A 113335-nucleotide genomic window follows, 5' to 3' on the forward strand; every position below is an offset into this window, starting at 1 on the left:
AGCTTCAACAGCTTCAACAGCTTCAACAGCTTCAACAGCTTCAACAGCTTCAACCTCAGCCGTTGTTACGGTAGTTTCTTCTTGAGCCACTTCGTTTGCTGGAGCAGCGGTGGCTGTTTCAACGGTTTCTTCTACAGCTACTGGCGTCTCTACAACAGCGACTGCTGCTTCGATCACTGTAGGTTCAACAGCCTCAACTGTAACGCTAGCAGTAACTTCTGGCTGTTCTTGCAAATGCTGAACTTTTGCCAGTTCTGCGGCTTGTTTTGCCAAACGGCGACGCTCACGTGGATCATTGGCAACACGAACTTGTGGTGCTTTTGGTGGAATCAGCGGCAGAACGTCTACAGGCTCAGCTTCAGAAGTCACCTTACTTGGTAATTCAACATCACGAGTAACAGGTTTTTTCTCAGCTTCTGCTTGGGTAGGTTGTTGCTCAGCTAAACTACTGACATATTGTTCAGTAAATTTGAGCAACGCACGGTTGAAAGTTGGTACAAGACCAAACTGTTCAATCAGCACCGTACAATCTTCACCGTACACCTGACGAATCAAGCTGCCTACGTTGTACTGAGCCAATGTCGGAACTTGGCTTGGGTTGAGCTTGATTGTAGGCGCAACGTTGGCTTTTGCTTCACGTTGTTGGCGACGGCGCATACGCGGGTCATTGCTGGCACGTTTTACTTCTGCTGGAGCAGTCGGCTTGCTTTCAAGCACTTTTTCTTCAGAAGTAACAACATTGGCTACAGCAGCTACAGGTTGCTCTACTTGAGCCTCTTGAACAGGTGCAGGTTGTTCAGATACAGCAACAACTGCTGCCTTTTGGGCAGGTGCTGGTCGTGCTTGTTGGGCATGCAGTGCCACAATTTCACGTGTTTCCTGTTCAACATTAACCAGTAAAGCAGTTGCTGTTTCTTGTGTGCGAGGCACATCAACAAGATTGACTTTAACTTCAGTTGGCGTCGTAGTGGCTACAGCAGGGGTGCTATTTACGGTTGCTGGTTCAACGTTCAAAACGCTTGTATCGCGGTGGCGATTTGGACGTTGTGGGCGTGGTTGGTTACGGTCACGACGCGGAACAGGAGCAGCTTCACTGGTATTTTGTTCAGTAAAATTCTGCTCTTGTTGCTGACGTTTTTGTTGACGTTTTAGGTCGCGCATTTCCTGACGTGACAACTGTACAACTTCTTCATGAACCTGATTTTGATTCAGGTTCTGATCAGCAACTTGCTGTTCACGAGGTTCTTTATGCTTGTTACGTTGCTTTTTATTATTGTTATTACTGCGAGGTGCTTTCTCTTCTTTCTCGATGAATTCACGTTTTTCTGGTTTATTTGTTGAAACCACAGAAGATGATGAAAGATAAGCATTGTTGTTGGTCGGTGTAACGACTGCAGTTGCTGGCTCTGTGATTGTGGTTACAGGAGTAGCCTGTATTTGACCAAATTGACCACGGCTAACGGCGCCATTATTGACCATCTGTTCAATTGCTGCTGCGGCATTATTTGCAGAGCGTGATTGATCAGTCGTGTGAGCCTGTTTTTGAACAAACAGGTTTTCTAGCCATGCACATGGGCTATTGACTTGTTGGTTTTTCTGTACAACGGGTGCAGGTTGTTGCACAACTTCGGCAATATTCTGAACAGCTGCTGTGTGCTTTTTGCTTTCAATTGCTTGAGCTGGCGCAGTATGTTCATCTTCCAAATGCCAGTCAGAAGATTCATAACCCAGTTCTTTTTCACTTGAGCGGGTCGCTTCAGTACGCTCGTAGCTAGTCGGTGCAAAGCCTTCTGGATTGTACTGAATTTCATAATGTGGTGTTTCTAAATGCGGATGAGGCAATACGGTAACGCGCACATTTGAAGTCTGTTCAAGATAAACAAGACTATGGCGTTTTTCATTGAGCAAGAATGCTGCAATTTCGACAGGCACTTCAACCTGAACTTCACCATGGCGCTCACGTAATGCAATCTCTTCAATTTTACGCATGATAGAGAGTGAAAGAGAGCGTAAGTCACGTACCATACCTGTACCGTGACAGCGTGGACAAACGTAACCAGTCGCTTCTTCTAAAGATGGGCGTAAACGCTGGCGGCTCATTTCCATTAAGCCAAAACGTGACAACTGACCAAACTGGATACGCGCGCGATCGCTTTGAGTCGCTTCACGGAGTTTTGCTTCAACCACACGCTGGTTGCGATCTTTGGTCATATCGATGAAGTCAATGACCACTAGGCCGCCAATATCACGCAGGCGTAACTGACGTGCAATTTCTTCAGCCGCTTCAACGTTGGTATTTAATGCGGTTTCTTCAACATCGTGACCGCGAGTTGATTTGGCTGAGTTAATGTCGATAGACACCAAAGCTTCAGTTTGGTCAATCACAATCGAACCACCAGACGGTAACTTCACTTCACGTTCGTAAGCGGTTTGAATTTGGCTTTCGATACCGAAGTGTGCGAATAATGGTTCATTTAAGGTATAAGTTTTTAACTTATCGAGTTGACGTGGCATAACTGCTTTAACAAAGTTATATGCTTCGTTAAATGCTTGTTCACTATCAATTAAAATTTCTGCAACATCATCGCGTAAGTAATCACGAATCGCACGGGTCACAACACCCGCTTCTTGATGGACTAACATTGGTGATGGGCCAGAGTTGGCAGTGTTTTGAATTTGCGCCCAAAGATCCAACAAGTGTTGTAAGTCCAGTTGCAATTCTTCTTGGCTACGGCCAATACCAGCAGTACGCACAATTACACTCATGCCACGCGGTACATTGAGTGAAGCTAGTCTTTCTTTAAGCTCTTCACGCACAGAACCTGAAATTTGACGGCTAATGCCACCACCTTTTGGGTTGTTTGGCATAAGAACCAAATAACGACCTGCCAGTGAAATATAGGTGGAAAGAGCAGCACCTTTGTTGCCACGTTCTTCTTTTTCTACTTGGACTAAAAGTTCAGTCCCTTCGCTGATCAGTTCTCGGATGTTGTTGTTTTCGCGCGGGTCACTATTGAGGTAACTGCGTGCGATTTCGCGCATAGACAGGAAACCTTGACGGCCTGCACCGTATTCAACAAATACAGCTTCGAGCGATGGTTCTACGCGGGTGACATGACCTTTATAGATATTTGATTTTTTTTGTTCACGGGTGCGGTTTTCGAGGTCAAAATCGTACAAACGATGACCAGTGATGAGTGCAACACGAACTTCTTCGGCATGTGTCGCATTGATCAACATACGTTTCATGGGTGTAATACCTAATCGTTGAAGCACAACGACAAGTCTGTTGCGGTGGCATATTTATAATGAAGAATCTTAAGAGTTGCGTAGAGTTCATACGCACTCGCTTATGCCAACTTAAGGGTTGGTGTCTGATTCATTCATATAAATATGCAAAACCGCATTAATCCTTAATCGACTAAAATCACCTGAAGATTCACGGGTTCTCAGACGGTGTATTGGATGTAAAACTTTATCTGTATGCAGCAGGTGGTGTTTTGGAACACTTGGTATACGGAATGTTCATCGTATCCGTGCCATGCCATACAGATCCAATACATCGAACGTTGAGACCTGAGTTTGACATCAGGAGACTTGTCTGATGTGTTTCAGTTTACGTTTAATAACTAGCCTAGACTAGCGACATATTTTTTGGGGTAGGCTGTTTTGCGTGCATAAAGTACAAATTAACGCAACAGCCTACAATTTTGCCGATATAATAAGCCTTCGGCGCGGCATATTCTTTTGGGACCTTTCCGAGTTTCAGCTGAGATCTACCTTTCATTATTTTGAAATGGTAGACAATTTTACTCACTTACGGCGGTATCCGTGCGCTGACTATATCAAACCTTGTGGCATCTGCCTATGGGCTAAGCTTAAGTTTATTGTGAAAAGAATAGTTTATTCGATCATTTTTCAATCATATTCTAGTATTTTAAGGTTCAACGAGTTGTATGAATACCAACCAAGAATGGCAAAGTGTGACCTGGTTTGAGGTAACTGAGCATCAAGCAGGGCAACGTGTTGACAATTTTTTATTTACACGACTCAAAGGTGTGCCGAAAAGCCGTATTTACCGTTTAATCCGTGAAGGTCAGGTTCGGGTCAATAAAAAACGTATTAAAGCTGAAACCCGCCTGGAAATTGGTGATCAAGTTCGAGTTGCACCGATTCGCTATGAACAAAAACAAGAAAGTGATGTTCCTGTCAGTGATAGTGTTGCACAAAGTCTGCTTAGCCGTGTGGTCTATGAAGATGAAGGTTTATTGGTCGTGAACAAACCTTCAGGGATTGCGGTGCACGGTGGTAGTGGCGTGGCGTATGGACTGATTGAGGCTTTACGCGCGGCAACAGGTAAAAAATATCTGGAGTTGATTCATCGTATTGACCGTGATACTTCAGGTTTGGTGATGATTAGTAAAAAACGTAGCACGTTGAAGCATTTACAGGATTTATTACGTGAGCATAAAATTCAAAAAACTTATGCTGCGATTGTCAAAGGACAAGTCAGTCTCGATCAGCAACTGATTGATGCGCCGTTGCTACGTTATGAACTTGCCAATGGCGAGCGCCGTGTGAGAGTTTCAAAAGAAGGCAAACCAAGCAAAACCATATGGAAAGTGGCACAGCGTTTTAAACAGGCGACTCTGGTACATGCATCGCCATTATCCGGACGTACTCACCAGATTCGTGTTCATGGTCAGAGCATTGGGCACCCGTTGGTTGGAGACGATAAATACGGGCATACCACGCCTTATAATGGCCCTGAAGCACGCCGTTTGTGTCTACATGCCATGCGATTAGAAATTCCAAATTACCCTGTGATCGAAGCTGAATTGCCTGAAGATATGCAGCAATTGCTTAAAGAACTGGCGAAAGGAGCTTAATGTGCAAAAACAATTGGTAATTTTTGATTGGGACGGCACATTATTTAATTCGGTTGGGCAAATTGTGGCAAGTTTGCAGTTTGCGGCTCAGCAGCACCAGCAACCTTTAAGTGATGATGCTGCAAAAAGCATTATTGGCTTGGGATTACCTGAGGTCATGCAAACCCTGTTTCCTGATGTACCCGAATTGCATTCTGCGATTCTGGACAGTTATGCAGAACACTATGTGGCACATTCGCAAGATGATCAGTGGTTTGATGGGGTCGGTGACATGCTGCATGATTTGAAACAGCGTGGCTTTAAACTGGCAGTCGCAACAGGGAAAAGTCGTCGTGGTTTAGATCGGGTTTTGGCAAAAACCCAGAGTCAGGACTTGTTCGATATTACCCGTGCTGCCAGTGAGACGCAGTCTAAGCCACATCCTCAAATGCTACAGGAAATTTTATCCTATACAGGCGTTGCTCCTGAACAAGCGATTATGGTTGGAGATTCAAGCTATGATTTGCAGATGGCGCAAAATATCGAAATGCCACGTGTCGGTGTCAGTTATGGGGTGCATTCGGTAGATGTATTACAACAATATAAACCGTTAATGATTGCCGATGATGTCACGGCTTTGCATCATTATTTGGTGGATTTCGCCTAGCAAAGTATTGTTTTGCAATGTTTAAAAAATTGAAGTGATTTCATAGATAATGAGGAACGGTGATTCCTCATTATTCATAATAACAATAGGAAAATTATGAGTCGTTCCATTCGTTTGCTGAACCTTTTACAGCGCTTAAGAGAATATCGTCACCCTGTCACTGCGCAAACTCTTGCGGAACACTTACAGATTAGCGTGCGTAGTGTGTATCGTGATATTGAAACTTTAAGAGCGCAAGGTGTACGCATTGAAGCTGCCGCAGGGCTGGGCTTTCAATTAAAAGAAGATTTTTTATTACCGCCCATGACGTTGGATGAGACAGAAATTGAAGCTATTTTTCTTGCGTTGTATTGGTTGAAGAGCGTACCCGATCAATCATTACAATTGGCTTCAAATGCGGTTTTAGCGAAATTAGATGCGGTATTGCCCAAACATCGACAGCATTTTATGGAGCAAACAACATTAAGGGCCTTTAATGTGTGGTTACCTGTCGATATGCAAATATTAGAACAAATTCGGATGGCAATTCGGCAGCAAGTCAAGATTTCGGTAAAGTATATCGACGAGCAAAAAAACGAAAGTATCAGAACTTTATGGCCATTTGCGATGGGGTATTTTAACGACAAAATTGTGATTGCTGCTTGGTGTGAACTGCGACAAGCGTTTCGTAATTTTAGGGTTGATCGTGTGCGGCAGTTAGTTTTGAGTCAGGATGTCTATCCACAGTTTAAACAGCAGCTATTCCGTCAATGGTGGGAACAGGAAAAACGTGATTCGACTACTGACAGAAACTGACAATCTCGTACTCTATATTTAAATAAGACCAATAAACAAGGAAAAATAGAAATGGCACTTAAACTGTATACCAATCAGCAATCACGTGGTGTCGTGGTTGAGTGGTTATTCTTGGAACTGGGTGTTGAATATGAGCGTATAGAGCTTGCCTATAACACCACCATGAAAGCGCCTGAGTATTTAAAAATCAATCCATTTGGTAAAGTCCCGACACTGGTGGATGATACTGTCGTGATCTATGAGCTTGGTGCTATCTGTGCCTATTTGACTGATAAATTTGCAGAAAAACAATTGGCTCCTACGTTAAATGATTCAAAACGAGGCGTGTATTACCGCTGGTTGTTTTTTATATCTGGCCCGTGGGAATCTTTAACTGTCGATCAAATGCGAGGTGTACACATCCAGCCAGAACAGAAAATGTTTGTGGGTTATGGTGATGATCAAGATGCTTATCATGCACTGATTCAGGGTTTGGATGAAGCAGCGCCATTTTTATGTGGTTCACAGTTTACTACAGCGGATATTCTGGTTGCTGCATCGCTATTTTGGCAATTAAAAATCGGGACGTTGCAATCTCATCCATCAATCACGCGTTATTTAGACAGCGTAAAACAAAGGTCAAGTTATCAAAATTTTTTGGCACTTATGGGTGAAGCATCAGCAGATTCAGCCACAAACTAAAGGCACGAGTTTAAAGAAAAGGGAAAAATGGGCTAAATTTGACTTTAGCCCATTTTTTTAATTCATTGGCAAGTCAAATTGCTGGGCAAGAACCGAGAGGAACTTCTCAACAGCCGCATTGTTATTATGTTTGCGGTGACTGACATACAGGTCAAGTGTTGGTAAATCACATTCGAGTTGACGGACTGCAATGTGATCGAGCTTGATAAATGGGTCAAGATATTGTGGCAAGATTGAGCAACTCATTCCCTGTTCAATCTCGGCAATATTTTCCACCATATTTTCAGTTTTTTCTTCAATATGCGGTTGAATATTGTGCTGTTTGAAAAATGCTAAAATGGCCTGATTCATGATGCCGTAGGCACTGGCTTTGGACATAATCAAGTTCACATCATTGAGCGCCTGTAATGGAATGGTTTCCAGTGCTGCCAGTGGATGTTGCTTTGCTAAAAATAGTGCCAGTGTATCTTGTAAAACGACAAAGTTTGCAATCTCGGGATCATCAAAAGACTGACGAGAGAACACGATATCCAGATCGCCTTTTTTTAAAGCCCGATACTGGTCATTCCCATTGAGAATCTGTAAATCGACTTTAATATTTGGGTAGAGCATACGCAAATTGGGCAAGATTTTAGGAAAAACCCGAACTTCAGCCGTGGTAATGAAACCAATTTTTAAAATCTGCTGTTTGGACAAATGCGCTTCACGTGCCAGTCGAACGGCTTTTTCTGCCTGAGCAATGGTTAAACGCGCCTGTTCCAGAAAGATTGCACCTTCTTCGGTGAGTTCGACTTTACGTTTGGTACGATTGAGAAGTTTGACACCAATTTCATCTTCTAAGTCTTTGATTTGCTGGCTTAATGAGGGCTGGGCTGTGTACAGTTTCAATGCCGCTTTACTAAAATTAAGTTCTTCTGCAACGGTAATAAAATATCGAAGATGGCGTAGTTCCATTAACCAATCCAATTCTCAAGCACTTTTGTCTATGGCCTAGCAGTATAATCGAAAGCGCTGCGTTTGAAATGTAGAAAACAATACAAAAATAAAAAGAAAAATTGATTTAAACCCTGTATATGATCTAGGGCAGAATAAATTTTCAACAATTCTCTCAAACCTGTTTCCTCTGTATCGGGGAGAGGATATATTGACAATGTGGCACAGCAAACAGATTCATTTTTTATATTGTAAGCCTTATGGATAGAACAACAGCATTGCACTATGAATTGCCAACTCAAAATTGTTGGCCGCATACTTTCTTGCAGCCGAAGCTGGATTTTGAGTCACCGCAGTTTCATGCAGGACAATTTCATAATCAAACACCACAGCCACAAGGAATAAAGTTTAGTCTATTCAAATGGCTAGCGACGCGCCGTGCATCGACTTGGAATGTTGACCGTGATCATGAATTTCAACAATTCAGCTCGGCTACGCGTGAGTTGCCACATGACCAACCCAATGCAGATATGAACCAGTGGAAAGTCTGGTTTGTTGGGCATGCGACGGTGCTGATTCAAATAGGCCCGTATAATTTCCTGACAGATCCCGTTTGGGCTGAGTTTGCTAGCCCCAAACAAGGTTCTGGGCCACGTCGGGTTTGCCCTGCTGGAATTGCTTTGGAGCAATTACCGCATATTCACGCGGTATTGTTGAGTCATAATCATTATGACCATATGGATTTAGCCACGCTAAATTGGCTGCATAAACGTTTTAATATGCCGATTTACACTGGACTGGGCAATGCTTGGTATTTGCCAAAATCTTTTCATGTGATTGAACTTGACTGGTGGCAGTCGGTGCAACTGGATGATTTTGAGATTGTTTACACGCCTGCCCAGCATGGCTCGGGGCGTGGTTTGCGTGATCAGAATCGTGCTTTGTGGGGAGGATTTTGTTTAAAGTTGCGTAAGCAGTATTGTTTTTTTGCAGGAGATACAGGCTATGCAGGACATTTTAAACAGATCTATGCTCGTTATGGCGCGCCGCGTATCGCTTTATTGCCAATAGGGGCGTATGAACCTCGCCATGTTTTGCATTATATGCATATGAACCCACAAGATGCGTTAAAGGCGCATGGTGATTTGCATGCGCAGCGTTCTTTGGCGATTCACTACCGCACTTTTCAGCTCACCGATGAACAGCGCGATGAGCCTGAAGCTCATTTGGAATATACGATTAAACATTCTTCCAAACTCATGAATCCTTTTTATTGTATTCAGGAAGGGCGCCGCATGCTGGTTTAGTGCTTTGGGCTAGTGTTCGGTTTAAATCTAAAAGTTGCAGAGCAACAATGGACAAAATGATCATGGCACTATTCATGATTACGGGGTTAAATGCACTGCTGAGTTGTGAAGGGTCTGTCATGGTAATCAGTAGCAATAATCCAGCAAGTCCAGCAATATTGAGCTGATGCACAATCCGGCTTTTATGCCACACCATAAATGTACCACCAAACAAAATTTCGAGCAGACCTGAGAGTGCTACACAGATTTTCGCGAGTGTTGGCTCAAAGCCAATAGACTGCCAGATCTGAATTTCGCCAGCAGATTGAAATAAGATTTTGGGAATCAAACCTTGATAGATCCAAAGCGCAGCAAGACTATACTGGATGAGCCGCTGTGTGGTTTGGAGTTGTGCTTTAGGGCTCATAAATTTAATGTTCCAAAAATATAACAATCGCTTTTCTCAAATGTAAATACGACCTAGCCATCGCCATTACAGATGATGCCAATCGTATCAAATAAGAGGGTGTCATGTTGCAGAAGGATGTTTTTCATCTCATTTTTGCCTGAGTATTTATTCTGTTTTTTTGATTTTCGCACAGTGTTTCGCATGATTTTACGGTTGGTATGAGTAGTGTATACAAACTATATCAACGAAAAAAATTAGCTTGATCGTAGTGGCGCCGTAAGACGACCTCTCAATAAGAAAAATCATTTTTTGTATACGAAGCAATGGGTTCAGTTTCCCGCAAAAGTGCGCTTTGTTCATCCTTTGACTTGTTTGGCCTAAATAGAAGATTTCGATTGTTTTGATTAGTTAAATCAGCTTTAGCTGGAATAAAAAAACCGCTATCTTGATAAACGTAGAATAGCTAAAAACATTGGAACAATAATCAAACTAGGTTATTGAATCTGGAGATTAGAAATGGATAAGAAATCACAAGCTTCAGCAGGGAAGTGCCCATTTGCACATGGTGCAAATACATCATTAGCCAGCTCAAATACAGATTGGTGGCCAAATTCGCTCAATTTAGACATTCTTTCTCAGCACGATAAAAAAACCAATCCGATGGATCCTGATTTTGATTATGCCGCAGCTTTTGCACAGCTTGATCTTGAAGCAGTCAAGCAGGATTTGCGAGATTTAATCAATAGCAGTCAGGATTGGTGGCCTTCAGATTATGGTAGTTATATCGGCATGATGGTCCGTACCGCATGGCATTTGGCGGGAACTTATCGCAAGCAGGATGGGCGTGGTGGTGCCAACACAGGCAACCAGCGCTTTGCTCCATTGAATAGTTGGCCTGATAACGTCAATACCGATAAAGGTCGTCGGTTACTTTGGCCGATCAAGAAAAAATACGGCAATAAAATTTCCTGGGGTGATCTGATTGTTCTTGCAGGAACGGTTGCCTATGAAGTTGCGGGCCTAAAAACCTTTGGCTTTGGTGGGGGGCGTGTAGATATCTGGCATCCTGAAAAAGACATTTACTGGGGAGAAGAACGTAAATGGCTAGATGCAACCAAAAACCGTTATGGTGATGATCAAGACCGTACCACACTGGAAAATCCATTGGCTGCGGTACAGATGGGCTTGATTTATGTCAATCCAGAAGGGGTAGATGGCCATCCTGACCCATTAAAAACTGCACAGGACATGCGCACTACCTTTGACCGTATGGCAATGAATGATGAAGAAACTGTGGCTTTAACCGCAGGCGGGCATACGGTGGGTAAAGCCCATGGCAATGGTAAGGCTGAATTGTTAGGCGCCAATACTGAAGCTGCTGACGTGGAATTTCAGGGACTCGGTTGGCATAACCCTGAAGGCACAGGTAATGGCTGTAATACCATGGTCAGTGGGATAGAAGGTGCTTGGACAACCCATCCAACCAAATGGGACAATGAATATTTCTATTTGCTGTTTACCTATGATTGGGAACAGCGTAAAAGCCCAGCAGGTGCACACCAGTGGGAACCGATCAATATCAAAGAAGAAGATAAACCTGTAGATGCTCATAACCCGAATGTGCGCCGTAATCCGATTATGACCGATGCCGACATGGCACTGAAAATGGATCCTGAATACCGTAAAATCGCGGAACGCTTTTATCATGACCCTGCTTATTTTGCGGAAGTTTTTGCGCGGGCGTGGTTTAAATTGACCCATCGCGACATGGGGCCTAAATCCCGTTATTTGGGTGCAGATGTCCCTGCAGAAGATTTGATCTGGCAAGATCCTGTACCAAGCGTTGATTACACTTTAAGCGAAGCAGAAATTGATGAATTAAAAGCTAAATTACTCAATAGCGGTTTAACCTGCAGTGAACTGATTAATACCGCATGGGACAGCGCACGAACTTATCGCGGTTCTGATTTTCGTGGGGGTGCAAACGGGGCACGTATTCGTTTGTCACCACAAAAAGACTGGGTCGGCAATGAGCCTGAACGATTACACAAAGTCTTGGCAAAACTCGAAGAAATTCAGGCGAGCCTGAATAAAAAAGTCAGTATCGCCGATCTGATTGTTTTGGGTGGTACTGCGGCGGTCGAAAAAGCTGCACAGGAGGCGGGCTTTGCTGTCAAAGTGCCATTTACCCCAGGGCGTGGTGATGCCACTCAAGAACAGACCGATGAATATTCCTTTGCCGATTTGGAGCCGAAACACGATGGTTACCGTAACTGGTTGAAACAGGACTATGCAGTACAACCTGAGGAAATGTTGCTGGATCGTACTCAGCTGATGGGATTGACTGCACCTGAAATGACGGTGTTGATCGGTGGCATGCGCGTGCTTGGAACCAACTATGCAGGTGCGAAAGAAGGCGTATTTACTGATCGTGTCGGAGTCTTGAGCAATGACTTCTTTGTCAATCTGACCGACATGGAAAATACATGGGAACCTGTAGGCAAAAACCTGTACGAAATTCGCGATCGTAAAACAGGTGCAGTCAAATGGACAGCCACTCGCGTTGATTTGGTGTTTGGTTCAAATTCGATTTTGCGTTCTTATGCTGAAGTTTATGCACAGGACGATAATAAGGAAAAATTTGTGCATGACTTTATTGCAGCGTGGAATAAAGTCATGAATGCTGATCGTTTTGATGTGAAAAAATAAGCCTGAATTGTTTTTTGTAAAAAATGCCAGTGACCATAACTGGCATTTTTTATGGATCATCTGAAGTTTTTTCAGGCATATCGTAGAGATTTAATTATTTACAATACTCAGGGTGATTTGTGTTAAATTTAGACCGCAAAGCGCAAAAAAAAGTAGAGTCATAGAGGTAAATTAAATGGCAAAACGCAAGCAACAGCCAGAAGTAGTTATTCATAATCTGGTGGCAAAACATATGCATGAGTTCAATCAGAGTCAGGTGTTTGTCGATCGAAAGAAAAATGCGAAACGAGGCTATAGCAAACACAAACAAGGGCGATATTCTGAAGATTATCGCCCTTGTTCTTTTATGGAAAGTTACATGCAGTTTTGCTAAAAATTAGACACTGACCAGACGGTTGGTTTTAACCATATCTGCTAGACCATGATTTTTAAAATAATATTCGAGCCAGCTCTTGATCAGTAACGGATTATTCAGTTGCAAAACATGATCTAATAATTCCTGTGCATCACTCATCGGCACATGACAAATCGCTTTACGTACCCGCAAAATATTACTTGAGCTCATCGACAAGGTATTGAAACCCATCGCCATCAGCAGAATTGCCGATAACGGATCTCCCGCCATTTCCCCACAAATACTGATTGGTTTTTCATACTTGTGACACTCTTTCACCAAGCGGCATAGCGCGCGCAAAATTGCAGGGTGGAAATGTGAATATACACTTGAGACATGTGGGTTGTTGCGGTCAACAGCGAGTAGATACTGAATCAAATCATTTGAACCGACTGAGAAGAAATCAACCAGTGGCGCAAATTCATCAATTTGCAAGAGCACACTGGGTACTTCTACCATAATCCCAATTTTTGGCTTATTGATTTTAACCTGCTCTTCTTCCTGAACCGCGACCCAGTCGCGCTCAAGTAAGTACAACACTTCTTCAACTTCGCTGACACTGGTGACCATTGGTAGCAAAATATGCAGGTTATTTAAACCAATACTGGCTTTGAGCATGGCACGAATTTGCGCCGAGAAAATTTCAGGATGGTCAAGGGTAAAACGCAGCCCACGCCAGCCCAGTGCTGAGTTTTCTTCATCTATGCTGAAGTAAGGCAGGTCTTTATCTGCGCCAATGTCGAGGGTACGCATGGTGACAGGTTTGTTGGCAAAGTGGCTGAGCTGTTGCCGATAAATGGCCCGTTGTTCTTCTTCGCCAGGGAAGCGATCACGTAGCATAAATGGAATTTCAGAACGATATAGCCCGACACCTTTGGCACCACGCTGTACGCCACGAACTACGTCAATCATTAAGCCTGTATTGACAAATAAGCGTACAGGAACACCGTCAGGCGTAATGGTCTCTTTGGTTTCATATTGCTTGAGATCTTTGGCGATCTGCTCTTCTTCTTTTTGAATTTCTTTATAACGTTGGCGCAGGCGACGTGGCGGATTGACAAAAACACGTCCCTGATAAGCGTCAACAATCATCTCGACATCATCAATGGTGTTGATCGGTAATTCTGTGACACCGACAACAGTTGGAATACCTAAAGCACGCGCAACAATGACCATGTGTGAATTTGCAGCGCCTTCACTTGTTACAATTGCAGCGATTTTATCCATTGGTAGCTCAACCAGTGCCGCGGTACTGATTTCATCACCAATTAAAATACTATCTGAGCTGAGTTCACGATGACCAGCATCGGCTTCTTGCAATGAAGCTAAAATACGTCGTCCCAAGTCTTTAAGGTCGGACACACGTTCACGCAAATAGTCATCTTCCATTTGCGCAAACAAGGCAATATGTTTGTCGATGACTTTTTTGACAGCACCTTGTGCCCAGTTCCCATCGCGAATCAGTTCTTTAATTTCGGCAGGTAAGGCATTTTCATCCAACATGCGTAAGAACACACTAAACAGCGCACGTTCTTCCGACATGAGAGAGTCTTGCATTTTTTCATCGAGAGACTGAATTTCATTGCGAACATTGGCAACGGCATGATCAAGGAGCTTGAGTTCATCGGGAATGCTCTCAGCTTCACGCTCAGGTACAGAGGATAAATCTGCCGCAGGATACAAAATAATGGCACGACCTAAAGCCACACCGCCTGCACCTGAGACACCTTGGAAGGTTTTGTAATTGGAAATATTGCTAGGCTTACGAAAAACGTCAATATTACCGACAGCATGTGCATGGGCGATTACGCCTGAAAGCTGCGCGCATAGGGTGACCAAGAAAGACTCGGCAGCTTCACTAAAATCCTGTGATTCTACATTTTGTACCACCAGTACACCCATCACCTTGCGGCGATACATGACAGGAACACCTAAAAACGAATTATAAATTTCTTCGCCTGTTTCGGGGAAATACGCGTAACGCTCATGTTGGGCAGCATTGTCAAGGTTTACGATCTCTTCGCGTTGTCCAACCAGACCGACCAAACCTTCACCGACCTGTAATGATACGCTGCCAACAGACTCGGGATTTAAGCCTTTGGTTGCCATAAGGACATAGCGCTGATTACGTTCATCGAGTAAATAAATCGAACACACATCGACATCCATAGCCACAGAAATCTGATTGACCATAATGTCTAATGACTCATGCAAACTCACGGCTGCATTGACCTCTTGGACAATGCGTCGGAGCGTGTCTAATTGCATGTTCGACATAACTACATACTCCCAAAACAATTTATATAATAAGTAATTATTGCTTTATTTATAGCAGTCACCCATGAGAAAAGCATTCACTAAAAAATTCTTTTTTCAATTATTTTTTAGTGGGGTAACTGGCTACATAATTCAGTCATGGCTTTTCGGTAAACATCTCGTTTAAAGTTGATGACTTGTCCTAATGGATACCAATAACTGACCCATTGCCATTCATCAAACTCAGGTGGGTCAGCAAGATCCAACTGAATATTGTGGGCTGATGCAGTCAGCTTTAATAAAAACCATTTCTGTTTTTGACCGATACATACAGGGTCTGTGCCCGCGCGAATGTATCGATGTGGCAAACGGTAACGCAACCAGCCTTTGGTTTGCGCAATGATTTGGACGTGTTCTGGCAATAAGCCAACTTCTTCTCTTAGCTCACGGTATAACGCTTGTTCAGGAGATTCTCCAGTCTGGATACCACCTTGCGGAAACTGCCATGCATTGTGCCCAATGCGTTTTGCCCATAACACTTGTCCATATTCGTTTGCCAAAATGATCCCGACATTGGGTCGGAAACCTTCAGAGTCGATCATTTGGCTACCTAAATTTGTTAGATCTTATTGTCTTTATTTCGGGGATGGCAAAATTTGTGCATCCAACACAAAAAAAGACCTCAGAATATTGTTAAAAATTGCTATGATCTTAACGAATTTCTTTGCATTAGCGGCAACTGATTTACATTTTTTTGCTTTAATTTTCAGTTTTAACGAGAATTTCCATGAAATTGGCTTTATTTGATCTTGATCATACCCTGTTAAATACCGACTCAGACCATTCTTGGGGTGAGTTTTTAGTGAATGAAGGCTTGGTTGATCCCGTGCATCATCGCCAAATGAATGATAAGTTTTATGATGACTACAAAGCAGGGCAGCTTGACCCAATTGCATACAATGAATTTGTATTTCAGTTTTTGACCAAACATTCAAATCAGTATTTAACTGATTTGCATCAGCTGTTTATGCAAAAAGTCATTCGCCCACAAATGCGTCAAAAAGGCTTTGATGCGATTCAGAAGCATAAAGATTTAGGACATGCGATTGTCGGGATTACCGCGACCAGTGACTTTATTACGGCGCCGATTTTTCATGAGTTTGGGATTACTGAAATTATAGCCACCAATGCTGAAGTTAAAGACGGGCAGTACACAGGTAAAGTCGCAGGTACAGCATGTTATCAGCAAGGTAAATTGGTTCGTTTAGCGCAGTGGTTAGATGGTCGGGAAGTTACAGAATCCTGGGCATATTCAGACTCTATTAATGACCGTTTCTTGCTGGAATATGCCACCCATGCGATTGCAGTTAACCCAGATGATCGTCTGGAAAAACTTGCGAAAGAGCAGGCTTGGGAAATTCAGGACTGGTCAATCTAAATTAGAGAGTGTCTAGTCGAGTTGGAGCAGGTGAGAATGAGCTACGATCAGACTGATTAATTAAGTAATATTAGTCTGATTTAATGCGCTTACTGGCTTGCCATAAATCTTGATGGTGATATCGATACCAGCTTTTAAATTCAATACGCCATTGTTCAAAAGGCGGGGAAAGTTTCGGACGTGGATCGTTGCTTAACGTATAGGCCATGCCTTCGATTAACCATTTGGGCTTGGTCAGCATGGCAAGGTTACCCCATTCTTCGGCTTGTCTGTCGTGAATCAGTTCGTGGACAATATAAAATTCTTGCCAACCTCGTGGAGCAATGACGGTACCTAAGTTCCCGACAGCTTTGGCGGCAGCCTTTTCCATGCCAAAAGTTTCTGCACACTCTCCTATAGAACAAAACACCATGGTCGGGCGAGAATGAAAGTTACCCACCTGACGTTGTGTTTCTTGTATTGCCTGATTATATAGTTTTTGAGCTTTTTCCTGCTGCTGCGGGTCATCGACACAGACATTTCCCTGACAGGATAAAAATGGGAGCTGGTGAGCCAATGCTACCCGCATCGGTTTTATCAACATTAAAATAAGTAGAAAAATACACGCCACGCTGAAAAGGCATACTTTCATGATTTTTTGTGCTTTGAGTAAAAGATAGTTTTTCATAAATTTATGACTCAAATACGTGGAGGAATTTAAAAGAATTATGGTTTTTGCATCATTTCAATCAGTGCCTGCATGGCACGTGATTGCGTGCGTGCTGGATGCCAGACGAGACCCAACTGGCGCTGCATGTCAATCTCCAAAGAGAGTCGTTGCAAATCCTGATTGACCAAGGTGAGTGGCAATACTGACCAGCCAAGCCCAATCGAAACCAGCATGCGGATAGATTCTAACGGATTGTTACTCATGCTGACTTTAGGTTTAAGGCCTTGTTTCTCAAATGCAGCAAGGGTAATTTGACTGGTATAGGTTTTCGCTGCAGGCAGCAGGCTTGGATAGCTCATTAAATCTTCGAGTGTGAGCTGTGGCTTATGCGCTAAGGGATGAAAGGGCGCTGCTACAAATACCAAAGGGTCATTCCAGATCGGTTGGTAATGCAAGCGTTCATCCAGTTGTGGTGGCAAGGTTAAAAAAGCCAGTTCCAGATCGCCTGCGAGTACTTGCTCATGTGCCTGTTCCGAGTCGACAAAATGCACATCCAGAGTGACATCTGGGTATTGTTGCACATAGTGCTTTAAGTGATGGGGTAAGTGGTGTAGTCCAATATGATGGCTAGTACCTATTTTGAGCCGCCCCTGTACTTTGCTTTGCTGATGACTGAGGGTATGGTGCATTTCCCCAAGCTCATTCAGCCAGGTTTTGACTTTGGGCAAGAGTGCATACGCAGTGTGTGTGGGCTGAATACCACGACCTGCCGATTCAAATAGCGTCACGCCAAAATATTCTTCTAAACAGTGAATACGTTTGGTGACCGCAGGTTGGGTAATAAATAGCTGATCGGCTGCCAGGGAAATCGAGCCTGTTTCCATGACTTTAATAAAAGCTTCAAAAGCAGCGAGATTCATATACGATTTCCTAGCGAACACGGGGTTTTATATTTAAGAAAAATATAAAATATTTTTATTTCAGCATGATTTTAGAATTATAGAAGAAAGCCACGTATATATTTTTACTTATAGTATGCTAAAACAAGGCAAATAGGAAACTTGTTCGATTGTACATCTGACATATTCTGCCTTATTCGTGTTTGGTAGGGGGCATGCTGCTTGATCAGTTGTCTATGCTATGCAGGGCGGTTATAGCCTTACGATAAAGCATTCATGGATGTAGACCTTTCATCATGAAAAGAGAATAAGTGCAGATTTATTTACATTGTATTTGCAGTATGGACATGTTGATTGTTGATAATGTTCAGATTGCAGCTACTGTTATAACAGTAGAGATTAATTCATTCCTAAAAGTTTGTTGATCTATAAAAATGATAAATTAGATTTATGTAAAACAGTGCCTATAATGAAAATAGAAGATTTAATTACCCAGTCCAATGGAGCGCGTCGACATGGCAGGCAAGACATTATATGACAAGTTGTGGGATGATCATTTGGTGAAGCAACGCGATGATGGTTCGAGTTTAATTTACATCGACCGTCATCTCTTGCATGAAGTGACCTCACCACAAGCATTTGAAGGTTTACAACTTGCAGGTCGTCAGCCGTGGCGTTTAAGTGCCAATGTGGCAACGCCTGACCATAACGTACCAACCTCAAAAAAAGAACGTGAACGTGGTGTTGCAGGGATTGAAGACGATACTTCTCGTATTCAGGTACAAACCCTAGATGACAACTGTAAGACATTTAACATTGTCGAGTTTGACATTAATGACATCCGTCAGGGTATTGCGCATGTCGTTGGGCCAGAGCAAGGTTTGACTTTGCCAGGCATGACCGTCGTCTGCGGTGACTCACATACAGCAACTCATGGCGCATTTGGTTGTTTAGCACACGGGATTGGGACATCAGAAGTTGAACATGTATTGGCGACCCAATGCTTGGTTCAAAAGAAAATGAAAAACATGTTGGTGCGTGTCGATGGCCAGTTGGGCAAAGGCGTGACCTCAAAAGATGTCGTGTTAGCGATTATCGGAAAAATCGGCACAGCAGGCGGTACAGGCCATGCGATTGAGTTTGGTGGTCAGGTCTTCCGTGACATGTCGATTGAAGGTCGTATGACTGTATGTAACATGGCGATCGAGGCTGGTGCACGCGTAGGCATGGTCGCTGTTGATGACAAAACGATTGAATATGTGAAAGACCGCCCGTATGCACCTAAAGGTGAAGATTGGGATAAAGCGGTGGCTTACTGGAATACTTTACATTCCGATGATGATGCACAGTTTGATACCGTTATCGTGTTAAAAGGCGAAGAGATTGAGCCACAAGTCTCTTGGGGTACTTCTCCTGAAATGGTGGTTGCTGTATCGCAAGCAGTTCCAACATTAGAACAGGCGAAAGATGATGTACAGCGCAAAGACTGGACACGTGCATATCAATATATGGGTTTAACCGCAGGTCAGGCTTTGGCTGATATCCAGTTGGATCGCGTATTCATTGGTTCATGTACCAACTCACGTATTGAAGACATTCGTGCTGCGGCAGAAGTTATCAAAGGCCGTAAAGTTGCAGCAAGCATTAAGCAAGCCATGATCGTACCGGGTTCTGGTTTGGTGAAACAGCAAGCCGAAGCGGAAGGTTTGGACAAGATTTTTGTTGAAGCAGGCTTTGAATGGCGTGAACCAGGTTGCTCAATGTGTTTGGCAATGAATGCTGACAAATTGCAACCAGGCGAGCACTGTGCTTCGACTTCAAACCGTAACTTTGAAGGTCGTCAGGGCAATGGCGGGCGTACCCACTTGGTTAGCCCAGCGATGGCAGCAGCAGCAGCGATTGCTGGTCATTTCGTTGATGTTCGTACATTCTAAAGGAGTCGCATATGAAAGCGTATACAGTTGAACAAGGTATCGTTGCACCTTTAGACCGTGCCAATGTCGATACCGACTTGATCATTCCAAAACAGTTTTTGAAATCGATTAAACGTACAGGATTTGGTGACAACTTGTTCGATGAGCTTCGTTATTTAGATGAAGGTTATTTGGGACAAGACATCAGCAAACGCCCTAAAAACCCAGACTTTGTATTGAACCAGCCACGTTATCAAGGTGCGAGCATTTTAATTGCGCGTACTAACTTCGGTTGTGGTTCAAGTCGTGAACATGCACCTTGGGCATTGAGCGAATATGGTTTCCGTACCGTGATTGCACCAAGCTTTGCTGACATTTTTTTCAATAACTGCTTTAAAAATGGCATGTTACCCGTCATTTTGCCTGAAGAAACTGTTGATCAACTTTTCAAAGAATGTGCAGCAACAGAAGGTTATCAGTTGACTGTTGATTTGGCAGCACAAGAAGTGCGTACGCCGTCAGGTCAGGCATTTGCTTTTGAAATTGACCCATTCCGCAAGCACTGTTTGTTAAATGGTTTGGATGATATTGGTTTGACTTTACAAGATGCTGACTTGATCCGTGAATATGAAGCGAAAACCAAACAGGCTCGTCCTTGGGTTTTTCAAGATTTACACGGCTAAGTCGTGACATGAAGCATGGCGCGAAGGCTCAACTATTGCTAACATATCGAATTATTTTATGTAATTCAATCTGCTGATCGGCAAAAAGGTTGGGCCATTCAAATGCTAAAAAACATCGGTCGAAGTGCTTTTTGGGGGTTTTGTGCGGTGTTGCTGAGTGCATGTCAACATACGCATCGGGCGGTCGATACGATGGCAATCAAGTTTATTGCCCCTGAGCAACGACCTGCCAATGTCAAATTGTACTGTACAGGAACAGTCAATTGTGAATTTGAACGTTTTGATAGCATTCAAATTGTGGATGACACCACACATTTGGTGAATTACGAAGCCATTAAAAAAGGCTATGTACGTTTAAATACTAAAACGACAGGCTACAACAATGCCTTGTTTTTAACCGTACCTGATCGACAGCATGAAGTGGTCATTCGCTTTTATCCAATTTCAATGGATCGTGCAGAGCGAATCAGTGTAATTCATCATTTTAAACCAAACACAAGCTACACCTTCAAGATGTACCGAAACCGCACCAAACAAGCCGGGAGTTTGCTGAATGTGTCAGCACCCGATCCGTTATGTGTGGTGTTATTACAAGATCAACATCCAATTCGCCGTTTTTGTAAGCCCTACAATGTGCTGACAGGTTTAGGCGAATTTGTTGAACAAAAATTTTAACTGGGCTGTTTAAAAAACTACAGTCGTGGGAATAAATGGAATAGTGTATGTCTAAACATATTTTAATTTTAGCGGGCGATGGGATCGGACCTGAGATTGTCGCAGCAGCAGAAACTGTACTCAAAACAGTCAATACAAAATTCAATTTGGGTTTAACTTGGGAACATGGCTTGCTTGGTGGTGCCGCGATTGATGCACACGGTGAACCGTACCCAGCTGTAACCAGCGCTCAGGCACAAAAAGCCGATGCCATTTTACTTGGCGCAGTTGGCGGGCCAAAATGGGACAGCATTGAACGTTCAATTCGCCCAGAACGTGGCTTGCTGAAAATCCGTAGTGAACTGAACCTATTTGCAAACTTGCGTCCAGCAATTTTGTATCCACAATTGGCAGGTGCTTCAAGCTTGAAACCTGAAATCGTGGCAGGCTTAGATATTTTGATTGTTCGAGAATTGACAGGTGGGATCTATTTTGGTCAACCACGTGGGATTCGTGAACTGGAAAATGGTGAAAAACAAGGTTACAACACTGACGTTTATTCAGAATCTGAAATCAAACGTATCGCAAAAGTTGCTTTTGAATTAGCGAACTTGCGTGGTGGTAAAGTTTGTTCTGTTGATAAAGCCAATGTCCTTGAAGTAACTGAGCTTTGGAAGCAAACGGTGACAGCCCTTAAAGAAGCAGAATACCCAGAAATCCAGCTTTCACACATGTATGTTGATAATGCTGCGATGCAATTGGTACGTGCACCAAAACAGTTTGATGTGATTGTAACAGGCAACCTGTTTGGTGATATCTTGTCTGATGAAGCGGCAATGTTGACAGGTTCTATTGGCATGTTGCCATCTGCATCATTAGATGAAAATGGTAAAGGCATGTACGAACCATGTCATGGTTCAGCACCTGATATCGCAGGCAAAGATTTGGCTAACCCATTAGCAACCATTCTTTCAGTTGCGATGATGTTGCGTTATACCTTCCGTGAAGAAGCGGCAGCAAAAGCAATTGAAGATGCGGTGGGTCAAGTTCTGGATCAAGGCTTGCGTACAGCAGATATTATGTCCGAAGGTATGAATAAAGTCGGTACAAAAGCAATGGGTGAAGCAGTTGTTGCTGTTTTAGCTTAAGCTTATAAATTTAAAAATAAAAAGCGTGATCTTTCGGATTGCGCTTTTTTTGCGATTCAAAAGATAAAAAAATTAGAGTTTATATAACAAAGTGAAGGGAAAATCATGAAAACTAAACTGGCTTTAGGCGTTTTACTCACAGGCTTGTCATGGGCGGCACATGCCGACAATTGTGATCACGTGCGTAATAGTTATGATGCAGTGCATTGTAATAATAAAATGTATGTGAATGCAGATAATGAGTTAAACAAGAATTATCAGGAATTGCAGAGTAAACTCAGTACTCAGCAAAAAAGTATTTTAAAACATTCACAGCTGGTTTGGATCAAAAATCGTGATCAAAGCTGTTCGGGTGAGTCCAATGTCGGAACGGTGATTTATACCGTATGCCAGCTACATAAAACTCAGGAACGTAATTCATGGTTACGAGAGCGTCTACGCGAGTGCAAGACAATTGGCTGTAAAACCTCATCCTTAGACTAGAATCGTTGATTCATCGTCGTAGCTTGGCTTGCAATATAGCGGTGTTTAACAAGTTAAAGGTAGTTTATTCATCGAACTGCTTTCACAATCCAAAATATTGTCTTTAAAAATCCATATAAAAAAAGCCACATTGTTGTGGCTTTTTTGCTTCAGCTAATACTTAACGTGCACGGTAAGTGATGCGACCTTTGGTCAAATCATATGGAGTCATTTCAACTTTAACATGGTCACCCGTTAAAATACGGATGTAATGCTTACGCATTTTGCCTGAAATATGAGCAATCACTTCATGACCGTTCTCTAAACGCACACGGAACATGGTATTAGGAAGCGTTTCGGTGACAACGCCTTCGAACTCAATTAGTTCCTCTTTATTGGCCATAGCCTACCTAAAAGAATAAAATAACAAGGGGCAAATTATAGACAAATTTAAGTAATAAAACAATATAAAGGCAAATAAAGCGTAGCTAAAAGCAACAAAGTTAAAAGTAATAAAAGTGAATCATGCGTCTACACTTTTCCCCTGAAAAATAGGGCAGGCTTGTTGTCAGTTTGGTCAATCCTCAGTACCCTGAATCTGGCGATACAGGAATAAAAATAAGGTGAAAGTGTGGGTCAGCAAACGGATGCTTCAGTGGTATTGCGACTTGGTTATCAGGCATTAAGGCGGGCAGGATTGTCAACAGAGCAAATTCTGACACAGGCTGGTGTTGCCATGAGCCAGTTAGAAACCAATCAGCGTACGCCAGTCAGTGCACAAAATGCATTTTGGCTTGCTGCTGAACAAGTGAGCCAAGACCCTGATATCGGGTTGCATCTGGGTGAGCATTTACCACTCTACCGTGGGCAAGTGATTGAACATCTGTTTATGAGTAGCGAAAATTTTGGTGAAGGGTTACAACGCGCGCTGGCCTATCAACGTTTAATTAGTGATGCTTTTCAAGCACAATTGGTCTGTGAAAATGGACGTTGCTATTTAACCAATGGAACGCAAGCTCGCCCCAATCGGCTGCTGAATCGGCATTTTTCTGAGTGTGCTATGTCTGGGGTTTTACGCTTTTTCAAGTTCTTAACCGAAGGGCAGTTTCAACCGATTTTTATTGATTTTGATTTTCAGGAAGGGGCTGCGCCAGAAGAATATTTTCGGGTCTATGAATGTCCTGTCAGCCTTGGGCAAAAAGAAACCCGACTGTATTTTGATCCTGCGATTTTAAAACATCCGCTATGGCAAGCCGATCCTGATTTGTTACAACTGCATGAACAACTGGCAAATGAGAAATTACAGGAATTGGCGCGCTACGATCTGGTAGATGAAGTGCGCCGTGCCATTGGTGCAACTTTAGAGCAAGGGGAAACCACACTCGAAAGTGTGGCTGCACAGTTACAAATTACACCACGCCGTTTGCGAACCTTGCTGAATGATGCACAAACCAGTTTTCAGCAGATCTTATCAGCTTATCGCTGTCGGCTTGCGAAGAAACTATTGGCAAATACGCATGAAAGCATTGAGAAAATTGTATACCTGACAGGTTTTGCCGAGCCAAGTACATTTTATCGGGCATTTAAGCGCTGGACCAATGAAACCCCGATTGAATACCGCAAACGTAAACAGAGTGACTGAACGCGGTCACTCTGCCCAGTTGAGCCATTGAGGGCCTAACGCAACTTTGGGTAAATCAAATTGCTCTGGATAATACGCCTGAATAAAATACAAACCATCCGCAGGGGCGGTAATGCCCGCAGCTTTGCGGTCTTCTGCAGCGAACATCACATCGATGTGTTCCACAGGGTAGAGCTCTTGCCCAATTTCCAGTAAGCAACCCATAATGTTGCGTACCATATGATGCAAGAAACCATCTGCCTGAATATCCAGAATCAGAAAAGCACCATGCTGTGTCAGGCGACAATGTTTGACATGCCGCACAGGCTGATTGGATTGACAGGCCGCAGCGCGAAAAGTTTCAAAGTTATGTGTTCCTTCAAACTTTTGTGCTGCCTCGATCATTTTGGCAACATTCAGAGATTGGTGAATATGCGTTACTTGCTTGTGTAGTAATGCGGGACGACGAGGGGCGTTATACACCACATAGCGATAACGGCGGGCAATTGCCTTGAATCGTGCATGAAAGTCTGAATCCATGCGTTTAATCCACTGAATCGAGATGTCTTTGGGAAGCTGACTATTTGCCCCCATAATCCAACCACGATCAGCACGATCCGCAGTACTGTCAAAATGCGCCACCATATTGGTCGCATGTACACCTGCATCAGTACGTCCAGCACCGTGTACAATAACAGGGTGATTTGCGATTTTACTTAAGACACGCTCAAGGGTTTCTTGCACACTGGCAACGCCTGCTTGTTGTGTTTGCCAACCCCGATAAGCTGTGCCACAAAATTCAATACCAATCGCATAGCGTTGTGGAGTCATTTCTGTATTATTCATGCCAGTGCTTCAACCAGTCATTTGCCCGTTCATGCTGCAAATAAAGCGCTAGCAATTTGGCATAAAGATCAGCATGACCTAGACAATCAGACACTGCGATCTGCGCTTCTTTGACCCATGCACTGACGGCATAGCGCTGATCAATACCTCCTGCAGTGACTTGTGTAGTCAGTACAGGTAAACAGTTATTTTGTTTGAGTTGTTGAAAGAGTTCAATAATGGCGGAATTGGTTACCAAGTTCCCAGTTCCAAAGCCTTGTAAAATTAAAAAGTCAGGTGCATGTCTAAGGACATGCTGAAGATTATTTTCAAGCTGTTCCAATCCAATCGGCTGCATCATCCAGTTCAGAATATTGAGCTTTTGCGCACGTTGTAGCATCGCATCGGTAACGACTGTGACCTGCTGCTGTTGCATGATTGCTTGTGTTGATGGAATACCCTGGAAAGCATTGAGTTCAGTGGTATGAGCCTTGAGTGCTGTACGACCATGAAACAGTTGTTGATAGAATGCTAGATATACGCCTGTATCAACACTCAAAATATGATCGAGTGCAAACCACAGGTTGTCTCGGGCATCGGTCTGTTCACGAATCGTTGAGCCATCTACCGTGAGTAACGGAAATTGACTGCCTGTAATAATCACATGGCAAGATTTAGCCAGCATACGTGCCAACACTGCACTGGCATAACTTAAAGTATCTGTGCCGTGAATCACGACAAAATGCTGGAAGCCTTGTAGTTGTAATTGTTGAATAAACTGTACCAGTTTGAGCCAGTCTACTGCTGTATAGGCACTACTGTCCTTAATGACAGGAGCAGCAAAGCATTCAATTGCCAAATTTTCTGGCAAATAGCCATGCAGGCAAGGTAAAAAGTCATGTTCTGGCATTGGGCTTAAGGGTTCACCTACACAGCCGAATGTTCCACCCATATAAATTAAAGCAATTTTAGACATGATAAAAAAAGCAGCCGAATTCGACTGCTTATGGTAAAACGAACTGCTTTAAGATGCTATTTGATTTAATAAATATTTGGCGCGATCTAATTCATCAGCATGATATTGCACTTGTGAATCTTCTAATAAAGCCCGCGCCGAGCTAAATGCACCTAAACGAATATACTGTTCTGCAAGTGATAAGTTGAGCTTGGTATCACTGAGTGCAGCCAGCTCTGGGAATTGTTGAACCACATAATCAGCAGGAGCTTTTGTTTCTGGAACAGGTTCTTTTACAGGTGCAACAGTTGATTCTATAGCGTTTGGCAGGCTGTCAAAACTGGTGATAGACAGAGGTTCTGCTGCAACTTCAACTGTAGGAGCAGGCGCTATGACTGTTTCAGGTTCAATTTCTGGTTGAGCATTTGGCTTGTCAAAGCTAAACACCAGTTCCTGTGTTTCTACTACAGGCTGTGGTTCGGCTTGAGCTTCAGTACTGACTGTTTCAAAGTTAAATGCGATATCAGCCTGTTGAATTGGCTCAACTTCTGGCTCTGGCTGTTTTTCTTGGGGAATAGCAGGTTCAGTCAGATCAAATTTAAACTCGAGAGCAGGTGCTTCCTGTGCTTCTTCTTCTACATGTACAGGTTCAATTTGAGTTTTATGGGTTGTTTCATGGTGATGCTGGAAGACTGCATCATGATGTTCTGTTTTGGCAACGCCAGGAATGACATCCTCTTTTTTACCAAAATCAACTTTCTTGGCAAAATGTTCGGGGCCTTTGCTTTCTATTGCACGTGGTTCAACAGATAGGTGAACATGCTTGGCTTCTGCTGGTTCTGGTTCATCAATTTCGGTCTTGCTAAAGCCTTCAAGGTTAAATTCAAGAGGCTTGTGTTCTTCTACTTTTGAAGCGGGTGCTGTTTCCTGAGCAGATGTGGATACACTGTGTAATTCTTCTTCTAATTTCTCAAAAGACAAACCACTATGTGCCGGTTCAGGTTCGCTGTGTGCTTCATCGCTTAAATCATTTTTAAGTAAATCAAAATCAACCGCTTTGACTTGTGGAGCTGCTGGTTTTTCAGGTTCAACTACAGTCGTAACAGGCGCTTCATCTGGAAGCTGAATAGGTGTGTGCTGGATGGTATCGGGCTTTACGGGCTCTTTTTTTTCTGTCAGGCGATTTTCTGCCTCAGCAATAATGTCATATAAATTTAATGCACGAAGATGTGCCATTAATTGATTGATAGAGAACTGATCATTTTGCTCAATATGAATCTGCAACAATAATAAATATAAACTGTGTTGCTCATGGTCTGCATTTAGAGCCTGATTAATGATTGCTTCAGCCGTATTGAAATTTTTCTCACGGATCAGGTTTTCAATTTGACGACGTAAGTCAGGGTCGAGTTCTTTAGGCTTCGCTTCAGCAGAAATTGTGTTCTGAGTGTCAGTGACCTCAGGCGCTGCTGTGCCAGAACGTACTTTCTTTTTCGACTCAAATTTTCTTTTTGATCGACTAGAATCAGTGTCTTGTTGCCCCGAGCCTCGTTTTTTGAGCACAATGGCTACAACGAGTAATAGAACAAATGGAATGATGTATAGCAACATTTTTTTATCCTTGCATTCGCAACAATGTATTCAGGCTAAAACAGTTCTCATTAATGACTTGGCTTGTTGGCTTTTTGTTGCTGTTGCAACTGTTGCTGTAATTGCGCAAGTCGAGCATTTAATAATTGAATTTGATGGTCTTTTTGTTGCAGAGCCAAATCCAATTGAACTACATTTTTTTGTAATGTAACGGTTTTTTTACGAGTTGTCATAACTTTTAATGATAATTCAGGCGCAGTTTTCTGAGCATTGTGACTATTACCTCCCATTTTACTCGAAGATGTATCTGTATTTTCGGTCACGAGTCTCATTTCTGCTTGGTCTAGGCGATATTTCGTCGCATATTTCCCTGCTGAGGTTGGTTTTGTTGTTTTTGCTGTACGGGTAGCAGGGAGAGGAGCACTGCTTAGATTCAGGTTGGTTCCTGCTCTTAAGCGATTGATATTTCCACCAACAAAGGCATGTTCATTCAGCGCTTTAATATGTTTCATCACTTCGCCAATCGGCTGATGAGTTTGCTCGGAAATCCGTGCTGCAATACTCCATAAGGAATCCTGACGCTGTACCACATAGTGATTGTTTTTCGCTGTTTCTTTAGGTGTAGCAACAGGTGCAGGTTTTGCTGGAGCTCGGTGTGCAACAGGTATTGGTTTTTTGGTCTCTACCGATGTTTGAGCTGTTGCTGGTGTAGCTTGTGGCTGGCTGTGCTTTTGCAGTGGCTGAGGCATAGATCCAATTGCGGCAACTGTTGTTACAGGCTTGGCAGGTGCAGCAGGAGTTATTGCTGGTTTGACTGGAGTAGCGGTCGTTGTTGTCGGTTTTGTTGTTATGCTGGGTTGGTTGGTTGGTGTTGCCGTGGTTAGCTTTGGTGGCGCAGCAACACTGATGGCTAACAGATTACTAGGTGTTGGTGGATTGTTTGCTGGAGCAACTGTTGTTGTATAACGTCTGCTCTCAGGTAAGTTAAGTGCAATATCTTTTTCACTGACAATCTGTTTTGGAACTAGAACTTGCTCTTGAGTCGAAGCTTTGATCGGGTTTGCTTTGGCCATGAGTGCTTTAGGGGGATTATTGCCACCCAGATTTTTTTGAATTTGTTGTAAGTGTGCCCCATCGGCATCTTGGACTTTGACAATCAGGTTAATATTTTTATTGTTCATGGGCTGGGATGAAGTGATGACAATCACGCCACTACTTGCTCCCGTACGACGTACAAAGAAATTTAATCCGCTTACATCCTGTTGGCTAGCTCCCATACGGATCAGATCATCAGGGTCAGCTAAGCCTGCTTGAATTGCAGCATTATTGCTGGCATTTGTATAAGGAATTTCGACATATAACAATTGCCCTTGAGTTGATTCAATTTGGGCAGCGTTAAAAGTTAATGCATAGCTACTGTGTGCAGCAAAACATAAAATCAGTGCTGAAGCGAGTTTGTTATATGCAGTCATTTTCATCCACAAAATGGAACTGTTGATTGTTTTAACTATAATGTAGCTGTATGTAAATGAATTGTAAATTTTAAAGATGTTAAAAAGCCGATCTTTTCAGATCGGCTTTTCAATTTAAAATTCAAAATTATGCATTTTTATAGTCAATCAAGATGCGGAGCATGCGGCGTAGTGGTTCTGCAGCACCCCAAAGTAACTGATCGCCCACGGTGAACGCACCAAGATACTCTTTACCCATATTGAGTTTACGTAGACGACCAACAGGAACACTTAATGTGCCAGTAACAGCAACAGGTGTCAGGTCAGTCATAGATGCTTCGCGAGTATTTGGAATGACTTTTGCCCATTGGTTAGATTGGCGAATCATGTCCTCAATTTCATTTAGCGGTGCATCTTTTTTCAATTTTAAAGTCAATGCTTGAGAGTGGCAACGCATTGCACCGATACGCACACAGTGCCCATCGATTGGTACGATTTGCTGATTGCCTAGGATCTTGTTGGTTTCAACCTGACCTTTCCATTCTTCCTTAGACTGACCACTTTCCAGTTGCTTGTCGATGTAAGGAATTAATGAGCCTGCCAAAGGTACGCCAAAGTTTGCAGAAGGGAAGCCTTCGCCACGTTGCAATTCAGCAATTTTAGAGTCGATGTCTAAAATCGCAGATTTAGGATCATCCAACAAATCTTTGGTGTTGTTATACAAATAACCCATACCTGTAATCAGTTCACGCATGTTTTGCGCGCCAGCACCTGATGCTGCCTGATAAGTCATGGAAGTTGCCCATTCCACCAAATTATTTTGGAAGAGACCACCTAAGCCCATCAACATCAATGAAACGGTACAGTTACCGCCCACGAAAGTTTTAGTGCCTTTGACTAGACCTTCTTTAATGACATTCATATTCACTGGATCAAGCACGATGATTGCTTCATCGTCCATACGGAGTGTCGATGCGGCATCGATCCAGTAACCGTTCCAGCCTTCCGCTTTAATTTTCGGGAAAATCTCAGAAGTATAGTCACCACCTTGGCAGGTAATAATGACATCCATTTGCTTCAGACTCTTAATATCTGATGCATCCATAAGTGCTGGGGCAGTCTTACCACCAAAAGCAGGAGCTTCACCACCTGCATTACTGGTAGAAAAATAGAATGGCTCAAAATGTGCAAAGTCATTCTCTTCAACCATACGTTGCATAAGGACAGAACCAACCATCCCACGCCAACCGACCAGACCTACTTTCATGTCATTGTGCCTCGGTATTGTCATAAAAAATAAAAGGGTTTTGAGTGTATCAAAAGTCTCCCCAACTGCAAGCGCTACATAAGTCAAACAGGAAGATTTTTGAGTGAAATAACTTGTTTATGATACATACAAAACTAATAAAGACGGTTTTAGCTACTTATATTATAAAAATTAAAAACATAGCTTAAATTTAACGGGGGTTTTTCAAGGTGTTGTTTTTGCTCGGATGTTGAGTTTTTAAGCAGAAAAAATTGTTGAATAATTAAGCAAACTTCACCTCGATTCTGTGTGGAGTAAGCAATAAAAAAGCAGTCACAATTTTAGATCAAATAAATATCACCTTAATTTGAAAAAGTATAACACTTGCTTGGTTAATGTAAGCATATGCGTACATTCTGTACAGTAGATATCCGCTATGCAGCTTTAGGATTTCATTTTATTCTAGGTTCATCGGCACAAGGAAGAATGGGAATGGAGCATCCCGTATGGAAGACGTGCTGAGTGGATAACATCAATGGCATGATGGCAACATGGATAGACACAATAAAAACAATAATAAGATCTGAAAACACAACCTCAATTAACCCGAACTGGATGTTCTATCTAGTTCGGGTTTTGATTTATTTGCGTTGTAGCAATTGCTGATACAAGGCAAGCGTATTTTGACACATATCCTGCAAACTGAACTGCGTCACAGGGGCAACCGTCACGGGATGTTCAATATGTTGTTGAATGTTGCGCAGTAAACTTACCTGATCATCGACTTCGATCAGTCCTTGAGGATAGACCTGCGACAGAATTTCCGCGACACCACCACGCTTCCAGCCAATGACTGGTGTACCTACCGAAAGTGCCTCAAGTGCTGTGCGTCCAAAGGTTTCTGCCTGATTAGAAAGTGACAGCACCACATCACTGAGTGCCAGCCATTCACGAATATCAGAACGATGCCCCACAAAGGTGATATGTTCGGTTAAACCGTGTTGTTGCACGCTATTTTGCAATTCATCCAAATAGGCTTGCTTCTTGGCATCTGCTCCACCCACCACCAAGGCATGAACCTGTGGATATTGCTGCTTTAACTGGCTCATGAGCTGAATCAGAGTTTCATGTCCTTTCAAACGGGTAATCCGTCCAGGCAGACACAGCAGAAACTTGTTTTCGAGCTGAGGGTAGTCATTATAAACCTGATTCAGCCATTGCGCAGTGGGCTGATAGCCGTGAGGAAAAGCTTTGGGATCAATCCCACGATAAATCCGCACAATATCCTGTGGCGGGCATGTTGGATAATTTTGTCGAATGTACTCAACGACACTGTCCGATACCGCAATCACTTTTTCGGCATGCGTCATAATGGCACTGTAGCGGTTGACCGAATAAAAGCCATGCACCGTACTGACCAGATGCGGGCGGCGTGATGCGGGAATACCCTTCAGGGCAAAATGGGTCAGCCACGCAGGTACACGTGAGCGGACATGGACAATATCAGGCTGATGCTGCTCGATAATTTTTCTGAGTGGGCGAATTTGCCACAGACTCGACAAGGCTTTTTTATAAATCGGCAGTTGAATATGAGTTGAACCTTCAGCTTCAAGTTCAGGCACCAATCGCCCGCCATTGGACACCACCAAAGAAGTGTGTCCTTGCTGTACCAAAGCACGTGCAATTTCTAATGTCCCGCGTTCTACACCACCACTGTTTAATTCTGGAAGAAGCTGCATCACTTTCATGCTGAATTCCTGATTTTAATAAATTTTGTCGTAGCCTTCAGGGCGGGTTTTAAAACGGCGATGAAACCACATATATTGTGTTGGTGCGATACGGAGCTGATTTTCAATAATTTTATTGACACGGGTTGCATCATCGACTTCATCGTCAGAAGGTAGGTTGTCAACAGGTGGCTCAATCAAAATATGATAACGAGGATCGGTTTCATCACCATAACGATAAAAATACAGCGGAATTGCCGCAGCTTTGGAAATTTTTAACAAACGGCGGTGCGCTGTAACTGTTGCCGCAGGTGTACCAAAGAAAGGTGCCATGACGCCTTGTTTCAGACCAAAATCCTGATCGGGGCTATACCAGATGGCACGTCCATTTTTCAGATGACGAATCAGACCGCGCATGTCATCATGGTCAATTTGATTTTTATAAATCGTGGCGCGACAGCGGTAAATCAGCATGTCCAGTAGCGGGTTGTTTTGCGGACGATAGACCACATCCGGTTCAAAGTACTGCGCACAGATGTATCCGCCTGCATCGAGCAGGGTGCTATGAGTTCCGAGTAGCAGCACTCCCTGACCCTGTTGCTGGGCATGGGTAATATGTTCCAGACCTTCAATGGTCACGCGATCTTTAAACCACTGTGGCTTATACCACGCATTTAAGGTTTCAAACGTTCCAAGCATCATGTCCACAAAAACTTGTTTGGCATGTTGCTCAACTTCAGCCTGTGACCATTCAGGAAAACACACTTCCAGATTGCGAATGGTGGTTTTGCGGCGAGATTTGAGGTGTTTCCATGCCAGATTGGCAAGAGCATGTGCCAGACGACGCTGAACTGCCCACGGTAAAATCGCAAGAAGCATAAGAAATACAATAGCGATCCACACCCCCCAGTATTTGGGCAGTAGAAAAGACCATTGAAATTGACCAGGAATGTAATCTTGCTGTTTACTCATATGGCGATAAAAACTGAATAAAAAACTGGGTGCAGTGTAGCATGAACTGATTTTCGAAATTCAACAGTTATCGCAATGGATATAAATACATGCTGGCTGGTTAACGGCGTTGTTCCAATAAAATGCGTACGGCAAGTGCTGAAAGTACGGTGCCCATTAGCCATTTTTGTAACTGCGCCCAAGATGCGTACTGCTGTAAAAAACGGGCAATATGCGCTGCTGAAAGCACAATCAGGGCATTTACTGACAGGCTAATCACAATTTGAATCAAACCCAGCCCAACTGATTGTGTCAAAATATGCCCTTGCTCAGGATGTAAAAACTGAGGCAATAACGATAGATACACCATCGCAATTTTAGGATTCAGTAAATTAGTCAGAAAGCCCACCAGAAATAATTTGCTTGGTGAATCATCATTTAATGATTTGACTGCAAAAATGCTGGTTTTAGAGCGAAAGGCATGGTAAGCCAGATACAGCAGATAAGCTGCACCTGCAATCCGAATGGCATCGTAGGCATATGGGATGGCAACCACAAATGAGGTAATGCCAAACGATGCACAGAGCATATAAAACACGAAACCCAACGCCACACCTGTCAGTGAAATCAGTCCTGCCAGCCGACCTTGTGAAATGGAACGTGAAATCAGGTAAATCATGTTCGGGCCTGGAGTCAGTACCATCAGCAAGGACACCAGAGCAAAGGCAAAAAATTGGCTAAAACTGAGCATAGCGGGAATGATTCATCTATAGTGACTGCTGTCATTATAGCGAGTGCAGTGCAAGATTTGAGCTAAAATCGAATCAATGCGCATCAAGCGGAGGGCATAATGAAAACAATCCGAATTATACACGGTGATATTACCGAGCTGAAGGTCGATGCAATTGTGAATGCCGCCAATACTTCACTGCTGGGTGGTGGTGGAGTCGATGGTGCTATTCATCACAAAGGCGGCGCTGAAATTTTAAAGGAATGTCAGCAGATTCGTGCTCGGCAGGGTGGCTGTGCCGTTGGTGAAGCAGTGATTACCCATGCAGGATTGTTGCCTGCACAGTATGTGATTCATACAGTTGGGCCGATCTGGCGCAATGGCATGTATGATGAAGATCAGCTTCTTGCTAATGCCTATCGTCATAGTCTGGAGTTGGCCGAGTCCAAACAGCTACATAGTGTGGCTTTCCCCAATATTTCCACAGGTGTGTATGGCTTTCCCAAAGCGCGTGCGGTCAATATTGCCTTAGCCACGGTGATTGATTTTTTAAAAACGTCAACACAGGTCGAAGAAGTGATTTTTGTGTGTTTTGATCAGGAAAATTACCAGCTTTATCAGCAGGAAAGTTTAAATCATGCCAAGCAGCAGAGCGATTTACGCTTACTTTAAACTGAAGGAAAAATAATGATGTTGGAGCTGCGCCCGAACTGTGAATGTTGTAATGTCGATTTAGCCGTGAATTCTAAGGAAGTGTTGATTTGTTCTTTTGAATGTACTTTTTGTTTGCTATGTAGTGAACAGATTTTGAATTTTATCTGCCCAAACTGTGGCGGTGAACTGGTACGACGTCCGATTCGCCCAGAAAATAAACTGCAAAAATATCCTGCATCGACTCAGCGGGTTTTTAATCCGAATTTAAAAAACAGATAAGCTTATTCTGTAAAAATCAGCATAGCGACCGTAGCATCATGAGATCTGCGGATTGAAGACCTCAGTAACAAGTAAGGAGATATTGTGTGAAAAGAATAGGGCAGATGATCGGTGCTATCACCTTGAGCCTCGCGGTGCAGTCAGTTTTTGCTGCCGATTTGGGGCAGGATATGGAAACTTTGGAAAATAATTACGAGTTATTTCAAGAGACGCAAAATACCCAGCAAGCGCTGAGCGCATTAATCGCCATGCAGAAGGCGGTATTGGATGCCAAGCAGTCTATTCCGATGAAATTGATTGGTCAGCCTGATTCCAGCCCTGAGGTTCTAGGATATCGTAAAGCACTCGATAGTTTGAATACGGAACTCACGCAAACTTTGGCTTTGGTTAAAGCTGGAAATTTGCAACAGGCACATGAGCAGGCAATTCCTGCGATTGATAGTATGAGAAAAACCAATCATCAGAAATTTCGCTAGTTGTCCAGTTGCAAGCAATAGCTGAATTTGATCTTATTTCGAATTAAAAAATTAACCACGCCGTAGCGTGGTTAATTTTTATTCATAAGGCTTGAGGTGTTAATTTCCTTTCGCCATATTTTCCAGCTCATCCCAACGCTCTAATTTTTCCAGCAGAAGTTCATCAATTTCTGCGAGGCGTTGACTGGCTTGAGTTGCAGCATCAGCATCTTTTAAGAACCATGAGCCATCGGCAAGTTTCGCAGAGAGTTCAGATTGTTCTGTTTCCAGACTTTCAATCTCGGCAGGCAATTGCTCAAGTTCGCGCTGATCTTTGTAGCTGAGTTTGATTCTTTTAGGTGCAGCTTGGGCCGCCAGTTTCTCAGCTTCGGCCTTGGCTTGCGCTTTTTTCACATCGGCTTTCTGATCAACCACTTTCTCGTCAGGACGTTGTAACAGATAATCCTGATAGCCACCGATATATTCTGCAATACCGCCTTTACCATCAAAGACCCAAGTTGACGTTACCACGTTGTCCATAAAGGCACGGTCATGACTGATCAACAGCAATGTGCCTTTGTACTCCGCCAGCATATCTTCAAGCAGCTCTAGCGTCACCATATCGAGGTCATTGGTCGGTTCGTCCATGACAATCAGGTTGGATGGCTTGAGCAATAGTTTTGCTAGCAAGACGCGGTTACGTTCACCACCCGACAAGGCTTTAACAGGGGTGCGGGCACGCTCAGGCGAGAACAGGAAATCTTGCAAATAACTGTAGATATGACGGCGCTGACCATTTACATCGACAAAGTCAGAACCTTCAGAAACGTTGGCAGCCACGGATTTTTCAAGCTCAAGCTGATTTCGCAACTGGTCAAAGTACGCGACTTCAAGCTGTGTGCCTGTTTTTACCGTTCCTGTATGTTCAACATCACCCAAAATGGCTTTGATAAGCGTGGTTTTACCGACACCGTTATCACCAACAAGACCGATACGGTCACCACGCATCACCAGCGCAGAGAAGTCATTAATCAGTGGTTGATCACCATATTGCACACTTAAATGCTCAATATCAAAGACCAGTTTGCCTGAGCGCTGTGCTTCCTGAACGCCCATGTTAACTTTGCCTTGCTGGAAGCGACGTGCTTTGGATTCTTCACGTAAGGCTTTTAATGCGCGCACACGACCTTCATTACGGGTACGACGCGCTTTAATGCCTTGGCGAATCCACGCTTCTTCTTCAGCCAGTTTTTTGTCAAACAAAGCATTTTGCTTTTCTTCAGCTTCAAGCTGTTGGGCTTTCAGTTCCAGGTAACGCGAATAGTTGCCTTCAAAACTACGCAATGTGCCGCGATCAAGCTCGACAATTCGTGTGGCTAAGCTGTCTACAAATGCACGGTCATGCGAAATAAATAACAGCGTTAAGTTATTTTGATCGAGTAAGAATTTTTCTAACCATTCGATACTTTCAACATCCAAATGGTTGGTCGGTTCGTCGAGTAACAGCACATCAGGTTGAGTTAAAAGTGCGCGAGCCAATAGTACGCGACGTTTACGACCACCCGATAAATCCGCCAAGTCGGCATTCGGGTCTAAGCCCATTTTGCCCAAAATGGTATTGACCTTGTTTTCAAGTGACCAGCCATCAAGCTGATCAAGTTTGTGCTGTAAGTCGCCCATGCGTTCGCAGGCAGCCATATCGCCGAGCACGCAGGCATCGCTTGCGGCATGATATTGTTTTAAAACTTCAGCTGCTTCACCTGCGCCATCGGCGACGATGTCGGCAACTTTACCCGAATCCATTGGTACATCTTGGGCAAGCATGGAAATGGTTAAGCCATTTTGCACTAAAACTTCACCATGATCGGGCAATAAGCTTCCCTCAATCAGTTTAAGTAAAGTAGACTTACCCTCGCCGTTGCGCCCAATCAAACACACTCGTTCGCCACGTTCCAAATTAAAGTTCGCGCCGTCGAGAAGGGCAGGTCCACCAAATGCAAGTTGGACATCCCTTAAAGTAATATAGGCCATAGAGTTTCCTAAAATCTCAAATTGAGGAGTGTTAAATGACTAAACCACCATACGATGATCAAGCGTCATTTTCCGCACCCATTGAAGATTTGCAAGTCCGAATTGCATTTTTAGATGATTTAGTTGAACAATTGAATGAACAATTGGCTCGACAAAGCTTGGAAATTGCGGATTTGCAAAAACAAATGCAGTTTTTGTATCAGCGTGTCGAAGCCGCAGATTTATCGGAAGGGATTGCACCGTTTGACCCTTTAACCAATAAGCCGCCACATTACTAAAGCTGAGTGGTGTCATTGAAACAGCATGAACTGAAAGAAACGCATTTAATTTTGATGGGCAGAATGTTCATCAGATTGAAAATCTGAGCGCAAAAAAGCGATGAATGCGATTGAGAAGCGCATGAATTGTGCCTTGAAAGCCTGGTTTTATTGAATACACATACATCTCCACAGCAATAAAAATGCTGTAGCCTGATTAAAGATAACCTGGTTTTAATCCGTAAAAATTGCAAATATGGCTGCAAACATATGCAAGCTGACTCGCACTTGATCAGGAAAACTTGCCTTTTCTATTCAGCTTATGTAACTCTAATACAAGATGAATAAATGAAGAACGTCAGGTATGGGTCTTTGGATTACCATTATTATTGTGCTGTTTGTATTGGGTTCGGTCTTGGGGTTAAGAGTCAACCCACGTGAAAAAGCCCTTGGCATGATGCGCGATAAAGCGCGCAAGATGGGATTGCATCCACGCTTAATTGCAGCACCAGAATGGACAAAAATACCCAAAGCCACTGAAAACCGCGCCAGTATGGTGGCGTATTACAGTGTGCTGCTGCCTGAAGCAAAATTGCCCTTAATGCGTGCCCGAATTCAGGACGGCAAGTTTGAACTGGTCTATGGTGATAACAAATTTAAAGATTATCCCATTGCATTAAAGGGGATTTATGCTATTGATATGCAGGCGAACTGTATTGGTGCATATTGGGATGAACATGCAGACTTACATGCAACCCAACTGGAAGCAATGAAAGCCTACCTTACAGCTTTGGCTGAACTTTAAAATTTTAGAAATAGGAAACGAATACCATTATGGCGAATGCTCCTCGGTCTAGCGCTAAAACGACTACAGAACAATCCGCGAGTGCGACCAATAAGCGTGCACTGGTGATTGTGGAGTCGCCAGCCAAAGCGAAAACCATTAACAAGTATTTGGGGAATGAATATATCGTCAAGTCTTCGGTAGGGCATGTCCGTGACCTACCGACAGGCGGTTCAGCCAAAACAGGTGAGAAAAAAACCACAACCCGCACCAAGCTGACCGATGCAGAAAAACAGCAAAAAGCTCAGCAATCCCTGATTAACCGTATGGGTGTTGACCCTGAACACGGTTGGTCTGCGCATTATGAAGTCTTGCCAGGCAAAGAACATGTGGTTGCTGAACTGAAAAAACTGGCTTCACAAGTGGATGAAATCTATCTCGCAACGGACTTGGACCGTGAAGGGGAAGCGATTGCATGGCATTTGCGAGAAGTGATTGGTGGTGATGATTCGCGCTATCGCCGTGTGGTGTTTAACGAAATTACCAAAAATGCCATTCAAGAAGCGTTTAAGCACCCAACCCGCCTAGATATTGATCGCGTCAATGCACAGCAAGCCCGCCGTTTTCTTGATCGCGTAGTCGGCTTTATGATTTCACCACTGCTGTGGGAAAAAATTGCCCGAGGGTTATCGGCAGGACGCGTCCAGTCGGTGGCTGTGAAGCTTGTCGTAGAGCGTGAGCGGGAAATTCGGGCATTTATTCCTGAAGAATACTGGGAGGTCTTTGCAGATACCCAGTCGAAAAAAGATGATATTCGTTTAGAAGCAGTCAAACAGGCTGGAAAAACTCTCAAATTAAAAAATAAAGCCGATACTGATCAGCTACTTGCAACTTTGCAAGGCGCACAGTACCAAGTGGCACAACGCGAAGATAAACCGACCAAGGTCAATCCAAGTGCACCGTATATTACCTCGACCTTGCAACAGGCGGCCAGTACACGTTTAGGTTTTTCTGTAAAGAAAACCATGATGCTGGCGCAGCGTTTGTATGAGGCAGGTTTTATTACCTATATGCGTACTGACTCGACATTCTTGAGTAATGACGCGGTCAATATGGTACGTGAACATATTGCTAGTCAGTATGGCGCTAAATATTTGCCTGCACAGCCAAACCGTTATGGCAATAAAGCGGGTGCACAAGAAGCGCATGAAGCCATTCGACCATCCAATGTGGCTTTGGCAGGTGATCAACTGGTTGGTGTCGAACGTGATGCACAGCGTTTATATGACTTGATCTGGCGCCAGTTTGTCGCATGTCAGATGACGCCAGCCGAATATCTGTCTTCGACATTGCTGGTTCAGGCAGCCGATATTGAACTCAAAGCTAAAGGTCGAACTTTGGTATTTGATGGCTTTACCAAAGTTCGTGGTGCCAATAAATCTGATGATGACGTCTTGTTGCCTGCGGTTAAAGTGGGTGATGTACTACAATTGATCAAACTTGACCCGAGTCAGCATTTTACTAAACCACCTGCACGTTTTACCGAAGCTTCTTTGGTGAAAGAACTGGAAAAACGCGGTATTGGTCGACCTTCGACGTATGCTGCGATTATTTCCACCATTCAGGAACGTGGTTACGTCAAACTGGAAAATCGTCGTTTATTTGCGGAAAAAATGGGTGAAATTGTCACCGACCGTTTGGATGAAAGCTTTAATAATCTGATGAACTATGCCTTTACGGCAGATTTGGAAGGTCAGCTTGACAAAGTTGCCATTGGCGAACGTGGCTGGAAAGAGTTGCTCGATACATTCTATGGCGACTTTAAAAAACGTTTGAATGTGGCACAGGGCGAACAGGGCATGCGCCGTAATCAGCCTGTGGAAGTTGCAGATGTGCATTGTCCTGAATGCAGTCGCCCAATGCAGATTCGGACAGGAACAACTGGTGTGTTCTTGGGCTGCTCAGGCTATAACTTGCCACCGAAAGAGCGCTGTAAAGGCACACTGAATTTAACGCCTGTTGAATCTTTGGCGATCTTGTCTGATGATGATGGTGCAGAAACGGCTGACCTGATGTCAAAACGCCGTTGTCCAAAATGTGGCACAGCGATGGACAGCTATGTGATTGATGGTGGGCGCAAGTTGCATGTCTGTGGTAATAATCCAGACTGTGGTGGTTATGAACTCGAAGAAGGTGAGTTCAAAATCAAGGGCTATGATGGGCCGACCATTCCATGTGATAAATGTGATGGCGAAATGCAGTTAAAGACAGGACGTTTTGGCCCTTACTTTGCCTGCACCAGTTGTGACAATACTCGTAAGGTCTTGAAAAATGGTCAACCTGCGCCACCTCGTGTTGATCCGATCAAGATGGAACATTTACGTTCAGCCAAACATGATGACTTCTTTGTCTTGCGTGACGGCGCAGCAGGTCTTTTCCTCGCAGCCAGCAAGTTTCCAAAAGTCCGTGAAACCCGTGCGCCGAAAGTTGCCGAGTTGCGTACCGTTGCTGAACAGCTTGATCCAAAATATCAGTATTTGTTAAAAGCTCCAGATACAGACCCTGAAGGCAATACCACGATTGTGAAATTCAGCCGTAAAAATCAGGCGCAGTATATTGGTTCGGAAACGCCAGAAGGCAAGCCAACCAAATGGAGTCTTGTTTATCAGAACAGTCAGTGGGTTGAAGGCTAAGTTTCGATTTAATATTCTCTAAGAATTCAAAGAATGCTGGCAAATTTGCTGGCATTTTTTATAAAAAATAATAAATAGGTCATTTGAGATATGTGGAAAAAAATTCGTGTCACATTTTTATTGTTGGTTTTACTTGTTGTAGCAGTCAACGCTTGGCGTGATCAAAATCAAAACTGGGATCGTCCGATTGTGGTGTTGCTGCATCCTGTCAATGCTGATGGTCAAGCCACAACCGAGCAATATATTCAACATTTAACGACAGAGGCTTTTGCCAGCTCCCAGCAATTTCTGCAAGATTCCAGCACTTTATATCGCGGTAAAAAAGTCTATTTTATTTACCAGTTAGGGCATGAGTTAAAGCAGTTGCCGCCAAAAATTCCTGAAAATGCCGGTGTGCTACAAGTGATGCTGTGGAGCCTCAAATTTCGTTATTACGCATGGCAGCAGCATACATCGCAAGATGGTCGCCCGACAGTCACCTTGTATCTCAATTATTATGATCCAGAGCAAACCACGGCATTAAAACATTCGACTGCTCTGGAGAAAGGCAGAATCGCAATGGTGAATCTGTTTGCATCGGGGCAGCAGGCAGCGCAGAATAATATTGTATTGACCCATGAGCTGCTGCATGCGTTTGGTGCAACAGATAAATACGAGCTTGCTTCTGGACAGCCGATTTACCCTTCAGGTTATGCCAATCCAGAGCAGGAGCCACGCTATCCACAGCATCAGGCTGAAATTATGGGGGGATATATTGCACTTTCAGCAACCACCAGCAAAATGCCTGAAAGCCTAGCTCAAGTCACACTCAATAAACCCACTGCCATTGAAGTGGGGTGGACAAAATAAATAAGAGAATAAAACTATGCTTACAGTCGGAAATGATTTGATTCGTCATCAACTGCATCAGCAACGTAAATGGTATTTGTTATTTGGCTGGTTACTGGTGTTGTTTGCGGGCATTTTGCTGTTGAGCCTGCCTTTTGCCACTTTAACGGTGGTCGTATTGTTTGGTGGATTGATGATGCTGGCAGCGATGCTTCATGTATTGGCAGCATTCAAGTTTTTTGATGGTGGTGTGCGCTGGATGTGGTTGCTGTTTGCTGTGGTGTATTTTATCGCAGGCTTTTTGGCATTTCGTCATCCGTGGGGAACAGCCATTTTTTTAACACAGGTTGTTGGGGGTGTTTTGGTTGTGGCGGGGGTACTTCGTGTTTTTAAGGCACTGTTATTTCGCGCGTTTCAAGGCTGGGGCTGGATTTTATTTTCAGGGTGCCTCACTTTATTGACAGGTGTTTTGATTTTAATCAGTCCTAATGCTGCATTTTGGCTCTTGGGGCTATGCCTTGCTTTAGATTTATTGTTTCAGGGAATCAATTATTTAAGTTTGGCGGCAGTGATTCAGCGTATTCCTCCAAGTTCTGCCGACACCTAATTGTCGATTGATTATCTGAGATTAATTTAAAATAAAAAAACAGGCGATCTTGATCTCGCTTTTGGATGAAGCCCGTGAAACTGTGAGCGAGCTTCAGCTGCATTTTTACAAGCTATCAAGAGTATCCTGAAAATCTTTGTATTTGCTTTGAAATGAATGTCTAGCGATTCATTTCATCGGTATGCGGTGTATTTTTTTGCTTATTATATAGACAATATGCTGATTCACTTTTAGATTGATAATGATTTAAAAATTTTGATCGCAGATTCTAAATTCTGGTGTTGGTTAGGAGCATAGGTATGGTTGAAATCGAATTAAAGTTTCAAGTACCCATGATTCACCGTGTTGATGTTTCTCAGGTATTCCACAACAAAAATGCCCAGCCGATCCATGTAAAAACCCAATATTACGACACTGCTGAGTGCAAATTGTCTGCTGCCAAATTGCAGTTACAGTTGGTTTTACAAGCGAATCACTGGATACAGACTTTGATCTGTGAAGATGCCAAGCATCTCGGTTATCTAGAGCATCAAGTGAGTTTGGGGGAAACCGATGCTCCACATGTGGATGTTACATTGCATCAGGGGACGCCAGCAGGTGCGATTCTGTTTGAAGTTTTGGGTGATGAAACGCAGGCATTAACCCTACAATTTGAAACGGATATTGTTCGTACATTGCACAATATTGAGGATCAAGACAGTCAGATCGAAGTTGCGCTTGATGTAGGCGAAATCCGTACTGAAAAAGATCATCTTCCCATCTATGAACTTAAATTTGAACTCAAAACGGGTTCAGTCAATCGGCTATTTTCATTGGTGACTGATTGGGTACAGCGCTATGAATTATGGCTCGACATCCGCAGCAAGGCTGCACTCGGTGGTCAGTTACGACAAGGACTCAAAGCTTTGCCAGCTATACAGGCGTGTAATCCTGTACTTGTAAACAAATTACCCGTCGAAATTGCTTTACGTGAAATGATTGCAAGTTGTCTACAGCAGATTTTGCCAAATATTGCGGAAATGATGACTGAATCAAATGAAGCTGAACATGTGCATCAGGCACGTGTAGGGATTCGCCGTTTACGTAGTGCCTTACGTGTTTTTGGTCATTGGTCTAAACAGACTGATCAGACTTGGGAAGTGACTTTAAAAACGCTGTTTAATCAATTGGGTACTATTCGCGATCGTGATGCTTTGGAAGAAAAACTGCTGCCTAGGTTACGTGCAGCAGGTGCGCCTTATGTTAAGTTGCCGATTCAACCGCATCAGGAGGAAAAGCACACTTTCAAAGATCCTTCTTATACGACATTATGGCTGGCGATGATTCAATTTATTCAAGTCCCGTCAGATAGTCAGCATGAGCAGAACATTGACGATGACTTGACCGAACTGTCCAGTGCAGAGATTAAACACATGCATCGGCAGTTGTTAAAAGATGCTGAAAACTGTTTGAATTTAAACGATATGATGTGGCATCGTATGCGTAAGCGATTGAAACGTTTGCGTTATTGTGTTGAATTTATATCTTCTTTATATGATAAAAAACAGGTTCGACAATACCTGAATGCTCTAAGCCCTGTTCAGGATATTTTAGGGCAATACAATGATGTCCTGATTGCTGAAGCATTGTTTAAACAACAGGTAGAACAGCATCCACAAGCTTGGTTTGCTTTAGGCTGGTTGGCAGCCCATCGTGAACAGTTACGGCTAGAATCTGCTTCAGCTTTACAGCAGCTTCAATATGCCAAGGTCTTCTGGTAAGTACTTTAGCCACAAAAACCAGTAAGGTCGGTCGTTATTAACGACTTGTTTTTATATGAAAATACAACAAAGAAAGGCAAGGGATCAATTGGGCACAGCTGTGCTTGCATCCTAGATATAACAAATGTTGGCTATGGTCTTTGCTGTAGTGGCATAAGTTCCTCACAGCAATAGAGGCGAGTTTGTTAAACTATAGCAAATACCTGATTGAACCTATGATGTTTGCATGAGCCTTGATACCCTGATCGCAGAGTTAAATCCCCAACAAAAACAGGCTGCAACCACAACCGCAGCACACTGTCTGGTTTTGGCAGGGGCAGGCTGTGGCAAAACCAAAACCATTGTTGCGCGAGCGGCTTATCTGATTGCGCAGGGTACACCTGCCAACCAAATTCAGATTTTGACCTTTACTCGCCGCGCAGCCAGTGAAATTGTGACCCGAGTCGAGCAATATCTGGGTGCAGCCGCGCAAGGTTTACGTGCCTCAACTTTTCATACTTTCTGTATGTATCTGTTACGACGTAATCCGCAAGCGTTTGGATTGACCCAGTTTAGTATTATTGACCGAGATGATCAGTTGATGATGTTTCGGTTATTGCGTGGTAAAGGTCGCGATAATATTTTGCCCAAAGCAGCTCAATTATGTGACCTGTATTCATTTGCACGAAATACTCGAATCAAGCTTTCTGAGGCTTTAGTGCAACAATTGCCAGAAGCATTGCCGTATCAGGCGGAAATTGCAGAGGTAATGCGCCAGTACGAACAGCGCAAGCAGGAGCGTAATTACCTTGATTATGATGATATTTTAGCGATTGTGGCAGGGCATTTGCAGCAGTCACCTGCATTGGTGGATTGGGTCAGCCGACTGTGTTCGGTGATGCTGGTCGATGAAATGCAGGATACCAATCCATTGCAATGGTCATTGTTGGAACCTTTGATCGGGCGAGTGCAATTGTTCTGTGTTGGTGATGATGCCCAGTCGATTTATGGGTTTCGTGGGGCAGACTTTGAAAATATTCATCATTTCAAAACACGTGTTCCCGATGCTCAAGTGCTGACTTTAGAGCAGAATTACCGCTCTACACAGGAAATTCTGGATTTATCTAACTGGTTGTTAAAAAATAGCCCGATTGAATATAACAAGCAGTTGAGTGCACATCGGGGTGCAGGACAGAAACCACATTTACATGTTTTTCCGAATGAGTTTGAAGAAGCCAACTGGATTGCCCAAGATTTAAAACAGCGCTATCAGCAAGATACGGCATGGAATCAGCACATGGTTTTGGTGCGCTCCTCCTATGCTGCGCGGTATCTTGAAAGTGCATTTATTAAAATGGCGATTCCTTATCGTTTTATTGGCGGAACCAAGCTGCTGGAAGCTGCACATGTCAAAGACTTGCTGAGCTTGCTGCGAGTTGCTGCCAACCCGCAAGATGATATTGCATGGATGCGGTTTTTAACCTTATGGAATGGTGTCGGTGATGTCGGTGCCAGCCGACTGACCAGCGAGCTGATCGCTTTGGATAGTTTAGAGGCACGATGTGCACGCTTGGAACTACATGGCAAAGTGTCACCAGCCGCGATTTTAATTTTAAAACAGCTCTCGATATTACAGCATGAAGTACAACAGTGTATTGGCTTGGCAGTGGATGCCTTGACTGAACAGCTGGCACAGAATTATCAAAATCAGGACTGGGCGCGCCGTGTCAAAGATTTTGATTTGGTGAAGCAACTGGCACAAAAACATGGGGCTTTGGGCGAATTTCTTGAAGAATATGTCCTCGAACCGATTTCTGTCTCAGAAGTGGAGCGGGCAAGTGATCAGGATGTCGTGACCCTGATTACGGTGCATTCAGCAAAAGGCACCGAGCAACAGGTGTGTTATGTGCCACATTTAACGGTCAATCAGTATCCGCATGCACGCGCTCAGGGTGATTTTGATGCTGTTGAAGAAGAGCGACGTGTATTGTATGTCGCGTTAACACGTGCAAAAAATGAATTAATTTTAACCAAGCAGGATTTAAATCACTGGGCATACGATCAAACCGATGAGCTTGGGCGTAAAATTAGCAGTTATTTCTTGAATGATTTGCCCTTATCACTGGTGAATGTTGAAGCGCATAAGCGGATACCCGCAGCCCAGACGGGATTCTCCCAGAAAAAACCACCAACCCGTATTACATTTGGCCTGGATTTTGACTAAGCGTCAAAGACATTCAGGCAGTTATTTAATTCACCATCAAAAGGTTTATACATGAAAATTTTAGTTCGTAACTTGGAACGCTCGATTACTCAAGCTGAGCTGCTGGAATTATTTGAGCAATACGGTCAGGTCGATTCTTGCGTGATTGTCATGGATCAGGCTACAGGAAAATCCAAAGGTTTCGGCTTTGTGGAAATGCCACATGCCCGAGATGCCATCAAAGCCATTAAAGGTTTAAATACCTTGAAACTTAAAGGTGTTGGTATTCGTGTGAAAGCCGCAGAAGAATAAGCCAGTATTGAAAAAGGAAGGTATTTAAACCTTCTTTTTTTCTATAAAAACATGAAAAAACTATATTCAAAGCACAGTACTGGCGCTAATCTATGAACAGGTTATCTTAGATTATTGAAAGGGAATCATTATGTCACGTGTTGCTCGCTACCATGCCGATCGTACCAATCAAAAATTATATTTTGCGCGTTTAGCATGTTTGCAAGCAGAACAAACTGATCATGTTCAACAAGTTCAGGCATATCGTGAAGCTGCAGTGTTTCATTTACATGGTGCGATTCTGGCATTTTTACAGGAACTGGTTCGTTATTATCGTTTGAATGACATGCAGCCAACCTTAAAGTCGATTGAAGAGCATATGGCAGAAAAAGGGCAGGTATCACCTGAAGTGACTGTCATGCAACAATTAGCCCGAGATGGTTTTATTGCAGAGCTAAAACACGCTTACCGTATGTGTCAGTATGCGCCTGAACCGACTGCTCCAGCACCTGAGCAGGAAACATCATCCAATTTAATTATCAAAGTGACTCAAGGACCTCAGTCATGGTTGCCAGACATTGAAATTTTGCGTGAATGGCATCGGGAGTTAAGCCGCCTGATCGATGGTTTTCGTAATGAAATGGTCGAATTTTAACACCTTGAATTTTGCATTTTTGCACCGATATAAGTTAGTGTAAATCTTTGCATTTCTGGTGCGTATGGAGGTCGTATGTCTATACAGCAATTGAAAGAGTTATTTGGTAATCAGGACGCGGTTCTTGAGCTTGTACAGCTAGAAAATGGTGAGTTGGCACTACGTAATGCGGGCTCCGAAAATGCACCTCTAGTTACGATTCAGTTTAATGATGAAGTGCGTGCATTGCTTGGTGAGAACACGGCTATGGTTGCACAGCACATGATTCAGGCAGCACTTTTGGGGCTGATTGAAAAACAGGCGAACCAATGGCAGGCTGAAGTAATGGATGAACCCCCGAAAATCTTCAGTTAATTTCAAATCCATATAAAAAACGTACAGTCAACACTGTACGTTTTTTTATATCCATATCACAGTATAGAGTTTTAATATCTAATGCTGATGCGCCAGTTCAATCTGATGCAAAATATGCTTGCTCATATTGATGGCCATTTCTTCCTTGGCATAAAACACCTCGCCAATCGCATCCGCCCGAATCACTTCAGCTTCTTCTTTATTTTCAGCGCAAACCAAAACCTGAATTTGAGGGTTAAGCTGTTTGGCAATATCGACAATACGGTGAATGTCGAGAATATCCATCGGCGATATAATCAGCATACGGGCATGCATGATATGGGCTTGGATGAGAACGCTAGGCTCAGTCGCAGCACCACTGACTGCCGCAATCTCTTTTCCTCGCAGTTTTTCTACAATTTCACGATTTTCTTCGGCAATCACGACTTTAATATTTTGTTCCATTAATGTTTTGGTAACACGTCGCCCAACTTCGCCATAGCCCACAATTACGACTTGATCCCGCAAATAAGATTGATCCATTTCATCGGGCAACATTGCAAGAGGGTCGCTGCTACGTTCGAGTAACCGAGCCAGATGCGAACGTGCTCGAATCCAGCGTTGGGCTGGTTCAATTGCTGAAAATACAAATGAATTTAAGGTAATCGAGAACAAAGCACCTGCCAAAATCAGGTTTTGCGCTGAGGTGGTTAATAACCCTAAGGAAATACCGAGCGTTGCAAGAATAAATGAAAATTCGCCAATTTGTGCCAGACTTGCTCCAACAGTTAGTGCGGTATTGATCGGATAGCGGAAAAACAGCACAAGACCCATCGCTGCGAGGGTTTTTCCCAACATGATAATCGCAACAACAGCCAAAATATGTAAAGGCTGCTCGACGATAATATGCGGGTCAAACAGCATGCCAACAGACACGAAAAATAAAATAGAAAAAACTTCACGCAGGGGGAGAGTTTCTTCTTCGGCACGGTGACTAAAATCAGACTCCTTGACCACCATTCCTGCAAAGAATGCCCCTAAAGCCATGGATACCCCAAAAATGGCGTAAGAACCGTAGGCAATCGACACGGCACAGGCAACCACAGTCAGGGTAAATAACTCACGAGAGCCTAAGCGTACAACAAACTGCATGATCATCGGCACAAGGCGCTTACCAATAATCAGCATAAAGGCAATAAAGCCTGCAACTTTGAGTAATGTTAGCCCAAGTGTTAGCCAAATGCTGGTTGATGCTACATGACCATGATCTAACGCTTTACCTCCCAGCAAAACAGCAGTTGCGGGCAAAATCACCAGAACCAAGACCATGACCAAATCTTCGACCAAGAGCCAGCCTACAGCGATTTTACCATTCACAGATTCGAGTAATCCCTGATCGCTGAGTGCTTTAAGCAGGACAACAGTACTTGCGCATGACAGGCTCAGACCAAATACCAACGCTGAGCCAAAAGACCATCCCCAGAACATGGCAACAGCCAGTCCGAGCAACGTTGCAACAGCAATTTGCAAGATAGCACCAGGTAAAGCAATGCGTCTCACTTGGAGTAAATCCTTGAGCGAGAAATGCATACCCACGCCAAACATTAAAAACATGACGCCTAGTTCAGCCAGTTGGTTGGCAAGACCTAAATCAGCTTCAATACCTGGAGTATTGGGACTAATTAAAATCCCTGCGATTAAATAACCGATGAGTGGAGGGAGTCGTAGTCGTGCAGAGATATAGCCACACAATAACGCTAGACCAAAACCCACAGCGAGTAAAACAATCAGGTCAACATTATGCGGCACAACTGGCTCCTCAAAAGTGTGAGAAAAAGAAAAAAGATATAAATGAAAGATGAGGTTTGTTTCGCCAGCCTATCTGCTTGCCCCCGTACAGGATTGAAACAGATTTCAATTTTGTGCAGAGAGAAAAATAGAGAAGGTGTAAATTATTGTGAAAAAACCTATTTTATAGATATTAACCATAACCTTAAAAAAAAGGCAAAAAAAACGACTCCAATAGGAGTCGTTTTTTCGAAAACTAAAATTATTTGATTTTAGCTTCTTTGAAAATAACGTGTTGACGGATTTTTGGATCAAATTTTTTGATTTCCATTTTTTCCGGCATAGTACGTTTGTTCTTCGTAGTCGTATAGAAATAACCTGTACCTGCTGAAGAAACTAGGCGAATTTTGTCACGCATTACGATGACTCCTTAGATCTTTTGACCTTGAGCACGAAGATCAGCTACAACCTTTTCAATGCCCAATTTGTCGATGATACGCATACCCTTAGTAGACAAACGAATACGTACAAAACGTTTTTCGCTTTCTAACCAAAAACGGTGGTGGTGCAGGTTCGGCTCGAACCGGCGCTTGGTTTTGTTGTTTGCGTGTGAGACGTTGTTACCAACGACTGGACGCTTGCCGGTAACTTGGCAAACCTTAGACATGGTGGAACTCCATTGATGATTTAGCCAACAGCAAGCCTGTGGCCAGTCATAAAACAAACAGATTGAATTTATTCAAGGGGCGTTTTATACCAAAAATGCGATTAAAAGACAAGCAATTTTGTTTAAAACACCACATGACTTGAAACGATAGCTCATGCCTTGATCATTTAGCGCAGCAAAGCTTTGGAAATCAATTTGTAAATCGGTTTATTAAACGGCGGTAGTACAAATTTTAAACTATAGAGTTTAGGATTTGACATCATCGAGCGTTCATGTGACAAATTGAAAAAGCCTTCTGGTCCATGATATTTCCCCATACCTGATGCACCGATGCCGCCGAAAGGCAAATCATCTTGTGCAACATGGCTGAGAACCATGTTTTGACCAAAGTGTCCTGAGTGGGTTCGTTCAGCGACATAATCGGCACGAGCCTGATCAAAGTCGAAGTAGTATAACGCAAGTGGGCGCGGTCTGCGATTAATAAAGTCGATGACTTGCTCAATATCTTCATATTCCATAATTGGAAGAATCGGCCCAAAGATCTCATGCTGCATGAGCTGCATCTCAGTGGTAGCACCTGCAACCAAAGTGGGTGCAATTTTACGCTGGGTGCTGAGCAACTCATTTTTGGGATTAATTTCAATCACTTTTGCACCTGAAAGCTGAGCATCTTCCAAATAGCGATGCAAGCGTAAATATTGCTTGTCATTAATAATCGCAGTGTAATCCTGATTATTGGCAATATCAGGGTACATATGTTGTACCGCAATCTTGAAATGTTCTACAAATTCGGCAGTTTTACCTTTAGGCAGGAAAATATAATCAGGTGCAACGCAGGTTTGTCCTGCATTCCACAGTTTCCCTGCAGCTACCCGTAATGCTACATCTTTCATGTGCATGGAGTGATGCACTAAAACAGGTGACTTACCCCCCAATTCCAAAATTACAGGGACTAGGTTTTTTGCGGCTGCCTGCATGACAGTTTTGCCCACATTGGTTGAGCCAGTAAAAATTATTTTGTCAAAAGGCAAGTGGCTAAACGCATCGGAAATCGTACCGCCTCCATTCACAACAGCGACTAACTCACAAGGAAAAGCTTCTGATAAGGCCTTGTCGAGCATTTTGCCAAAATGTGCAGAGGCACTCGAAACTTTGATCATGGCATGATTGCCTGCAGCAAGCGCACAGATCAATGGACCAATCGACAATAGCAATGGGTAATTCCATGGTGCAATAATTCCGACAACCCCAAGTGGTTGATATTGCACCCAGCCTTTTGCAGGTTGGTGTAACCAGCTAATGTGGCGTTTTTCAGGTTTCATCCATGCAGTCAGATGTTTACGATAATAGCGAATCTGTTCAAGGCAGGTGAGAATTTCGCCGATACGGGTTTCGCCAAGTGCGCGATTGCCAAAATCCTGACTGATCGCCTCAGCAAATTGGTCTTGATATTTAACCAAAATTGCTTTGAGTCGGTTTAAACGTTCGATCCGATCTTTTGCCGATGGCATTGGATAAAGCTGATAGGCTTGTTTTTGCTGTTGTAGAATTTGAATCAGTTGTTGCTCAATAAGCTCAGGAGAGTTTGAGGTCATGGTTTGCATGTGAGATGCCTCCTTTGCATATTGTTGATGAAGAATATTTTTAGAGTAAAAACTCTAATCAGTCAAGCGTAGAATTGTGCTAGGCTGTAACGGTTTTTGGGTAAAATTTGGTTGTAGTGAATGTCGCAAACAAAAACAGTAAAAACGAAACAGCGTATCTTAAACTTGAGTCTGCAATTGTTTAATGAGCGTGGTGAGCGTGCCGTGACCACCAATCATATTGCTTCGGCTCTCGAGATGAGTCCTGGTAACTTGTATTATCATTTTCGTAATAAACAGGAAATTATAAAAGCACTGACGGATCAGTATCAGCGTGAAACCTTAGAAATGTTGGCACTTCCGCAAAACCGCCTGGTCAATGCAGATGACAAGATTCATTACTTTCAGGTACTGAGCGAGCAGCTCTGGCGTTATCGGTTTTTGCATCGGGATGTGTATCATCTAGCTGAAAATGATGAAAAGTTTAAGCAGCAATATACACAGTTTGCGCGGCAGGTGATGCATCAAGGACAGTGTATTTATCAGGCATTTGTTGATGCTGGACTCATGAAAATGACCACTGTAGAAATTGAGGCACTCATTGTTAACATCTGGATTGTATTGACCAACTGGACGAATTTCCTGTTTATGACAGGGCATCTGGATGACCAAAACCAGCTCGAAGACAAATGGATCTGGCAGGCATTACGCCAGATGTTATTTTTGGAAGGGCCTTATTTGCTGGGCGAAAGTCGAGCAACTTATGAGGCATTGCTGAACAGTATTGAGTCATCGGATTGGTTTACTCAACTCAAGCTCAAAGTATCGCAATAAAAAGCTATATGTGAATATTCAAAAAAAAGAGTATAATATTCGGCTATCTTTTTTGTATGAATAAGTGATATAGAGCAACATGAACATGACCACTGCCAATACTGCACGTTTGCTGATTACTTGCGAAGACAAGCCAGGAATCGTGCAAGCTGTATCGAGTTTTTTGTATCATCAAGGAGCGAACATTACCGCACTTGACCAGTATGCTACAGAAGCTCAGGGCGGGCGTTACTTCATGCGTGTTGAGTTTGAACTTGATCATTTACAGAGTCGTAAAGATACCTTATTACAAACCTTTGACACCAATGTCGCAGAGCGTTATGAAATGCAATGGCGTTTGGCCTTTGTTGGTGATGTGAAAAAAGTCGGTATTTTGGTTTCAAAAGTTGATCACGCCTTACTTGAGTTGTTGTGGCGTCATGCGCGTGGCTCACTACCGTGCGAAATTACTCAAGTCATTTCAAATCATGAAGATCTTCGTGAAGCAGTTGAGAACTTCGGTATTCCATTTACTGTAGTCAAAGTGACTAAAGACAATAAAGTCGAAGCATATGCGCAAATTGACGAATTGATGCAAGGAAATGACTTGCTGGTTCTTGCACGTTATATGCAGATCTTAAATGAAGATTTTGTCACAAAATGGCCGATGAAAATTATCAATATTCACCATTCATTCCTGCCTGCTTTTGTGGGAGCAAATCCTTACAAGCAAGCCTATGAAAAAGGCGTGAAACTGATTGGTGCAACAGCGCACTATGTGACGGCTGAACTGGATCAAGGGCCGATTATTGAGCAGGATGTTGAGCGTGTTGGTCACCAGTATAATGTTGAGCAACTACGTGAATTGGGCGAAGATGTTGAGCGTAATGTGCTTGCCCGTGCGGTGAAGTGGCATCTGGAAGATCGTATTATTGTGGATGGCAACAAAACAGTGGTATTCCAGTAAAACAGAATTTTGTTCAATAAAAAAGGCATGTCATGAACATGCCTTTTTTTATTTATGGTGTGTCTGATTCTACAATATCTTCGCTATCATCATCGGCATCATCTATATCTGCATCTGATGCTTCAGGAATACTATTAATATCAATAACCTGCTTATTGTCATCTAAAATATAGTGCAAGCGCCCCGCCATAACCGATGCCAGTTCTTCAAGACCTTGTTTGTTGAGAGAAGAAAACAGTTGGATGGAAAACTGTAGCTTCATTTTCTTGAGAGCTTGCTTGACTTCAATCAGTGCTTTACTGGCTGGGCCTCGGTTTAGCTTATCCGCTTTTGTCAATAAAATATGCACAAACAGTTTACGAGAATGTGCCCACTCCAGCATCATCAAGTCAAAATGTTGTAATGGATGGCGAATATCCATCAACAGAACCAAGCCTTGCAGGCTTTCGCGATGAATCAAATAATTTTCTAGCTCTTTTTGCCAAACGCGCTTCATTTCTTCAGGAACTGCCGCATAACCGTAACCTGGTAAGTCTACGAGGCGTTGATTGGGGTTGCCTAAGCTGAAAAAGTTGATCATTTGGGTGCGTCCTGGTTTTTTGGATGCACGTGCCAATTGCTTTTGATTGGTTAAGGCGTTAATTGCACTGGATTTACCAGCGTTAGACCGACCTGCAAATGCAATTTCATAACCTGTATCTTCGACACAAAGTGCGAGTTTAGGTGCACTCATTAAGAATTCGGCTTGGCGTAACCAGTTGAGAGACTGCACCGCATAACCTGTAATCGCAGGATCAGGCTGTTTTTCATAGCTAATCTTTTGTTTGGGTGCGAGTCTCGCTTTGGTGTCTTTAGATTTTGCATAACGATGCATAGATAGATTTCACGCGAGATAAAAAATGTCCTGCATAGTATAAAGCAAGCTGCACTGCGGTGCGAATTTTCAGTTTTTTTATAAGTTCAGCAGTGAAATAGGCGAGTGTTCTGCCACGCTATTGGGGGTTGATGTGTCGAGAACTTGCCCAAGCGTATAGGCGTTGAGGCTTAAATAAAATTGATCTACTGCCTGATCGAGAATGCTTTTCAGACCACATTTAGAGCGTAGTACACACGGTGGGTTGTTGCATTCCACAATGTTGACTTCACCTTGCAAAATCTTAACTAAATCGCCAAGGCGAATACTGAGAGCATCTGGATTTAGACGAATACCGCCACCTTTACCGCGAGTGGTGATGATCCAATGTTGTTTTGCCATAAAATGCACAATTTTGACCAGATGATTGGCTGGTACATACAGACAGTCTGCAAGCTCGGCAATGGTATAGGGAGCTTGTCGTGTTTGCGCAATCGTAATCAGAATGCGTAACGCATAATCGGTAAACTTATTTAATTGCATAGGTGGAAATTGGTAATATTTATGTGCAGATATTAATACTAAAGCAAGAAAAACGGAACTTTTGTTAATGACTGCACATAAATCACGACAGAATTAGTCAGCTAAAGGTGCAGATACCTGAACCTGATCGCCGATCTGATAGTTTGCCAATAAGATGTTAGCAACATCATATTCGCTATGATTTGCTTCAGGAAGCACTTCAATATGATATTCGGTATTGTCTTGTTGTGCTGAAAATTTGAATTGCTGAGGTTGTTCAATCCCCTGAGCAGGTACTTTGACTTTTACTGAAATATAAGCGCCTGCTTTACCTGTAGTAACAGCATTACCATCTGTTGGTTTAAGCGTGAAGCGTTTCCCAGATTCAAGTGCATCAATCTCGGTAATTTCAAAACTACGCCAGCCAGCCCAGCCACCTGTTTGTGTAGCCAGTTGCTCATATTTTTGTTTTTCAGCATTAATTAAAATATCTGCAAGTTGCAAATACGCCTGTTTCCATGCTTCGATCAACTCAGATTCAAACGGAACATTTAACACTTCACTAATAGAGTGCAGTAGATTTTCACCAACAATCGAGTATTGATCGGCTTGAATGTTGAGACTGACATGCTTGTTGGTAATATGGTCTACGGCTTTAGCCAGAACACTTGGGTTTTCAATATGCTCTGCATATGCCAAAACTGCTGCAGCAAGCGCACGAGGTTGACGACCAGTGCTTTGGTGATCAAGGTTAAACACATTTTTTAATTCAGGATGGTTGTCCAACATACGTTTATAAAAATATGAGGTCAGTGCAACCCCATTTTCACGAAGTACAGGAACAGTGGATTTTACAAGTTCGATATGCTCTGGAGTCATGTTGAGACCTTTATAATGGTTTTTTCTATTAAAGATACTTTTAAAATATATTTTTAAAAATTAAAAAACAATAGATATTGAAGAAAAATACAGAATTTATTTATGGATTTTTTTTAACCAGTTTATGGTTATTGTCATAAAATATTTATGGTTATGAAAAATAAATAAATTTTATAAATTTCTGCTTGGTTTTGTCTTGCTGACCAAGCAGAATACCCAATTTATAGCGCTTGCAAAGCCTGTTCAATATCTCTAATCAAGTCTTCGCTAGATTCTAGTCCGATACAAAAACGAACCAAGAAACCCTGTGCAAGATGTGCTGATTTTAAGCTGCGCATTTCGGTTAAGTCGTACAGCATCACGAGACTAACGGGGCCACCCCAACTAAATCCGAGCTTAAACAATTGTAGAGCATCACAGAAGCGTCGTATGGATTCAAGCGTGTAATTTTCTTGAAAGATTACACTGACTAAACCGGCACTTTGCTGACTCTGGCAAACTTGCTGCCAATATTGATGCCCAGGTGATAACGCATCACTGGGATGGAGGACTTGCTGAAACTGAGGTTGTTGCTTTAACCAGTGTAGAATTTCTTGAGCGCTATGTGATTGCTGCTGATAACGCAGTTGCATGTGTGCAAGGCTACGCTGAATTTGCGCGCAGTCATCACCAGAAACCGCAATTCCTTGAGTGGCATGCATATGTAATAATTTTAAGTGTAGCTTATGTTCTTGTGTCACTACGCTGCCCATTAAAATATCACCACCACCGCTTGGGTATTTGGTGAGAGCATGTACAGTGATATCGACAGCCAAATGCTCATCGGAAAAATCAAAAGCATTAAACGCCAGTCCTGCGCCCCAAGTATTATCAAGCACAGTCATGATTTGATGCTGTTTGGCTTTTTTAACGAGATTAATTAAGTCTGGAAACTCTAAAGTAACGGAACCTGCTGCTTCTAACCAGACTAATTTGGCTTTTGTTGAGGGTTGAAAACTGTGATGGTCAAGTGGGTCATATACTTGGACGATAACACCAAAACTTTGTTGTAAATAACGCAAATGCGCCATGCCTGGGCCATAAATATTATCAGGAACCCAAACCTCATCACCTGATTGCAATAATGCAGAATTCACCAAATTAATCGCAGATAAACCACTTGGTGCTAGCAAACAATAATTGCCATTTTCTAGTTGTGCGATTTTATCTGCAAGCGTGTAGGTGGTTGGGGTGCCATGCGTCCCATAACTATAATCGTAACGGTCACTCCAGTGTCGATCAAAGAGCTTGGAGGTGTTTTCAAAAATAATGGTTGATGCGCGATAAAGGGGAGGCTGAATGGTTTTAATATATTGTGGCGCTAATCTTGGTGCGTGAATTAGTTCGGTTTGTGAAGATTTTTTCAAAGTTCATACTCTGCAAAGCAAAAGGCTGATATTAATTTAAGCGATTCACGTATAAAAAATAATAGAAATAAAAAAAATTCAAAAAACCTGATTTTTTCTAAAAGTTGGCGTCATTTTTGCTAATTAAAGCTTAATCATTGCAATTATAGGATAATAATGCATGAAATCAGGTTTAAAAGTTCATTACTTTCAACATATTGCAGGAGAGGGGTTTGGAAGCTGCTATGATTTTTTAAAAGCTCATCAAGCTAAAATCACTGCGACCGAATTTTTTGCCTTACCTAGCGACACCTTGCTGGAAATTGAAGCGCTGCCTCAAATTGAAGATGTTGACTTATTGATCATTATGGGCGGTGAAATGAGTGTCAATGATGAGGTGAATTACCCGTGGCTAAAGCTAGAAAAGCGCTGGATCCGACGTTATTTGGCAACAGGCAAGCCCGCCATAGGTTTGTGTTTGGGAGGGCAACTGATTGCCAGTGCTTTGGGGGCGGCGGTGAATCGCCATGCGCACAAAGAATTGGGTTGGACAACCGTTTATCGTATTGATAATGTGCCCAAGCATTGTTTTGAATTACCTAGGGAATTTAATGTTTTACAGTGGCATAGTGAAACTTTTGACCTTCCAAAAGGTGCGATTCATTTAGCGGAAAATTCCACTTGCCGTAATCAGATGTATCAGATTGGCCATAATATTTTAGGATTTCAATTTCACCCTGAGATGACACCAGAAGTTTTACAAAAATTCTTAGATGATGATGACAAAATTGCCATCTTTGATGGTGAGCAAATTCAGCAAATTGACCATTTAAAAAAATCCCCATTGCACTATTTTCTACAGGGCAATGATCTACTCAATCGGGCCATTGAATTTGTATTAAAAACTGCTTAGTGCAACTCAGAATAATTAGCCTAAATATGAAAAAGTAAACCTACGTACATACATATAATTATTGACTGGATTGGTCGATACCGATTGTTATCATCAGGGATGGTGTAATCTGTAAATAAAATTCATAATTTTAAAAAATGAACCTGTGTTTTGATCCTTGTAATGGTTAAGAATAGGCTGATAGTGAGGCTGATAAATATTAGTGGAGGTTTGAATTTAATCCCTTATCAAACATTTTCATCATTGCGCTATTTTAGCTTACTCTACAACTGGTTTATGAAACGTCGTTAGACCTGAAAAATATATGTAAAAGACGTTTGCGTAATGATTGAACAGTGGTTATAATGAGCGACCTCTCAAAAAGAGAGTGTGGTTATTGAAAAATATAACCAAATCGTAACAGTCATGGCATCGATCATGACCTTAGTGATTTTCACTGCCCTTGACACTTGCCCCTATAGGTGAGATGCGTCATGGGTGATTCTTTATATATTTGGCTTGGAGTTAACTGGTATGTCTAACCAGAGAATTCGTATCCGTCTTAAGTCTTTTGATCACCGTTTAATTGATCAATCAGCTCAAGAAATCGTAGAAACTGCAAAACGTACTGGCGCACAAGTGTGTGGTCCAATCCCGATGCCAACTCGCATCGAACGTTTTAACGTTTTAACATCACCACACGTTAACAAAGATGCGCGTGACCAATACGAGATCCGTACTTATAAACGTTTGATCGATATCGTTCAACCTACAGATAAAACTGTTGATGCGTTGATGAAATTGGATCTTGCAGCTGGTGTTGATGTTCAGATCGCATTGGGTTAAGACTTTCGGTTAATTAACACTCTCAAGTTAATTAGGCCGCTTTTTTAGAGGTTTATGCACATGGCTATTGGTTTAGTCGGTCGCAAGTGCGGTATGACCCGTATCTTTACAGATGCTGGTGTTTCTGTGCCTGTAACAGTGATTGAGGTTGATCCAAACCGCATCACTCAAATCAAAACGCTTGAAACTGATGGTTATCAAGCGATTCAAATCACTACTGGTGAACGTCGCGAATCTCGCGTAACTAACGCTCAGAAAGGCCATTTTGCGAAAGCTGGTGTTGCTGCTGGTCGTTTGGTTAAAGAATTCCGCGTTGCAGAAGCTGAGCTTGAAGGTCGTGAAGTTGGTGGTACTATCGGCGTTGACTTGTTTACAGTTGGTCAAATTGTTGACGTAACTGGCCAGTCTAAAGGTAAGGGCTTCCAAGGTGGTGTTAAGCGTTGGAACTTCCGTACGCAAGACGCAACTCATGGTAACTCTGTATCTCACCGTGTTTTAGGTTCTACAGGTCAAAACCAGACTCCTGGTCGCGTGTTCAAAGGCAAAAAAATGGCTGGTCACTTAGGTGATGAACGCGTAACAGTACAAGGTCTTGAAGTTGTATCTATCGACACAGAACGTTCAGTTCTTGTTGTTAAAGGTGCGATTCCTGGTGCTACTGGCGGCGACGTTATCGTTCGTCCTACGATCAAGGCCTGAGGGGAAATAACGTGAATTTAAAAACTGTTTCCGGCTCTGCTGTTGAATTGTCTGAAGTTGCTTTCGGACGTGAATTTAACGAAGCTCTTGTACACCAAGTTGTAACTGCTTATTTGGCAGGTGGTCGTCAAGGTTCTCGTGCACAAAAATCACGTGCAGACGTTTCTGGTGGTGGTAAAAAACCATTCCGCCAAAAAGGTACTGGCCGTGCTCGTGCAGGTTCTATTCGTAGCCCAATCTGGGTTGGCGGTGGTAAAACATTTGCTGCTCGTCCACAAGACTGGTCTCAAAAAGTTAACCGTAAAATGTACCGCGGTGCAATGCAATGTATCTTAGCTGAACTTGTTCGCCAAGATCGTCTTGTATTAGTTGAAGAGATTGCAGTTGCAGCTCCAAAAACTAAAGAATTGCTTGCAAAGCTTAACGACTTGAACGCTCCTCGTGCATTGATCGTTACAGAAGCTGTAGAAGAGAATTTATATCTTGCAGCACGTAACCTTCCACACGTTGATGTGGTTGATGCAACTGCAATCGATCCAGTTAGCTTGATTGCGTTCGATAAAGTTGTTATGTCTGTGGCTGCTGCTAAGAAAATTGAGGTAGAACTCGGATGAACAACGAACGTATCTATCAAGTCCTAAAAGGACCAGTATTCTCAGAAAAAGCACAAGTTTTAGGTGAAACTGCTGGTGTTCAAGTATTTAAAGTTGCACTTGATGCAAACAAGCTTGAAATCAAAAAAGCAGTTGAACAACTATTTGGTGTTCAAGTTGTGAAAGTAAACACAACAATCACTAAAGGTAAGACTAAACGCTTTGGTAAAACATTAGGACGTCGTTCTGATGTTAAAAAAGCATACGTCACCCTGAAAGCTGGCCAAGATGTTGAAATGGCTGACTTGGGCGATACCGCTGAAAGCGCAGCGGAATAAGGACGAAAATTATGCCGATTCAAAAATGTAAGCCAACGTCTCCAGGGCGTCGCTTTGTTGAAAAAGTGGTTCATAACCATCTTCACAAAGGCGCACCTTATGCTCCGTTGGTTGAAGCTAAGAAACGCACTGGTGGCCGTAATAATAATGGTCACATTACGACTCGCCACGTAGGTGGTGGTCATAAACAGCATTATCGTCTTGTTGACTTTAAACGTAACAAAGATGGTATTCCTGCTACTGTAGAACGTATTGAATACGATCCTAACCGTACTGCACACATTGCATTAGTTTTGTATGCTGACGGTGAACGTCGTTATATCATTGCGCCTAAAGGCTTGCGTGCTGGTGATAAAGTTCAATCTGGTAACGATGCTCCAATTCGTCCAGGTAACTGCTTGCCACTTCGCAACATGCCAATCGGTTCTACACTACACAACGTTGAACTTAAAATCGGTAAAGGTGCTCAGTTAGCACGTTCTGCTGGTACTTCAGTTCAATTGTTAGGTCGTGATGGTTCTTACGCAATTGTTCGTCTACGTTCAGGCGAAATGCGTAAAATTCATGTTGAATGTCGCGCTGTAATTGGTGAAGTTTCTAACCAAGAAAACAACCTTCGCTCATTGGGTAAAGCTGGTGCTGCGCGCTGGCGCGGTGTTCGTCCTACCGTACGTGGTATGGCAATGAACCCAGTTGATCACCCACATGGTGGTGGTGAAGGGCGTAACAAAGGTATTCAACCTGTGAGCCCATGGGGTCAAAAAGCTAAAGGGTACAAGACACGTACCAATAAGCGTACGACTAAGATGATTATTCGCGACCGTCGCGTCAAGTAAAGGAATCTGACTAATGCCTCGTTCTCTGAAAAAAGGTCCATTCGTCGATGCGCACTTGTTCGCTAAGGTTGAAGCGGCTGTTGCGGCTAATAACCGTAAGCCGATCAAGACTTGGTCTCGTCGTTCGATGATCCTTCCAGATTTTGTTGGTCTAACAATTTCTGTTCACAATGGTCGTAACCATGTTCCAGTAATTATTTCTGAGCATATGGTTGGTCATAAACTCGGTGAATTCGCGCCAACTCGTACCTATCGTGGTCACGGCGTTGACAAGAAATCTAAACGTTAATAGGTGCTATGATGGAAGTAACTGCTAAATTACGCGGTGCCGCTATCTCGGCACAAAAAGCTCGTTTGGTTGCAGATCTAATTCGTGGCAAATCTGTTGCTCACGCTTTAAACATCTTAAACTTCAGCAATAAAAAAGCTGCAGTTTTGGTGAAAAAAGCGTTGGAATCTGCAATTGCAAACGCTGAACACAATAACAGTTTAGATGTTGACGATCTTAAAGTTTCTACGATCTACGTTGATGAAGGCATCAGCCTTAAACGTATTATGCCACGTGCTAAAGGCCGTGCAGATCGTATTACTAAGCGTACTTGTCACATCACCGTTAAGGTAGGGGTTTGATATGGGTCAGAAGGTTCATCCAATCGGTATCCGCCTAGGTGTTGTGAAACGTCATAACGCTAACTGGTATGCGAGTCCGAAACAATACGCTGAATACTTGCTTAAAGATTTGCAAGTTCGTGAGTTTTTAACTAAAAAACTTAAGAATGCAATGATCAGCAATATTCTTATCGAACGCCCTACAGGCGCAGCTAAAGTAACTATTAGCACTGCTCGTCCTGGTATCGTGATCGGTAAAAAAGGCGAAGACATTGAAAAATTACAGCGCGAACTTACCAATATTATGGGTGTTCCAGCGCAAGTAAGCATCAACGAAATTGATCGCCCTGACTTGGATGCTCGCCTAGTTGCTGAAGCTATCGCTTCTCAATTGGAAAAACGTGTAATGTTCCGTCGTGCTATGAAGCGTGCGGTTCAAAATACGATGCGTGCTGGTGCTAAAGGTATCAAAGTTGAAGTTTCTGGTCGTTTAGGTGGTGCGGAAATCGCACGTACTGAATGGTATCGTGAAGGTCGTGTACCTTTGCATACTCTTCGTGCTGACATCGACTACGCTACTATGCGTGCAGAAACTACTTACGGTACGATTGGTGTTAAAGTTTGGATTTTCCGTGGTGAAATCTTGGGTGGCATGAAACAAGTCATGAACCCAGCACCAGCTGAGGAACGTCCAGCTAAGCGCGGTCGTGGTCGTGGTGAAGGTCAAGAGCGTCGTGGTCGTCGTTCAGACCGTGCTGCAGACAAGGGAGAATAATCCATGTTGCAACCAAAACGTACCAAATTCCGTAAAGTGCAAAAAGGCCGTAACACTGGTCTAGCACATCGTGGTAGTACAGTATCATTTGGTTCGATTGCGATTAAAGCTACTGAACGTGGTCGTATGACTGCTCGTCAGATCGAAGCTGCGCGTCGTACCATTAGCCGTCGTATTAAACGTGGTGGTAAAATCTTCATCCGCGTATTTCCAGACAAACCAATTACCGAAAAACCATTAGAAGTACGTATGGGTAACGGTAAAGGTAACGTGGAATACTGGGTTTGCGAGATCAAGCCAGGTAAGATCCTGTACGAAATTGAAGGTGTGAACGAAGAATTAGCGCGTGAAGCATTTGCTTTGGCTGCTGCTAAACTTCCGTTTAAAACCACTATCGTGACTCGGACGGTAATGTAATGAAAACTAAAGATCTACGTGAAAAATCGGTAGAAGAGTTGAAAGCTTTGCTTGATGAGCAACAGCTTAACCAATTCCGTCTTCGTATGGCAAAGGCAACTGGTCAATTGGGTAAATCTCATGAAGTACAAGTTGCTCGCAAAGCGATTGCTCGTATTAAGACACTCCTTACCGAAAAACAGGGGAACGGACAATGAATGAAAAAACAGTCCGCACGTTAACCGGCAAAGTTGTAAGCGACAAAATGGACAAGTCTATTGTTGTTCTTATTGAACGCCGAGTTCAACACCCGTTGTATGGCAAATCAATCCGCCGTTCAACAAAATTACACGCTCATGATGAGAACAATACTGCTAAAACTGGCGATATCGTAACCATCAAAGAAAGCCGCCCAATTTCTAAAACTAAAGCTTGGACTTTAGTGGAAGTAGTTGAAGCAGCTGCTGAGTAATTAGACGTTCTTGTTGCATCATCGGTCAATTTCGAGTACCCTATGCGTCTTTCGAAATTGTGACCGGTGATGCTCGGTTTTGGAGTAGGGCAATGATTCAAACCGAAAGTATGCTCGACGTAGCAGACAACAGTGGTGCTCGCCGCGTACAATGTATTAAAGTACTTGGTGGTTCACATCGTCGTTATGCATCTGTTGGCGACATTATTAAAGTTACTGTAAAAGAAGCAATTCCACGTGGCCGTGTTAAAAAAGGTGACGTGATGAATGCTGTAGTTGTACGTACAAAATTCGGCATCCGTCGTCCAGATGGTTCTGTTATCCGTTTTGATGATAACGCGGCTGTTATTTTGAACAACAACAAAGCTCCGATTGCAACTCGTATCTTCGGACCAGTGACTCGTGAACTTCGTACTGAACAGTTCATGAAAATCATTTCATTGGCTCCTGAAGTTCTATAAGAGGCGATCATGGCTAAGATTAAAAAAGGCGATCAGGTTCTCGTGATCGCAGGTAAAGAAAAAGGCAAACAGGGTACTGTTCTGTCTGTTTCTGAAGACCGTGTTAAGGTTGAAGGCCTTAACTTAGTGAAGAAGCATCAAAAGCCAAACCGTGTAACTGGCGCTGAAGGCGGTATTGTTACTCAGGAAGCTTCGCTTCATATCTCAAACGTGGCAATTTTAAATGCTACAACCCAAAAGGCTGACCGTATTGGTTACCAAGTGATTGAAGGCGTGAAAACTCGCGTTTATAAATCAAATGGTGAACCAGTGGCGGTAGCGAAGTAATAGGTTGAAACGGCAATGGCCAGACTTAAAACACGTTACAATGAAGAACTTAAAGCTCAATTGCAAGAGCAATTGGGCGTTAAGAATGTGATGGAAATTCCTCGCATTACAAAAATCACTCTTAACATGGGTGTAGGTGCTGCATCAGCTGATAAAAAATTATTAGATGGCGCACTTTCTGACATGCAAGCAATTGCTGGTCAAAAACCAGTGCTTACACTTGCACGTAAATCTATCGCTGGTTTCAAAATCCGTGATGGTTGGCCAATCGGTTGTAAAGTAACTTTACGTGGCGAACGTATGTACGAATTCTTGGACCGTTTGATCGCAATCGCAATCCCTCGTATCCGTGACTTCCGTGGTTTCTCAGCGAAATCTTTCGACGGTCGTGGTAACTACTCGATGGGTTTGAAAGAGCAAATCGTTTTCCCTGAAATCGATTTTGACAAGATTGATCGTATTCGTGGTATGGATATTACTATCACTACTACTGCTCGCACCGATGACGAAGGCCGTGCGCTTATGCGTGCATTCGGCTTCCCGTTCAAATAAGAGGTCGATATGGCTAAGAAAGGTATGATTAATCGCGAATTAAAACGCGAAAAAACTGTTGCTAAATTTGCTGCCAAACGTGCTGAATTAAAAGCTACGATTGCAAATGTAAATGCAAGCGACGAAGAGCGTTTTGAAGCGATGATGAAGTTACAAGCATTGCCACGTAATGCATCTCCTGTACGTCTTCGCAACCGTTGTGGTTTAACTGGTCGTCCTCATGGTTATTTCCGTAAGTTCGGTCTAAGCCGTAACAAATTACGTGACACTGTGATGCAAGGTGATGTGCCAGGCGTTGTTAAGGCAAGCTGGTAAGGAGCGACTAAATGAGTATGCAAGATACCGTTGCCGACATGCTAACACGTGTTCGTAACGCACAAATGGCTAAGAAATCAACTGTTTCTATGCCAAGCTCTAAATTAAAAGTTGCTATTGCAAATGTATTAGAGCAAGAAGGTTATATTTCAAATGTAGACGTTGCTGACAACGAAGGCAAAGCTACTTTGACTATTACTTTAAAATATTTTGAAGGCAAGCCAGTTATTGAAACTGTGAAACGCGTAAGCCGTCCAGGTCTTCGCCAATATCGCGGTAAAGATAAACTTCCTAGCGTTAAGCAAGGTTTGGGTATTGCAATTGTTTCTACAAGCAAAGGCATCATGACTGATCGCGCTGCACGTGCTGCAGGTGTTGGTGGTGAAGTTATTGCTTTTGTTTCTTAATAGGTGATTCCTCATGTCTCGTGTGGCTAAAGCCCCAGTAACTGTACCTAACGGTGTAACAGTTACTCAGAACGGCCGGCAGGTCGAAGTGAAAGGCACTAAAGGTACATTGTCTTTCAACCTGCATGCGCTGGTCGAGCTAAAACAGGAAGAAGGTAAACTTCAAATTGCTCCAGTTAAAGAGTCAAAAGACGCTTGGATGCAAGCTGGTACTGCTCGCGCTGTATTGAACAACCTTGTTAAGGGTGTTAACGAAGGTTTTGAACGTAAGTTACAACTTATCGGTGTCGGTTACAAAGCTGCGATCAAAGGAAATGTGGTTAATTTAAACCTCGGTTTCTCGCATCCAATCGACTACGTATTGCCTGAAGGTGTAACTGCAGAAACTCCAACAGCAACTGAAATCGTTTTGAAATCAGCGAATAAGCAATTGTTGGGTCAAGTAGCTGCAAATATCCGTTCTTACCGTTCACCAGAGCCATATAAAGGTAAAGGTGTTCGTTACTCGGATGAAGTTGTTCTTCGTAAAGAAGCTAAGAAGAAATAAGGCGCGAGGTTCTTATGAACGAAAAGAAACAATCCCGTTTGCGTCGTGCGAAAAGCACACGCTTGCACATTCGTGCATTGGGTGCGACTCGTTTGTGTGTAAACCGCACTCCGCGTCACATCTATGCTCAAGTTATCTCAGCAGATGGTGGCAAAGTTTTAGCGCAAGCTTCTACTTTGGATGCATCTTTACGTGCTGGTGCAACTGGTAACATTGAAGCAGCGACTAAAGTTGGTGCATTAATCGCAGAACGTGCGAAAGCAGCAGGTGTAACTAAAGTTGCATTTGACCGTTCTGGTTTTAAATATCATGGTCGTATTAAAGCCTTGGCTGATGCTGCTCGTGAAGGCGGCTTGGAGTTCTAATCATGGCGAAAGTTGAACAAAACGAAGGTCTCGTTGAGAAGCTGGTTGCCGTTGATCGTGTAGCCAAGGTTGTTAAAGGTGGTCGTATCTTCTCTTTCACAGCATTGACTGTGGTTGGTGATGGTAATGGTCGTGTAGGTTTTGGTCGTGGTAAAGCACGTGAAGTTCCAGCTGCTATTTCTAAAGCACTTGAAGCTGCTCGTCGTAACATGATCACTGTAGACCTTGCTGGTACTACTTTACAACATCCTGTGAATGCTCGTCATGGTGCAAGTCGTGTATATATGCAACCTGCTTCAGAAGGTACTGGCGTAATTGCTGGTGGCGCTATGCGTGCTGTTCTTGAAGCTGCAGGTGTACATAACGTACTTGCTAAATGTTATGGTTCTACCAATGCTGCAAACGTAGTAAACGCAACTTTCAAAGGTTTGCGTGACATGACTTCTCCTGAGAAAGTCGCTGCGAAACGTGGTAAATCAGTAGAACAAATTCAAGGGTAATCGATCATGAAAACGATTAAAGTTACCCAGACTAAATCTAGCTCGCATCGTTTAAAAAATCATAAACTTTGCCTTCAAGGTCTAGGTCTGCGTCGCATCGGTCATACTGTAGAAGTGCAAGACACTCCTTCTAACCGTGGTATGATCAATAAAGTCTACTATATGGTTAGTGTAGAGGAATAAGCCATGACTCTGCGTTTAAACGAACTTGCGCCTGCAGAAGGTGCTAAACGCGAACATCGTCGTCTTGGCCGTGGTATCGGTTCAGGTGTTGGTAAGACTGGTGGTCGTGGTGTTAAAGGTCAGAAATCACGTAAGAGCGGTGGTGTACGTCCAGGTTTTGAAGGCGGTCAAACAGCGATTTATCGTCGTTTACCTAAATTTGGTTTCACTAGCCAAATCGCTTTAAAAACTGCTGAAGTACGTCTATCTGAACTTGCTAAAGTGGAAGGCGACATTGTTAGCCTTGAAACTTTAAAAGCTGCAAACGTGGTACGTCGCGATCAAATTCGCGCTCGCGTTGTACTTTCTGGTGAAGTAACTCGTGCATTTACTGTTAAAGGTGTTGCATTGACTAAAGGCGCACAGGCTGCAATTGAAGCTGCTGGCGGTAAAGTCGAGGAGTAATCACTAGTGTCTATGTCTCCTAGTTCCTCAGGTCATGTTAACATGATGAAAGGTCAACCATTTCACGTGAAATATCGTGAAATTATTCGGCGGATGGTTTTTCTTATCTGTGCCTTGTTGGTCTTTCGGCTAGGATCGCATATTCCAGTACCAGGCATTAATAATGCTGCACTTGAACGACTTTTTAATGCAAACCAAGGGACTATCCTTGGTTTGTTTAACATGTTTTCAGGTGGTGCATTACAACGAATGTCTATTCTTGCCCTAGGGATCATGCCATACATCTCTGCATCAATTATTGTGCAGTTAATGTCTACCGTGATTCCTTCGCTCGAAGCTTTGAAAAAAGAAGGTGAGCAAGGTAAGCGCAAAATTAACCAGTATACACGTCAAGGCACATTATTACTTGCAGTTGTACAAGCAACGGGAATGTGTGCTGGTCTGATTAGTCAAGGAATTACTTTGACGAATGGTCTGGCATTTTATGTACCTGCTGTGAGTTCGCTTGTTGCAGGCACAATGTTCTTGATGTGGCTTGGAGAGCAAATTACCGAGCGTGGAATTGGTAATGGTATCTCAATGATTATTTTTGCTGGGATTGTTGCAAATTTACCAAATATGGTTTTGCAATTCTTCTCAGCCGATAGTCAAACAAGCATGATTGGCGTGGTTGTTTTTGCTTTGATTGCGCTTGCTGTCTTGGCTGCAATCGTATTTATCGAAAAGGCACAACGTCGTATTTCGGTAAACTATGCACAAAAACAGCAAGGTCGTCGTATTTTTACGGCTCAGCAAACACATTTGCCATTAAAAATTAATATGGCAGGGGTGATTCCTGCAATTTTTGCAAGCTCATTGTTATTATTTCCAGCAAGTTTGGGACAATGGGTCGGAAGCGCTGATCCGAATGCTGGTGTAATAAAGCGTACACTGCAAGATTTGGCACTTGTTTTGTCGCCTGGACATACTTTGTATTTGGTGCTCTTTGGTGCGTTAATTATCTTTTTCTGTTATTTTTATACGGCGCTTGTATTTAGTCCAAAAGAAGTAGCGGAAAACTTAAAACGCAGCGGAGCTTATGTGCCTGGTATTCGCCCAGGTGAGCAAACTGCTCGTTATTTAGATTTTATTCTCAATCGTTTGACCTTTATTGGGGCAATATATATTACAGTGATCTGTTTGATGCCAATGATTTTACAAAGTGCTTTTGGCATGACCGTAAATATTGGTGGTACATCGCTGTTAATTGTTGTTGTTGTTGTGATGGATTTTATGGCGCAGTTACAAGCCCATTTGACTTCACACCAATATGATAATCAGACGCTCATGAGAAAAACGACTGCTCATCCGAAGGGATAAGCGCACTTAGAGGTTTCATCATGAAAGTACAGGCTTCTGTAAAGAAAATTTGTGGTAGCTGTAAAGTTATCCGTCGTAATGGGGTAGTTCGCGTAATTTGTAGCGCTGAACCCCGTCATAAGCAGCGTCAAGGTTAATTTGTAATTAAGACCTGTTGATTTCAGTAGGCGAATTGGGTTACTATCCGCCCCTCAAGAATTTGATGGGGCGGTTGATTATCTCGACCTGCCTTTTTGGAGAAAGTGAATGGCTCGTATTGCCGGTGTAAACATTCCGGATAACAAGCATGCTGTTATCTCCCTCACGTACATTTTTGGTGTTGGTCGCCACACTGCTAAGAATATCTTGGCTGCTGTTGGTATCGCTACAACAACTAAAGTGCGTGAATTGGATGATGCTCAGCTTGATGCGATTCGTGCAGAAGTTGCTAAGGTTCCTACCGAAGGTGACTTGCGTCGCGAAATTTCCATGAACATTAAACGTTTAATGGATTTAGGCTGCTACCGTGGTCTTCGTCATCGTCGTAGCTTGCCTGTCCGCGGTCAACGCACCAAAACTAACGCACGTACCCGTAAAGGTCCGCGCAAACCGATTAAAAAGTAAGATTTCTGGAAGCTAAAAGATGGCTAAAGATACTCGCACACGCAAGAAGGTCACTCGTACCGTCTCTGAAGGTGTTGCACACATTCACGCGTCTTTTAATAACACCATTGTAACGATTACCGATCGTCAAGGTAATGCATTGGCTTGGGCTACCTCTGGTGGACAAGGCTTCCGTGGTTCACGTAAATCAACTCCGTTTGCTGCTCAGGTAGCTGCTGAAGTTGCTGGTAAAGCAGCTTTGGATTACGGTTTGAAAAATCTGGACGTCCTTGTAAAAGGTCCTGGTCCTGGTCGTGAGTCTGCGGTTCGTGCATTAGGTGCAGTGGGTTATAAAATTAACAGCATTACCGATGTGACGCCAATTCCTCACAACGGTTGCCGTCCACCTAAAAAACGTCGCGTGTAAGGAGAAACATTCATGGCTCGTTATATTGGTCCAAAATGCAAACTCTCTCGCCGCGAAGGGACAGACCTGCAACTTAAATCTGGCGTTAAACCGTTTGACGTCAAAACTAAAAAGCATGCAAAAGCGCCTGGTCAACATGGCCAAGCTCGCGGAAAGCAATCTGAGTATTCACTACAATTACGTGAAAAACAAAAAGTCCGTCGTATGTACGGCGTGTTAGAGCGTCAATTTAGTAACTACTATAAAGAAGCAGCTCGTGTTAGAGGTGCAACAGGTGAAAACTTGTTGAAACTGCTTGAAAGCCGCCTTGATAACGTAGTTTATCGCATGGGTTTTGGTTCTACACGTGCAGAAGCTCGTCAGCTTGTAAGTCACCGTTCTATTACATTGAATGGTCGTCGCGTTAACATCGCGTCTATTCAAGTTAAAGCGGGTGATGTAATTGCTGTTCATGAAGGTGCTAAACAACAATTGCGTATTAAAAATGCAATTGAGTTAGCGACTCAACGTGGTATTCCTGCTTGGATGGAAGTTGATCATTCTAAGTTTGAAGGTACGTTCAAAGCTGCACCAGATCGTTCAGATCTACCTGCTGAAATCAATGAAAGCTTGATTGTAGAATTGTATTCTAAATAATCCTTGAGGTAGCAATAAATGACGCGTACTGCAAACGAGTTTCTAACTCCGCAAGCGATCAAGGTCGAAGCGGCAAGCGGGACCTCGGCAAAAGTGATTCTGGAACCTTTAGAGCGTGGCTTTGGTCATACTCTTGGTAATGCTTTACGTCGCATTCTATTGTCTTCTTTACCTGGCGCTGCTGTGGTTGAAGTAGAGATAGAAGGTGTCGAGCACGAGTACAGTACTTTAGAAGGCTTGCAGCAGGACATCGTCGAGCTCTTGCTGAACCTTAAAGGATTGTCTATTAAGCTGTTCGATCAAAACGAAGCTTACCTAACATTAGAAAAACAAGGTCCAGGAGATGTAACAGCTGCTGACCTTCGTTTACCTCATAATGTTGAATTGGTGAATCCTGAGCATTTGATCGGCACGTTAAGTGCTACAGGCGCATTAAAAATGCGTTTGAAAGTGTCTCAAGGTCGCGGTTATGAAACATCTGACTCACGTTTCCCTGAAGGTGAAACACGTCCGGTAGGTCGTTTGCAGTTAGATGCTTCTTATAGCCCAATCAAGCGTGTGTCTTATACCGTTGAAAATGCGCGTGTAGAACAACGTACAGACCTTGATAAGCTGGTCATTGATCTTGAAACCAACGGTACAGTTGATCCTGAAGAAGCTATCCGCAAAGCGGCAACAATCTTGCAACAACAAATTGCAATTTTTGTTGATCTTCAGAAAGATCAAGCTCCTGTTGCTCAAGAACCTCGCGAAGAAGTCGATCCAATTTTGCTTCGTCCAGTAGATGATCTCGAGCTTACTGTTCGTTCTGCTAACTGTTTGAAAGCAGAAAATATTTACTACATTGGTGATCTTGTACAACGCACCGAAGTTGAGTTGTTAAAAACTCCTAACTTAGGTAAAAAATCGTTGACTGAGATTAAAGATGTTTTAGCTTCGAAAGGCTTGCAGCTCGGCATGCGCTTAGAAAACTGGCCACCAGCTAGTTTGCGTATGGACGATCGTTTCGCCTATCGTAGCCGTTAATTAAGTAGGACTATCACCATGCGTCATCGTAATAGTGGTGTGAAATTAGGCCGTACAAGCAGCCATCGTAAGGCGTTGTTCCAAAATTTAACGAATGCTTTAGTTGAGCATGAGTTAATTAAAACAACTTTGCCTAAAGCGAAAGAACTTCGCCGCGTTGCTGAGCCTTTAATCACTTTAGCTAAAAACGATACAGTAGCAAACCGCCGTTTAGCGTTTGCTCGTACTCGTAATGCAGCAACTGTTGGTAAATTATTTACCGTTCTTGGCCCTCGTTACAAAGAACGTAACGGCGGTTATCTACGTGTTCTTAAAGCGGGCTTCCGTGCAGGTGATGCTGCACCGATGGCTTACGTTGAACTTGTAGATCGCGAAGTTAAATAATTTCGCAGCAAGAACGTAGTTGTTCAGAAAAAGGTCGGTTTTTACCGACCTTTTTTTATGCAAAATTGAGTCTATAATTAATTAAATCTCAAAAAACTGAAGCTTATGACTTATGAAGTTGATGTATTGATAATTGGAGCTGGAATTTCGGGTATAGGTGCGGCAGTACATTTGCAACAATATTGCCCACAACTGAGTTTTAAGATATTGGAACGCCGACAAAATATTGGGGGGACTTGGGATTTATTTCGATATCCTGGGATTCGTTCTGATTCTGATATGTCCACGTTGAGTTATCAGTTTTATCCCTGGCTTAAAGATCAGACGTTGGCAGACGGGCAATCTATTCAAAAATATTTATATGATGTCGTAGAGCATTATAAATTACTCGATAAAATTTCCTTTGGGCAGCAAGTAGTTGCAGCAAATTACAGCACACAACATAAATGCTGGCAGCTTAAAACTCAAAATTCGCAGCAGCAGGATGAAGTTTGGAAAGCTCGATTTATTATTAGTTGTACTGGTTATTATAATTATGACCAAGGTTATCTTCCAAAATTTCCTAAACAACAAGACTTTCAGGGGGCTATTGCCCATCCACAACAGTGGTCATCGGACATTGAATATCAAGGTAAAAATATTATTGTGATTGGTAGTGGAGCGACTGCCGTAACATTGGTTCCTGCTTTGGTCAAAGGTGGGGCAAAACAGGTGACGATGTTGCAACGCTCTCCTGGCTATGTGGTCAGTGTCTCTGCATACGACAAAACTTATCAGTATTTACGTCAGCATTTACCTGCGAAGTGGGCATACTGTTGGGTACGGGGACGTAATATTGTCTTGCAAAGAGCTGTCTATTCTTTGGCACGTAAAGCGCCACAGCTAACAAAAAGACTGTTATTGAAAGCAGTTGAGCAAGAGTTGCGGGGTAAAGTGGATATGCAACATTTTACTCCGCAGTATGCACCTTGGGATCAACGTTTGTGCGCTGTCCCTGATGGTGATCTGTTTCGAGTGTTACGAAATGGTCAGGCTCAAATTTGTACCGATCAGATTGATTATTTTACCGCCTCGGGAATTCGGTTAAAGTCAGGGCAGCATTTGGATGCCGATTTGATCGTTGCTGCAACAGGCTTACAAATACAGTTGCTTGGTGGTTTAAGGTTAACGGTTGATGATAAACCTGTCGATCTTGCTGAAAAAATGTTGTATCAGGGGACTTTGTTAAGTGATGTGCCTAATTTTGCCTTGATGATTGGCTATAGCAATGCATCGTGGACACTTAAAGTAGATATTGCTGCAGATTATATCTGTCGATTGCTCAACTATATGCAGAAGCATGGTTATCGAGAAGTGATGCCTATGACTGATGTCGCTCAGCGCTTGTCTGAAACGGTTATGGGAGCGCTTTCTGCGGGTTATTTGCAGCGTGCTGCTGAGCATATGCCAAAACAGGGACGACGGTTACCATGGAAAATATCGCATAATTATTTACTGGATAAATTTGTGCTGAAATATGCAGGTTTTCGCGATAAAAATTTAAAGTTTGGTCGTTAAATAAAATCATGATGCTGGCTATTTAGTTTTTTTAAATTCTTGTTACACTACTTGGCATAACAATGGGACTGGAAATAATTATGTCAGACGATATCAGTTTAGAAGAGCGTAAAGTGATCTACCGTGCACGTCGTGGATTGAAAGAAATTGATGTTTATTTTGACCCGTATGTTCGACAATATTATTTGCATGCGAGCCCTGAAGAAAAAGCTTTATTTGCAGAGTTAGTTGATCAGGAAGATCCAGATTTGCTGGACTGGTTTATGGATGTTGGTGAGCCACCACGTGCTGAATTAAAAGAATTAATTATTAAGCTCAAACATTATGTTCACCAGTAATTTAAGTTTTCAGTTAAAACCAAGCAAAGTTGCTTGGTTTTTTCAATTTGGGCTATATAGCTTGCTGATGTTGCTCTGTTATTTGACATTGGCTTGGTATGTTACTGGACTTGTTGGTTTGCTCGCATTACTGGCATGGTATGTCTTTATGAAACAACGACAGGTCGTTGCATTTGCACAATTAAAAGCAAATGAATGGACAGTGAAATATACAGATACATCTCAGATTCAGCATCTGAATTTAAAAAAATTACTGGATCATGAGATTTATATTGTGTTGTATTGGCAGGAACAGCCACAGCCTTGTATTGTCTGGAGGGATCAACTGACTTTACAGGAATGGAAGCAACTGAAAGTTTTAGCCAAACTGCATCGTACAAGTGTATCCATAATCACAGATTGAGCCTGAATATAGGTGAATCTTTATTTTGATGATTTTTGCTGTCCTGCAAGTTGCTGCTCAAGTAGTTTGATTTGCTGTTGTTTGAGTTCAATGATGCGATCAGCATCGGCATGTTGAGCTTTGAGCGTTGCTTCTTGTTCTTTTAACTGTTGTTGAATATCTTCCAGTTTGGAGACCTCTTCTTTAGCCAAAGCAGGGTTTTGCGGTATAGGCTGTTTAAGTGTCTCATCATTTACAAGTGATTTCGGTTGTTCAGTATGTGCTTGTTGTACTTCAGGTGTTGCTGCTGGTTCTGAAACAGGTCGAGCCATAGGGGGTACCTGAGTTTTGGAGTGTACGGCTGCGTGTTGAGTTGCCAGAGCGGGACGATTTACAAACCATGATTGCCAAACAAATACGCCCGCACAAATGGCAAAAAGGACGCCAATAAGAATCCAAAGTAATAAAGAATTTGATTTATTTTTTTTCATAATCGGGTCAATTAATGATTTGACGGGTTCGATTGGCGTGGGTGAAATTGAATTACGCCCACGTCATCAACGACAGCTGGAGTTTCTGGTTGATCGATATGGGTTGGTCGATTTTCACTGTAACCACATTCGATGCATTCAATCCATTCATGTTCATTTTCGGTTAGCATGATGATACGGTCTAACGCTTCACATTTCGGACATTTCGCGCCTGCAATGAATCGTTTTTTCATAGGATGCTACCTTAAACCATGAGTCATGAATTTTGAGTGCATAGTTTAAGCGTTTTTAGGCGCTTTCGTCCAACCCTGATGGCGTAATAACGCATCAATTTTAGGCTCACGACCACGAAAATGCACGAAGGCATCCAAAGCTGTATCTTGACCACCCACAGCTAAAATGGCCTTGCGGAACTCATGTCCTGTAGAGGTATTAAAAATACCTTCATTTTCAAAGCGGTCAAAAGCATCACTGGCTAAAACCTCTGCCCATTTATAAGAATAGTAGCCAGCAGCGTAACCCCCTGCAAAAATATGGCTAAAACTATGCTGGAAACGGTTATAAGGTGTGGTTGGTAAAACCGCAACACGTTGACGAATCTGGTTGAGTGTCTCTTGAATTTGCGGTGTGCTTAATGCAGGAGTATGTTGATGAATTTCTAAATCAAACAGGGCAAATTCAAGTTGACGCAAGGTCTGCATACCTGACTGGAAGAAACGCGCATCAAGTAATGCGTTTAATAAATCTTGTGGCAGAGTTTGTTTCGTTTCAACATGTTCACTGATCAGATCCAGACTGGCTTTGTCCCATGTCCAAAATTCCATAAACTGGCTTGGCAATTCTACAGCATCCCACGCTACGCCATGTGTTCCAGCAACAGAAATATTATCCACTTCGGTCAGCAGATGATGTAAACCATGCCCAAATTCATGGAATAGCGTAGTAACTTCATCGTGAGTGAGTAAAGCCGGTTGCTCGCCGACAGGAGGTGTAAAGTTGCAGACCATATAGCAAATCGGTTTTTGTAACGCAGTTGCAGTTTGCATGCGGGAACGGAAACCGCTCATCCATGCACCACCACGCTTACCACTGCGTGCATAAAGGTCTAAATAAAAACCACCAACGATTTGCCCCTTGTCTTCGATTTCAAAATAACGCACGTCAGGTTGCCAGACTGGTGCAGTGCGTTCCTGAATCTGAATACCATATAAGCGCTGTACGATTTCAAATAAACCTTGCACGACTTTTGGCGCAGGGAAATAAGGCTTTAATGCTTCTTGGGACAGGTTGAATTTCTGTTGTTTAAGTTTTTCAGAATAAAAACTACTGTCCCAAGGTTGTAGTTCTTCAATTCCATCTTGCTGGGCGATTGCTTTGAGTTCCGCAATTTCTTGCAAGGCAGGTGTGCGTGCATGCTCGGCCAGCTCATTTAAAAAATCAAAAACGGTCTGAACATTGGGTGCCATTTTGCTGGCAAGGGAATATGCTGCATAATTTTCAAATCCGAGCAGTTGAGCCATTTCCTGACGTAGACTCAAGATCTCTTGCATGATTTCAGAGTTGTCAAATTCAGTATGCTCAGATTGCTCAGAGGCACGTGTGGTATAGGCTTTATATAGCTCTTCACGTAAAGCACGATCTTGCGCATACGTCATGATTGCCAAGTACGATGGAAAATCCAGTGTAGCGACAGGTTGCTCGAGTTCACGCTGCTGACCGTATTGTTTAAGCAGAGCAATGCTGCTGTCTGGTAAGCCTTTAAGCTGTGCTTCGGTTAGAGGTTTAAAATAGGCTTGAGTTGCGTCTAATACATGGTTAGAAAAGTCCGAAGCAAGCTGTGACAAACGTGCTGAAATTTCTGCATAGCGCTGTTTCGCTGCACCTTCAAGTGCAACACCTGACAGTTTGAAATCGCGTAAGCCAAGTTTAATGGCACTTTGCTGTGCGGCACTTAAGCTGGAAAATTCGCTGCGGTCATGTAAATGCTGGTAAGTTTGGTATAATGCTGTGTGTTGACCGAGCTGTGTATAGTATTCGCTTAATGCAGGCAAGAGCGATTGATAGACTTCCCGTGTTGCCGCATTGTTCATCACGGCATTTAAATGTGACAGAATGCCCCATGATTCATTCAGATTATTTTCAAGCGAGTCCATTTGCTCAAGTACTTGAGTTTTGGCATTAAAATCATCAGGGGCTTGAGTTAACTCAACAAGGAACTTTAACCCGTCTTGGATATGCTGTTGAATCTGTGTTTTTAGTGTATCGAGTCGGATTTTATCGAACTGGGGAACGGGAAGGGTTGCTTGTTGTAATGTCATTGTCTGAGCCATAAAAATACAAAAGTTGTTTATAGATTTAAGGTTTAGGGCAGAGGAAATCAAGGGAAACTTTGTCTGCTATAAACTTATATCCACAAATTTAGTTGATTTGAGTTGAATCAAGATCTGTTTGAAGGAGATTTCACTACAATGGAAATTTACTTAATCTGAATATTACGCAATGTGGTCTTTAATACAGTGACGCTAAAATAAAGAGAATTTTTTAAACCCACTTCTTCATCAAAATCGCTTGTTCTTTTGAGTGTTGAAATGTGAAAAAAGTAAAAGAGCCGAAACTCTTTTACTTAGATAGATTAGATTGATTAATCCTGCCGAGCTTTGGCATTGGCTTTTTTCTTCTTCACTTTATCTTTTTTCTTGGCTTTGTCTTTGCTTTTAGTCTCAGCTTTGCCAGATGACTTTTTGTCTGATTTTTTGTTGTAAGAACTCGGTTTATTTTTTTCCTTTTTCTTACGAACAGGCTGCTCACCATCTTGCTGCTCTGTTGTAACTGCAGTCACCTGATTATTAAAGACTTGCTCCTGTACTTCACGGACAACAGGTTTTGTGGCACGTGGTGCACGGCTGCGAATGGCGCGACCTGCATGGCTAATTTGCTTGAGTAATTCAAAGTCAATTTTACGCTCTGCAAGATTCACGGCAGCGACTTTAATATTCAGCTCATCACCTAAACCAAAAATTTGACCACGGTTTTGTCCAATTAAAGTTTGGCTGGCAGGATCATAAATAAAGAAATCATCACCGAGTTGGCTAATGTGAATCATGCCATCGACATATAGATCTTTAAGTGTGACAAATAAACCAAACTCAGTGACTGCACTGATGATTCCAACAAACTCTTCACCCAAATGCTGTTGCATATAATGGCATTTCAGCCATGTGGTGACGCTACGCGATGCTTCATCGGCACGACGTTCAGTTTGTGAGAAATGCTCACCAGCATCATCGAGAGCAGCGCCAGACAAGGCATACTTTTTCTGATGCAGATGTGCTTTGATCGCACGGTGTAATAACAAGTCAGGGTAGCGGCGAATTGGCGAAGTAAAATGCGTATAGGCTTCATATGCCAGACCATAATGTCCTGCATTTTTTGCGCCGTAGAAGGCCTGCATCATAGAGCGTAATAACACGGCATGAATGCTGGGTGCATCAATACGGTCTTTGGTCGCTTCAATAACTTTCTGATAGTCCGCTTGAGTTGGCTGTTCAGGGAAATGAATACCTAAATTTAGCAATTTCACAAAGTCACGAACTTTTTTAATGCGTGAGAATTCGGGTGCTTCATGTACACGGTACAACATTGGAATGTCATGTTCCAAGGCATACTCGGCTGCTGCGACATTGGCAAGCAACATACATTCTTCGATTAACTTATGTGCGTCATTACGGCTACGTGGCAAAATTTCTTTGATGCCACCTAGTTCATCAAAAGTCATATAGGTTTCAACTGTTTCAAATTCCATAGCATGGCGATCTGCACGCAAGTCTTTTAAAATTTGATAAAGCTGAAACAACGTATTAATTGATTTGTGAATTTCACGGTTTTCAGGAATTGCTTGCGAATCACCTTCCAAATACTGGTTGACTTGGTTGTAGGTTAAACGCGCTTTAGAATGCATCACCGCAGGGTAGAACTCATAACCCGTCACGCGTCCTGTACGAGAAAGTTTCAAGTCACAGACCATACATAAGCGGTCAACATGTGGATTCAGTGAACATAACCCATTGGAAAGCGCTTCTGGCAGCATTGGTAATACAAAATGTGGGAAATACACAGATGTGCCACGTTCCTGCGCTTCATGATCCAGAGGTTTTTCTAAACGCACATAATGGCTGACGTCTGCAATTGCGACCACCACACGATAGCCACCGCCTGAGCGTTTTTCTGCATAGACTGCATCATCGAAGTCGCGAGCATCTTCGCCGTCAATTGTCACTAAAGCTAAATCGCGCACATCGACACGCCCTTGGGTGTCTTTTGCCGAAGGTTCTTTAAAACTGGCTGCTTCTTGAAGAACATCTTCAGGGAATTCGTATGGCAACCCAAACTCTAAAATCGTTTGTGGAATAATAATTTCGGTATCAGCTTTGTCTGCCATCGACTGCACAATATGCCCAGTGGCAAATTCTTCGCGGGTCGGGTAAGTGTCGATTGCAACACGCAAGCTATCACCGACTTTGGCCTGAGCATGCTCGATGAGTTGCTTTTCCAAAGTAATCGGTTGATGGCTATTTGGCGTGTTAGGTTGAATGAAATATTCACCCTCATGCTCGGCAACTTTACCAATCAACTGTTTGACCCGATGCTGTACAACCTCAGTAATATGTCCCCATGCTTTACCTTTACGATCTACTGAGGTTTGGCGTACCTTGACACGGTCACCATTAAAAACCAAACGCAACTCGCGCTCAGGCAGAAGCAGATCATCTTGACCGTCAATATGGGCTGAGCCCAAACCTTTACTGTTAATATAAACGGTGGCTTCGTAACTCGGTTGATCTTTAAGCAGCTGGAACTTTAAGCCGTCTTTACCCAGTTGACCATCACGTACCATTGCACTTAAACGGTGACTGAGTGCTTCAATACTTTTCTCATCTTGCAGATTAAAATGATCAACCAGTTCAGCATGTGATTGTGCTGTTTGTAATTGTTCAAGGCTCGTTAAAATTAAAGTACGGCTAGGAATCGGATTGTCGTAACGTTCCGCTTCCGCTTTGGCTTCAGGATCAACCCAGTTTTTCATCATATTGTATAGCTTCTTATCAGCAGATAGGTTTAGCATAAGTCATGCAGAAATAGACTGCACGTAAATCATTGCAAGAATGTGTTGAAATGTCAGTTTTTATGCGTGCAGAGCGATCTACAAACAATTTTAACAAGAAAGTTGCCTAAAAAATCAGCGTGTTGTTTGGAATTGCTTAAAAAATAGGTGATTGAGTTAAAAAAAGAGAAAAAATAGTAATCTTGACTTGAAGAGCTGCGTTTTAGTTTGTATTATTGCGTCCTGTTACGGTGAGATGGGTGAGTGGCTGAAACCACGTCCCTGCTAAGGACGCATACGGGCAACTGTATCGAGGGTTCGAATCCCTCTCTCACCGCCATTTACTTACGCGCTCATAGCTCAGCTGGATAGAGCACTTGGCTACGAACTAAGGGGTCGGGAGTTCGAATCTCTCTGAGCGCACCAAGTAAATTAAATAGGCAGACGTAACACGCCGATATAGGCAAACAAGTATATGCGCTCATAGCTCAGCTGGATAGAGCACTTGGCTACGAACTAAGGGGTCGGGAGTTCGAATCTCTCTGAGCGCACCAACTTGATAAATTACCGCTTTTAAAGCGGTTTTTTTATGCCTGAAATTTATAAAAATAAAAGATGATTTTAAAATGTTAAAGAAAATTCTTTATTTTATTATTGGATATGTTTTGGTGCTTAGCTTAATTGCTTTAATTAATCGTCATTCACAATGTCATAATATTTTTATTGATAATTGTAGTCCTTTAGATAAAGTTCAACTTATTTTATTGATTCCTGTTGCTATTCCTGTTGTTGTATATGAAGCATTTCTATAATAAGTCGATTTAAAAACATACTCCTAATGATGCAATATTTTTGCGATTTATTTTAAATTCAGATTAAAAATAATTTCTCTTTTTAGTGGGTATATTTAATTGATTTTTTAGATAAAAATGTAAAAAAGAAAACAAGAGAGCTGAAACTATGAATCTCGCACTTTTTGATTTTGACCATACCATTACTCATACCGACAATTTTTAAAATACTCATTGTCTTCTCGTCAACAATTCGTTGGTGGCTTTCGGGTTGTACCGTGGTTTTTGGCATTTCGGGTGGGCTATGTGAGCGACCAGCAAATTCGCATGTGATTATGTCGAGTTGCCTATAAAAATTATTCCGTTGAAAAACTAGTGCTGCAAGGGCAACTATTTTCCAAAACAATTTTACCGACTTTATTGCATGAGTATGCAAAACAGCAAATCACTTGGCATCAGCAACAGGGCGATCAGGTGGTTGTGGTGTCATCGTCTCTGGATGTCTATCTCAAAGGCTGGTGTCAGCAACAGGGCATAGATTTGATTTGTAATCAGCTTGAAGTTCGGGCAGGTCGCTATACAGGAGAGTTGTACCAAGGCGATTGTGGTTATGCTGAAAAAGCACGACGAGTACAGCAGCAATATTCTCTGAGTGATTTTGAGTTGGTCTATGCTTACGGAGATAGTCCAAATGATCATGCCATGCTGGCACTGGCTGATAAAAAGTTTTATCAGTGGCAAGAAATCAAATCTTAAGTATTCTTTTTAATCAATTCCTGTGATTTTGTCTAATAACTACTCAGTTGTAATTAATCTGTCAAAAAAGACTAGGTTTTTTGCCAAAAGTGCGTATAATGCCCATCCATCAAGACAATGCGCTCATAGCTCAGCTGGATAGAGCACTTGGCTACGAACTAAGGGGTCGGGAGTTCGAATCTCTCTGAGCGCACCAACTTGATAAGAATTGAAAAAACCGCATTGATTGCGGTTTTTTTGTGCCTGTTGCTTTTGTGACTTAAGCAAAGGTTTTAAAACGATCAGCATCATCCATAAATGTTTTTTCACCTGCTTCAGCTTCAATTGAACCAAACACCAATTGCGCACGTAATTTCCAGTGTTCAGGTACAGCAAATGTTTGTGCCACTTCCTGATCAATAATTGGGTTGTAGTGTTGCAATGATGCGCCAATATTTTGTTCAGCCAGGGCTGACCATACTGCAAACTGGGCAATGGCAGTTGAATGCTCTGACCAAACAGGGAAATTATCAGCATAAGCGCTAAATTGTTCCTGTAAGCCTTTCACTACATTTTGATCTTCATAAAATAAAACAGTGCCGACGCCTGCAGAAAAGCTTTGAATTTTTTGTTGAGTGGCTGCAAAAGCCTCATTTGGTACAAGTTTACGCAATGTTTCCAATACGATTGCCCAGAAATTTTCATGTGATTGACCAAATAAAATCACAGCACGTGAAGACTGGGAGTTAAATGATGATGGGCTGGCTTTAATGGCATTTTGGATCAGCTGTTCAATTTCGGCAGGAGATTGGCTGAGGTTACGACCAATCGCATAAATTGAGCGGCGTTTTTCCATGATTTCTAGAAAAGATAAAGCTGCGATTTCGGTTGGAGATTCGACGGGTTTATTGTTTAGACCGAAAAGTTTAGCAAAGAAAGACATGTGGGTAATTCCTAAAATATCTGAGGCTTGAGATTTATTGTATAGTTTTACATTTATGGTTAAATAACATATTTACAATTGAATGTTCTATTTATGAAATGATGTGGATGCAGTTGCAAAATAGCACAGAGATTGATTTTAAAAGCTGAGGGGATTGTGGTCTAATAGTGATACTTTCTTGAGTATTTGCAGCATGTTATGACAGATCAGAAACCTGCCTTATCTTTGCGTTATGCCCTAAATTTAGAAGAATCACAAGATGGTTTTGGGCTTGCAACTTTTGGTAAAAAACAAATTACCCGGTTTCTTACACCACTCATTAGTTTGGGAATTATTGTGTATGGATTTTACATCGGCTTTTCAGGTGTAGGTCGCTATTATGTCGGTTTGGGTGTTTTCTTTTTAGTTTTACAAATTGCCATGCGTTATTGGTTGTTGCCAACCTTGTTTAAACGCCAATTCATCAAATATCAGGCTGCCAGAAGTGAGCAGGGTATTGATCTATATCAGCATTATTTTGAATTGTATTCAGGTGGACGTAAGCAGCAGTATCCATATAGTGAAGTTCAAAATTTTGCTCAAGGTAAACTGACCTATATGCTGGAACTTAAAACCCGTAATGTGGTTATTGTGCCAAAACGTATTTTTACCCAGCCTGATGAACAGCGCCTTTTTGAGCATAGCTTTAAAAAATAAACGAACCAAGAGAGCAAAGGAAATCGTATGAGTTATCGTCCAAATAAAATCGTTTGTGTGGGCCGTAGTTACGCAGATCATGCCAAAGAATTGGGTAATGCCATTCCTGATCGCCCAGTGCTATTTATTAAACCTGCCAGTAGCTTGATTGGTTTGGACGATGGAATTTCATGGGATGAGTCGCTGGGTAGTTGTCATCATGAGTGCGAGCTGACTCTGCGTATAGACCAGACTTTAAAGGCGGAAACTGATCCAGTAAAAGCTGTTGAAGCGATTGGTGCGGTGACTTTAGGCTTGGATTTAACCTTACGTGATTTACAAACCGAACTGAAAAATAAAGGGCAGCCGTGGGAGCGCGCCAAGTCATTTGATGGTGCTTGTGTGCTTGCCGATTGGGTCGATGTCAGTGAAATTTCAGATTGGAAAAATGTTCATTACACTCTGGAAGTGAATGATACTGTTCGTCAGTCGGGCGATACGGCATTGTTATTGTTCCCGATTGGTGAAATGCTGTGTGACATGAGTCAGGCATTTACCATTGAAGCTGGGGATGTCGTGATGACAGGCACACCTGCGGGCGTTGCAGCACTTACAGCAGGCGATCAGCTCACGATGACACTCAAAGGTAAGACTCAGGATTTTGTTTGGAAAACTTTCGTTAAAGCCTAACTGATATATATTGAAAAAACCGAGTGTGATCACTCGGTTTTTTTATGTCGGGTAATTTGTGGTGCAGTATCATTCGCTTCAAACAAACTCGATAGTGGTACGGATAAATGGCTGCTTAAATAATCATCTGCATCATTGAGAAGCGGAGCGAGTTGTTTCACCCATTCATCATCATCGTGGATATTGCAGATATCCTGACGCAGTGGAAGGGTAAATGGCAAGGCATTGTAAAAACTCCAAAAATCGACTTGGGACAGATTGCGAATCAGTGCATATTCATCACTATCAATACGTTTAATCAGATGTTGACGTTGTAGCAGTTCAACATAAGCAGGCCAGCGTCCAATTTCACCTCGTCCCAAAATTTTTAAAGCTTCTTTATCGTTGACGGTTTCTCCGAGTTTTTGCTTCTTGTAAAACATTTCTAAAATGTCGAGCAACATAATAACAGGATGACGTTTCTGGCGATTGCCGGTGCTAAATGAGGTGAGGGCAAAACTGACTTCAACACCGAGTAAAACAATATTCCATGATAAATAAATCCATAACAGGAAAATCGGCACAGCGGCGAACGCGCCGTAAATGAGTTCATAACTGGTAAAATTTGCCATCATGAAACCGAAGAAACTTTTCAGTAACTGAAATATAGTGCCGCTGAATAATCCTGCCATTGCTGCTGCTGTTATGGGTACAGAACGATTGGGAATGGTCCAGTAAAGAACAAAAAAGCCAAGTACAATCAGTATGTAAGAGATAAGCCCTAAAAAAAGCGTGCCATCGATTTCATAACCCACAAAGTTATTGCTGAGAATGTTGAGTGATGCAACCGTTGAGGAAATCACAAAAGCACTGCCAAGCAGAATTGGCCCAAGTGAAATAATTGTCCAGTAGCGCATAAAACCAATGATGCCACCACGTTGTTGTTTGACTCGCCAAATGCGGTTAAAAGCTTCTTCAACACTGGTTAGCATCATCAGTGAGGTCATAAATAAAAACAGAATACCAATGGCGGTCAGATTGCTGGATTTTTCAGCAAAAGAGTTAAAGGCTTGGTCAAAGGCAATGCTGCTTCGGGGAAGAAAATTACTATAAATTAAATGTTGTACCTGCTGCCGAGCGGGTTCGAGGGCTTTAATTGATGAAATAATCACGAGAAAAACCGTGAGCATCGGCACAACGGCAAACAAAGTGGTATAGGTGAGCGATGCCGCTTTGTCACGACAGCGATCATTTTCAAAACGCATAATCGTAAATAAGATAAATTGAAACCATTTTTTTTCATAAAATGGTAAGCGTGTCATGAGTTTTTGCATAACCTAGACCTAATTGTTTTAATGTGCATTTATGTAATATTTCTCTAAGGCTACCAAAAAATTGCCAAAATACCGTATAGTTTTCTTTTTTATTATCTTTCAGACCCAATGCAAGCTTATATTTTAGTACTTTATTACAGCAAATATGGTTCAACCAAAGACATGGCACATTTAATTGCCGATGGGATTGAAGCGGCCGGGATGTCTGCCAAAATTCGTACTGTTCCGCAGCTCGCAACGTCAGTTGAAGTTGCTGCACCGAGTATTCCTGAAGATGGCGATATTTACTGTAGTTTAGATGATCTTGCAGGATGTGCTGGTTTGGCGCTGGGTTCACCAACACGTTTTGGTAATATGGCAAGTGAAATGAAATATTTCTGGGATCAAACTACGACTTTATGGCTCAGTGGCGCATTGCATAACAAGCCAGCTTGTGTATTTACATCATCGGGTTCCATGCATGGCGGGCAGGAAAGTACGTTGTTGAGCATGTTACCGCCATTGTTTCATCATGGCATGATGATTTTGGGATTAACCAATGCACATCCTGCTTTATCTAATACCAAGTCGGGTGGAACGCCGTATGGTGCAACTCATGTCAGTGGCGCACGTCATGATCAAGGCTTAACTGCGGAAGAAAAAGCTTTATGTTTTGAGCAGGGTAAGCGTTTAGGTGAAGTCGCAATCAAGTTGCTGGGTGGACAATAAATCGCTCAGGCCCGAGCAATTAATGATAGATTTAATTTGGGCAAGCATTCCAGCTTAAATCTACCATATGGTCAAAAAAAAGAGCGAATAAATCGCTCTTTTTTATTTAATCTCTAACGAAAGTCACCTGACCGTCATTTAATGACTCGACACGTGCGAGTGATTCAACGCGGTAGCCTTTGTCCAGCAATAACTGACGTCCAGTTTGGAAAGATTTTTCAATCACAATACCAACACCAACCACTTCAGCTTCGGCTTGATGGATCAAATCAATCAAACCGAGTGCAGCTTGACCATTTGCCAAGAAATCATCAATCACAAGAACTTTATCAGTTGCATGTAAATACTTGTTCGAAATGGCGATGGTACTGGTAGTCTGTTTGGTAAATGAATGTACCTGAGCTTTGTACAAATCATTTTTTAGGGTTAAAGACTGATGTTTGCGTGCGAAAATCACAGGAACACCAAGCTCTAAACCTGCCATGACCGCAGGTGCGATACCTGAAGCTTCAATGGTAATGATTTTGGTAATCCCTTGATCTTTAAAACGAGCAGCAAATTCATGCCCGATCTGTTGCATCAACACAGGGTCAATTTGGTGATTTAAGAAAGCGTCTACTTTGAGAACTTGATCAGATAGAACGATACCTTCACTTAAGATTTTCTGTTCTAGTGCTTGCACAGGGAGGAACCTCTAAGGAACGGATGCTTTTTTAAGCAAAGGCGTATTTTAAAAAGCATCCGAAAAATTGCAAGTCAAAATTGCAAAAATGCGGTTATTTGGTCACCCCTTGATAACCTGTGAGCAGAATTCCATACGAGCTACGACCATCATTATGTGCGACTTTGACTGGTAAATAGTCCAGTTTTGGTGCTAACCAGAAAATGGTATTACGCTCATCTTTTCCATGATCCAGTTTGACTTTAATGGTGCTAAATGTGCCGTAAGGTGTTACGAGATTTTCCGTGCCCAGTTTAATAAATTTGCGTTGGGCAACGCCTTTAGCATCGGTAATATAATAGTTGTTTTTCAGCCCCGTTTTTTTTAAGTCTTCCCGAATTTGTACTTCGGCATTGAGCTCATCTAAAGCGCCTGATTTCCATGCGAAAGAATTGGCTTTACCTTTACGATTGGTCGCAATGGTTTTTCCTGCAGGATTAAAATTAATTCTAAAGGAATCAGATAGCCCTATATAGTTTGCATTACGGCTAAAGTTATTAGAGACGACGTTGCTATCTACCAATGAAAAGTGGCTCGTTTCAGTGGCTGAAGCCACAATACCTGCTTTTGCTGCAAAGACATACGTCCAGTTATTGCCATTTTGTTGAAGGGTCCGTGTTGCAGAACCCATATTGTGACCATTATAGGAAAATTGATAGGTGGCCTTAAATGGACTGAGTGCCATAGCTTGGCTTGAACAGATCAATGCTGCTCCAGCAAGTACAACAGCACTGGTCGATAAAGAGGTAAGTTGTTGCTTGAGCATAAATATATCCTGAAACTTTTAATATTTTATGGTGCTATAAGTTAATCTGAAAAACGGGATCAATCGCATATTTTTTGTATGTTTATGATCACATTATGTGGTTGTTTTGCTTACAGGTGTTTCTTCTGTATCTTCAGGACTACTGCTCACTTTCCTAAAAAGTGCTTCCAAATTAACATTGCCTAAAACCACCAGTTCGGCTTCACGTAGTACGGCATGATTGACATGAACTTTGGCTAAGGTTTCAATAATTGACGGGTTTTTGCCAAGCCAGCGATTTAGATCAAGATAGAGTAAATCATCTTTCACTTCGACAACATTGAAGCGCTGCAAAATCGTGCCTAACGGATCTTTATCCAAGACCTTCTGATAAAAAAACAGGGCAAATTTAAAGCCTATTTTTTGTAAAATATTTTTAAATTTGGCTTCAATCACTTGAGTCTGGCTGATTTGTTCAAATACGAGTAACTGCGTATCTTTGTTCAGTTCCATTTGTAAAAGCTTTAAATCAACTGACAGCGTAGTATATAAGCCTTTGACATTGAGTGTGGCATACAGGCGTAGCCAATCATCATGCACGTCTGCATGCAAGTCCTGTAAAATCTTGACGTTATCGGTCACAAAACGTTTGAAGGTTGCATTTAAAAACACTTGTGACAATGCAAATTCGCGCTCTTCTTCAATAAATCCCCCAGCCTTACGGTATACCTCGCGGATACGTTTAGAAAGATTGGAAATTAGCGTCTGCATAGATCAGGTCCAAAAAATAGTTTTTTATACTGGTTGCAATCTTATTGAATTAGATGAAAAATTCACATCTATTTTTTATACTCGTTCTTGCAAAATGAATATTTGATGTTCTTGAGCAAAAAATAGTATAAAACTGCATTTTTCTCTAAAAAAATCGCATATTTATATGTTACGTGTATTTTTGGCAAGTTTGGTCGTTTTAATGTTATGACAAAGCAACACTCGATTCAGCAAAAAATAACACTGTCTTGGTGGCAAGATTCAGTATTTATGGTGGCAGCCATTTCCGCGTTGCTACTGCATTTGGTTTTGCTATGCATACGCTTTGCCATGCCACAAGCGGATCAGTCTTTGCATCAGGAAATTGCCGTGACGATTCGACCAAGCAAAGAGGTTGTTGAAAATGCAGACTTTATTGCACAGGCAGATCAACAAGGTTCAGGCATTTTTCGACAAAAACACCGTATGTCAACCAATCTTGCTCCAGCAGATGAGTCGCAATCGGCAGGGGATCAGCAATTACAACAACTCGAAATGGTGAAGCAGCAGCGCGAGTTAAAATTTGAAGAAAAAGTACTGATGACGGTCTTGAGCTGGCAAAAGCAAAGTGAAGATCAGCACCGCAAAAAAGCCATGGATGAATTACAAAGCCAGTATCAAGCTAAGGCCGCGATGGTTGCCAGCTTAGAAGCACAATATTTGCAACGCCAGCAGGATTTTAGCCGCCAGCAAAAAATTAAGACAGTCGATGGTATTCAGGCCAAGCGTGATGCGTCTGCTGCATACCTAAATAAATTTCGTGAAAAAGTGGAATTGTATGGCAACCGTTATTATCCAGAGCAGGCAAAACAGCAGCACTGGTCGGGCGAGGTTCGCCTTATGGTGATTCTTAACAGTGAGGGTGGGGTACGTGCAATTCACTTATTGCAAAGCTCTGGGCATGCTGTTTTAGATGAAGCAGCAAAGAATTCCGTACGCCGTGGTGCGCCTTTCGGGCGTTTTGATGCCAGTATGAAAGATATTTCTGAGCTACGTATTGTTCGGACGTGGCGCTTTGATCCTGCTGAGGCAGAGTTTGAAGTAAAATAAAAAATCGGGAGTAAATCCCGATTTTTTATTTTAAGTTGCGATGTTGGTTTGGTAGTGGCGCTGTATTTCACAGACTTCAACGCTATAGTGCTTATACCAGCGTTTCTGTCCAGTCTGTTGAGCCACTATATGTTCACGATCTTGTTGCCAACGCTGAATACTTTCAAGGTCAGACCAGTAAGAAAGCGCTAGTTCTTTTCCATTTTCAGTATAAGCCTCAAACTTGAGACAGCCATATTCAGACAAGGCTTTTTGTCTTAAATGTTGTGCAAGCTGGCTGTATTCATGATCAAGCTGTACAATCTCAGCTTTGAAAATCACCACAAACATCAGTTTGCACTCCAGCGAATTTATAGATCCAGATAGGGATTATCTAAACTGAGTTTACTGAGGATCTCAACTTCGAGAGTCTCCATTTCTTCAGCGTCCTGTTCGCCAGTTTCATGGTCATAGCCCAACAAATGTAGCGTGCCATGTACCAGCATATGGGTAAAATGATCCAGAGGTCTTTTCTTTTGCTGATCTGCTTCTTGAAGCACAACAGGAATACAGATCACCAAATCACCCAATGGGAAAGCATCCAGCATCGGGAGTACTTCTTCAGGAATATCACTGGGAAAAGATAAAACATTGGTCGGTTTATCTTTTTGGCGATATTGCAAATTCAGTGCGTGGCTTTCTGCATTATCCACACAAGCGATGCCGATCTCGCAATCTTGCTGCATGCCTATATGACGTAAAGTAGTCTCAATGACTTTTTTTATATAACTGCGTTTTAGCACCAATTCAGGTGCTAAAACGTCTTGTTGTAACGAAAGATTAAGTTTCAAAATTTGTCCTTAAGCGTCCTGATGCTGAGCATCTGCTGCTACATCATTTTCCTGAACTAGGGCTTCATGGCGTGCTTTACGTGCAGCACGTTCTTCAGCACCAATTCGGTGTTGCTCACTGTCCCAACCTTCATAGGCCTCGACAATTTTTTGTACCAGTTGATGGCGCACCACATCACGTGAGTGGAAGCGGGTAATGTGAATTTCAGTCACAGGTTCAAGTACACGTAAAGCATGAGCTAAACCTGACTGCTGGCCACGTGGCAAGTCAATCTGCGTAATATCGCCTGTAATGACCGCACGTGAACCAAAACCTAAACGGGTGAGGAACATTTTCATCTGTTCAGGTGTGGTGTTTTGTGCTTCATCCAAAATCACGAAGGAGTGATTTAAGGTACGACCACGCATGTAGGCCAAAGGCGCAACTTCAATCACTTGGCGTTCAATCAGTTTCGCTACTTTTTCAAAGCCGAGCATTTCATACAATGCATCGTAGAGTGGGCGTAAATACGGGTCAATTTTCTGGCTTAAATCGCCGGGTAAGAAACCCAGCTTTTCACCAGCTTCAACCGCAGGTCGAACCAGTAAAATACGCTGGATTTCATTGCGTTCCAGCATGTCGACAGCTGCGGCAACGGCTAAATAGGTTTTACCTGTCCCCGCAGGGCCGATACCAAAGGAAATGTCACTTTGCAAAATACGTTGTACGTAGCGTTTCTGGTTTGCGCCACGCGGGTTAATCCGCCCTTTTCGTGTTTGCAACCAGATACTGTCCAACCCAGTATGTTCCTGACCTTCGTCATCCATGAGATCACGTTCGGTCTGGCTACCTTGAATCATCATGTGTAACTGATCTGCACTCACTGAGGAGGACAGTTCTGCTTCTTCATGCAGTCGCTGTAGGAGAGTTTCTGCTCTCTCCACCGCTTCAATATCCCCATCGATATAGAAAACATCACCTCGATGAGTAATTTGGACATCTAAACGTTGTTCGATTTGTTTCAAGTGAGCGTTATAAGCACCCAACATGCTTTTTAAACGCTCCATTGAAATACCCGGAAAAGATACTGTACGTCGGATCGCTGCAGTCAAGACAATTCCTTTAAGTGTTGTTTAGTCTATAGCCCTACATTACGCCACGTCAGGCTCAAGATTCAAGAGCTCTCCATAGACTAAATTTAAAGTTTTGATGTCAGTAATCTCGATTTCTGCAAAACGACCCAGCCATGCTGCATCACCAATAAACGTGACTAAGCGGGTATTGTCTGCCGTGCCGACTAACAGGTTGGGATCTTTCTCTGAAACATTTTCGATCAGGACACGTTGAACAGTACCCAGCATGGCATCCGTTTTGTCGATACTAGATTGCTTAATGACTTTTTGTACCTGTGCCAGACGCTCTTTTTTCACTTCTTCAGGGGTTGTGTCTTCAAGCTCTGAAGCAGGTGTACCTGGGCGTTTAGAGTAAATAAAGCTATAAGAATGATCGAAATCCAAATCTTTAATGAACTGTAAAGTTTCTGCAAAATTTTCATCAGTTTCGCCTGGGAAACCAATAATAAAGTCACTCGATAAATGCATGTCTGGGCGGATTGCACGTAACTTCTCAATTTTATTGATATAAACATCAATCGTGTGGTTACGTTTCATGGCCTGTAACACGGCATTTGAACCGCTTTGTACAGGCAAGTGTAAGTGAGACACCATTTGCGGCAGGTCACGGTAGCATTGAATCAGGTCATCCGAAAATTCAAGTGGATGTGATGTTGTGTAGCGTAAACGGCCAATACCCGGAATTTCCGAGACCAAACGCAACAAGTCTGCAAAAGTACAGATGTTGCCATCGAAGGTTTCACCCCGATAACCATTGACGTTTTGTCCAAGCAGGCTAATTTCACGTACGCCTTTTTCTGCAAGTCCTGCAATTTCAGCCAAGACATCGTCCAGAGGACGCGAAACTTCTTCACCACGGGTATACGGTACAACACAGAATGAACAGTATTTTGAGCAGCCTTCCATAATTGAAACAAAGGCTTTGTAACCTTCAACACGCGGTTCAGGCAAGAAGTCAAATTTTTCAATATCAGGGAAGGAAATATCGACCAGTTTAATTTTGTCTTGCTTTGGCTTTTCAATCTGTTCTTGGTGTTGATCCAGCATTTGAGGTAAACGGTGCAGAGTTTGCGGTCCAAAAACCATATCGACATACGGCGCACGTTTTTGGATGTTGTCACCTTCCTGTGATGCGACACAGCCACCGACACCAATAATCAGGTCAGGATTTTTTTCTTTGAGTTTGCGCCAGCGCCCGAGTTCACTGAATACTTTTTCCTGTGCTTTTTCGCGAATCGAACAGGTGTTCATCAGTAAAATATCGGCATCTTTGGGATCGTTGGTGAGCTCGTAACCATGTGAGTCGCCAAGCAAGTCTGCCATACGGTGACTGTCATATTCATTCATTTGACACCCTTGAGTTTCAATGTACAGCTTTTTGACTGTATTTGAAGCATCAGAGGTGTGCAAAGGCTGGGAGACAGTGTTTTCTGAGGCAGCTTCGGCACGTGCTGGAATGAAGGTCTGAACCGTCATGTAGGCTCCTGAAAAATAGGGCTAAGTGATCAGATGCTGAGAAGCATGATGCTGAAACACTTTGGCAGAGAATAAAAGGAGCAGTATTTTAGCATTTTTTGTTTTGAAGCTATAGCTCTTTTAGTTTTTCCCAATCAGCATAAAGTTGCTGATTATTTGTGCAAAATTATTACATAACATAACAACAACAATGTATGTATTAACATTAAACTGAGGGCAAAAATTGCAGGGCAAGCGAAGGTGTATTCGGCTATATGAACAGATTGCGGGTTTTATGTGCAACAACATATCAATTTTATGGCCGTTTATTTGCCTTGGGATGTGTTTTGGGGACAAGTTGTGTCGCATCTGCTGCCGAAGAGCAGTTTAACGATGCATTACGAGCTGCCAGCTCAGGAAATACCGCACTATTAGATCAGTATTCTGCCAGTATGCAGCAAGATAGCTTGGGATATTATCCTGAATATTGGAAGCTTAATATGAGCTTGGGTTATCAGCCTTCAGGTAATATTATTGACTTTGCCAAACGTTACCCACAGTCGGCGATGGCTGAAAAACTTGCCGCAGATTATGTCGAAGAAAAAGTTAAACAAGCTGATTATAGCAATGCCCGACCTGTCGTTCCTTATGTAACTAATCCTGATCAGGCCGAAAGCTGTGCAGTAGCACAGGTTCGTGCTAAGTCAGATGACCCGCTGGTTTTTGCAGAATTTAAAGATCTTTGGCTAAATACAGGAAATTTACCCGAATCTTGTCAGGGGGTGGGACGGATGATGTTGACCAGCCCCTTGATGAGCACACAAGACAAACAACAGCGTTTATGGGGTGAATTGCGCGCCGGACAAATAGACAAGGCTCAAGCAACAGCGAATGCTATGGGCTTAAATCTCTCCTTGGCACAGTTCAACCAGATTCAAAGTAACCCGTTAAATTATTTATGGTCAGCACCTAAAAACAATGATGCAGATTATGCCTATCTTATTTTTGCGCTTGCCCGTTTGACCGAAACCGATCTGGATTCGGGTTTAAGTGCCACCAATCGTGCTGCGGAAAATGTGCCTGAAGCTGTACAGAAATATTTGTATCGCACAGTGGCTTATATTGGCGGAACTACCGTACTCAAAAATAATTTTAACCGCATTGTGTTGAACTATTTTGATGCCAGTTATGGTGGCTTGCCATTTAGCCCAGAAGAAGCTGAAGTCTATGCGCGCCAAGCTGTACGTTTTGGTGCTTGGGACAGTGTGATGCGTGCGATTGGCAGTATGACAATCACCCAGCAACAGGAGGATCGCTGGCAGTACTGGCTAGGGCGTGCTTATGAACAGCGCGGCGATGCCAATTCAAAACGCATTGCGATGGGGATTTATCAGCAATTGGCACAAAGTGGCGATGATTATCATAACTTGTTAGCGCAAGAGCGTTTAGGTAAAAATTATAACAAACGCGAACAAGCTCAACCTTCAAGTCGAGATTTTCAGCGTTTAGATCAAGATATCCATTTTCGGCGTGCATTTACCCTGAAAAAAATTAATGCACCCGACAGTTATACTAACCGTGAATGGAACTGGGCGGTACGTCAGGCATACTTACGTGAAGATGATGGATTATTGTTGGCTGCTGCCCAGCGTGCTGCCGATTTGGGTTGGTATGATCGGGCAATTTATGCTGCTAACCGCACAGTGAAGAAACATAATGACAATTTGAGCTATTTGACACCACATCAGAATACGGTACTGAGCTATAGCCAAAATGTTAATTTAGACCCCGCATGGGCTTATGGTTTAATGCGTCAGGAAAGTCGTTTTGTGACTCATGCACGTTCCAATGTTGGAGCGGGAGGTTTAATGCAAATTATGCCTACAACCGCGAAACAAGTCGCAAAACAAATGGGGGAAACGTATAATCCTGCAGTCTTAACGGACATGAATACCAATATTCGTTATGGCACATATTATTTGTCGATGATTCAAGGGCAGCTTAACGGTAATGCTGTCTTGGCGACAGCAGGTTATAATGCTGGCCCAAATCGGGCACGCCGTTGGCAAGCCAATACGGGGACAATCGCTGCGGATCAGTATGTGGAAAGTATTCCGTTGTCAGAAACACGTGATTATGTGAAAAATGTGATGACCAATGCAACGCATTACGGCGCAGTGCTTGGTCAGGGAATACAAAATATTGGTAAATGGATGCGTGCTATTCCAGCGCGTATAGAGCAATAAATCTGAGAGATGTAAGATTTTGGTTTTCTACATGGCTAAACAAGGATGTCTAGAGCATTCAGCTTCTCTAATCGTGAGTTTATTGATTGCTATTGGTTTTTTGGTTATTTTCTCCTCAGCTCATGCACAGCCAAATCAAAGCCCAAGCCGAGGCTACATTTTACATGTTCAAATGACACCTGCAGTTTGTGCGCTTGATCCTAATCGTAAAAAACAGCGTAAATGTTTAGAGGGTTATGCCCTGACAGTTGCAGGTTTGGTTCCTGAAGGTCGTTATACGGGATGTGAAACCACTAGCTCCGCCATTTTACCGCCGTTACAAGCCAAAGTTGTTGCGCGTATTATTCCTGATGAAGTGTCGCGGATTCAGCTTTGGCATAGTGTTGGTGACTGTATGTCTATGTCTGCGGTACAGTATTTTAGAACAATTATTAACTACGCCCAGCGCTTAAAAATTCCTGCTGTTCTAACTGATGCTTCATCACATACGATTCAGCGTCAAACCTTGTTGGCACAGTTTCTGAAACTCAACTCAGGATTGCCTGCCGATGGGATTGAATTTTCCTGTCAAAATAATCATGGAACAACTTTATTGACCCATGTGAGTGTTTGTTACAATAGCAATGGTTCTTATAAGTCATGTACAAGTCATGAACTGTCTAACTGCCCGAAAAATTTCACTATTCAGGGAACCTATTAGCGATGGCGATGATGAGTCATCAGAAGCTCATTTGATTGCTTTAAAAAGATAAAAATACTTGTCAGATCCCTTCAGATTTTTGTTTTGAGCAAATTTAGCTATTAATAAGCCTAATTTTGTTTAAATTATCTATCAGACTTTTGTTGCAAATCATTCTATTTTTTATGCAGGACTCGCAAGATTGGAGTACAATAATTGCCGTTTATGATTAACGATTAAATGGAAAAACTGTTTAATCATATCAACGATCCTCAATTGGAGATAATTACATGAAGCAACCCGTTCGTGTTGCCGTTACTGGCGCTGCAGGTCAAATTGGTTATAGCTTGTTATTCCGTATCGCAAGCGGCGAAATGTTAGGGAAAGACCAACCAGTTATTTTACAATTGCTTGAAATTCCAGTTGAGAAAGCTCAACAAGCGCTTAAAGGCGTGATGATGGAACTTGATGACTGTGCGTTCCCATTATTGGCAGGCATGATCGGTACTGATGATCCAAAAGTTGCATTTAAAGATGCTGACTATGCATTGTTAGTTGGTTCACGTCCACGTGGTCCTGGTATGGAACGTGCTGACTTACTTAAAGTAAACGGCGAAATCTTCATTGGTCAAGGCAAAGCACTAAACGAAGTTGCTAGCCGTGATGTTAAAGTGCTTGTTGTAGGTAACCCTGCTAACACTAACGCTTACATCGCAATGAAATCTGCTCCAGATCTTCCAGCGAAAAACTTTACAGCTATGTTGCGTCTTGACCACAACCGTGCGTTGACTCAACTTGCTCAAAAAGCGGGTGTTGCTGTAGCTGACATCGACAACATGACAGTTTGGGGTAACCACTCTCCGACAATGTATGCTGACTACCGTTTTGCAAATGTAAACGGCGAAAGCTTAAAAGACAAAATCAACGATGCAGCATGGAATAAAGACGTATTCCTTCCTACCGTTGGTAAACGCGGTGCTGCGATCATTGAAGCACGTGGTTTGTCTTCTGCTGCTTCTGCTGCAAATGCTGCAATCGACCATATGCATGACTGGGCGCTTGGTACAAACGGCAAATGGGTAACTATGGGTATTCCTTCTGACGGTTCTTATGGTATCCCTGAAGGCGTAATGTTCGGTTTCCCTGTAACAACTGAAAACGGTGAATACAAAATCGTTCAAGGTTTGGAAATTGATGAATTCAGCCGTGAGCGTATCAACGTTACATTGAACGAACTTGAAGAAGAGCGTGCAGCAATTGCTGATATGCTTAAATAATTAAAATTTAATCTTCAAGATTAAGTTTGAAAAAAGCACTCCATTTTCGGGGTGCTTTTTTTATGGCTTTACACGAATTCAACTGAGTATTGCTCAACAAAAGTACAGTAATTCCTTAGAATAAAGTTATGTTGCTTTGGAGAATAAAAAATGTTTGAACAACAACCAACACTACAATTACTGTTTCAACAACTCGGCTTGGCTGCAGAAGCAGAAGCGATGGAGGAGTTTGTTACAACACATCAACTGGCACAAAATGTTTATTTGGCAGATGCTCCATTCTGGAGTGCATCGCAACGTGAGTTTTTACAACATCGTTGTGACCAAGATGATGAATGGGCAATTATCGTCGATGAACTCAATGAACTGTTACATACAGACGCTCAATATCCTTTGTCTTGATATCGAAATCTAAAAACCTCTATGCGTTGCCATAGAGGTTTTTTTATTTAATGGAACTGGGTTTTAATCAATTCGATAAACCAGATTTCCTGACGCAGCGGCTTAAAAGCTGGATGTGTGTGTAGAAGCTCATGATCATATTCGGAACTGACAACATATTTACGCAGCCAGTGCTTGGTAAGCGCCTGTTCTTTTTTCACCATTGAGGCATATGCCAAGAAGAAATATAAATCGCCGTAGGGTAAATGAGATAATGGTTTTAAAATTTGCTGGGTAATCAGTGCGAATTTATTATCCTGACTGAGCTCAAAATAAATCATATATGCTTTGGCAAGCTGTAAAGATAAATCCACATACAATTGGATCGAGATTTCTTCAAACTCGATTCGAGCCTGCTCTAGAATAGCCAGAGCTTCATGTAAAAAATACAGCTGTTCTTGACGATTGTTGCTGAACGTGACCAGCTGCAAGCGTAAATTACCGCGTTCCAAAGCCAGTTCGGGGCTATTGGCATCTAAATAAAGTTGATCAGTTTCCCCGATCCGCGCAATAATCTCTTGGCTATTATTCAACATACTTCAATCCTCAATCGCTTATTTGCAGTATATGCGGATATCTCGACACTTTTAAAGTGAGAAAATATTAACTGTGGTGACTATGACCAAATCGAGTGATTGCTACGCATCCATGCTGTAATGGATAAGCGCTGCTGTTTCGCCGCCAAGACTTCATGCAATAAGTCACTTTGAAAAAGTGCAATACGATTTGGTTTAGGTTCTAAAATATGCCAGTTTTGCTGTTTATCTTGCAGGCGTAATTGTCCACCCCAGTCTTCATGCCATTCTGGATGTAAATATAATACTGCTGAAATCAGACGATCATTCTTTTTTTGAGGGTTATCTCGGTGTAAGGCATAAAATTCACCAGCGTTATAACAGGCAAAGTGCGCTTCCACTTCACGAATCCCGAAGAAAAATGCCTGATTGAGTTCCTGAGCCAGATGCATCAATGTTGTTACGTGTTGCTCAGCAATCGGCAAATTATCATTGATCCATAAAATATGATCACTACGAATTTGGCTGACGACACCATTTTGAATGGCAGCATCCCGAAATTCGTTTAAATGGTGCATACATTCCTGATGGACTGACTGTAAATATTCTTCAGAATACGCCTGATCAATCACACTGAACCCAGTGTTATCCAAATCATTGATAATTTTATTAATATCCCAGAGGTTTGATAAAGTTTCAGCCATAATTCTCCAAAAAATCTAATCATATAAAAAAGCTGAGCCATTTTAGAACAAGTGCCCAATCCGCATCGATGTTTTTTTCATGTTAAGATAGCTGTTGATTTTAGGAATTGATACAAACATGAATTATCGTCACCATTTTCATGCTGGCAACTTCGCGGATGTCATGAAGCATGTACTTTTGTTACAACTTCTGACGCGCCTGAATGCAAAAGATAAACCTTATCGTTATATCGACACGCATGGCGGTGCGGGAAAATATGACTTGTCAGAAGCGCCTGCCCAAAAGTCAGGGGAATACCTCTCAGGCATTCATCGTCTGGTGCAATTGCCTTCAATTCAGAAACGTCAAGCACCCGAAGCTGTGCAGCAGTATTTGAATTTGGTAGAAAGCATGCGTGTTGAAGATGGACGTGGTGCTTACCCAGGTTCACCATGGTTTGCCTTGCAAGGTATGCGTGACATCGACAAAGCCACCATTTTTGAAATGCAACGAGATGTGTTTCAGCAATTACGCCACAATATTCGTGACAAACGTGCAGGCTTGCATGAGCGTGATGCTTATGAAGGATTGCTGGGTGTGATTCCACCAAAAGAAAAACGTGGTTTGGTGATGATTGACCCACCTTATGAATTAGAACGTAAGGATTTCCCGCAATTGGTTGAGCTGTTGGTGAATGCCTACAAAAAATGGCCAACAGGCGTATTTGCGGTATGGTATCCAATTAAAGATCGTCCGATGATTGAGCGTTTTGAGAAAAAAATGAGCAAAACGGGAATTCGCCGTCAGCTCGTTTGTGAAATCTGTGTTTGGCCAGATGATACACCTATAGGCTTAAATGGCTGTGGTATGTTGATTATTAATCCACCTTGGCAGTTTGCTGAACAAGCAGATCAAGCATTACATTGGTTATTCCCACATTTGCGCATGCAAGAGAACGGTGGTTCAGTTGCAGTCAAATGGTTAGTGGGTGAATAATACATACGGTTTTAATCAAACAATATTGGGGAAGCAACAACATGACCAATGTGCCCAAACACAACGGAGATTGCTCAGATGATGCTTATGATGGGCTGACATTTGAAGTCATCGAAGAAGAAGATACGCATGAAGGGCAGCGCATCAAGCGGCGCGGGATTTATTTATGGCCTAACCTGATTACAACAGCAGCATTGTTGTCTGGATTTTATTCGATTATTTCGAGTATGGACGGCCAATTTATACATGCGATTTATGCCATATTTCTTGCAGCATTGTTCGATGGGCTTGATGGTCGTGTGGCACGGGCAATTGGTGCACAAAGTGCTTTTGGTGAGCAATTTGATTCACTTTCCGATTTGATCGCTTTTGGCCTTGCTCCTGCAATTTTGATGTATAGCTGGAGTTTGCACGGTTTGGGGCGTATAGGCTTGGCTTGTTGTTTTGTCTACACTGCGTGTGCGGCCTTTCGTCTGGCACGTTTCAACGTACAAATCGGCGTGGTCGACAAGCGCTACTTTATTGGTGTTGCAAGCCCTTTAGCTGCAATTTTAGTGATCTGTTTGGTTTGGGTTAGTCGTGATTATTCATATGTCTTTCATGTCAAAGAATTATCCACTCAAATCGGATATGCGATCTTTATGGTTGTCGTTGGCTTGCTCATGATTTCCAATATGAAGTATTACTCGTTTAAACAGATGGATCGTAAACGTGTACCTTTTGTGGTGATGTTGCCTGTAGTACTGATTTTGGCTGCAATGACCTATAACATCCCCGTTGGTATACTGGTGGTTGCAAGTATTTACGCGCTTTCAGGCATAGTGACTACTTTTTTAGCCAGGAAAAAAGTAACATAAAAATAAACGCCAAGCTCAAGGAGGTTGTAATGAAGTGGAACAGTTTTTCCAAGTCTGCCAAACAGCCTCCAAGCCTTGCAAAATTACAATGGTTGCCAAACGTCCAATATAAAACACTACATTATGGTTTGGTTTTTCTCAATTTACCTCCGCCACTCTATTATCTAAATTTCTTAACTTTGCTTGGCGTTCCCAATATTCCCGTTCTCTATAATCCATCTGAAATTACGACGACAGAGCTAGATACAGCTTTGGTTTTTAATTCTTGTAGCCTAAATCATTTGAGTTGTTTACATAGTTATTCGATTCAGGATGAATGTGGGCAAACACCAGAATTTCTGGACTTCGCACAAAATATAAAAATTATTAAAAATCTAAATAGCTTAAAGCTGATTCAGCAACATAGTGAATTACAGTTTGAACTCAATATTCAGTTGCATGCACCTAAGTATAAAAATCATCTATTCAATTTGGGTATTGCAGAACAATGGCTTTGCCCGATTGAGATGCAAGGAATATTGAGCGATAAACATCAACACTATCAGATTCAAACTACAGGATTATGGAGTTATGCCCGCACAGTTCAGCTGCCATTCTGGAACTGGCATTTTTATACACGACAAATCATACAGGTCGAACAGTGGCAATTTATTTTTTATCAGGTTCGTAACCGATTTAACCAAATTATTCATAGTAAACTTATTGTTTTTGACTTACAGCAGCAAAAAACTCAGGTATATAACCGAGATGTAGAATTTGAAATTGCCAGAGTCTATCCTAAGGTTATCACTCCAAATGGTTTGAGTATGTATTTGCCACGCGAATTTTCATGGCATTTACAGCATTCTCAAATTCAATTGCAGCTTTTTGCAACGGCACGAGGCGATTATAAGTTTGGATTTGGTGCAGGGTATGTTGGTAGCTTTAGCTATAATCTTAAATTTAATCAAAAAAATTACCAGTCTGACGCGGGTTATTGTGAATATGTTGATTGCCGTGCATTGAAATGGCAAGAAATAGACCGCTCTGAAAAAGAATTTTTATTTCATTTAGCTCAAAATTTAGCCTTCCAGCCATTAAAAACCCCGAAATAGGCTAAAAAAGAGGCAGGTGAATAGAAATATTGAAGAATGGGGTTGCGTTAGAATGGTTATGGTCTATAATGCGTATCCATCGGCGGTGATGCAGATAAAAACTTGTTGATTAACAAGGGCTTAGCTAGATAGATAAGTTTTTAGTTGATTGAATGAGTTTTAAAAAATATCGAAATTACCTGTTGACTTTGTTTTAAAATAGAGTAACATAGCCGACCTAGCTTGATGATGACGAATCATCGAGAAGATCATTAAGAGAATTGGAAGAACAACTTGTGTGGATTTTTATCAGTTGATCAGTCGAATATATATTTCATTGATTGAATTGGTAGAAATTTCTCGAAGTTTATTTGAGCGAATTTTTAGTCAGTAAGATTAATGAGCCAGATTTAGCACTTTTAGTAAAGTGCAATGATTTTAAACTGAAGAGTTTGATCATGGCTCAGATTGAACGCTGGCGGCAGGCTTAACACATGCAAGTCGAGCGGAGCGAAGGTGCTTGCACCTTAGCTTAGCGGCGGACGGGTGAGTAATGCTTAGGAATCTGCCTATTAGTGGGGGACAACGTTTCGAAAGGAACGCTAATACCGCATACGTCCTACGGGAGAAAGCAGGGGATCTTCGGACCTTGTGCTAATAGATGAGCCTAAGTCGGATTAGCTAGTTGGTGGGGTAAAGGCCTACCAAGGCGACGATCTGTAGCGGGTCTGAGAGGATGATCCGCCACACTGGGACTGAGACACGGCCCAGACTCCTACGGGAGGCAGCAGTGGGGAATATTGGACAATGGGCGAAAGCCTGATCCAGCCATGCCGCGTGTGTGAAGAAGGCCTTTTGGTTGTAAAGCACTTTAAGCGAGGAGGAGGCTTCTTTGGTTAATACCCAAAGTAAGTGGACGTTACTCGCAGAATAAGCACCGGCTAACTCTGTGCCAGCAGCCGCGGTAATACAGAGGGTGCAAGCGTTAATCGGATTTACTGGGCGTAAAGCGTGCGTAGGCGGCTAATTAAGTCAAATGTGAAATCCCCGAGCTTAACTTGGGAATTGCATTCGATACTGGTTAGCTAGAGTATGGGAGAGGATGGTAGAATTCCAGGTGTAGCGGTGAAATGCGTAGAGATCTGGAGGAATACCGATGGCGAAGGCAGCCATCTGGCCTAATACTGACGCTGAGGTACGAAAGCATGGGGAGCAAACAGGATTAGATACCCTGGTAGTCCATGCCGTAAACGATGTCTACTAGCCGTTGGGGTCTTTGAGACCTTAGTGGCGCAGCTAACGCGATAAGTAGACCGCCTGGGGAGTACGGTCGCAAGACTAAAACTCAAATGAATTGACGGGGGCCCGCACAAGCGGTGGAGCATGTGGTTTAATTCGATGCAACGCGAAGAACCTTACCTGGCCTTGACATACTAAGAACTTTCCAGAGATGGATTGGTGCCTTCGGGAACTTAGATACAGGTGCTGCATGGCTGTCGTCAGCTCGTGTCGTGAGATGTTGGGTTAAGTCCCGCAACGAGCGCAACCCTTTTCCTTATTTGCCAGCGAGTAATGTCGGGAACTTTAAGGATACTGCCAGTGACAAACTGGAGGAAGGCGGGGACGACGTCAAGTCATCATGGCCCTTACGGCCAGGGCTACACACGTGCTACAATGGTCGGTACAAAGGGTTGCTACCTAGCGATAGGATGCTAATCTCAAAAAGCCGATCGTAGTCCGGATTGGAGTCTGCAACTCGACTCCATGAAGTCGGAATCGCTAGTAATCGCGGATCAGAATGCCGCGGTGAATACGTTCCCGGGCCTTGTACACACCGCCCGTCACACCATGGGAGTTTGTTGCACCAGAAGTAGCTAGCCTAACAGCAATGAGGGCGGTTACCACGGTGTGGCCGATGACTGGGGTGAAGTCGTAACAAGGTAGCCGTAGGGGAACCTGCGGCTGGATCACCTCCTTAACGAAAAGACGGATTGATTGGTAAGAATCCACAACAAGTTGTTCTTCTGGTATATCGAATGGGTCTGTAGCTCAGTTGGTTAGAGCACACGCTTGATAAGCGTGGGGTCACAAGTTCAAGTCTTGTCAGACCCACCAAAGACAATTCGATATAAATTGATGATATAAGCTGGGGACTTAGCTTAGTTGGTAGAGCGCCTGCTTTGCACGCAGGAGGTCAGGAGTTCGACTCTCCTAGTCTCCACCACGAATTCTGAAGATTAGAGTTCGAGCTAAAGATTACAGAATTTAGTAAGAGAAAAACCTGAAGGTTTTATTTTATTAACTTCTGTGATTTAAGTATCACGGTATTAGTGTGATCCGACGAGGGCACATTAACTCATTAACAGATTGGTAAAATTGAGTCTGAAATAAATTGTTCAACTCATTCATTCGAAAGAATGAAATGAGAACTAGCAAATTAACTGAATCAAGCGTTTTGGTATATGAATTAGATTGAAGCTGTACAGTGTTTAGATACACAGTACTTCAAACTGTAAGAGATTGATGAGAAATCATTGATCATGTCTTATTACTACTTGTAGGTAATAACGACTGTTTGGGGTTGTATAGTCAAGTAATTAAGTGCATGTGGTGGATGCCTTGGCAGTCAGAGGCGATGAAAGACGTGATAGCCTGCGAAAAGCTTCGGGGAGGCGGCAAATATCCTGTGATCCGGAGATGTCTGAATGGGGGAACCCACTTACCATAAGGTAGGTATTGCAACATGAATACATAGTGTTGCAAGGCGAACGAGGGGAAGTGAAACATCTCAGTACCCTTAGGAAAAGAAATCAATTGAGATTCCCTCAGTAGCGGCGAGCGAACGGGGATCAGCCCATTAAGTTATATGTGTTTTAGCGGAATGCTCTGGGAAGTGCAACCGTAGAGGGTGATAGTCCCGTACACGAAAGGGCACATATAATGATGACGAGTAAGGCGAGGCACGTGAAACCTTGTCTGAATATGGGGGGACCATCCTCCAAGGCTAAATACTCCTGACTGACCGATAGTGAACCAGTACCGTGAGGGAAAGGCGAAAAGAACCCCTGTGAGGGGAGTGAAATAGATCCTGAAACCGCATGCATACAAGCAGTGGGAGCACCTTCGTGGTGTGACTGCGTACCTTTTGTATAATGGGTCAGCGACTTATATTCAGTGGCGAGGTTAACCGTATAGGGGAGCCGTAGAGAAATCGAGTCTTAATAGGGCGTTTTAGTCGCTGGGTATAGACCCGAAACCGGGTGATCTATCCATGAGCAGGTTGAAGGTTGGGTAACACTAACTGGAGGACCGAACCCACCGTCGTTGAAAAGCCGGGGGATGACTTGTGGATAGGGGTGAAAGGCTAATCAAACTCGGTGATAGCTGGTTCTCCCCGAAAGCTATTTAGGTAGCGCCTCGGACGAATACCATAGGGGGTAGAGCACTGTTTCGGCTAGGGGGTCATCCCGACTTACCAAACCGATGCAAACTCCGAATACCTATGAGTACTATCCGGGAGACAGACTGCGGGTGCTAACGTCCGTAGTCAAGAGGAAAACAATCCAGACCGCCAGCTAAGGCCCCAAAATCATAGTTAAGTGGGAAACGATGTGGGAAGGCATAGACAGCTAGGAGGTTGGCTTAGAAGCAGCCACCCTTTAAAGAAAGCGTAATAGCTCACTAGTCGAGTCGGCCTGCGCGGAAGATGTAACGGGGCTAAAACTATGTGCCGAAGCTGCGGATTTGACATTAGTCAAGTGGTAGGGGAGCGTTCTGTAAGCCGATGAAGGTGGATTGAGAAGTCTGCTGGAGGTATCAGAAGTGCGAATGCTGACGTGAGTAACGACAAAACGGGTGAAAAACCCGTTCGCTGAAAGACCAAGGGTTCCAGTCCAACGTTAATCGGGGCTGGGTGAGTCGACCCCTAAGGCGAGGCCGAAAGGCGTAGTCGATGGGAAATTGGTTAATATTCCAATACTTCTGTGTAATGCGATGAGAGGACGGAGAAGGTTAGGTCAGCCTGGCGTTGGTTGTCCAGGTGAAAGACAGTAGGCATGCATCTTAGGCAAATCCGGGGTGCTCTATGCTGAGAGTTGATAGCAAGCTGTACTTGTACAGTGAAGTGGCTGATACCATGCTTCCAAGAAAAGTCTCTAAGCTTCAGTTACACAGGAATCGTACCCTAAACCGACACAGGTGGTCAGGTCGAGTAGACCAAAGCGCTTGAGAGAACTCTGCTGAAGGAACTAGGCAAAATGGTACCGTAACTTCGGGAGAAGGTACGCTGCTGACGGTGATTCCCCTTGCGGGATGAGCTATTGGCAGCCACAGAAACCAGGCCGCTGCAACTGTTTATTAAAAACATAGCACTCTGCAAACACGAAAGTGGACGTATAGGGTGTGATGCCTGCCCGGTGCTGGAAGGTTAATTGATGGGGTTAGCGTAAGCGAAGCTCTTGATCGAAGCCCCAGTAAACGGCGGCCGTAACTATAACGGTCCTAAGGTAGCGAAATTCCTTGTCGGGTAAGTTCCGACCTGCACGAATGGCATAATGATGGCGGCGCTGTCTCCAGCAGAGGCTCAGTGAAATCGAATTCGCCGTGAAGATGCGGTGTACCCGCGGCTAGACGGAAAGACCCCGTGAACCTTTACTGCAGCTTGACATTGAACTTTGATCTTACTTGTGTAGGATAGGTGGGAGGCTTTGAAGTTGGGACGCCAGTTCCAATGGAGCCATCCTTGAAATACCACCCTGGTAATATTGAGGTTCTAACTCTGTCCCGTGATCCGGGACGAGGACCATGTCTGGTGGGTAGTTTGACTGGGGCGGTCTCCTCCTAAAGAGTAACGGAGGAGTACGAAGGTGCGCTCAGCGTGGTCGGAAATCACGCGTAGAGTATAAAGGCAAAAGCGCGCTTAACTGCGAGACCCACAAGTCGAGCAGGTACGAAAGTAGGTCTTAGTGATCCGGTGGTTCTGTATGGAAGGGCCATCGCTCAACGGATAAAAGGTACTCTGGGGATAACAGGCTGATACCGCCCAAGAGTTCATATCGACGGCGGTGTTTGGCACCTCGATGTCGGCTCATCTCATCCTGGGGCTGAAGCAGGTCCCAAGGGTATGGCTGTTCGCCATTTAAAGAGGTACGCGAGCTGGGTTTAGAACGTCGTGAGACAGTTCGGTCCCTATCTACCGTGGGCGCTGGAAATTTGAGAGGATCTGCTCCTAGTACGAGAGGACCAGAGTGGACGAACCTCTGGTGTACCGGTTGTGACGCCAGTCGCATCGCCGGGTAGCTATGTTCGGAAGGGATAACCGCTGAAAGCATCTAAGCGGGAAGCCTACCTCAAGATAAGATTTCCCTAGGAATTTATTCCTCTAAAGAGCCGTTCGAGACTAGGACGTTGATAGGTTGGGTGTGGAAGCATAGTGATATGTGAAGCTGACCAATACTAATTGCTCGTGAGGCTTGACTATACAACACCCAAGCAGTTGTATATAAAGCTTAAATCGATTCATAAAAGATCAGTTAAATCTGATCTGAAACAAAGAACTTGATTTAGTAAACGCTAGAACATAAAATTCGACTCAGTTAACCAATTTGTTAATAACTCATTTGGTACACAGTACGGTAGCAACAAGATCAACATGATCTGAGCATAAAACCCGAAAATGTCCATAAACAGTTGTGCTGGCGACCATAGCAAGAGTGAACCACCTGATCCCTTCCCGAACTCAGAAGTGAAACCTCTTAGCGCTGATGGTAGTGTGGGGTTACCCATGTGAGAGTAAGTCATCGCCAGCTCATTATTCTAAGCACCCCCTGACTCAATAGAGCAGGGGGTGCTTTTTTATTCGGGAAGAAAAATTAAATAATTTTTATCATTACTCTATATTGTGGTTAAAAATAGATTAAGAACTTGCCATAGTTATGTTGAACGCTAGCTTTCAACAACCATTCACCCATGCTTCATTCATCACATCATGTAAAGTTTTACTATGAATTCATTTAACATATTTGATTCACTTCCAAAAGATCTAAGTTCAGAAGTGTTTGAGGACATTGTTCATTCTTCAACAGTAAGAATTGAGCGTATAGTTTCAAAAGGGCATTGCTCACCCGAGATAGGTTGGTACGATCAGGATGAGAATGAATGGGTCATGATTGTTGAAGGAGAAGCTGTTTTGGAATTCGATGATGGCTCAAAATGTAAGTTGTCTACTGGTGATTACATAAATATTCCTGCCCATGTCAAACATAAGGTGATCTGGACAAATCCAAATCAAATTACCATTTGGCTTGCGGTCTTCTATAAGTCGTAAACAATGATATAAAAAGCCATTTAAGTAGCTACTCTCAACTCTAGTATTAGATTTTCATTGAATTTATATGTGAATACATTAAAAAATAAAGAAAGAGAGCCTAAATTTTATCAATTAAGCTAATTGCTTTTCTGATTATTAAAATAGTCCTCCAAACGTCAAAAAACTCTTTACAGAGCATTTAATTGACGCCGAGCATGCTTCAATGCAGTTCTTAAGCCTTCTTCCAAGGTTGGATGATAAAACGGTTTTTCTAAAATTTCATCAATTGTGAGCTGTTCGGAAATGACCCAGTTGAGCAAATGTGCCAAATGTTCGGCTGCTTCGACCAGTAATTCTGCACCAAGTAACTGGTTATTTTGGGGGGCAACATATACCTCAATCGCCCCTTGGTTTTTGCCCAAAACTAAAGCTCGTGCTTGTTTTGTATAAGAGGCTGTACCAACAATAAAGGGAATATTTTTTGTTTGAAGTTCTTTATAGCTTTGTCCCACGCTTGCCATTTCAGGAGAACAAAAAACAATATTTAAAGGCGTTAAGGTCTTAATATTTTGAATATTTGGGTAATTTAAGCAGTTATGTACAACCATTTTACCTTCATGCGCTGCTTCATGTTGAACAGGAGTAGAGGTTGCCGCATCGCCAACAATAAAAATCGGGTAATTGCTAAGTTGTCGGGTTTTTTCATCAATCTGGAGTTGTTTGATATCCTGAAAACTTGCTTCAATATTTGCAAGTTGCAGGCTTGGTAGCAATGAGCGTCGACCTGTAGCATTTAATAAATAATCTACATGAAGTGTTTGAGGTTGTTGTTGCTGTGTATATTGAATCTCAACCTTCTGGTCAGCATTTAATCGTACAGTGTCTGGTAAGGTTTCAAATAGAATATTCAGCTCTTTGCTGAGTTCTTGTTGAGCCAGTTGTTGTAGTGTTGGGCTGGTTAATTGCCCAATGCGTTTACTCCGTGCAAAAATGGTGGTTTTCACACCTAAACGCTGCAAAGCTTGTGCTAGCTCAATAGCAATAATACCACTTCCCACCACAGCAATAGATTGAGGAAGGGTCTTGAGTTCAAAGATCTGGTCTGAGGTGAGATGGCGTTCGCCTAATGTGGTTTGCCATGTTGTATTGATATTCGGTGTGGAGCCGACTGCAAGAATAAAACTTTTCGCCTGATAGCATTGTCCATTCACCTGAACTGTCTGGGAATCTACAAAATGAGCCTGCCCATTGATTTTATGTGCAGGATTCCAACTGTCTACATCTTTGAGTGTTGCATGCGTAAAACGATCACGTAATTGACGCACATGTGACATGACTTGATCAGTTTGAGCTGTGATAGTTGCCTGAATGGCAACTCGATCTAGATGCTGCGCCGCATGGAGTTGATTGGCGCAGGAAATTAAGGCTTTACTGGGCATGCATCCAACACGGGCACAGGTTGTGTCCCAAGTACCTGCATTAATAATTAACAGGTTTTGCGTGTATTTAATCGCTTCCTTATAAGCACTAATACCTGCTGTGCCAGCACCAATAATAATTAAGTCGTACATGTTGTTATTCTAACGTATGGATTCCTTTATAGAACTATAAAGGATATTCACGGCTTTCCAGATTGTGGATTGCATTTTTTAACAATACTGCGTTTTAAATGCTGGTGCCGATCATAATGCTGGCTCTTGGCTTGGCAGTATCCATGCTATTGCAGGCGGTGAGTAATATCAGACAACTGAAGCTGAGTACAATCCATTTCATGAGCATGATCCTCCAAATCTGCATTTAAAATCCTCCTGTATTGCAAGATTGCAATACAGGGAGTCTGGATTTAATCGTCAAGCAAATCCATTTGTTTGGCAAGTTGGTATAAGTTGTTTGAACGGTTACCTGTACGGCAGAACATTAAAATCGGTTTTGGTAACTCATTGTAATGATTTGCAAAAGTACGTACATCTAGCTCTGTGATTTGCCCTGCAACAACAGGTTGATAGACATAGTCTAGACCGGCTTGGCGTGCAGCTTCTTCGATTTGTGCACTGGTTGGCTGCTCAGCACCACCTTCTAAATCTGGGCGGTTGTTGACGATAGATTTAAAGCCTTTTTCTACAATTTGTGCAACGTGTTCAGGGGCGATCTGTCCTGCAAAACCGACATTTTCAGTCATGCTTAACTCCAACTGGGTTTGATTTTGATTGGTTTATCATAGCATTAACCTTATTGTGATAGCGCAAACTCTCGCTGTAATTTGATGATGAAACGTTAAATCAGGTTAAGGTTAGGTGATTTTTTCTTGGGCTAAGTGTTTTAATTTTGAGGTTTTACCCTCATTGTTATAGCAATAAAGATAATTGAGGAGATTGGCTCATGATCGTGGTATGTCCAAGCTGTTTAGCTAAAAATCGTGTGCCTGAAGAAAAACTGGCAGCACAGCCACATTGTGGTCAGTGCCATCAGGTTTTATTGCCATTGGCGCCGATTGAACTGAATGAGCAAAATTTCAGTACAATTTTACAAAACAGTGATTTGCCGATTTTTATTGATTTATGGGCGGATTGGTGTGGTCCATGCAAGATGATGGCTCCGCATTTTGCTGAAGTTGCCAAGCAGTACCCCAATGTGATTTTTGCCAAGATTAATACCGAGCAGAATCCACGCTTAAGTCAGGCATTTCATGTTCGTAGTATTCCGACATTAGTTTTGATGAATAAAACCAACGAAATTGGTAGAATAAGTGGTGCATTACGTTCTAGCGAATTAAAGCAATGGCTAGATCAACAACTAATGAAATAGGGAGCAGAAGTGCCAAATTCAAGCATAAAACCAGAAGGAATATTGTCATTACAAACCATTGCCATGCCAGCAGATACAAACTGGAGTGGTGATGTTTTTGGCGGCTGGATTGTTTCACAGATGGATTTGGCGGGAGCTATTCATGCCGAGCGTTTTAGTAAGGGACGCTGTGCTACGATTTCTATTCATGAAATGACTTTTCTCGTGCCTGTGAAGGTCGGTGATGTCGTAAGCTGTTATACCAAGATTCTCAAGGTTGGTAATACCTCAATTCAGATGCAGATCGAAGTTTGGGACAGCCATGACAGCTCACGTGAACCGAAACGCATTACCCAAGGGTTATTTACCTTTGTCGCGGTCGATACAGAAGGGCATAAGCGCCAGATTCCAGAAGAAGTCAAACAGAAATTTTTAAGTCAGACAAAAGCTTAAATATGAGATGTTAAAAATCCCCGTAAAATGAACTACGGGGATTTTTTATACAACAATGTTAGTCTTTAAAGTTGTTAAACTGTAAAGGCAAACCGAATTGTTGTTCACGTAAATACGTCATGACCTGTTGCAGCGTATCGCGTTTTTTATCTGTAACACGAATTTTGTCGCCCTGAATTGATGATTGCGCTTTAATGCCGCTCTCTTTAATGGATTTATTAATTTTTTTCGCAGTATCTGAATCTAGCCCATCTTTGAGTTTGATCACCTGTACAACGTTTTTGCCAGAGGCTGTGGCTTTTTGTGGGTCAAGTGCCTGAACATCAATTTTACGTTTGTAAAAATGGTTTTCGAGCATGCTATAGACCTGTTCACATTGGAAATCGCTTTCAGTCGAAATTTTAATTTCTTTTGATTTTTCATTGAGTTCGATGGAAACATCCTGACCACGAAAATCAAAACGTGTTGCAATCTCTTTTTGTGTATTTTGTACAGCATGATTGACTTCAAATAGCTCAAGTTCAGATACAATATCAAATGATGGCATGTTGAGACCTTTACAAATGGATGAAATATTTGAGATGCTAAGAGGGTTTTCTTCATTTGCCAAGTGTTGTTTATATCAAAGGAGTGCGCAATGATCCGTAAACAAGAAATTACAACATTTGAGTTCCCAGAAGACGCGGTCATTTGGGATGTTCGTGATGCTGCTGCCTATGCAGAAGGTCATATCAAAGGGGCAATCAATCAGCCTATTAATGACTTGAATATCAGCTGCTTAACTCAAGTGGATGCGGGTCAGCCAATTTATATTCTTTGTGGCGGCGGCAGTAAAGCCCCACGTGCAGCTGAAAAACTGGAAGGTTTCGATAGCGCTCGTGAATATGTGATCCTAATGGGTGGAACACGTGCAGCAAAAGAGGCGGGTCTACCAATCGAACAAAATTAAAGCAAATAAAAACCGCACCTTAGCTAAAGGTGCGGTTTAAAGAAAAATAATCATAATAAATTTTACAATTCTTTTTCCTTGTTCGTTTTTACTTCCTGCACAAAATATGGTTTTTTGACTTTCTGTTTTTTATGAAAGCGCTGTACCTGTAATTTTTGACGTAAAGTCATCGGTACAGGACAAGCTTCTCCAAGAATCTCAGCCGCTAGAATCTCAGCACACAGCGGTGCATATAAAAAGCCTTTTGAACCTAATCCTGCAAAGCTATATACCTCACGTTCAGTATTCGGTTTACCTAGCAATGGAAAATAATCCTGACTTTGCGCGCGCACTGAAGCACGTCCTTGCCAATTCTTTATCTCTGGTAGTGTTGCGGCATATTCTGGGCTAAGCTGCCGCAACAATTCCAGATTATGCTGATGATCAGCTTCAAGAACATCAACATCATCCCGCTGCGGATGAAACGATGCTCCCAGAATCAGTTCTTGTACATTGAGCTGCATACAATAGCCACCATAGCTATAAGCCTGATCTATCGCTAAAGGTTGCGCTGCATTGTTAACCCAGCTGACTTGCCCGCGAATGGGTTTCAGTACAGGGTAGTTTTCAAAGAACTGAGCATTATCTAGCGCACAGCAGGCAATCACATGGTCGGCTTCAAGCCATACAGAGTGCTGTTGATCCAGCAACTGAACTGGCGTCTGATTACTCAATGCTGTGATGTGTTGTGGGTGAAAATGAATATTCTTATGTGCCAAAATCTCGTCACGCAGTTGATGTGGAGACACAGCACCGGCCTGAGTTAAAGTAATCCCTGAGAGCACGCTGTTCAATTCAGGATGCGTTTGTGCTGTCAGTAAATCTTCTGGATATTGGGCAGGCAGTTTTGCCAGTTCACCATTGGCTTTCAGATCAAACTGGCTAACCTGTAACGGGCGAAAGGCTTTAAATTGTGCATAATGCCGTAGGGCATATTGCCAGCTCACCAACATCAGATGTTCATGGCTTTGTTGAATCGGACAAAGCTTGGGATTGAGCAAGGCTAAAGGGTTGCCTGAGCCACCTGAGAGCGCACCATTCCCATCAAACAGATGTACCTTGTGACCACGTTGTGCAAAAGCCCATGCTGTAGATAAGCCTGCAATTCCTGCGCCTAATACCGCAATGGTTTTTTGAGCAGGTCTAGTTTGTTGCTGAGTCAGATGATCTTCACTTGCCCAAATGCCTTTGAGCATTTCCCGCTTATGCATAAAACCGCGTGGACGAGAAATCTGTATGCCGTGCTGTTTCAAGCCACGTTTGAGGATACCTGCAACACTAAACGAGGCAAAAGTTGTCCCGACATCTGACAGTCTGATAATTTGATCAAGAACATTTTGCTGCCACAGTTCAGGATTACATGAGGGTGCAAATCCATCTAAAAACCAAGCATTGACCTGACGGGTTTTG

At 42.7% G+C, this 113335-nt stretch carries 120 protein-coding genes, 6 tRNA genes, 3 rRNA genes and 2 pseudogenes (1 of these 131 only partly in view); 87 read left to right on the forward strand and 44 right to left on the reverse strand.

Features of this window, described 5'->3' with window-relative positions; translation table 11 throughout:
• Positions 1 to 3249, reverse strand: a 3249-nt coding sequence (locus tag P255_RS01235; protein ID WP_004899228.1) for an Rne/Rng family ribonuclease, incomplete at its 3' end; no start/stop codon positions are given.
• 707 nt (positions 3250 to 3956) lie between these two features.
• On the opposite strand from P255_RS01235, the gene P255_RS01240 reads away from it, so the two are divergent.
• From P255_RS01240 to P255_RS01255, 4 genes are all read left to right on the forward strand, one after another.
• Positions 3957 to 4889, forward strand: a complete 933-nt coding sequence (locus P255_RS01240) for an RluA family pseudouridine synthase (RefSeq protein WP_004899229.1) — start codon at positions 3957 to 3959, stop codon at positions 4887 to 4889.
• A 1-nt stretch (position 4890) separates the two neighbouring features.
• Positions 4891 to 5535, forward strand: coding sequence for an HAD-IA family hydrolase (locus P255_RS01245; protein WP_004899230.1), 645 nt, complete (start codon positions 4891 to 4893; stop codon positions 5533 to 5535).
• Between the two features lie 96 nt (positions 5536 to 5631).
• Complete coding sequence (locus P255_RS01250; RefSeq protein ID WP_004899231.1) at positions 5632 to 6330, forward strand: helix-turn-helix transcriptional regulator; 699 nt, start codon at positions 5632 to 5634, stop codon at positions 6328 to 6330.
• Positions 6331 to 6381: 51 nt separating this feature from the next.
• Positions 6382 to 7011 carry a glutathione S-transferase family protein gene (locus tag P255_RS01255; RefSeq protein WP_004899233.1) on the forward strand — a complete coding sequence of 210 codons (630 nt, stop codon included), beginning with the start codon at positions 6382 to 6384 and terminating at the stop codon, positions 7009 to 7011.
• 57 nt (positions 7012 to 7068) lie between these two features.
• On the opposite strand, the gene P255_RS01260 is transcribed toward P255_RS01255, so the two are convergent.
• Positions 7069 to 7965: a LysR substrate-binding domain-containing protein gene (locus P255_RS01260; RefSeq protein ID WP_004899236.1), complete on the reverse strand. Its 897-nt coding sequence runs from the start codon at positions 7963 to 7965 to the stop codon at positions 7069 to 7071.
• Between the two features lie 239 nt (positions 7966 to 8204).
• Between P255_RS01260 and P255_RS01265 the strand changes: the two genes are divergently transcribed.
• Positions 8205 to 9251, forward strand: a complete 1047-nt coding sequence (locus P255_RS01265) for an MBL fold metallo-hydrolase (RefSeq protein WP_004899240.1) — start codon at positions 8205 to 8207, stop codon at positions 9249 to 9251.
• Here the strand turns inward: P255_RS01265 and P255_RS01270 are convergent.
• Entirely contained in the window at positions 9202 to 9657 is a 456-nt protein-coding gene (locus P255_RS01270) for a DoxX-like family protein (RefSeq protein ID WP_004899242.1), read from the reverse strand. The two genes, P255_RS01265 and P255_RS01270, sit on opposite strands and share 50 nt — an antisense overlap.
• A 498-nt stretch (positions 9658 to 10155) precedes the next feature.
• Here P255_RS01270 and katG point away from each other — a divergent pair, with 498 nt between their 5' ends.
• Together katG and P255_RS01280 are read left to right on the forward strand one after the other, a co-directional pair.
• Positions 10156 to 12348, forward strand: a complete 2193-nt coding sequence (katG, locus tag P255_RS01275) for a catalase/peroxidase HPI (RefSeq protein WP_004899244.1) — start codon at positions 10156 to 10158, stop codon at positions 12346 to 12348.
• 175 nt (positions 12349 to 12523) lie between these two features.
• Positions 12524 to 12721: a DUF7230 family protein gene (locus P255_RS01280; protein WP_004899249.1), complete on the forward strand. Its 198-nt coding sequence runs from the start codon at positions 12524 to 12526 to the stop codon at positions 12719 to 12721.
• A gap of 3 nt (positions 12722 to 12724) precedes the next feature.
• Here P255_RS01280 and ptsP read toward each other — a convergent pair whose 3' ends face one another.
• Entirely contained in the window at positions 12725 to 15019 is a 2295-nt protein-coding gene (gene ptsP, locus P255_RS01285; protein WP_004899251.1) for a phosphoenolpyruvate--protein phosphotransferase, read from the reverse strand.
• Positions 15020 to 15126: 107 nt separating this feature from the next.
• Positions 15127 to 15600: an RNA pyrophosphohydrolase gene (locus P255_RS01290; protein WP_004754341.1), complete on the reverse strand. Its 474-nt coding sequence runs from the start codon at positions 15598 to 15600 to the stop codon at positions 15127 to 15129.
• Between the two features lie 185 nt (positions 15601 to 15785).
• On the opposite strand from P255_RS01290, the gene P255_RS01295 reads away from it, so the two are divergent.
• Positions 15786 to 16436 carry an HAD family hydrolase gene (locus P255_RS01295; protein ID WP_004899256.1) on the forward strand — a complete coding sequence of 217 codons (651 nt, stop codon included), beginning with the start codon at positions 15786 to 15788 and terminating at the stop codon, positions 16434 to 16436.
• 70 nt (positions 16437 to 16506) lie between these two features.
• On the opposite strand, the gene P255_RS01300 is transcribed toward P255_RS01295, so the two are convergent.
• Both P255_RS01300 and P255_RS01305 read right to left on the reverse strand, forming a co-directional pair.
• The gene (locus tag P255_RS01300; RefSeq protein WP_004899258.1) at positions 16507 to 17103 is read right to left on the reverse strand and encodes a hypothetical protein; all 597 of its coding nucleotides are present in this window, start codon (positions 17101 to 17103) and stop codon (positions 16507 to 16509) included.
• A 38-nt stretch (positions 17104 to 17141) separates the two neighbouring features.
• Positions 17142 to 18005 carry a LysR family transcriptional regulator gene (locus P255_RS01305; protein ID WP_004899260.1) on the reverse strand — a complete coding sequence of 288 codons (864 nt, stop codon included), beginning with the start codon at positions 18003 to 18005 and terminating at the stop codon, positions 17142 to 17144.
• A gap of 494 nt (positions 18006 to 18499) precedes the next feature.
• Between P255_RS01305 and leuC the strand changes: the two genes are divergently transcribed.
• The 5 genes from leuC to P255_RS01330 all read left to right on the forward strand — a co-directional run bounded on the left by leuC (position 18500) and on the right by P255_RS01330 (position 22865).
• Positions 18500 to 19918 (forward strand): 3-isopropylmalate dehydratase large subunit, encoded by a 1419-nt coding sequence (gene leuC / locus P255_RS01310; protein WP_004899262.1) that lies wholly within the window; start codon positions 18500 to 18502, stop codon positions 19916 to 19918.
• 11 nt (positions 19919 to 19929) lie between these two features.
• Complete coding sequence (gene leuD / locus P255_RS01315) at positions 19930 to 20580, forward strand: 3-isopropylmalate dehydratase small subunit (RefSeq protein ID WP_004899265.1); 651 nt, start codon at positions 19930 to 19932, stop codon at positions 20578 to 20580.
• Between the two features lie 102 nt (positions 20581 to 20682).
• Positions 20683 to 21255 (forward strand): hypothetical protein, encoded by a 573-nt coding sequence (locus P255_RS01320; RefSeq protein WP_004899267.1) that lies wholly within the window; start codon positions 20683 to 20685, stop codon positions 21253 to 21255.
• A 47-nt stretch (positions 21256 to 21302) separates the two neighbouring features.
• Complete coding sequence (gene leuB / locus P255_RS01325; RefSeq protein ID WP_004899269.1) at positions 21303 to 22382, forward strand: 3-isopropylmalate dehydrogenase; 1080 nt, start codon at positions 21303 to 21305, stop codon at positions 22380 to 22382.
• A 105-nt stretch (positions 22383 to 22487) separates the two neighbouring features.
• A complete protein-coding gene (locus P255_RS01330) occupies positions 22488 to 22865 on the forward strand; it encodes a lysozyme inhibitor LprI family protein (protein WP_004899272.1) in 378 nt (125 codons plus the stop codon).
• A gap of 160 nt (positions 22866 to 23025) precedes the next feature.
• Here the strand turns inward: P255_RS01330 and infA are convergent, their stop codons facing one another.
• A complete protein-coding gene (infA, locus tag P255_RS01335) occupies positions 23026 to 23247 on the reverse strand; it encodes a translation initiation factor IF-1 (RefSeq protein WP_004754324.1) in 222 nt (73 codons plus the stop codon).
• Between the two features lie 228 nt (positions 23248 to 23475).
• Here infA and P255_RS01340 point away from each other — a divergent pair, with 228 nt between their 5' ends.
• Positions 23476 to 24486, forward strand: a complete 1011-nt coding sequence (locus P255_RS01340) for an AraC family transcriptional regulator (protein ID WP_004899276.1) — start codon at positions 23476 to 23478, stop codon at positions 24484 to 24486.
• A gap of 6 nt (positions 24487 to 24492) precedes the next feature.
• Here the strand turns inward: P255_RS01340 and truA are convergent, their stop codons facing one another.
• The 8 genes from truA to P255_RS01380 form a co-directional block, all read right to left on the reverse strand.
• Positions 24493 to 25296 carry a tRNA pseudouridine(38-40) synthase TruA gene (gene truA, locus P255_RS01345; RefSeq protein WP_171063617.1) on the reverse strand — a complete coding sequence of 268 codons (804 nt, stop codon included), beginning with the start codon at positions 25294 to 25296 and terminating at the stop codon, positions 24493 to 24495.
• Positions 25297 to 25303: 7 nt separating this feature from the next.
• Positions 25304 to 26266 (reverse strand): asparaginase domain-containing protein, encoded by a 963-nt coding sequence (locus P255_RS01350; protein WP_004899281.1) that lies wholly within the window; start codon positions 26264 to 26266, stop codon positions 25304 to 25306.
• Between the two features lie 48 nt (positions 26267 to 26314).
• The gene (locus tag P255_RS01355; RefSeq protein WP_004899282.1) at positions 26315 to 27856 is read right to left on the reverse strand and encodes a T4P machinery localization factor FimV; all 1542 of its coding nucleotides are present in this window, start codon (positions 27854 to 27856) and stop codon (positions 26315 to 26317) included.
• Between the two features lie 50 nt (positions 27857 to 27906).
• Positions 27907 to 29307: a FimV/HubP-related protein gene (locus tag P255_RS01360; RefSeq protein WP_004899284.1), complete on the reverse strand. Its 1401-nt coding sequence runs from the start codon at positions 29305 to 29307 to the stop codon at positions 27907 to 27909.
• A gap of 127 nt (positions 29308 to 29434) precedes the next feature.
• On the reverse strand, positions 29435 to 30553 hold the full coding sequence (gene asd, locus P255_RS01365; protein ID WP_004899286.1) for an aspartate-semialdehyde dehydrogenase: 1119 nt from the start codon (positions 30551 to 30553) through the stop codon (positions 29435 to 29437).
• A 620-nt stretch (positions 30554 to 31173) separates the two neighbouring features.
• Positions 31174 to 32280: a glycosyltransferase family 4 protein gene (locus P255_RS01370; RefSeq protein ID WP_004899288.1), complete on the reverse strand. Its 1107-nt coding sequence runs from the start codon at positions 32278 to 32280 to the stop codon at positions 31174 to 31176.
• Positions 32281 to 32295: 15 nt separating this feature from the next.
• A complete protein-coding gene (gene lpxL / locus P255_RS01375; protein WP_004899291.1) occupies positions 32296 to 33231 on the reverse strand; it encodes an LpxL/LpxP family Kdo(2)-lipid IV(A) lauroyl/palmitoleoyl acyltransferase in 936 nt (311 codons plus the stop codon).
• 100 nt (positions 33232 to 33331) lie between these two features.
• Positions 33332 to 33961, reverse strand: coding sequence for a LysE family translocator (locus P255_RS01380; RefSeq protein WP_004899293.1), 630 nt, complete (start codon positions 33959 to 33961; stop codon positions 33332 to 33334).
• Between the two features lie 99 nt (positions 33962 to 34060).
• Here P255_RS01380 and P255_RS01385 point away from each other — a divergent pair, with 99 nt between their 5' ends.
• From P255_RS01385 to P255_RS01395, 3 genes are all read left to right on the forward strand, one after another.
• Entirely contained in the window at positions 34061 to 34612 is a 552-nt protein-coding gene (locus P255_RS01385) for an O-acetyl-ADP-ribose deacetylase (RefSeq protein WP_004899296.1), read from the forward strand.
• Between the two features lie 15 nt (positions 34613 to 34627).
• On the forward strand, positions 34628 to 34873 hold the full coding sequence (locus P255_RS01390) for a DUF1272 domain-containing protein (RefSeq protein ID WP_004899299.1): 246 nt from the start codon (positions 34628 to 34630) through the stop codon (positions 34871 to 34873).
• 86 nt (positions 34874 to 34959) lie between these two features.
• Positions 34960 to 35349 carry a cytochrome b562 gene (locus P255_RS01395; RefSeq protein WP_004899301.1) on the forward strand — a complete coding sequence of 130 codons (390 nt, stop codon included), beginning with the start codon at positions 34960 to 34962 and terminating at the stop codon, positions 35347 to 35349.
• A gap of 99 nt (positions 35350 to 35448) precedes the next feature.
• Here the strand turns inward: P255_RS01395 and P255_RS01400 are convergent, their stop codons facing one another.
• Positions 35449 to 37359: an ATP-binding cassette domain-containing protein gene (locus P255_RS01400; protein WP_004899302.1), complete on the reverse strand. Its 1911-nt coding sequence runs from the start codon at positions 37357 to 37359 to the stop codon at positions 35449 to 35451.
• Positions 37360 to 37394: 35 nt separating this feature from the next.
• Between P255_RS01400 and P255_RS01405 the strand changes: the two genes are divergently transcribed.
• From P255_RS01405 to P255_RS01450, 10 genes are all read left to right on the forward strand, one after another.
• Complete coding sequence (locus P255_RS01405; RefSeq protein ID WP_004899303.1) at positions 37395 to 37637, forward strand: SlyX family protein; 243 nt, start codon at positions 37395 to 37397, stop codon at positions 37635 to 37637.
• 343 nt (positions 37638 to 37980) lie between these two features.
• On the forward strand, positions 37981 to 38421 hold the full coding sequence (locus P255_RS01410) for a hypothetical protein (RefSeq protein ID WP_004899306.1): 441 nt from the start codon (positions 37981 to 37983) through the stop codon (positions 38419 to 38421).
• A gap of 29 nt (positions 38422 to 38450) precedes the next feature.
• Positions 38451 to 41093: a type I DNA topoisomerase gene (gene topA / locus P255_RS01415; RefSeq protein WP_004899308.1), complete on the forward strand. Its 2643-nt coding sequence runs from the start codon at positions 38451 to 38453 to the stop codon at positions 41091 to 41093.
• Positions 41094 to 41183: 90 nt separating this feature from the next.
• Positions 41184 to 41942, forward strand: coding sequence for a hypothetical protein (locus tag P255_RS01420; RefSeq protein WP_004899310.1), 759 nt, complete (start codon positions 41184 to 41186; stop codon positions 41940 to 41942).
• A gap of 16 nt (positions 41943 to 41958) precedes the next feature.
• The gene (locus tag P255_RS01425) at positions 41959 to 42528 is read left to right on the forward strand and encodes an HdeD family acid-resistance protein (protein ID WP_004899312.1); all 570 of its coding nucleotides are present in this window, start codon (positions 41959 to 41961) and stop codon (positions 42526 to 42528) included.
• Positions 42529 to 42827: 299 nt separating this feature from the next.
• Positions 42828 to 44288, forward strand: coding sequence for a CYTH and CHAD domain-containing protein (locus P255_RS01430; protein ID WP_004899313.1), 1461 nt, complete (start codon positions 42828 to 42830; stop codon positions 44286 to 44288).
• 226 nt (positions 44289 to 44514) lie between these two features.
• Entirely contained in the window at positions 44515 to 46491 is a 1977-nt protein-coding gene (locus tag P255_RS01435; protein WP_004899315.1) for an ATP-dependent helicase, read from the forward strand.
• A gap of 51 nt (positions 46492 to 46542) precedes the next feature.
• Complete coding sequence (locus P255_RS01440) at positions 46543 to 46782, forward strand: RNA recognition motif domain-containing protein (protein ID WP_004899317.1); 240 nt, start codon at positions 46543 to 46545, stop codon at positions 46780 to 46782.
• Between the two features lie 130 nt (positions 46783 to 46912).
• A complete protein-coding gene (locus tag P255_RS01445) occupies positions 46913 to 47416 on the forward strand; it encodes a DUF6586 family protein (RefSeq protein ID WP_004899320.1) in 504 nt (167 codons plus the stop codon).
• A gap of 75 nt (positions 47417 to 47491) precedes the next feature.
• A complete protein-coding gene (locus P255_RS01450) occupies positions 47492 to 47770 on the forward strand; it encodes a hypothetical protein (RefSeq protein ID WP_004899321.1) in 279 nt (92 codons plus the stop codon).
• A gap of 78 nt (positions 47771 to 47848) precedes the next feature.
• Here the strand turns inward: P255_RS01450 and P255_RS01455 are convergent, their stop codons facing one another.
• The 4 genes from P255_RS01455 to P255_RS01475 all read right to left on the reverse strand — a co-directional run bounded on the left by P255_RS01455 (position 47849) and on the right by P255_RS01475 (position 51808).
• Positions 47849 to 49558, reverse strand: a complete 1710-nt coding sequence (locus P255_RS01455; protein ID WP_004899325.1) for a cation:proton antiporter — start codon at positions 49556 to 49558, stop codon at positions 47849 to 47851.
• Between the two features lie 241 nt (positions 49559 to 49799).
• Positions 49800 to 49955, reverse strand: a complete 156-nt coding sequence (rpmG, locus tag P255_RS01465; protein ID WP_001205031.1) for a 50S ribosomal protein L33 — start codon at positions 49953 to 49955, stop codon at positions 49800 to 49802.
• A 12-nt stretch (positions 49956 to 49967) separates the two neighbouring features.
• Positions 49968 to 50204: a 50S ribosomal protein L28 gene (rpmB, locus tag P255_RS01470; protein ID WP_004754274.1), complete on the reverse strand. Its 237-nt coding sequence runs from the start codon at positions 50202 to 50204 to the stop codon at positions 49968 to 49970.
• Between the two features lie 167 nt (positions 50205 to 50371).
• Positions 50372 to 51808: a coniferyl aldehyde dehydrogenase gene (locus tag P255_RS01475; protein WP_004899329.1), complete on the reverse strand. Its 1437-nt coding sequence runs from the start codon at positions 51806 to 51808 to the stop codon at positions 50372 to 50374.
• Between the two features lie 120 nt (positions 51809 to 51928).
• On the opposite strand from P255_RS01475, the gene P255_RS01480 reads away from it, so the two are divergent.
• Positions 51929 to 52621, forward strand: a complete 693-nt coding sequence (locus P255_RS01480) for a TetR/AcrR family transcriptional regulator (RefSeq protein WP_004899335.1) — start codon at positions 51929 to 51931, stop codon at positions 52619 to 52621.
• Between the two features lie 79 nt (positions 52622 to 52700).
• Entirely contained in the window at positions 52701 to 53567 is an 867-nt protein-coding gene (gene purU, locus P255_RS01485; RefSeq protein ID WP_035364929.1) for a formyltetrahydrofolate deformylase, read from the forward strand.
• Between the two features lie 52 nt (positions 53568 to 53619).
• Here purU and yihA read toward each other — a convergent pair whose 3' ends face one another.
• From yihA to P255_RS01505, 4 genes are all read right to left on the reverse strand, one after another.
• Positions 53620 to 54441 carry a ribosome biogenesis GTP-binding protein YihA/YsxC gene (yihA, locus tag P255_RS01490; RefSeq protein ID WP_004899339.1) on the reverse strand — a complete coding sequence of 274 codons (822 nt, stop codon included), beginning with the start codon at positions 54439 to 54441 and terminating at the stop codon, positions 53620 to 53622.
• 78 nt (positions 54442 to 54519) lie between these two features.
• Positions 54520 to 54963 carry an RrF2 family transcriptional regulator gene (locus tag P255_RS01495; protein ID WP_004899342.1) on the reverse strand — a complete coding sequence of 148 codons (444 nt, stop codon included), beginning with the start codon at positions 54961 to 54963 and terminating at the stop codon, positions 54520 to 54522.
• Positions 54964 to 55056: 93 nt separating this feature from the next.
• Positions 55057 to 55821, reverse strand: coding sequence for a globin domain-containing protein (locus P255_RS01500; RefSeq protein ID WP_004899346.1), 765 nt, complete (start codon positions 55819 to 55821; stop codon positions 55057 to 55059).
• A gap of 221 nt (positions 55822 to 56042) precedes the next feature.
• Positions 56043 to 57227, reverse strand: a complete 1185-nt coding sequence (locus P255_RS01505) for a PLP-dependent transferase (RefSeq protein ID WP_004899348.1) — start codon at positions 57225 to 57227, stop codon at positions 56043 to 56045.
• A gap of 160 nt (positions 57228 to 57387) precedes the next feature.
• Here P255_RS01505 and P255_RS01510 point away from each other — a divergent pair, with 160 nt between their 5' ends.
• The 32 genes from P255_RS01510 (at position 57388) to P255_RS01660 (ending at position 74475) form a co-directional block, all read left to right on the forward strand.
• Positions 57388 to 58119 carry a type 1 glutamine amidotransferase gene (locus P255_RS01510; protein ID WP_004899350.1) on the forward strand — a complete coding sequence of 244 codons (732 nt, stop codon included), beginning with the start codon at positions 57388 to 57390 and terminating at the stop codon, positions 58117 to 58119.
• A 513-nt stretch (positions 58120 to 58632) separates the two neighbouring features.
• On the forward strand, positions 58633 to 58944 hold the full coding sequence (gene rpsJ / locus P255_RS01515; RefSeq protein WP_000070912.1) for a 30S ribosomal protein S10: 312 nt from the start codon (positions 58633 to 58635) through the stop codon (positions 58942 to 58944).
• Between the two features lie 60 nt (positions 58945 to 59004).
• A complete protein-coding gene (gene rplC / locus P255_RS01520) occupies positions 59005 to 59643 on the forward strand; it encodes a 50S ribosomal protein L3 (RefSeq protein WP_004899353.1) in 639 nt (212 codons plus the stop codon).
• 11 nt (positions 59644 to 59654) lie between these two features.
• On the forward strand, positions 59655 to 60257 hold the full coding sequence (rplD, locus tag P255_RS01525; protein ID WP_004899356.1) for a 50S ribosomal protein L4: 603 nt from the start codon (positions 59655 to 59657) through the stop codon (positions 60255 to 60257).
• On the forward strand, positions 60254 to 60574 hold the full coding sequence (gene rplW / locus P255_RS01530; protein WP_004754252.1) for a 50S ribosomal protein L23: 321 nt from the start codon (positions 60254 to 60256) through the stop codon (positions 60572 to 60574). The genes rplD and rplW overlap by 4 nt, the downstream gene beginning before the upstream one ends.
• 11 nt (positions 60575 to 60585) lie before the next feature.
• Positions 60586 to 61410: a 50S ribosomal protein L2 gene (gene rplB / locus P255_RS01535; RefSeq protein WP_004754250.1), complete on the forward strand. Its 825-nt coding sequence runs from the start codon at positions 60586 to 60588 to the stop codon at positions 61408 to 61410.
• Between the two features lie 13 nt (positions 61411 to 61423).
• Positions 61424 to 61699, forward strand: a complete 276-nt coding sequence (rpsS, locus tag P255_RS01540; RefSeq protein WP_004754249.1) for a 30S ribosomal protein S19 — start codon at positions 61424 to 61426, stop codon at positions 61697 to 61699.
• Positions 61700 to 61710: 11 nt separating this feature from the next.
• Positions 61711 to 62040, forward strand: coding sequence for a 50S ribosomal protein L22 (rplV, locus tag P255_RS01545; RefSeq protein WP_004754247.1), 330 nt, complete (start codon positions 61711 to 61713; stop codon positions 62038 to 62040).
• A 1-nt stretch (position 62041) separates the two neighbouring features.
• On the forward strand, positions 62042 to 62794 hold the full coding sequence (rpsC, locus tag P255_RS01550; protein WP_004754245.1) for a 30S ribosomal protein S3: 753 nt from the start codon (positions 62042 to 62044) through the stop codon (positions 62792 to 62794).
• A 3-nt stretch (positions 62795 to 62797) separates the two neighbouring features.
• Positions 62798 to 63211 carry a 50S ribosomal protein L16 gene (gene rplP / locus P255_RS01555; protein WP_004754244.1) on the forward strand — a complete coding sequence of 138 codons (414 nt, stop codon included), beginning with the start codon at positions 62798 to 62800 and terminating at the stop codon, positions 63209 to 63211.
• On the forward strand, positions 63211 to 63408 hold the full coding sequence (rpmC, locus tag P255_RS01560; RefSeq protein WP_004754241.1) for a 50S ribosomal protein L29: 198 nt from the start codon (positions 63211 to 63213) through the stop codon (positions 63406 to 63408). The genes rplP and rpmC overlap by 1 nt, the downstream gene beginning before the upstream one ends.
• Positions 63405 to 63662, forward strand: a complete 258-nt coding sequence (gene rpsQ / locus P255_RS01565) for a 30S ribosomal protein S17 (RefSeq protein WP_004754240.1) — start codon at positions 63405 to 63407, stop codon at positions 63660 to 63662. The genes rpmC and rpsQ overlap by 4 nt, the downstream gene beginning before the upstream one ends.
• 92 nt (positions 63663 to 63754) lie before the next feature.
• Complete coding sequence (gene rplN, locus P255_RS01570; RefSeq protein ID WP_004725701.1) at positions 63755 to 64123, forward strand: 50S ribosomal protein L14; 369 nt, start codon at positions 63755 to 63757, stop codon at positions 64121 to 64123.
• Between the two features lie 9 nt (positions 64124 to 64132).
• Positions 64133 to 64450, forward strand: a complete 318-nt coding sequence (gene rplX / locus P255_RS01575; protein ID WP_004754237.1) for a 50S ribosomal protein L24 — start codon at positions 64133 to 64135, stop codon at positions 64448 to 64450.
• A 15-nt stretch (positions 64451 to 64465) separates the two neighbouring features.
• The gene (gene rplE, locus P255_RS01580; protein ID WP_004754236.1) at positions 64466 to 65002 is read left to right on the forward strand and encodes a 50S ribosomal protein L5; all 537 of its coding nucleotides are present in this window, start codon (positions 64466 to 64468) and stop codon (positions 65000 to 65002) included.
• A gap of 9 nt (positions 65003 to 65011) precedes the next feature.
• Positions 65012 to 65317 carry a 30S ribosomal protein S14 gene (gene rpsN / locus P255_RS01585; RefSeq protein WP_004754234.1) on the forward strand — a complete coding sequence of 102 codons (306 nt, stop codon included), beginning with the start codon at positions 65012 to 65014 and terminating at the stop codon, positions 65315 to 65317.
• An 11-nt stretch (positions 65318 to 65328) separates the two neighbouring features.
• Positions 65329 to 65724: a 30S ribosomal protein S8 gene (rpsH, locus tag P255_RS01590; protein ID WP_004754231.1), complete on the forward strand. Its 396-nt coding sequence runs from the start codon at positions 65329 to 65331 to the stop codon at positions 65722 to 65724.
• A gap of 13 nt (positions 65725 to 65737) precedes the next feature.
• Positions 65738 to 66271 carry a 50S ribosomal protein L6 gene (rplF, locus tag P255_RS01595; protein ID WP_004899360.1) on the forward strand — a complete coding sequence of 178 codons (534 nt, stop codon included), beginning with the start codon at positions 65738 to 65740 and terminating at the stop codon, positions 66269 to 66271.
• A 14-nt stretch (positions 66272 to 66285) separates the two neighbouring features.
• Complete coding sequence (rplR, locus tag P255_RS01600; protein ID WP_004754227.1) at positions 66286 to 66636, forward strand: 50S ribosomal protein L18; 351 nt, start codon at positions 66286 to 66288, stop codon at positions 66634 to 66636.
• Positions 66637 to 66638: 2 nt separating this feature from the next.
• A complete protein-coding gene (rpsE, locus tag P255_RS01605; RefSeq protein ID WP_004754225.1) occupies positions 66639 to 67136 on the forward strand; it encodes a 30S ribosomal protein S5 in 498 nt (165 codons plus the stop codon).
• Positions 67137 to 67142: 6 nt separating this feature from the next.
• Positions 67143 to 67319, forward strand: coding sequence for a 50S ribosomal protein L30 (gene rpmD, locus P255_RS01610; protein WP_000849088.1), 177 nt, complete (start codon positions 67143 to 67145; stop codon positions 67317 to 67319).
• Positions 67320 to 67322: 3 nt separating this feature from the next.
• A complete protein-coding gene (gene rplO / locus P255_RS01615) occupies positions 67323 to 67763 on the forward strand; it encodes a 50S ribosomal protein L15 (protein ID WP_004899362.1) in 441 nt (146 codons plus the stop codon).
• 45 nt (positions 67764 to 67808) lie between these two features.
• On the forward strand, positions 67809 to 69122 hold the full coding sequence (secY, locus tag P255_RS01620; RefSeq protein WP_171063618.1) for a preprotein translocase subunit SecY: 1314 nt from the start codon (positions 67809 to 67811) through the stop codon (positions 69120 to 69122).
• 20 nt (positions 69123 to 69142) lie between these two features.
• Positions 69143 to 69259 carry a 50S ribosomal protein L36 gene (gene rpmJ / locus P255_RS15135; RefSeq protein ID WP_004754219.1) on the forward strand — a complete coding sequence of 39 codons (117 nt, stop codon included), beginning with the start codon at positions 69143 to 69145 and terminating at the stop codon, positions 69257 to 69259.
• A gap of 109 nt (positions 69260 to 69368) precedes the next feature.
• Entirely contained in the window at positions 69369 to 69725 is a 357-nt protein-coding gene (rpsM, locus tag P255_RS01625) for a 30S ribosomal protein S13 (protein WP_004754218.1), read from the forward strand.
• Positions 69726 to 69744: 19 nt separating this feature from the next.
• Positions 69745 to 70131: a 30S ribosomal protein S11 gene (rpsK, locus tag P255_RS01630; RefSeq protein WP_001040166.1), complete on the forward strand. Its 387-nt coding sequence runs from the start codon at positions 69745 to 69747 to the stop codon at positions 70129 to 70131.
• A gap of 12 nt (positions 70132 to 70143) precedes the next feature.
• Positions 70144 to 70767 (forward strand): 30S ribosomal protein S4, encoded by a 624-nt coding sequence (rpsD, locus tag P255_RS01635; protein WP_004899367.1) that lies wholly within the window; start codon positions 70144 to 70146, stop codon positions 70765 to 70767.
• A gap of 18 nt (positions 70768 to 70785) precedes the next feature.
• Positions 70786 to 71793 carry a DNA-directed RNA polymerase subunit alpha gene (locus P255_RS01640; protein WP_004754213.1) on the forward strand — a complete coding sequence of 336 codons (1008 nt, stop codon included), beginning with the start codon at positions 70786 to 70788 and terminating at the stop codon, positions 71791 to 71793.
• Positions 71794 to 71811: 18 nt separating this feature from the next.
• Positions 71812 to 72177: a 50S ribosomal protein L17 gene (gene rplQ / locus P255_RS01645; protein WP_004754212.1), complete on the forward strand. Its 366-nt coding sequence runs from the start codon at positions 71812 to 71814 to the stop codon at positions 72175 to 72177.
• Positions 72178 to 72282: 105 nt separating this feature from the next.
• Complete coding sequence (locus tag P255_RS01650) at positions 72283 to 73734, forward strand: flavin-containing monooxygenase (protein ID WP_004899370.1); 1452 nt, start codon at positions 72283 to 72285, stop codon at positions 73732 to 73734.
• A gap of 80 nt (positions 73735 to 73814) precedes the next feature.
• Positions 73815 to 74072, forward strand: coding sequence for an FAD assembly factor SdhE (locus P255_RS01655; protein ID WP_004899372.1), 258 nt, complete (start codon positions 73815 to 73817; stop codon positions 74070 to 74072).
• Complete coding sequence (locus tag P255_RS01660) at positions 74059 to 74475, forward strand: protein YgfX (protein WP_004899374.1); 417 nt, start codon at positions 74059 to 74061, stop codon at positions 74473 to 74475. Before P255_RS01655 ends, P255_RS01660 begins: the two co-directional genes overlap by 14 nt.
• A gap of 20 nt (positions 74476 to 74495) precedes the next feature.
• Here the strand turns inward: P255_RS01660 and P255_RS15595 are convergent, their stop codons facing one another.
• The 4 genes from P255_RS15595 to rnr form a co-directional block, all read right to left on the reverse strand.
• Positions 74496 to 74945 (reverse strand): hypothetical protein, encoded by a 450-nt coding sequence (locus tag P255_RS15595; protein WP_035364939.1) that lies wholly within the window; start codon positions 74943 to 74945, stop codon positions 74496 to 74498.
• Between the two features lie 11 nt (positions 74946 to 74956).
• A complete protein-coding gene (locus tag P255_RS01670) occupies positions 74957 to 75178 on the reverse strand; it encodes a YheV family putative zinc ribbon protein (protein ID WP_004899379.1) in 222 nt (73 codons plus the stop codon).
• 45 nt (positions 75179 to 75223) lie between these two features.
• A complete protein-coding gene (locus tag P255_RS01675; protein WP_171063611.1) occupies positions 75224 to 77263 on the reverse strand; it encodes a M3 family metallopeptidase in 2040 nt (679 codons plus the stop codon).
• Positions 77264 to 77586: 323 nt separating this feature from the next.
• The gene (gene rnr / locus P255_RS01680) at positions 77587 to 80031 is read right to left on the reverse strand and encodes a ribonuclease R (RefSeq protein ID WP_004899383.1); all 2445 of its coding nucleotides are present in this window, start codon (positions 80029 to 80031) and stop codon (positions 77587 to 77589) included.
• Positions 80032 to 80296: 265 nt separating this feature from the next.
• Here rnr and P255_RS01685 point away from each other — a divergent pair.
• From P255_RS01685 to P255_RS01710, 6 genes and pseudogenes are all read left to right on the forward strand, one after another.
• Positions 80297 to 80386: transfer RNA gene (locus P255_RS01685), tRNA-Ser, on the forward strand.
• A 9-nt stretch (positions 80387 to 80395) separates the two neighbouring features.
• A tRNA-Arg gene (locus tag P255_RS01690) sits at positions 80396 to 80472 on the forward strand.
• A 51-nt stretch (positions 80473 to 80523) separates the two neighbouring features.
• A tRNA-Arg gene (locus P255_RS01695) sits at positions 80524 to 80600 on the forward strand.
• Between the two features lie 72 nt (positions 80601 to 80672).
• The gene (locus P255_RS01700) at positions 80673 to 80858 is read left to right on the forward strand and encodes a hypothetical protein (RefSeq protein ID WP_004899385.1); all 186 of its coding nucleotides are present in this window, start codon (positions 80673 to 80675) and stop codon (positions 80856 to 80858) included.
• Between the two features lie 148 nt (positions 80859 to 81006).
• Positions 81007 to 81593, forward strand: a pseudogene (locus P255_RS01705) (HAD-IB family hydrolase).
• Positions 81594 to 81712: 119 nt separating this feature from the next.
• Positions 81713 to 81789, forward strand: a tRNA-Arg gene (locus tag P255_RS01710).
• 63 nt (positions 81790 to 81852) lie between these two features.
• On the opposite strand, the gene P255_RS01715 is transcribed toward P255_RS01710, so the two are convergent.
• The gene (locus P255_RS01715; RefSeq protein WP_035365233.1) at positions 81853 to 82428 is read right to left on the reverse strand and encodes a nitroreductase family protein; all 576 of its coding nucleotides are present in this window, start codon (positions 82426 to 82428) and stop codon (positions 81853 to 81855) included.
• 285 nt (positions 82429 to 82713) lie between these two features.
• On the opposite strand from P255_RS01715, the gene P255_RS01720 reads away from it, so the two are divergent.
• Both P255_RS01720 and P255_RS01725 read left to right on the forward strand, forming a co-directional pair.
• Positions 82714 to 83211, forward strand: coding sequence for a YcxB family protein (locus P255_RS01720; protein WP_004899392.1), 498 nt, complete (start codon positions 82714 to 82716; stop codon positions 83209 to 83211).
• Positions 83212 to 83232: 21 nt separating this feature from the next.
• Positions 83233 to 83880 (forward strand): annotated as a pseudogene (locus tag P255_RS01725) (fumarylacetoacetate hydrolase family protein); the annotation flags it as partial.
• Between the two features lie 29 nt (positions 83881 to 83909).
• Here P255_RS01725 and P255_RS01730 read toward each other — a convergent pair.
• A complete protein-coding gene (locus P255_RS01730; protein ID WP_004899397.1) occupies positions 83910 to 85193 on the reverse strand; it encodes a YihY family inner membrane protein in 1284 nt (427 codons plus the stop codon).
• Between the two features lie 108 nt (positions 85194 to 85301).
• Here P255_RS01730 and wrbA point away from each other — a divergent pair, with 108 nt between their 5' ends.
• On the forward strand, positions 85302 to 85901 hold the full coding sequence (wrbA, locus tag P255_RS01735) for an NAD(P)H:quinone oxidoreductase (protein ID WP_004899400.1): 600 nt from the start codon (positions 85302 to 85304) through the stop codon (positions 85899 to 85901).
• A 106-nt stretch (positions 85902 to 86007) separates the two neighbouring features.
• Here wrbA and P255_RS01740 read toward each other — a convergent pair whose 3' ends face one another.
• The 3 genes from P255_RS01740 to P255_RS01750 form a co-directional block, all read right to left on the reverse strand.
• Positions 86008 to 86583 (reverse strand): xanthine phosphoribosyltransferase, encoded by a 576-nt coding sequence (locus P255_RS01740; RefSeq protein WP_004899404.1) that lies wholly within the window; start codon positions 86581 to 86583, stop codon positions 86008 to 86010.
• A gap of 94 nt (positions 86584 to 86677) precedes the next feature.
• Positions 86678 to 87388 (reverse strand): DUF3108 domain-containing protein, encoded by a 711-nt coding sequence (locus P255_RS01745; protein ID WP_004899406.1) that lies wholly within the window; start codon positions 87386 to 87388, stop codon positions 86678 to 86680.
• A 93-nt stretch (positions 87389 to 87481) separates the two neighbouring features.
• The gene (locus P255_RS01750) at positions 87482 to 88138 is read right to left on the reverse strand and encodes a hypothetical protein (RefSeq protein WP_004899408.1); all 657 of its coding nucleotides are present in this window, start codon (positions 88136 to 88138) and stop codon (positions 87482 to 87484) included.
• Between the two features lie 207 nt (positions 88139 to 88345).
• Between P255_RS01750 and P255_RS01755 the strand changes: the two genes are divergently transcribed.
• Complete coding sequence (locus P255_RS01755; RefSeq protein WP_004899409.1) at positions 88346 to 89227, forward strand: energy transducer TonB; 882 nt, start codon at positions 88346 to 88348, stop codon at positions 89225 to 89227.
• Between the two features lie 30 nt (positions 89228 to 89257).
• Here P255_RS01755 and P255_RS01760 read toward each other — a convergent pair whose 3' ends face one another.
• The 4 genes from P255_RS01760 to miaB are packed head-to-tail and all read right to left on the reverse strand — an operon-like array spanning position 89258 to position 92646.
• Positions 89258 to 89557 carry an antibiotic biosynthesis monooxygenase family protein gene (locus P255_RS01760; protein WP_004899411.1) on the reverse strand — a complete coding sequence of 100 codons (300 nt, stop codon included), beginning with the start codon at positions 89555 to 89557 and terminating at the stop codon, positions 89258 to 89260.
• A gap of 20 nt (positions 89558 to 89577) precedes the next feature.
• Entirely contained in the window at positions 89578 to 90057 is a 480-nt protein-coding gene (gene ybeY, locus P255_RS01765; RefSeq protein ID WP_004899412.1) for an rRNA maturation RNase YbeY, read from the reverse strand.
• Between the two features lie 9 nt (positions 90058 to 90066).
• Positions 90067 to 91149: a PhoH family protein gene (locus tag P255_RS01770; protein ID WP_004899414.1), complete on the reverse strand. Its 1083-nt coding sequence runs from the start codon at positions 91147 to 91149 to the stop codon at positions 90067 to 90069.
• 39 nt (positions 91150 to 91188) lie between these two features.
• Positions 91189 to 92646: a tRNA (N6-isopentenyl adenosine(37)-C2)-methylthiotransferase MiaB gene (miaB, locus tag P255_RS01775; protein ID WP_004899415.1), complete on the reverse strand. Its 1458-nt coding sequence runs from the start codon at positions 92644 to 92646 to the stop codon at positions 91189 to 91191.
• A gap of 254 nt (positions 92647 to 92900) precedes the next feature.
• Here miaB and P255_RS01780 point away from each other — a divergent pair, with 254 nt between their 5' ends.
• From P255_RS01780 to P255_RS01795, 4 genes are all read left to right on the forward strand, one after another.
• Complete coding sequence (locus P255_RS01780; RefSeq protein WP_004899417.1) at positions 92901 to 94871, forward strand: lytic transglycosylase domain-containing protein; 1971 nt, start codon at positions 92901 to 92903, stop codon at positions 94869 to 94871.
• Between the two features lie 31 nt (positions 94872 to 94902).
• Entirely contained in the window at positions 94903 to 95571 is a 669-nt protein-coding gene (locus P255_RS01785) for a ribonuclease T2 family protein (protein ID WP_004899419.1), read from the forward strand.
• Between the two features lie 269 nt (positions 95572 to 95840).
• Positions 95841 to 96827: a malate dehydrogenase gene (locus tag P255_RS01790; RefSeq protein WP_004899421.1), complete on the forward strand. Its 987-nt coding sequence runs from the start codon at positions 95841 to 95843 to the stop codon at positions 96825 to 96827.
• Between the two features lie 150 nt (positions 96828 to 96977).
• Positions 96978 to 97229 (forward strand): DUF2789 family protein, encoded by a 252-nt coding sequence (locus tag P255_RS01795; protein WP_004899423.1) that lies wholly within the window; start codon positions 96978 to 96980, stop codon positions 97227 to 97229.
• A gap of 47 nt (positions 97230 to 97276) precedes the next feature.
• On the opposite strand, the gene P255_RS01800 is transcribed toward P255_RS01795, so the two are convergent.
• On the reverse strand, positions 97277 to 97804 hold the full coding sequence (locus P255_RS01800; RefSeq protein ID WP_004899425.1) for a hypothetical protein: 528 nt from the start codon (positions 97802 to 97804) through the stop codon (positions 97277 to 97279).
• Positions 97805 to 97884: 80 nt separating this feature from the next.
• Positions 97885 to 98490, reverse strand: a complete 606-nt coding sequence (locus P255_RS01805; RefSeq protein WP_228127502.1) for a 2OG-Fe(II) oxygenase — start codon at positions 98488 to 98490, stop codon at positions 97885 to 97887.
• A gap of 115 nt (positions 98491 to 98605) precedes the next feature.
• Between P255_RS01805 and P255_RS01810 the strand changes: the two genes are divergently transcribed.
• From P255_RS01810 to P255_RS01850, 9 genes are all read left to right on the forward strand, one after another.
• Positions 98606 to 99463 (forward strand): 23S rRNA (adenine(2030)-N(6))-methyltransferase RlmJ, encoded by an 858-nt coding sequence (locus P255_RS01810; RefSeq protein WP_004899429.1) that lies wholly within the window; start codon positions 98606 to 98608, stop codon positions 99461 to 99463.
• 41 nt (positions 99464 to 99504) lie between these two features.
• Positions 99505 to 100320: a CDP-diacylglycerol--serine O-phosphatidyltransferase gene (gene pssA, locus P255_RS01815; protein ID WP_004899430.1), complete on the forward strand. Its 816-nt coding sequence runs from the start codon at positions 99505 to 99507 to the stop codon at positions 100318 to 100320.
• A gap of 29 nt (positions 100321 to 100349) precedes the next feature.
• Positions 100350 to 101414, forward strand: coding sequence for a DUF6670 family protein (locus tag P255_RS01820; RefSeq protein WP_004899433.1), 1065 nt, complete (start codon positions 100350 to 100352; stop codon positions 101412 to 101414).
• 419 nt (positions 101415 to 101833) lie between these two features.
• Positions 101834 to 103371, forward strand: a 16S ribosomal RNA gene (locus P255_RS01825).
• Positions 103372 to 103431: 60 nt separating this feature from the next.
• Positions 103432 to 103508: transfer RNA gene (locus tag P255_RS01830), tRNA-Ile, on the forward strand.
• Positions 103509 to 103541: 33 nt separating this feature from the next.
• A tRNA-Ala gene (locus P255_RS01835) sits at positions 103542 to 103617 on the forward strand.
• Between the two features lie 363 nt (positions 103618 to 103980).
• A 23S ribosomal RNA gene (locus tag P255_RS01840) occupies positions 103981 to 106872 on the forward strand.
• Positions 106873 to 107085: 213 nt separating this feature from the next.
• Positions 107086 to 107200: ribosomal RNA gene (gene rrf, locus P255_RS01845) — 5S ribosomal RNA — on the forward strand.
• The 16S, 23S and 5S rRNA genes sit together here with 2 tRNA genes alongside, the layout of an rRNA operon.
• A gap of 194 nt (positions 107201 to 107394) precedes the next feature.
• Positions 107395 to 107718: a cupin domain-containing protein gene (locus P255_RS01850; protein WP_004903052.1), complete on the forward strand. Its 324-nt coding sequence runs from the start codon at positions 107395 to 107397 to the stop codon at positions 107716 to 107718.
• A 170-nt stretch (positions 107719 to 107888) separates the two neighbouring features.
• On the opposite strand, the gene P255_RS01855 is transcribed toward P255_RS01850, so the two are convergent.
• Positions 107889 to 109271, reverse strand: a complete 1383-nt coding sequence (locus tag P255_RS01855; RefSeq protein WP_004903053.1) for a dihydrolipoyl dehydrogenase — start codon at positions 109269 to 109271, stop codon at positions 107889 to 107891.
• Between the two features lie 272 nt (positions 109272 to 109543).
• A complete protein-coding gene (locus P255_RS01860; RefSeq protein WP_004754130.1) occupies positions 109544 to 109879 on the reverse strand; it encodes a protein tyrosine phosphatase family protein in 336 nt (111 codons plus the stop codon).
• 200 nt (positions 109880 to 110079) lie between these two features.
• On the opposite strand from P255_RS01860, the gene trxC reads away from it, so the two are divergent.
• Positions 110080 to 110505: a thioredoxin TrxC gene (trxC, locus tag P255_RS01865; RefSeq protein ID WP_004903055.1), complete on the forward strand. Its 426-nt coding sequence runs from the start codon at positions 110080 to 110082 to the stop codon at positions 110503 to 110505.
• Between the two features lie 63 nt (positions 110506 to 110568).
• On the forward strand, positions 110569 to 110937 hold the full coding sequence (locus tag P255_RS01870) for an acyl-CoA thioesterase (protein WP_162183192.1): 369 nt from the start codon (positions 110569 to 110571) through the stop codon (positions 110935 to 110937).
• Between the two features lie 58 nt (positions 110938 to 110995).
• Here the strand turns inward: P255_RS01870 and P255_RS01875 are convergent, their stop codons facing one another.
• Complete coding sequence (locus P255_RS01875; protein ID WP_004903058.1) at positions 110996 to 111484, reverse strand: YajQ family cyclic di-GMP-binding protein; 489 nt, start codon at positions 111482 to 111484, stop codon at positions 110996 to 110998.
• Positions 111485 to 111574: 90 nt separating this feature from the next.
• Between P255_RS01875 and P255_RS01880 the strand changes: the two genes are divergently transcribed.
• Positions 111575 to 111886, forward strand: a complete 312-nt coding sequence (locus tag P255_RS01880) for a rhodanese-like domain-containing protein (protein WP_004903060.1) — start codon at positions 111575 to 111577, stop codon at positions 111884 to 111886.
• 62 nt (positions 111887 to 111948) lie between these two features.
• On the opposite strand, the gene mnmC is transcribed toward P255_RS01880, so the two are convergent.
• Positions 111949 to 113335: the 3' portion of a bifunctional tRNA (5-methylaminomethyl-2-thiouridine)(34)-methyltransferase MnmC2/FAD-dependent 5-carboxymethylaminomethyl-2-thiouridine(34) oxidoreductase MnmC1 gene (mnmC, locus tag P255_RS01885; protein WP_004903062.1), read on the reverse strand. Its footprint extends 491 nt past the window's final position; 1387 of the gene's 1878 nt are visible here — the last part of the coding sequence; its start codon lies off the right edge, out of view; it ends in the stop codon at positions 111949 to 111951.

The organism is Acinetobacter brisouii CIP 110357 (genome assembly GCF_000488275.1).
In the GTDB taxonomy this organism is placed as follows: Bacteria; Pseudomonadota; Gammaproteobacteria; order Pseudomonadales; family Moraxellaceae; genus Acinetobacter; species Acinetobacter brisouii.

Bases quoted from the DNA above. Each gene is read 5' to 3' on its own strand.
- P255_RS01430 (WP_004899313.1), top strand. From the start codon at position 42,828: ATGGTTGAAATCGAATTAAAGTTTCAAGTACCCATGATTCACCGTGTT.
- rpsH (WP_004754231.1), top strand. From the start codon at position 65,329: ATGAGTATGCAAGATACCGTTGCCGACATGCTAACACGTGTTCGTAAC.
- P255_RS01350 (WP_004899281.1), bottom strand. From the start codon at position 26,266: ATGTCTAAAATTGCTTTAATTTATATGGGTGGAACATTCGGCTGTGTA.
- P255_RS01435 (WP_004899315.1), top strand. From the start codon at position 44,515: ATGAGCCTTGATACCCTGATCGCAGAGTTAAATCCCCAACAAAAACAG.
- P255_RS01355 (WP_004899282.1), bottom strand. From the start codon at position 27,856: ATGTTGCTATACATCATTCCATTTGTTCTATTACTCGTTGTAGCCATT.
- P255_RS01300 (WP_004899258.1), bottom strand. From the start codon at position 17,103: ATGAAAAACTATCTTTTACTCAAAGCACAAAAAATCATGAAAGTATGC.
- miaB (WP_004899415.1), bottom strand. From the start codon at position 92,646: ATGACGGTTCAGACCTTCATTCCAGCACGTGCCGAAGCTGCCTCAGAA.
- P255_RS01810 (WP_004899429.1), top strand. From the start codon at position 98,606: ATGAATTATCGTCACCATTTTCATGCTGGCAACTTCGCGGATGTCATG.
- leuB (WP_004899269.1), top strand. From the start codon at position 21,303: ATGTCTAAACATATTTTAATTTTAGCGGGCGATGGGATCGGACCTGAG.
- rpsE (WP_004754225.1), top strand. From the start codon at position 66,639: ATGGCGAAAGTTGAACAAAACGAAGGTCTCGTTGAGAAGCTGGTTGCC.
- rpmJ (WP_004754219.1), top strand. From the start codon at position 69,143: ATGAAAGTACAGGCTTCTGTAAAGAAAATTTGTGGTAGCTGTAAAGTT.
- P255_RS01655 (WP_004899372.1), top strand. From the start codon at position 73,815: ATGTCAGACGATATCAGTTTAGAAGAGCGTAAAGTGATCTACCGTGCA.
- P255_RS01290 (WP_004754341.1), bottom strand. From the start codon at position 15,600: ATGATCGACTCTGAAGGTTTCCGACCCAATGTCGGGATCATTTTGGCA.
- rpsN (WP_004754234.1), top strand. From the start codon at position 65,012: ATGGCTAAGAAAGGTATGATTAATCGCGAATTAAAACGCGAAAAAACT.
- rplN (WP_004725701.1), top strand. From the start codon at position 63,755: ATGATTCAAACCGAAAGTATGCTCGACGTAGCAGACAACAGTGGTGCT.
- P255_RS01240 (WP_004899229.1), top strand. From the start codon at position 3,957: ATGAATACCAACCAAGAATGGCAAAGTGTGACCTGGTTTGAGGTAACT.
- secY (WP_171063618.1), top strand. From the start codon at position 67,809: ATGAAAGGTCAACCATTTCACGTGAAATATCGTGAAATTATTCGGCGG.
- P255_RS01640 (WP_004754213.1), top strand. From the start codon at position 70,786: ATGACGCGTACTGCAAACGAGTTTCTAACTCCGCAAGCGATCAAGGTC.
- P255_RS01650 (WP_004899370.1), top strand. From the start codon at position 72,283: ATGACTTATGAAGTTGATGTATTGATAATTGGAGCTGGAATTTCGGGT.
- rplE (WP_004754236.1), top strand. From the start codon at position 64,466: ATGGCCAGACTTAAAACACGTTACAATGAAGAACTTAAAGCTCAATTG.
- P255_RS01750 (WP_004899408.1), bottom strand. From the start codon at position 88,138: ATGCAGACGCTAATTTCCAATCTTTCTAAACGTATCCGCGAGGTATAC.
- P255_RS01265 (WP_004899240.1), top strand. From the start codon at position 8,205: ATGGATAGAACAACAGCATTGCACTATGAATTGCCAACTCAAAATTGT.
- rplV (WP_004754247.1), top strand. From the start codon at position 61,711: ATGGAAGTAACTGCTAAATTACGCGGTGCCGCTATCTCGGCACAAAAA.
- rplR (WP_004754227.1), top strand. From the start codon at position 66,286: ATGAACGAAAAGAAACAATCCCGTTTGCGTCGTGCGAAAAGCACACGC.
- P255_RS01255 (WP_004899233.1), top strand. From the start codon at position 6,382: ATGGCACTTAAACTGTATACCAATCAGCAATCACGTGGTGTCGTGGTT.
- lpxL (WP_004899291.1), bottom strand. From the start codon at position 33,231: ATGAGTAAACAGCAAGATTACATTCCTGGTCAATTTCAATGGTCTTTT.
- P255_RS01330 (WP_004899272.1), top strand. From the start codon at position 22,488: ATGAAAACTAAACTGGCTTTAGGCGTTTTACTCACAGGCTTGTCATGG.
- trxC (WP_004903055.1), top strand. From the start codon at position 110,080: ATGATCGTGGTATGTCCAAGCTGTTTAGCTAAAAATCGTGTGCCTGAA.
- P255_RS01480 (WP_004899335.1), top strand. From the start codon at position 51,929: ATGTCGCAAACAAAAACAGTAAAAACGAAACAGCGTATCTTAAACTTG.
- P255_RS01760 (WP_004899411.1), bottom strand. From the start codon at position 89,557: ATGTTTGTGGTGATTTTCAAAGCTGAGATTGTACAGCTTGATCATGAA.
- rpsD (WP_004899367.1), top strand. From the start codon at position 70,144: ATGGCTCGTTATATTGGTCCAAAATGCAAACTCTCTCGCCGCGAAGGG.
- P255_RS01745 (WP_004899406.1), bottom strand. From the start codon at position 87,388: ATGCTCAAGCAACAACTTACCTCTTTATCGACCAGTGCTGTTGTACTT.
- P255_RS01385 (WP_004899296.1), top strand. From the start codon at position 34,061: ATGAAAACAATCCGAATTATACACGGTGATATTACCGAGCTGAAGGTC.
- topA (WP_004899308.1), top strand. From the start codon at position 38,451: ATGGCGAATGCTCCTCGGTCTAGCGCTAAAACGACTACAGAACAATCC.
- rplP (WP_004754244.1), top strand. From the start codon at position 62,798: ATGTTGCAACCAAAACGTACCAAATTCCGTAAAGTGCAAAAAGGCCGT.
- ptsP (WP_004899251.1), bottom strand. From the start codon at position 15,019: ATGTCGAACATGCAATTAGACACGCTCCGACGCATTGTCCAAGAGGTC.
- P255_RS01450 (WP_004899321.1), top strand. From the start codon at position 47,492: ATGTCTATACAGCAATTGAAAGAGTTATTTGGTAATCAGGACGCGGTT.
- purU (WP_035364929.1), top strand. From the start codon at position 52,701: ATGAACATGACCACTGCCAATACTGCACGTTTGCTGATTACTTGCGAA.
- P255_RS01270 (WP_004899242.1), bottom strand. From the start codon at position 9,657: ATGAGCCCTAAAGCACAACTCCAAACCACACAGCGGCTCATCCAGTAT.
- rpmC (WP_004754241.1), top strand. From the start codon at position 63,211: ATGAAAACTAAAGATCTACGTGAAAAATCGGTAGAAGAGTTGAAAGCT.
- P255_RS01795 (WP_004899423.1), top strand. From the start codon at position 96,978: ATGTTTGAACAACAACCAACACTACAATTACTGTTTCAACAACTCGGC.
- P255_RS01250 (WP_004899231.1), top strand. From the start codon at position 5,632: ATGAGTCGTTCCATTCGTTTGCTGAACCTTTTACAGCGCTTAAGAGAA.
- P255_RS01860 (WP_004754130.1), bottom strand. From the start codon at position 109,879: ATGACTGAAAATGTCGGTTTTGCAGGACAGATCGCCCCTGAACACGTT.
- P255_RS01390 (WP_004899299.1), top strand. From the start codon at position 34,628: ATGATGTTGGAGCTGCGCCCGAACTGTGAATGTTGTAATGTCGATTTA.
- P255_RS01780 (WP_004899417.1), top strand. From the start codon at position 92,901: ATGAACAGATTGCGGGTTTTATGTGCAACAACATATCAATTTTATGGC.
- rpsK (WP_001040166.1), top strand. From the start codon at position 69,745: ATGGCTAAAGATACTCGCACACGCAAGAAGGTCACTCGTACCGTCTCT.
- P255_RS01790 (WP_004899421.1), top strand. From the start codon at position 95,841: ATGAAGCAACCCGTTCGTGTTGCCGTTACTGGCGCTGCAGGTCAAATT.
- P255_RS01510 (WP_004899350.1), top strand. From the start codon at position 57,388: ATGAAATCAGGTTTAAAAGTTCATTACTTTCAACATATTGCAGGAGAG.
- yihA (WP_004899339.1), bottom strand. From the start codon at position 54,441: ATGCATCGTTATGCAAAATCTAAAGACACCAAAGCGAGACTCGCACCC.
- pssA (WP_004899430.1), top strand. From the start codon at position 99,505: ATGACCAATGTGCCCAAACACAACGGAGATTGCTCAGATGATGCTTAT.
- P255_RS01370 (WP_004899288.1), bottom strand. From the start codon at position 32,280: ATGAAAGTGATGCAGCTTCTTCCAGAATTAAACAGTGGTGGTGTAGAA.
- P255_RS01320 (WP_004899267.1), top strand. From the start codon at position 20,683: ATGCTAAAAAACATCGGTCGAAGTGCTTTTTGGGGGTTTTGTGCGGTG.
- rnr (WP_004899383.1), bottom strand. From the start codon at position 80,031: ATGATGAAAAACTGGGTTGATCCTGAAGCCAAAGCGGAAGCGGAACGT.
- asd (WP_004899286.1), bottom strand. From the start codon at position 30,553: ATGAAAGTAGGTCTGGTCGGTTGGCGTGGGATGGTTGGTTCTGTCCTT.
- P255_RS01495 (WP_004899342.1), bottom strand. From the start codon at position 54,963: ATGCAATTAAATAAGTTTACCGATTATGCGTTACGCATTCTGATTACG.
- P255_RS01400 (WP_004899302.1), bottom strand. From the start codon at position 37,359: ATGGCCTATATTACTTTAAGGGATGTCCAACTTGCATTTGGTGGACCT.
- P255_RS01280 (WP_004899249.1), top strand. From the start codon at position 12,524: ATGGCAAAACGCAAGCAACAGCCAGAAGTAGTTATTCATAATCTGGTG.
- P255_RS01420 (WP_004899310.1), top strand. From the start codon at position 41,184: ATGTGGAAAAAAATTCGTGTCACATTTTTATTGTTGGTTTTACTTGTT.
- rpsS (WP_004754249.1), top strand. From the start codon at position 61,424: ATGCCTCGTTCTCTGAAAAAAGGTCCATTCGTCGATGCGCACTTGTTC.
- rpsC (WP_004754245.1), top strand. From the start codon at position 62,042: ATGGGTCAGAAGGTTCATCCAATCGGTATCCGCCTAGGTGTTGTGAAA.
- P255_RS01855 (WP_004903053.1), bottom strand. From the start codon at position 109,271: ATGTACGACTTAATTATTATTGGTGCTGGCACAGCAGGTATTAGTGCT.
- P255_RS01440 (WP_004899317.1), top strand. From the start codon at position 46,543: ATGAAAATTTTAGTTCGTAACTTGGAACGCTCGATTACTCAAGCTGAG.
- P255_RS01475 (WP_004899329.1), bottom strand. From the start codon at position 51,808: ATGCAAACCATGACCTCAAACTCTCCTGAGCTTATTGAGCAACAACTG.
- P255_RS01425 (WP_004899312.1), top strand. From the start codon at position 41,959: ATGCTTACAGTCGGAAATGATTTGATTCGTCATCAACTGCATCAGCAA.
- rpsJ (WP_000070912.1), top strand. From the start codon at position 58,633: ATGTCTAACCAGAGAATTCGTATCCGTCTTAAGTCTTTTGATCACCGT.
- P255_RS01820 (WP_004899433.1), top strand. From the start codon at position 100,350: ATGAAGTGGAACAGTTTTTCCAAGTCTGCCAAACAGCCTCCAAGCCTT.
- P255_RS01675 (WP_171063611.1), bottom strand. From the start codon at position 77,263: ATGACATTACAACAAGCAACCCTTCCCGTTCCCCAGTTCGATAAAATC.
- P255_RS01800 (WP_004899425.1), bottom strand. From the start codon at position 97,804: ATGTTGAATAATAGCCAAGAGATTATTGCGCGGATCGGGGAAACTGAT.
- rplQ (WP_004754212.1), top strand. From the start codon at position 71,812: ATGCGTCATCGTAATAGTGGTGTGAAATTAGGCCGTACAAGCAGCCAT.
- leuD (WP_004899265.1), top strand. From the start codon at position 19,930: ATGAAAGCGTATACAGTTGAACAAGGTATCGTTGCACCTTTAGACCGT.
- truA (WP_171063617.1), bottom strand. From the start codon at position 25,296: ATGACTCCACAACGCTATGCGATTGGTATTGAATTTTGTGGCACAGCT.
- P255_RS01755 (WP_004899409.1), top strand. From the start codon at position 88,346: ATGACAAAGCAACACTCGATTCAGCAAAAAATAACACTGTCTTGGTGG.
- P255_RS01880 (WP_004903060.1), top strand. From the start codon at position 111,575: ATGATCCGTAAACAAGAAATTACAACATTTGAGTTCCCAGAAGACGCG.
- rpmD (WP_000849088.1), top strand. From the start codon at position 67,143: ATGAAAACGATTAAAGTTACCCAGACTAAATCTAGCTCGCATCGTTTA.
- P255_RS01700 (WP_004899385.1), top strand. From the start codon at position 80,673: ATGTTAAAGAAAATTCTTTATTTTATTATTGGATATGTTTTGGTGCTT.
- rplO (WP_004899362.1), top strand. From the start codon at position 67,323: ATGACTCTGCGTTTAAACGAACTTGCGCCTGCAGAAGGTGCTAAACGC.
- P255_RS01260 (WP_004899236.1), bottom strand. From the start codon at position 7,965: ATGGAACTACGCCATCTTCGATATTTTATTACCGTTGCAGAAGAACTT.
- P255_RS01870 (WP_162183192.1), top strand. From the start codon at position 110,569: ATGCCAGCAGATACAAACTGGAGTGGTGATGTTTTTGGCGGCTGGATT.
- P255_RS01850 (WP_004903052.1), top strand. From the start codon at position 107,395: ATGAATTCATTTAACATATTTGATTCACTTCCAAAAGATCTAAGTTCA.
- rplB (WP_004754250.1), top strand. From the start codon at position 60,586: ATGCCGATTCAAAAATGTAAGCCAACGTCTCCAGGGCGTCGCTTTGTT.
- rpmG (WP_001205031.1), bottom strand. From the start codon at position 49,955: ATGCGTGACAAAATTCGCCTAGTTTCTTCAGCAGGTACAGGTTATTTC.
- P255_RS01660 (WP_004899374.1), top strand. From the start codon at position 74,059: ATGTTCACCAGTAATTTAAGTTTTCAGTTAAAACCAAGCAAAGTTGCT.
- rplF (WP_004899360.1), top strand. From the start codon at position 65,738: ATGTCTCGTGTGGCTAAAGCCCCAGTAACTGTACCTAACGGTGTAACA.
- P255_RS01380 (WP_004899293.1), bottom strand. From the start codon at position 33,961: ATGCTCAGTTTTAGCCAATTTTTTGCCTTTGCTCTGGTGTCCTTGCTG.
- infA (WP_004754324.1), bottom strand. From the start codon at position 23,247: ATGGCCAATAAAGAGGAACTAATTGAGTTCGAAGGCGTTGTCACCGAA.
- rplX (WP_004754237.1), top strand. From the start codon at position 64,133: ATGGCTAAGATTAAAAAAGGCGATCAGGTTCTCGTGATCGCAGGTAAA.
- rpmB (WP_004754274.1), bottom strand. From the start codon at position 50,204: ATGTCTAAGGTTTGCCAAGTTACCGGCAAGCGTCCAGTCGTTGGTAAC.
- rplW (WP_004754252.1), top strand. From the start codon at position 60,254: ATGAACAACGAACGTATCTATCAAGTCCTAAAAGGACCAGTATTCTCA.
- rpsQ (WP_004754240.1), top strand. From the start codon at position 63,405: ATGAATGAAAAAACAGTCCGCACGTTAACCGGCAAAGTTGTAAGCGAC.
- P255_RS01715 (WP_035365233.1), bottom strand. From the start codon at position 82,428: ATGGAAAAACGCCGCTCAATTTATGCGATTGGTCGTAACCTCAGCCAA.
- P255_RS01305 (WP_004899260.1), bottom strand. From the start codon at position 18,005: ATGAATCTCGCTGCTTTTGAAGCTTTTATTAAAGTCATGGAAACAGGC.
- P255_RS01875 (WP_004903058.1), bottom strand. From the start codon at position 111,484: ATGCCATCATTTGATATTGTATCTGAACTTGAGCTATTTGAAGTCAAT.
- wrbA (WP_004899400.1), top strand. From the start codon at position 85,302: ATGCAAGCTTATATTTTAGTACTTTATTACAGCAAATATGGTTCAACC.
- P255_RS01785 (WP_004899419.1), top strand. From the start codon at position 94,903: ATGGCTAAACAAGGATGTCTAGAGCATTCAGCTTCTCTAATCGTGAGT.
- P255_RS01730 (WP_004899397.1), bottom strand. From the start codon at position 85,193: ATGCAAAAACTCATGACACGCTTACCATTTTATGAAAAAAAATGGTTT.
- leuC (WP_004899262.1), top strand. From the start codon at position 18,500: ATGGCAGGCAAGACATTATATGACAAGTTGTGGGATGATCATTTGGTG.
- P255_RS15595 (WP_035364939.1), bottom strand. From the start codon at position 74,945: ATGAAAAAAAATAAATCAAATTCTTTATTACTTTGGATTCTTATTGGC.
- P255_RS01670 (WP_004899379.1), bottom strand. From the start codon at position 75,178: ATGAAAAAACGATTCATTGCAGGCGCGAAATGTCCGAAATGTGAAGCG.
- P255_RS01720 (WP_004899392.1), top strand. From the start codon at position 82,714: ATGACAGATCAGAAACCTGCCTTATCTTTGCGTTATGCCCTAAATTTA.
- P255_RS01360 (WP_004899284.1), bottom strand. From the start codon at position 29,307: ATGACTGCATATAACAAACTCGCTTCAGCACTGATTTTATGTTTTGCT.
- P255_RS01445 (WP_004899320.1), top strand. From the start codon at position 46,913: ATGTCACGTGTTGCTCGCTACCATGCCGATCGTACCAATCAAAAATTA.
- P255_RS01410 (WP_004899306.1), top strand. From the start codon at position 37,981: ATGGGTCTTTGGATTACCATTATTATTGTGCTGTTTGTATTGGGTTCG.
- P255_RS01405 (WP_004899303.1), top strand. From the start codon at position 37,395: ATGACTAAACCACCATACGATGATCAAGCGTCATTTTCCGCACCCATT.
- rpsM (WP_004754218.1), top strand. From the start codon at position 69,369: ATGGCTCGTATTGCCGGTGTAAACATTCCGGATAACAAGCATGCTGTT.
- rplC (WP_004899353.1), top strand. From the start codon at position 59,005: ATGGCTATTGGTTTAGTCGGTCGCAAGTGCGGTATGACCCGTATCTTT.
- P255_RS01500 (WP_004899346.1), bottom strand. From the start codon at position 55,821: ATGACTCCAGAGCATATCGAACTTGTAAAATCCACTGTTCCTGTACTT.
- katG (WP_004899244.1), top strand. From the start codon at position 10,156: ATGGATAAGAAATCACAAGCTTCAGCAGGGAAGTGCCCATTTGCACAT.
- P255_RS01295 (WP_004899256.1), top strand. From the start codon at position 15,786: ATGAAATTGGCTTTATTTGATCTTGATCATACCCTGTTAAATACCGAC.